Origin of the sequence: Motilimonas sp. 1_MG-2023 (genome assembly GCF_030547455.1) — a bacterium.
In the GTDB taxonomy this organism is placed as follows: domain Bacteria; phylum Pseudomonadota; class Gammaproteobacteria; order Enterobacterales; family CBDFNC01; genus Motilimonas.
On record NZ_JAUOPX010000004.1, the window covers coordinates 1 to 115,343 of the forward strand.

The window sequence follows — 115,343 nt, forward strand, 5'->3', positions numbered from 1 at the left end:
GAGCTTATCGAGGCTCCGGGCTTGTCCAACACCTGAATATGGGGTGTCGGCTTCGCGACACCTATTCTTGTATGTTAGGCATATGATAATTCGAAACCATCTTTCAATCTATAAAGTACTCTCATGCCACCTTTTTTAGTTTTCTCTTCATTAAACTCAAACATATCAGTTTTAAGCATCAATGATTTTAATGATTTATGTTCTGTACCTTTATGAAGTAGTGCGAGCTCGTCTGGAGCATGCTGTTTAACTAGAAGTCCAGCTGTATTCATTAAAACCCAACCATCTTCCCTTACAAGTTGGGTAGCAATTTCGGCTAGTAAAATAACTAAACGATCTTGTCTTAAAAAGGAGAGTAAATACTCTTTCTTACCTTCTTCTGAACATAGATACTCCGCAATTTTTTTTCTACCATCAGAAAGGCACTTAGCCAAAGCCTGAACATTTTTAATTTCAATACGTACTTTATCGGCTTGTTTATCAAGATCCCTTTCAACTTTTTTGCAGCTTTCAAAAAATTCTGGGTTAAGTTCAGGCAGAAGGTGGTGAACTAATTTATTTCTTTCAAATACTAATCTTGAAAGACTTTCTTTTTTTTCTTTATAGCTATCTTCATCAGTTTCAATTCTAAAATCAAATGACAAATGAGGTTCTTTTAATTCATCGGGCTCATTTAAAATATCTTTATTTTGTGGATTGCTATTTTCAACAAATTGCCCAACTAACTGACCCATTGTTTGCTTATTAATTGCTTCCTTTCTTGTCGATATAATTCCCTCAAGCTCACTTGAATATCCAGAGAACCGAGCATTCGCTACCATATATTTTAATAAGTATTCAAGCTGTTGGAAAAGGAGAATGTTTCTTCCAATCTTTCTTTGTACTTCTCTGACTAAATCATCTAAAGACATCTATGCTCCTATGCCTAACGCTTCACATCACCGGCAGAAAAAAGCAAAGCGAGGAACTAGCGACGCTTTTTAATGTCCGAGTGCATGTGATTGTTATACGGTACATTTACTATACTCTAAAGTTTGCTTTGGGATAAAAAATCACTCTGAAATTCTTCCGTTCTTAGGCATGATAATCAAACGGGCTGCTTCCAACCCCCCAAAACGTCACGCCAAGATATCTAGTATCACTATGAATTTTAGTGTAGTAAACGCCACCTTCGAGTAATTTATATCGATAGTTAGCAGTACCTATTTTCTCACCATCTGATGCTAATATTTGAGTGTTTCCATCCTCAAAATTTTGTAACTTTACAGGCGTCCCTTCAACTGGAGTATAGGTATCAATCCAAGTTGCAAATATTACTGCACTAACCGACTTCCAAGTAGTCTCCGATTTTGGCTCATAGTCTTCTATAAAACTCCACCATAAATTAGAGGTTTCAGGTGTTGGCCAATCAAGTTTAATTGCGAGGTCAAAAACCTCTATAGAATTTAACCATGCTTTTAATTGAACGCCTGTTCTGAAAGAGGCATTTGTCGAACTGACCGCATGTATCGCTGCTTTTCTTGAGTTAAACCCAGCTTGCATCAACATCGCAGCACTTCGATTTAAAGTCCCATTTTCTATAGCAGGAACTACCAGACCAACTTCATAATCATCTATTGTTGAACCATCACCGATAACATCTTCATTGGCTTGCGCACGAACTCTAATAGCCTCCAATCCCCAAGGTAAGCGGTAGATCAACCCGTCCTCTATAAATATTAGCGCTTCATTAATATCATTAAATTCATGATCTGTGAGATTTTCGCCTCTTAACCAAACTGTCAAAATATCTTTCCAGTCATCAGGTAAATCACGCGGTGTAAAAGGTGATATTTCAAAAACTAATTCAGCTAACTGTATTATTGTCTCTATCGCTAATTGTTGCTCATTGGTCGCTATATATATGTTTGCATTTACAAGTAATACGTTTGCTTGAGCGGATATAGCATCAAGCCTCTGGCCTGTATCCAGCCCAACCCCCGCAAGAAAATACCCTTTGCGCTGAAGAGTAGTTGTAACACTCCATATATGTTTAGCTCGTTGAACTAATACAGAATCAAATAAGCGTTTTAGCCCTTTTTGCTCTTCATCGTGACGACTCAACCTTCTTTGCCATAGTGAAGACTGAAGGATTACATCAAGTGCATTTGGTATATCAATTATTGAAACATCTTCCTCGCCTAGCATGCTTAGAAGAGCTGTATCCAGGCTTACGACATGCTTATTCCACTCAATTTCCTGTATCGCTGCCTGCTCTTCAGTTTCATTGGCAACATCAGGAAAGACCCATTTTTGAGTGTTGTTTAAAACATACTCAAGAAGCCCCTCAATATCTGAATTCCCTATATTCTGAGCCATTCGACTTACAAGAGTACTTACAAGAAGAGCCAAACCACTCTCCATATTTCGAGCATTAGTATCTTCTACTAGCCTACGCCACTGAGTCCGAAACCAATCATGTCTTTCAAATATTGGATAGAGGACTAATCCATGCGTATCAACAAAAGCTCTACCCGCTCGACCAATCACATTTTTAAATTCAGATGCATCTATTGTATTTCTATTACGTGTTAAGGAATAAATAATAACCGCAGTCGCAGATAGATTTAGACCCTGAGCAAGGGTGGGAGATGAAACTGTAACTTTCAAAACTCCTTCGCGTAACAGATTTTCCATTTCCTTCCTAAAAGGAGTTGGAAGAGCGCCATGATGAACAGCCACACCTATTTTTAGGCATTCAACAACTGGATGACCGTCACCTAGCCACTCTTCTCCTAACACTATTGCTAGATCTAGTTGTTGCAATGGAACAGTCAGCACTGAGCTGATAGCACCTCGCTTGTGCAAATCAATAATGTCTTTCGCAAAACTATTAACAGACCGTTTTTCTGGGCAATATATTAAGACTGTATGGTTATCCTGAACTAACCGCCAAGTAGCCGCCAAGGTTAATTCTTTTTTGTTTTTCGGAAACGGCGTGGTTCTTCTACCAACTGGCGGAATAAAGGGGTGAATATAATTAGGAATAAAAGGCTGCTCTTCACCAATAGAAAAGTTAATTCGTCCAGTATTTACTTGCCATACAATCTCGCCAAACCTTAGATCTGTAGGTCGCCATACAGATTTTATAGCACCGCCTTCCTTGTCCCGCCTCAACCAACCCACAAAATCTTCTAACTGATCGCCATCAGGTAATATAGCAGAAAGACAAACAATTCTTCTTTGCTCAGCATCCCCACGCTTTAATAAACGCTGAATTTGTACTTCATAACTTATCTCTCGCTCATTAAGACCAATCATATGTCCTTCATCTAAAACTACGAGCCCAATGTCATCTATTAATGAAGGGTCATTTCTTAAAGCAAAATCTAATTTTTCTGGAGTGCCAACTACTATGTCTTGAGATTTAATTACATTCTGCTCAAAGTCGCTTGTTCCAATACTGCCGTAAAGCGAAGAAACTGATTTACCTAGCGGTAGAAACGTTTTACGAAGTGATGCCTCTGTTTGAGCGGACAATGCCCTGAGCGGCGTAATAAATAGCACGCGCTTTCCTATAGCCAAACATCGAAGAATACATAATTCTGCGATGCGTGTTTTACCCGCGCTAGTTGGCAGTGAAACAACAAGATCGTCAAAATCACTAACTGCACGCCTAGCTCCGTCCAATTGGGATGGCCAAAGATCAATCTCAGCCTTATTTCTTTTGAATAGTGAAGCAATAAACAGCCAGCGTAGTAGTGTCCAATTCTCACTGTTTTCTTGATCAGGAGAGACAGGAATAGCCCTATGAAAGCTGGACTCCCAAAGATCACGAAATAGGTGCTTGGTTATTCTCAAAATCCACCATTGCGGCAACATGTTAAGCTCTGCACTAACAGATAGGCTATTTTCCAATCGATTAATAGCGGCCTCTAGCAGTACGGAGTTTCCTGTCTCTAGTGCAAATAGAAATTCATAAATTGCAGAATAATAGTTGTCTGTTATTGCTAAATCGATTACAGGCAGCTCAATTGATGCTATTCCAAATTCTTTTTGATCCTCTGACTCAAGTTGATCACTAAGCTGGTCAACTTCAAAGCCTAACTTTTCAGCGAGTGAATTATCAGTCCCAAGACCAGATGTTTTCCAATCTAGGACAGAAGCTTCAAGATCAGCAAACTGCCTTAACATGAGTAACGAAAGCATTTTCTCTATTCGACTCAAATTTTCATTTTCAATATTATGATTGAGTAATGAAAATGCTTTAGCCGAAAAACGCCCTAGGTGATAACTTGATGCCGCCAACACCTTATGAAAGCCACTTTCTGGATCATCAGAATTACCATTATGTATAACGTCAGTTATTGCTGTGGCGGATTTTTCAAATGCAGCACGGGCAAGATCAAAATCGCCATTTAATTCTGTGAGGCGAATTGCAAGAGATAACAGTGAATAACCGTAGGATAGGAGATCATAGCTAAGTTTAGCTGCAAAGTTTGGTGAACCATCAGGTAATTCACCATTAACCCAAATCATTGAACGAGCCAACCCCCGCTCAAGTAATCGCCCTCTGAAACCTGTAGCTATTGCCTGCCGAATGGCTTCTTCTATCTCCTCAATCGTCGAGGCCATCTAACACTCCCTGATAAACACTTGTAATAAGCTCTTGGTGATTGATAACTTGGAAACCAACAGAGGACTGTTTTATGTTGCCGATATAACCTTCAAAAGCTTCTTTTTGAAGTGTCTCAGGGTTCGATGAGGTAAAGGTGAAAAGTAAGTGCTCAACTTGACTATTAGCAATACCATCTACAAGCTGTGCTTTTTCTATAAAGTCTGCCAAATCTTGATTGCCTGTTTCTCTAAGCCTTTCTGCCACAAATTCGAGAGCATGTGGTGCAGGTAGACCCTCATCAAGATCAAGCTCATCCCTTGCTTTTTTTAAAACATCACGGCTTAGCGCTTGATTACTTTTAGCTTCAGCTTTGAGGAATTTTATTGTTTGATTTTCTTGGTTGATAAGCACCCCTATAACATCATCACCACGCATTGCCATATTGCGGTGATCCTTCCATCTCAACTTCTTAATTGGTACAGAAAAAACTGTTTTTTCATCAATATAATCTGTTGTGAGAATTTCGCCAATATCGCCAGAACGAATTTTTGTTACTTCGGGAAGTTTTATCCTGAGCTTTGCCGCAGCAGCAGGCTTACCTAGGCGCTCAAGGGTTCTAGCCATTGATAAAGGGTCAATGTAATAATTAGGCAATAGATTTATGAGCTCTTCAATGAGATTTTGAAATTCTGTCCCCTTAAGTTCTACTTTCTTAAATGAATGATGACCTTGGGAAATATCAGTAATTACTGACTTGTCAGTTATATTTAACAATATGCATCTCTCAATTTATTTAATCTGAACTATATCGCCTATAGTATCTAGTAAGGGTTGCAATGCTAGTTTGAAGTACCGTATAACGTCGCGCTTTGCGGCTGTTTTTTTGAGCGAAGCGAGAAAAACAGTCCGACAACAGTGCCTTGTTAGGCTTGTAGATTATTGAACTCTTCATTTGACCACCATTTAACACCAATAATACCTTCACGCTCTTTAAGTATACTATCTAGACAGCACTGCAATTCTGATATTCTTTTCTTTGTTGGGATGTTGCTTTTAAACCACCGCTTAAGCACTTCAGTATGCGGTTCTATGAAACATAAAAAGCCATTATCATATTCTTCATAGTGACCAACTCCGATCCACAAATCGAAGGTGATATTTTCAATCGGTATTACCCAGCCCCAGTCTTCAGGAAAAACCTCTCCTGTGGTTTCACCATGTTGATTTAGCTTGTCTACTAGAAATTCGCACAATCGCTGACCATAACAGCCAGGATTAATATTATCTTCTTCACCAATATATGGTGGAAAATCATCCGATCTAAATTCAACATGAGTAAGCATAGTGTTGAGAGCCTAACGCCCGCAACACCGGACGGATTTGAGATGGCTGCGGTTTTGCGGCCCTTTTGCAAAAACGAAGACAGCTTAAATACGGTCCGCGTGATTGCGATTGTTATAGCTTGCCACAAATATACGCATTTACCTGCATATAAATACTTGAATTTGCGCCAGACTCCCCATGAGTTAATTCTATTTCTTGAAACTCTGGGAATTGGTAATAAATAGTGTTAGCTCCCAAGCTATAGGCCTGAATTTTTAACCTTTTTATAGATTCTTGTTCATAGCCTAATTTAGCCACATCACTGATAACGCTAACGAATTCACAATCCGTTGGAGCGATTTCTAAGTACGAAACCTGAGTTTCATAAAAATTGTTACAACCAGTTAATGCGATTAACAGCGATATAGGTAAAATTTTCATGTGCTATAACAGCGTTTTATACGGAATGCCGTATAGATCCCGTACGCTACCGCACGAAAATCGTCATCCCGTAAAAAATAAATTAATAATATTCAGCCAGTTAAATGCTCTTTTGTTAACCGTAACAAGCAACACAGGGGTAAACAAAGCGAGCCTAGTATTTACCGAGACCAAATTTGGCCCCCGTAAAGGATTTGGCTGATTCATTTTGTGATTATATATCAAAGCTTTAGATGTAAGGTGTGAACAAAGCGAGACTTTTACAATTTATTTACCGCGCCAAAACTTGGCAAAATCAGCCAAACTCCATTGCACCTGTATAAATAAACAGTGAGCATAAAAGTGCAGGTCCTGCCTATCCATTATGCCGCTAGGCTTAAACATACAGCAATTTGGGACACTTTTTCTTTTTGCCACTCTGTCACCATGCTCTGAATTCACTATTTACTGTTAAGTAACGTTAGATGCATGAAACTAAACTTTTTACTATCACGACATTACTCCGTGCGTATAAGTGCTCAATTAGCTTCACTTGGTTTTTGGTGTTACTCGAAAATGCGTTGATCGTGTTGATCCCCTTGTTCATCGGCTACGCCATCGATGGTTTGTTACAAGGCGATTTTGCTGATTTTTATGTTCTGAGCGCCATCTTGGTACTGATTGTCGCGTTGGTGGTCGCAAGGTGAATTTACGACACCCGAGCGTTCGGCAAGATCCGCGTTAACCTTGGCTTGTCCGTTGCCGAAAAATTAGCACACTTGCTCATAAGTACCCGCAATGCGCGGCTGGATATGTCACGGGAGCTGGCAAAGAAAGCTAGGACATCCACCAATTTTCACCTTTTGTCAATGCAGCTATCTTGTTTCCTTTTTTTCAGTAGCTTACACATCAAAAATAAAGCAACGAACCGTAATATACAAGACGCATTTTTTGGCTAAACAGTTCGACTTGTTAGAAAATGCCGCCATCGAGTTTCGTATTTCCTTCATTTTGTTCCCTAACCACTCGCGAGCATGAATACAAGGCTGTATATTCTTGCTAATAACGTATCGCTGCCGGCTTCATTTGCGATTACTTTGCGTTTGGCTGATATCGGCATTAGTCGATTATCCTTTGCATTGAAAACTAATCCAGATGCTAGATTTATTATGCAGCCTCCTTCATTGGTATCGATGTGAACATAGCGCCCTTCAATACGGCTCTTATCAAAAACTTTCGAACCTCTTAGCATTAAACTCAATAACTGCGAGCGGACTTTTACCGTTTCAGGAATCGGAAGTTTTGCCATGGATATGTCAAGCGCGCACAGGAACTTCGCTATCTGAGCCTTGAATGGATGCTCGTCAAGTATTAGTCCGTTACATATCAGCGAGACTTGCTCCTTACTTTTTGCCATTTTTGCGATGAGTTCTGACTCCCTTACATCCCTAAATGTCGCTTCTATTTGCTCCCAATCTTCACGATATCCAAGCCCAGCAACGGAGGTGAATAAATCTATGTCGCGCATCACTTCAGAGAATACTATCGGGGCAAGTTCGCAAGGAGAGAGTATCTTGCCTTGTTGCATAAAGGTGATCTGTTCAAGCTCAACGGCCAGTGAAATACCAAGGTCGGAATAAGTTGAGCTTGTACCCGCAATACCGATTTCGCAACTAAGCCCCTCCTTTAACTTCAACATCGGGGTAGAGTCAGAATCGTAACTTCCACGCAACTGATAACTCCAGCCTCTACTGAGCAATAACGCCCGAAACTGATGCTGTCGAACATATAGACCGTCGATATTTAATGGGTTATGACCATCTGTTCTTGCCACATAGACTTCACGAAAAGCTTGCCTAAAGGGCTGAATGATTGCGTGACGCCAAACATAGTTACGCCAAGCCTCACACTCACTAGCAGAGGCCTGGAGCGGATGCCAGAGTGAAACAAGGGTATTACTGGGCAAGTTATCTAAGGTCGAGCCATCGGCCATCAGCAAAGTATTATCTTTAACTATCGCAGAGTAGGCTTTATCCCCTACTTCGAAAGACCAAATCAGGTTTGCGCTAATGCTGTTGATTAACTTGTGATTTATATAGTACTTATGCCATTCATCAATCGAAGTTATGAACCCCTCAATAAAGAAGGATTCAATTCTGCTTGTTTGTACTCGCAGCGTTTGTTTAATGCTAGCAAACTTCTTTTTGATGTCTTGATAGGCTTGTTGATTGTTATCGCCTTCAAGTTTTGGTGCCGCTTTAAGGGTTTTTCCATCGCCATTTTGCCATGATAGACGAGCAACCGCGGGCGGGTTAACCTCGATAATGGCGGTATAACCGCCAATTTGTGTCGTAAGCTTAGCCATTAATCTGTAAGGCCATAGTCAGGCACAAACCTACTTTCTAAGTCTTGAACGTTGGCTCCTTTTTTCTTGGCTGCGTCTTCCAGTCGTTTTTTTGCAAACTTGGCCGCACTGGCGGGATATTTTAACTGTCTGGCTAACTCACTCAGATAAACCAAACCTTGCTTACCATCTAGTTCACTTAACGCTTGTAGGCTGGCATTTCCAGCACTTGTTGAGATAGGCCCTTGGCAAGGCACTTTGGTATAACAAGTTAAAACTAATTGTTTAAATAATTCTGCATCATCTTCATGATGTTTAAGGGCCAAAATAGAGACAATCGCTTTTAGCTTGGTTTCATTATAAGTGCATATGCCTGATTTTTTAACCGCTTCAGATTCAGCCAACATGCTCAGTAGACGTCTTATCACTGTCAGTACACGGCTTTCGCTGAACATACCAAACACTTCATCTAGGGTTGCACTCCATTTTTTTGTCGACTTGGTTTTTGGGGCAAGATGGTAAATATCCTCTAAAGCTGCAACCACTGGAATTTCGCTTACGTTGGCATCCAGCCAAATTTTAATCTCTTTTCCCCAAGCATCTTCTAAAAAATAGATCCCTTCTGTTCGCTTCTCAGCTGCTAGGATTTGTTGGTAGTAATCTCTCGAGGCATTGCATTCGGCATTCATACGAAAACGTGCGCGGTACTCGCTGAGTGACAAAGAAAATGTAGGCGTTAGTGCTGAATTTCGTAAATGGCTGATGATTTCCGCCACGATAGTTTCTGTATTATCACTCGGGCAATAGTCTTCTTCTAATTCCAAGTTAATCGCATCAATAAGTTTTTTCTCATTTTCCACTGTGTTAGCTCCTTTCAACAACACTTAAACTGATGAAAATACGATGCCACTATCAGGCTTGCCTGCAGCAACTTTTTATCATCAACAATATATAAACCTCCTCTTATTTAATCAAATCAATATCGATTTAAATAACGTCATGACAACTCAATCCACAAACTTGAAAACAAACACCAAATGCGCCCAACAACTGCAGAGCCTAGTCTTTCAGAGAGCGCAGCGAACGATGTTGCTAGGCCTTGTTATGTGTATTCATCTGCTTCTTCATTTATATAAGTCTGTAGGCTTTTAACAGTATCGAAAATAATGCTTGATGGAAATTTATCTGGATACTGGTCAATTTTTCCATGCCAGACTAAATGCACACAAGCAAACCTACCATCATTAAGCTGAACTATGACATCATCATTTGCGTCGGTTTTAGCAGTTGCTACAGGCTTTAATTTCCAAAGAGGATGTTTAGGCCCAATTTCAGACTCCAGCTCCTTCTGTATGCCAGCTTTAACCTTTGCATTTTCACTTAAATGCCACCAAGGTTCTCTCCAATTAATTTCTTCGTTCATAGCTAGACTCTGAATGACACATTACGCGTTTTATACGAAATTCCGTATCGTTCCCGTACGCTAGCGCACGAAAATCGTCATCCCGCATAAAATAAATTAATAATATTCAGCCGGTTAAATGCTCTTTTGTTAACCGTAACAAGTAACACAGGGGTAAACAAAGCGAGCCTAGTATTTACCGAGACCAAATTTGGCCCCCGTAAAGGATTTGGCTGATTCATTTTGTGATTATATATCAAAGCTTTAGATATAAGGTGTGAACAAAGCGAGACTTTTACAATTTATTTACCGCGCCAAAACTTGGCAAAATCAGCCAAACTCCATTACACCTGCATAAATAAACAGCACAAAAAGCAGGCGGTAGGTCATAGCTAAACCTCCATTTATCAAGTCTATTAAAGCAAAGTTAGCCCTACTTGCTGATGGACCACTGAGTTTGCTCGATGATAAGACACCGATTCCGGTCGGCTGTCACAACCCTATCTCACGAGTGTCAGGTATGAATGATACTCGCGTCAACATCTGTTGTAATCGCGCACTAAAACCAACAACAATCTGCTACAAGTTGTTTTTTCCATTGGGCTCGTTCATTAATTTAGTTATAGTGAACTCAGATGTCTTGCCGTACTAACGGTGAAATAATGCTTTTGAACAGATAGTTAGCGATGCAGGATCAAGTATGAAAAAAGTAAAGAACGAAGCACAATTGCTGAAAAAAGCACTGGAAATTGGCCTTAAATACGCAGCCCAGCGCGGTTACGGTCAGTTAGATAAATATGTCACGCAAAAAGATAAAGTGGAGGTGGTTTATCGTTTGCTGGTACAAGATAAACAAATTACGCCGTTGCCTGCCGATAAAGAAGACAGCCAACAGCTTAAGCACAAGTTGATTATTTGGATCAGTAAGATGCTACCCGCTGATCACGAACTGCTCAAATAAACGTTACAAACAAGGGCGAATAAAGCCTTTATTTTCAGCCAATAACGTTTTCGCATCAGTGGCTGACAACTGAGCTAATAGCATCACAATGGCGGTTTTACAATGGCCGCCACATTGTAACAAGGCATCACTCGCCTGCTCTCTGCTGCATTCCGTTGCTGCCATCACAATGTTTTTTTGCCGTTCAACCAATTTGGCATTGGTTGCTTCTACATCCACCATTAAGTTGCCATAAACCTTGCCAATGCGGATCATTGCGCCGGTGGTGAGCATATTCAAAATCAGCTTTTGCGCTGTACCTGCTTTCATTCTTGATGAGCCAGTTACCACCTCTGGACCAACCACTGCGCATATTTCAATGTCAGCCAATTGTGCCATGGGGCAGTCTGGATTACAGGCCACGCTGATCACCGTTGCGCCTTGCGCTTTAGCATAATCCATCGCGCCCAGCACATAAGGGGTACGGCCACTTGCCGCAATGCCCACCAGCACGTCTTGGTCACTAAAATTAATCTGTTGTAAATCGATTCCGCCCTGCTCGCGATTATCTTCTGCGTTTTCCACTGCCGCTAAAATGGCTTGATGGCCACCCGCAATTAAACCCACCACTTGGCTTGGATCACTGCCAAAGGTTGGCGGACATTCACTGGCATCTAAAATGCCTAATCGTCCTGAGGTACCAGCGCCAACGTAGATCAACCGTCCTCCTTGTTGTAACGCGGCGGCGATCACATCCACACTATGACTAATAGCGGGTAAAGCAGCCTCAACAGCAAGAGGCACCTTTTGGTCTTGCGCGTTAATCACTTTTAGCATGTCTAATGTGCTTAAGGTATCAATGTGCTCACTGGCAGGGTTACGACTTTCAGTAACAAGATGATTCAATTTTATTTGCATGGATTGGGCCATCGCCTTTGCAGAATATTAAGGGTGAAGTAGAAAAAAGTAACCCGCAAAGCCGAGCCAACTGATCGCTAATAACAGCCAAGGTAATACGCTTTGTTTTGCCGTTGTTGGTTGTGTCGGCAATGTTTCATTACTTATGGTTGAGTTAGTCTGCTCTTGCTCAAGGGTTGATTTAGCTTGTTGTAGCTTACGCTTTTGCTTATCTAATTCGCGGGCTTTTTCTTTATTGCGCTTCTTATATTCTTCAATGCCCTTTTGAATGCCTTGTGCAATCAGTTTGGTCTGTTCTTTGGTCTGCCCCGGTTTTTGTGTGGCTTTTGCTACTTGCATTGCTTCGGCAACCACTTCTGGGGAAGGGTTATTTCGTTTTGCCATGTAAACTCCTTGGTTGGGGGTATTATCCAGAAGCCATGCGGGAACGCAAGATGCGCTTCCTCGGTTGTTAAAGCAAGTAAATGAACCAAGGCTAGGACTTTAAAAATGGTATCAACCTTATGATTACAGCGAAAGAGCAGGCTGCATAGTTAAAGATGTTACAGAAGATAATTTTTAAAATATTTTTAACTAAATTAAATCCGAAAAATTATTCGAAAACGTTGCATAAAAACTACATTCAATCGTGATTGATTGTCCATATTTGCGCCGAAGTGCTTGGCTTATTCAGTCCTAAAATATCGAAACTGATTATTAGCTCAGACCAATTTGCAAAATATAATGCTTAAGCTTAGGTGATCACCCCATATTATTTGCCTCCCTGACACAATTAACGACGCTAAATAAATATTCATCATTACACCATTAAGTGAAGTAAAAACAGCTAGTTAATGACTAAATTGAAAAAATTACAGCTTGCCAAAAGAAATTAAGTCATTAATATATCAAATCTAGTCACTGCGGCATCAAACCCACACTGGCTAGTACTTATTTTTTGAATTTATTGCTAACGAAAGGAGATCACATGAATAAGCCTATGCATAACACCGTGCAGATCTCTACTCGTCTATCCGCAGGTATCGTCCGTCACCAAGGCGATCGAGCAGGTAAAACAACACAATAAATTCACCACCTAATATATTTGAGGTCGTGGATAACACGGCCCATTTAGTCCCTTCTATTGTGAGCTGTTTTTTCCATTGACCTCTTTAACTAAAAAGAGGATACACCCATGGCTCAATCAATTTATTTAACCCTTGCTGATTTCTTTATTCAATTAGACACTAAACGAACCGTTAAAAAGCAGAAAAAAATTGAGGCTCTAAGCACGCAGCAACTGAGCGCTCATATTTTAAAAGACATTGGTCTTGAACATGAAGCTCATCAGCGTGTCAATCACGGTGCTGATTTTGATCGCGCATTACATCGAATAAAAACAAACACGTAAACTAAGCGCGCTACCCATTTGCTGGGTAGCGCGCCACTTTGTTCAACCCTCACTTGTTTAATAGGGTTAACTCCCACAATATTTCTCGCCATTATGATCACTTAATTTAGCGCTTCACTCACTTGATTCACCAGATAGACCAATCCCTTGTAGCTAATACCACTGTGCTCTGACAAGCCAATTTCACAAGTGCGGCTGTTGCTGACGCCAATGTGACAACCTTCAGGCACTTGCCCTTTTAGATCTGCCAGCGCAGCCGTATTGAGCTCAGGAAATAGCAAGCCTTTATCACCGGCAAAACCACAGCATTGCATATCAGGAGGCACGATTAAGTTGGTTGTACATTGCGCAGCAATACGCTGCATTGTCGTGGCTAAGCCGCGTTTATGCGTGCTACAAGTAATATGCAGCATAACGGGCTCATCAAGTGGTGTTAGGGTTAAGCGCGGCAACACAAATTGATCAATAAATTCAACTGAATCATAAATTTTCAAGGTGGAGGCGATGCCCGCATTAGCGGTCATTGCGCAAGGGCTGGTATCCATATAAATTGGATATTTACCATGCTCACTGGCAGTAAGCAGCGCGTGCTCAAGTTGGTGAGACTTTTGCCGGGCTAAGTTCATTCTGCCTTTACTTTGATAAGCCATACCACAACAAAGTTCGGTGGTGACTTCCGGCATAATCACTCTAAAACCTGCTTTATGTAATAACACAATGGTGGTTTCCATTAAGCTCAACTCGCCGTGCGCTGCCATGTCGGGATCTGGCCCCATCACACGGCTGCTACAACTTGGGAAATAAACCACGGTCGGTTGTTCCTGCTCAGGTTGCACGTGTAAATTAGCCGCCAAGTTTTGTATGACACTGAAATCCGGCGCGCTTACGGGGGCAAATTGACTCCATTTTATAAAACGATGGCCACTGGCGTGATTTAGCCCTTCCGTTAAACGTTTTAATCCGTCTCTGCCAATTAAACGACTGGTTAATTGAGCGAGGTCTAAGCCGTGCTTGGCTAAGTTGGTGACGCGACCAAAGTTCGCCGCACTCCACTTAGCAAGTTTGGAATGGCTCGCCAGTTGCTGACTACGTAATTGTTTAATTAGGGCGCCGGTATCAATGCCAACGGGGCAACTGTCGGCACATAAACCGGTGGCGGCGCAAGTATCAATGCCTTGATATTGAAAGGTATCGAGTAAAGGTTTTAAGGTTTTTTCACTTTCACCAAGATTACGCCGTTGCTGAATATGCCGCCATAAAACAATACGTTGGCGCGGAGTTAAGGTGAGATCTTTACTTGGGCAGTTGGGCTCACAAAAGCCACACTCTATACATTTGTCAATAATGGCATCGGCAGCTGGTAAGGTTTTTAGATTTTTTAAATGAATAAAAGGATCTTCACTGAGCACCACTCCTGGGCTGAGAATATTGTCAGGGTCTAACAACCCTTTAATTTCCCACATTAGCTCATAGGCTTTTTTGCCCCACTCTAGTTCGACAAACGGTGCCATGTTACGCCCCGTGCCGTGCTCGGCTTTTAACGATCCTTGGTGGTCTAAGGCAATGAGCTGCACTACCCTTTGCATAAAATTCTGGTAACGCTCTATTTGCGCTGGGCTATTAAAATCTTGAGTAAACACAAAGTGTAAATTGCCATCAAGGGCGTGACCAAAAATAATGGCTTCATGGTAGCCATATTCTGAAAATAATTGCTGCAGTTGGCGTGTGGCGCTGGCTAATTGCTCTACGGCCACTGCAATGTCTTCAATAATTACCGTGGTGCCTGTATCACGCACCGCGCCTACCGCTGGGAATAGCCCTTTGCGAATCGCCCAAAGTTGCTCGCAAGTAGCACGATCTTGAGTAAAAGCGATACTATCTATCGGTTTAAACTCAGCTAAAACCTCTGCCAACTGGCTTATTTGCTGGCTTAACATAAATTGATCATTCGCGCGGGTTTCTATCAACAACGCAGCATTGTTAATGTTTAACTGAGCAATAAAGGCTGGCATATCAGGTTTATCGGCAATGGCCTGTAAACTTGCACCATCCATGAGTTCAACCGCTGCCACGTTCATTTGCTTTAATTTGGCCACCGCCAAACAGGTGGTTTCAATGTTTTCAAACACCACTAAAGAGCTCGCTTTAAAGGGTTGCTCTGGCACGGTGTGATAGGTGATGTTTGAAATAAAGCCAAGCGTTCCTTCTGAGCCAATCATTAAGTGCATCAAAATATCAATAGGGTCGGTAAAATCGACCAAGGCATTAATACTGTAACCCGTGGTATTTTTAAGGCGAAACTTATGCTTGATCAACGTGGCTAATTGCGCGTCATTTTTGGTTTGAATCGCTAATTGCGCCAACTCATGTAGCAGATGTTTATGGCTAATCCTAAAATCGTGCTTACTTTGCTCATCAGCCGTATCCAATATCGTCCCATCGGCTAAAATAAGTCGCATCGCTTTTAAGGTACTGTACGAGTTTTGCGCCGTGCCACAACACATGCCACTGGAGTTATTGGCCGCAATCCCACCAATTTTACAGCTATTAATGGAAGCCGGATCAGGACCGATTTTGCGCTGTAATGGCGCTAAAATTTGGTTGACCCGCGCGCCAATAAGGCCTGGTTGCACGCGAATTAACTCGCCGTCATTGAGTATTTCATGATTGCGCCAACTGTTGGTTAATTTGATTAAAATAGAGTCGGTAATCGCTTGGCCCGATAAACTCGTGCCGGCAGCGCGAAAGGTGACAGGCAAAGCAAATTCAGCCGCCAGTTGTAATACGCGGCTCACTTCGGTTTCATTATCAAGTAATAATACCGCTTTGGGCACCAACCGATAACAGCTAGCATCGGTCCCGTAAGCTAATGTGCGCAAAGGGTCAAGAATCACCCTGCTCTCAGAGACAAATTTTCTTAATTGTTCGCAGAACTGTTGCAACACGTCCAAATTAACCACCACTAACGAATGAATATCATTGATAACATTCACTAAAAGCGATGTTCTGTCACAACACAAGTGTTAATCGGTGATAGCGCTTACAAGCTCACAAATTTATCAGATTGGAGGCTATCGAAATGGTAGTTAGTGCTGCCATTTCTGACGCATATTTTTGATCGTGTCAGCCGGCACATCATGAATATTTTCATACTGCCCTTTACAAACCTTTACCTCTAATGGGATCTTAAGGGAGCGTGCTAAGTCAACGTAAGGTTGCATTTCCCAGTGTTCAATAAACGTATTAGCAACGACAACAGAGTGACCCGCTAATAAATACTCACGCGTCTTATCTAGACACCACCGATGTGCTGCTGGTAATAAACTTGGCTCAAAACAATAAATGCCCTGCTCGTTAACAAAATATTGATCAGCTTCTAAATGAACGCCATCAAGGGTTTGCGCTAAAGTAGATTTACCACTACCAGGTAAGCCTCTAATTAATGTTAGTTGTTTAGGCATAGAGTAATCACTGAATATTATTTTAATTGGTTTTAGCTTAGTTGCTGTTGAATACATGCTCACGAACAATCAATTGTGCCTAATAGTCATATTCAACCATTTTGCCTACACTTAATTAACTGGGCAAAAAGGGCAGGCTTATGGTGTTAATAAAATATATGTATCGTTATAGCATGCTCATTTTACTGCTTTGCACTTTCAGTGGCACCAGTTATGGCAAAGAAACCATCACTTGGCTGGAATATGACCTTCCCCCCGGTTTTATTGCTACTGGCCCTAATAAAGGGATGGGATTTGCCAACCAGTCTGTTAATTGGTTTCAACAATATATGCCGCAATGGCGTCATGTAAATAAACAAGGAACTATCCCAAGATTGTTAACGATGGCGCAAACTAAACAGTTAGTGTGCAGCTCGATGTTAAAAAATAAATCGCGTGAAAAGGATCTTTATTTTTCACAACCACTGCAAATACTTTCCCCCCATCGGCTCTATTTTTTAGCTCGGAATAAGGCGCAATTGGAAGCAAAACTGGAACAACCTTTAGAGCAACCTATTAGTCTAGAAACGGTTATGAAGCACTTAGATGAGCTGGTATTTGCCATCGCAGCAGGACGCAGCTATGGTGCTAATCGCGATAAAATACTCGATCAGTATCACGATAAAATGCATGTTTCTACTCAGTACAAACTCAGCTCTCAATTCGTTAATAGACTGCTGGCGGGTCGGGTAGACTTTATTATTGAATATTCTTGGATAATTTCCTACGAACAAGCTCAGCAAGGTTTTGCTAAAGATGAGCTTGCCTCTGTGGCCATTACTGAATCGGCTCCAATGATTAAGGTTTATATAGCTTGTTCAAAAACGCCAGCAGGGAAAGCCGTGATTGAAGCCATCAATAACATTCAAGCTACCCATACTGATAATCCACTGCAAGCGTTTGTGAAACAGTGGGACAACACTGTTAATTGATAAGTTAAAACTGCCAACGTAGCAATGGCTCTTCGGGCGTGATTCCTTGCTTACCTAATCTATCTATGGCATCAACTTGCCACCATTGTTGTGGCAACACCAATGAGCGTAAAGGATGTTTATCCGTAAGCGTTTGCGTTGAGAGTATCATGACATTAGGCTCACTAAGGGCTTGTGCAAATGCGATTTTATCAGCGTCGGTCCAGGCTAATGCAGGCTTAAATTGACGATGTAACACGTATAGCTGTAACCCTGCGGCTAAGTCTTCAAGCTCGGGTGACAGTAGCACGACAGCGTCAAGTTGCTGCTGCTTGACATAGGCTTGCTGTGATAAACGTAACGCTTTAATTTGATTTAGTAAATTAGCTTCATTTTGCGCTATAACTGGCGCGAGTTCGGGCCAAATTTGCTGAAAATCATGGCTTACTATTTGGGTCATCGCAACCAAATTAGCACTATTTAGCCAGACATAAGGTGATACGCCTTGCTCGGTGCGCTGAAACATCACACTTTTGCCGTTTGGCCGCAGGGCTTGCGCGGCATCCACTTCAATAATGCTGATATTATGCTCTCGCATCGCCAAATAAAGCGGGTCGCTGGCCCATACCGAACCGAGTGTCACGGCCACTTGCACAGATTTGGCCTTTGCAGCCATGTTAATGCCATGCTGTTTAAACCAGTTAGGCATACGGGTTAAACCATAACGCGCGGGTGCCAGATAGTCTGACAGTAATGGCGTATTGACGGTGAGAGCCTGACTTAACATGAATGTAACTGGGGTCGTTGTTACTATGTTTGCATTATCAGCCATCGCAGGTTTGGCTAAACCAAGTACGCTCAGCAGCATAATGGCAACACATGGCAACTTGACGAAATAAAGATTAGACAGCACTACCGCGCTCCTTAAAAATAATTTGATACAAACAAGCAATCAGAAAAAAAGTGGCTGAAACCATAATGATGGCCGCACCAGATGGCACCGGTAGTTTCAGCTCCATTGGCAACCAAGTGCCCAATAAACAACTCACGGTCGCAAGCACGGCAGACCAACGGACAAAGCTGCTCATATTAGGCGTAAATAAACGAGCCGTTGCACCGGGAATCAACAACAACGCGCCCACCAGCACGGCACCAATCATTTTCACCGCAGCAATAGTGATTAAAGTGATCATGATGACAAATAGATAATCGAAAAATGTAGCAGGCACACCTCGCATTTTAGCGATGTCAGGGCTGATACTACTCAACAAAATACGGTTAAACGTTGGCAGTAAACAAGCCAGAATCACCACACAGCTGATCAACAATAGCCATAGGTCTTGATCCGTCACCGTTAGAATCGAACCAAACAGCACATTCTCTAAAATATGCACGTTTACCTTACGCGCAACAAAGGTCAACATCGCCGCCCCAACGGCCAAGGCCAACGCCAAAAACACCCCTACTAAGGTGTCATAAGGCACTTGGGTTCGGCTACGGACAAAGTGCAGCAATAGAGCAAAGACCATACAGAAGGTGAACAGTCCAATCAGTGGACTTTGCACTGGCTCGCCTAACAAAATCCCAAGGGCAATACCGGTTAATGCGCCATGGCCCACCGCTTCAGAAAAAAAAGCCAAGCGTTTAGCTATCACTAATGTGCCTAAACCACCTAAAATAGGCCCTAAAATAAGCGCTGCTAATAATGCATTAATCAAAAAACCATAGCTAAAACTTTCACTTAACCAACCTTGCTCGGCCGCATAAGCCGCGCCATCTCGAATACTTTGGATCACGCCATCGCCCTTATTTGATGGTTAGACTGATGCTGACTAAGCTGGCATAAGCTCACAAAGTTAGTCGGCTGCGCTTTAGGTAACACTTGGTCTACGCTACCACTGGTTAGCAAGGTTTTATTTATAACATGCACCTGATTAGCGATACGTTTGATTGCGTTTAAGTCGTGATGTACCGCCACAACGGTGGCACCTTTGGTGACTAATTCTTTGATTAAAAATTCAATTAAGCTTATCCCTTGCTCATCCATGCCATTGGCGGGCTCATCCAGCATAATGAGATCCGGCGCATCCAATAAGGCTTGAGCGAATAACACCCGCTGTTGCTCACCGCCCGATAAACGGCCCATTTTACGCTCTGCTTTTTCAACCATGCCCAGCACACCAAGCTGGTCTTTTATCCGCTTGATGGTTTTCGCTTTGCGGCGCCAAAATAGTGGGATTTGACTTTGGTTAAGTAACATAAAGTCCATCACGGTTAACGGCAGACTGGGTTCAAAACTGGCTTTTTGCGGCACGTAAGCAACCCGGCCACGGCCGTTAGGCCAATCAAGATGAATGCGCCCAGTGAATGGGGTTAAGCCCAGCATTGAACGCAATAAAGACGTTTTACCTCCCCCATTTGGTCCCATTACCACATGACATTGACCGGCAGCTAAAGTATGGGTGATCGGGCCTAATATTTGCGCGCCGTGCTCGCCATAACTTAAACATACATTTTGCAGTTGAATTTGTGGCCCAGTGATTTTTATATTCATCATATCTGAAATGCACATTTTTCAGTTGAATTAGCGTTCCGTTCGTTTATTTGCATTATTGAACGGCCTCTTTTTGGGCAGACGCATTGGCGTAATGGATGGCTTCGATTAGGGTATTAATGTTACTTTGCATCTCAAGCATTACCTTTTCTGGCTCATAGTCACCATGGGTCATGTGGGAAAAGCGGAACAGCTTTACACCTGTCGCTTGCTCAATGGTGGTCACAAATCGGTTAGGCATGTCGAGTTCATAAAACAGCACATCTATGCCACTGCTGCGAATTTGATTAATAGTATCTTGTAGCTGGCTGGCACTTGGGGCCACGCCATGAGCTGGCTCAATCACTGCGGGTGCGTCAATACCGAATTCTTGCAATAAATATCCGTATGCATCATGAGTGGTTGCCACCTTGATAGTTTGCATATCAACTTGCGCAAGCGCTTGCATGGCTTGGTATTTCATGGTTCTTAGCTGTTGGCCATAATGACGCGCATTTTGCCGATACAAACTGGCGTTACTTGGATAAAATGCCGCCAGTTGGTTAGCAATTTCATAAACTTGCGTCATGGTGGCACTTAGCCCCATAAAAGTGTGTGGGTTTACCGCCCCCTGCCCCACACTTTGCCCTCTGGCAGATAATAAAGGCACACTGGCATTCGCATCGATCACCAATAGATCACTACGCTGAGCGGCTTTTATCACCTTGAGAGCAAAGTCATCATGACCGATACCGTTAACCACAATGACATCCATTTTTTGCACACGGGCAAGATCTTCTGGCTGCGGTTGATAGTTGTGGGGATTAAAGCCCGCAACCACGAGAGGCAATACCTCAGCGGTGTCCCCAACAATGGCGCTAACATAGCTGTAATAGGGTTGTAAGGTAATACCTATAGTTGGTTTGTCTTTAGCTATTGCACCATTTGAATGAAGTAGCAAACTAAACCAAAACAGTAGACATAAATAGATTTGTTTCATGTAATTTCCTTGTGACCAAATAACAGGTTACTTTGTGGCTCGGGGACCCATAACCTGTTGCCAACCTTGCTTGATAAGCAGGTTGTCATTAATTACGACATTAATGTAAGAGGACGCAGATTTAGCTTTAATATCGGCCTCTTCATGGCCATGGCCGATGTTGCCACGAAACCATATTTGTGACGGCGTGGCTGATACATTCAGTAAATATTGTGGGTATGTTTGTGCTGACAGGCTGATCCCCTGATAAACCCCAGGGCTAATTTGCTGCCATTGGTGCTGTCCTTTATCAAGCCAACCTTTGTCGCGGACAAAAGGACTTAGCCACATGGCTTCAAGCTGCGCAATAGACGGCCAGTGCACAGCGGAGCCAGACGCTGACGCAGCTTTAAGTAGCTGAATTTCCATGTCCGCCAAGCGTAACTCAGACACCATGGCGTTGATGTTAGGATCTAACTGATTAACATCAACTTCATGGCTGGCTAATGCTCTGCCCTGTTGCTGAGCTTGATGAAAAGGCAGCAGCCCAGCCCCAATTACAACTAGCAGCGTAATGACCAAAGCAACCCAGCGCATTTCACGCACGCCATTAGCGGCATGAATAACTTGCTGCACACTCATTTTTCACTGATCTCACTGCCATCACGTTCAACGGGCATCTCATGGCCAGCATCAAACACCACGTAAAAATCCCCTTGCGGTCGCGGCAGCTGTACCCGTGACTGCGCATCGGTGCGCGCCATCGCAATCACATTATCACTGTAGTCGTATACCTTGACGTCATAGTCCACGGCGCCGCTACCATCGCTGTATCCCGCTTCACAAATTAAGGCTTGCTGCTGATACCAACAAGCCATTAACGGAAAATGCGCCCAAGTAGGTGTGGTAAATAATGCTGTAAAAGCCACAGCAAAAGCCGACAAGTTGATCTGGGGGTGCTTAACACCTTTGCTAAATAACATGATCTTCTCTTCTCACTAAGGCAGAACGGCTTCAAAAGTTAAATGCAACGTTGCACCCGACTCGTCTGCCAATGGGTTGCCTTCCAGCGGGCCTTTATGGCTGGCTTTAAAGATGTAGCGGCCTGCATTCACTGGAGTAAAAGTCACTTTACCTTGCTCATCACTGGTCACCTCAATTTGCTCTTGGCTATTACGGTATAAGGTACCATCTCGGGTGATCTCGGCTTTTACGCCGCTTTTTGGTTGACCTTGGTAATAAAGTTGAAAAGTCACGGGCGATCCCGCAACAATGTCCGCCGGATGCGTAATGGGTTTTAACTCTAAATACTGACCTTGCAACTTAAAGGCATCAGTGGTCGGTTTGCCCACAGTAATGTAGGTTTCAACTCGGCTGACCGATAGCATGGTAGTGATATCTCGTGCATTACTCGGCAGTAATTGCAAGCGACTGACTTTATCTGCGCGTAGCCATTTCTCCGTGTCACGCTTACCGGCTTTGTAACGGGTGTAATAGACAGGCTCACTATTCACCGTTACTTTATGGGTACCCGTTTCAACAAAATGAAAGTCGAATACCGAGCGGCGTTTACCACGACTCACATGATCAGGGCGCAACACCTGGCCCGTTGGCAAAATGATACTGGCTGACTCGGCACTGGCAGGTTTATCCATTACAAACGTGCCATGTGAGGCTGTCACATCAAAGGTGATCCACTCACCGTCCGATTTAGAGACATTGAAGTGAGAAGGCAAGATCCAGCGCGGATGCGCCTGAGCTAAACCGCTGGCGAGTAACCCCGAAATAACAAAACTAGCGATGGCTAGTTGGCTAACACTCTGTTTAAAAATCATAACAAGTTCCTATTTCTTTAATCGTTAAAATTAACTAGCAACGATAAGCTTGGTTAGGGCTGATAAATCAGGCTGATAAGCCCTGTTTCAGCAGTAGGATCTAACACTTTGACGACCCCTTGTTCGCCAAGATGTATGGGTTGCTTGAGGTAGTTGCGACCGCCGTGCTCACGGACGACTTCAATATGAACCGTGTAGTCACCTGCGGGAATTTTTTGCTCATGATCATCGACTAATGACCAGTCAAATTTATAACTGCCCGCGGGTTTAGTGGCGCCTGTTACGCCATCTATCCACGGCTGTTGGTAACGGCCAATTTTTCGCCACCAGCTACGTAAATCTTTATGCCATTCGTCTTTGCCGAGCCACAACGTCACCGTGCGCACCACTTCGCGATCTGCATTTTCAATCCAAACGGCCACATAAGGTCGGTTATATTGACTGGTTTTAATGTCAGGCAAGGCTAACTCAAAGGTTAACTTAGCCGCTGCCGGCACCGTTGTAGCAGAGCCAACACTGGGCCAGCCCAGCGCAAAAACTAAACAGGCGATGACGCCAAGCTGACGTTTAATACCATTAGGTGAAGTAAAATTATTCATTGCTATCCTTGTACCAACTCCGATTAGGGAACTGCGATCCAATAGAGTAAAAAAGTCGCTAAACTGCCCCAACCACACCATTTCAGTCCAGCTATGAAGCTTTTCTTTTTTGGCACTAACAAACACACACCGGTTAGGACAAAACCCAGCATTAATAACGCACTAATGTCGATAAATAGCTGCCAAATTGCACCGCTATTTCGACCTTTGTGTAAATCGTTTAGCACTGCTATTAAGCCAAAACGCTGCTCTTCCACTTCTCCTTGACCAGTTAACATATCGATAAACACCGAGGCGCTATAACCCGGTCCTTTGAAGCTAAAGCTAATTTCACCCGCCACTAGCTCATCGCCATCACGATCGCGGTACAACTCGTAGCCCGACACTTGGCCCGATAGCCCGCCATGGCTTTTGACAAACTCAACTAATGCCAATTGGTTTGGCGTGTCTGCTTGATCGTTACTTCGTAATAAAGCGGCTGGCACAGTGAATTCAACCAACCGCACAGCGGGCGTATCACTAACAAACCAAGCTGCACGATTTAATGTGATACCCGTCACCACAAAAAACAGCACCACCATTAATAACGCCATCGAAATATAGATATGTAAAACCCGTGCCCAAGACTGAACACTTTTATTTTTCAACATGATAATTGTATTTTCAGTACCAAAAGCGGTGCACTAATGAAATGCAGGCAAAGGCGAGCCTTGCCTGCTATTGTTGTATGCCTTAGTAGCGGATCATCACAGATGCATTAAGGTTGCGCCCTTCGCCGACTGCCGTACCAGATTGACCGCCACCTTTCAGGTAGTCTGTGTCTAGTAAGTTCTCAACATTAACGCGCATTATCACGTCTAGGTTTTCATCGTAATTAAGGGTATGAGACACGCCTAAGTCAAAACGGGTGTAAGCGTCTTTCTTATAGGTGTTTTGTTCATCGCCGTATCGCGCGCCTTGATAAATTGCGCCAAGGTTTACGTCTGTTCCTTGCTCAAACGAATAGCGAGCCCACAAGCTACCTGATAGTTCAGGTACATCTGTAGGGCGGTTACCATTAATGCTGGCATCAAATTTATCTTTAATTTCAGCGTCTAACGCCATCATCGATGCATTTAATGACAGTGCATTACTGATGTAACCTGTGGCGGCAAACTCAATACCTCGATGCACTTGTTCACCCGCTTGTGTGGTTTCTATTTGGCCATTAGGGGCATCTTGGCTAATCAGGATGTTTTCTTGGCTGATATCAAACAAAGCACCCGACAGGTACAAGCGGTTATCCAATAATTCCCATTTGGTTCCCAGCTCTAGTAGCTTGCCTTTGATAGGGTCGAGCTCCATGCCATTGTTAACATCACGAGGGTTATCAATCGGGTTTTTTGGCTCAAAGCTTTCTGAGTAGGTGAAGTAAATTGAGCTATTCACATTGGGATGTAAGATCACCGCCGCTTTAGGCAAAATATTGCTAAACGAGTCGGTTTTAGTTTCTTCACGATCAAAACGCACACCCGCAAGCACTTGCCAATATTGGTTGATGGTCGCTAAATCTTGTAAATAAATACCGTATGAGTCGGTTTTGGTTGCATCGGATTTTTTGCCATTTTGATAGTTCAAACCATCCGGTTTAGCAAGAGGCTGACCCACAGTCCCCGTTAGGCCTTTAATTTGTTGTATTTGTCTGACGTAGTAATACTTTAACCAATTTGCGCCAACTAGAAGTTGGTGGTCCATTCCCATGGCTGTTACGTGACCCGTTAAATCAACGTATGCCGTGTCAAAGCGCCAGTTGTCCCAGCGATCGTAACCACGATATTTAAATTGCCCGGTTGCCGGATCGTAAGACTTTGCGTCTGAGAAGCTTTCAACGTCGCGACGCTCAAAATCCTGATGGTTATATGCCACGCTGAGGTTCCAGTTTTCTGATAACGCAGCATTGATGTCAAAACCAATGTTTTCAACATCGTTTTCAATTTTAGACCACTGCGCATCCCAGATATGCTTGTTGCCCAATACGGCTTTGCCATCTTGAATGTAGGCACCAGAATCGACACTGCCATGATCATTGGTGCGATCGTAATGCATCGACAGCAGTACTTTATCGTTTAAGTCATAGTCCAAAAATAGCCCACCAACAAAACGCTCTGTTGAAGGGGTGCTACCATCGGTATAGCGACGCCAGTTATCATAACTTTGCTTAGCGAGCACAGTGCGGCCACGCAAAGTTTGCGCTTGGTTTAACGAGCCGCTGACATCAAGCACACTGCGAAAAGCATTATTTGCCCCCACGTCTTGAGAAAAATTAACCAAGGTGTCATGAGTTGGCTTTTTTGACACCATGTTAACTAAGCCGCCCGGAGCCGATTTACCATACAATAAGCCAGAGGGTCCTTTTAGTACTTCTATACGTTCAAGTAATTCAATAGGCTGACGATAGTGTGACCAATGCTGCTTACCATCACGTAAAAAGCTGCTACTGCTGCTTAATTCAAAACCACGTAAGGAAAATCGTTCACGGTTACGGCTATCACCACCAGCGGATATACTGGCGTCATTTTCTAACACATCACCCAACGTACTCGCCCGTTGCTCATCGATAATTTGCTCATCAATTACATTCACTTGTCCTGGCGTTTCTAACTGCGTGGTTTCCATACGCATTGACGTTGAATTAGTATCCACTTTATAACTTGAGTGTTGACCAACCACGACCATGGCATTATCGTCGTTACTCGTCGTTTGAGCCAAAACAAAAGAAGGGGTTAAGATGGCCGCAATAATCAAACTGAGCGGGCTTTTTGCAAACATATTCCGTTATCTCCGAAAACAACTTATGCTACTTGCCCCGAAATTCTTCATCAGCAAGTAACTAATTTAGGAGCCACCTGAGGTGACTAACGCTTTAAGGAATGGGAATATAACTGATAACCATTTTCATTTGCATTTAATTTACAATCTTTGCATTTGCCTACTGTGGCAGCTCAAACCGGTAACCCACTCCTCTCACTGTTTTGATCAATGCCATGTTAAGCCCTGTCTTAATCATTTTTTTACGAATATTACTTATGTGCACATCAAGGTTGCGATCAAATGGGCTGTATTCGCGCTGCAACACACCTTCTTGCAGCTCTATTTTAGAAACCGCATCTCCCTTTCGGGCAAATAAATAGTTCAGTAGCTCCATTTCTGTGTTAGTCAAAGGAAGGCGTTTCAAGCGTTGATTAAATTGCATATCGTCTGATTTTAACGGTTTACGCTGCTGCTCGATGCTAACACGACGTAACATGGCGTACACACAGGCCAACAATTCACTACTGTTGTCCGATTTAGTCACGCAGATGTCTACACCATGACGATAAGCTTTCGTTCGTTGCTCTGCACTAAAACACGCCAACAAACCGATGATGGGCATATCAAAACGCTGCCTTGCTCGCTGAATAAACGCACGTCCTTGCGCTGCGGGTAAATTAATGTCACTGATGACCAAGTCAACCATTTGACTACTAAGATACGCAAGGGCTTTTTCGGGACACGCTATCACTTGGCATTCATAGCCTGCCTGAGAGAGTTGTATTTTGTTGCGTGTACAAGCTTTGACATCGGGGTCAACAATAAGGATACGGGACATGAAAAACAATATGTAATGAGAATTGTTTTTATTGTATTTAAGTTTAACCTTGAGCGCTAGCCCAAGGCTTTCCTTTAGGCCTAACTTGATGTAGGTTTGAGTTTTTGCTGCCTTACTTGTTCTAAAGCATCGCAGAGGGCATTAACCCCTAAAATAGAGCGCGGCGTCGCACGGTGCAGCCAATCGGCATTTAAAGTAAAAATGGCCTCATTGGCCACAGCAGGAATACCGCGCCATTGTTGCCAATTAATGGTCTGTTTTTGCCCCACTTCATCGGTCATGACAATAGCTTGTGGCGCTACCGATAATACACTTTCGGTGCTGATCACTGGATATTGCGCAGGATTATCATAAAAAGGGTTTTCACCGCCACACACTTCAATATATTGCTGCACCCAGCTGCCTTTTGCTACGGTGCGAAGCGGATTAGGCCATAGCTGATAAAACACCGTCACTTTCGGCGCATCGCTATATTTTGCCTGTGCTAGTTGCAACTGTTTAAGGTAATCGTTCGCAACTTGCTTGGCTTTTTCTTGTGCGCCGGTTAATTCACCTAGCATGATAATGGTATCGGCAATGCCTGCTAGTGTCTTGGTATCACTGTCGACCAGCGTTAAGCCTAAACTACTCAATTGGTTTAGTTCTCGAACTGAGTTACCGCTGCCCCAACTGATGATCACATCAGGTTCAAGTTGAATAATTTGTTCAATATTCAAACCATTATATCCACCTACCACGGGAATGCTTTTGGCCGCTTCAGGATAATCAGTGAATCGAGTCGTACCGACAATTTTATCGCCTTGACCAATTGCAAAGAGCATTTCGGCTGAGTGAGGGGATAAAGTGATGATACGTTTAACAGGTTGTTTAATAACTTGCTGCGACTCGGCTGCGACATGAGCAGTAACTAGCATTAACCCTACCCCCGCTAAGGCGCTAGCCTTAACGAGAGAAATAAAGCTTTTAATCATTAATAGTCAAAGCCTTTCTGCGCCTTAATTCCCGCTTCAAAAGCGTGTTTGATACTTTGTACTTCACTGACCGTGTCGGCAATATCGATAATACCTCGATGACAAGCGCGGCCCGTGACCACGACATGCTGGTGCGCAGGACGATTTTGCAGTGCTTGGATCACTTGCTCTAGTTCAATGTATTTATAAGTAACCATGTAGGTTAATTCATCAAGTAACACGAAATCTAGGCTTTCATCTTGAAGAAGTTTTTCAGCTTTAGCCCATGCTTGTTGCGCCGCTGCCGTGTCTTTTTCTTTGTCTTGTGTTTCCCAAGTAAAACCAGTGCCCATGACAAAAAATTCAACGCCATGCTGCGCTAATAGATCGCGCTCACCACAAGCCCATGTGCCTTTAATAAACTGAACGACCGCCGCCTTCAAACCATGACCCACCGCGCGAGTGACAGTACCGAAACCTGCGGTAGACTTACCCTTACCATTACCGGTGATCACCATTAACACCCCTTTTTCATCGGTGGCGTTAGCAATACGTGCGTCTACTTTTTCTTTTATACGTTGCTGGCGCTCTTTATGGCGTTGTGCTTTTTCATCTTGAGTCGACATGTTACTTCCTTCATTTATTTTATTTGTAGGGATAATTGTGCTGTTGCACTAATGTATATGATTTAAATTTATTTAATCTCAGTTTTGCTTAAGCTAATTACAAGAGTAGAAATAGACTATTCTGCTTATCCAAAACTTGGGTTATTTAATTCGCTGCGGCAAGCCAGTTACCACCCAATAAACCTCGTCGGCAATCTCTGCAATGGCTTGGTGTAGCCAACCTGTTTCATCAACAAATCGTCGGTTGATTGCCCCCATAGGTACGATGCCTGTGCCCACTTCATTGCTGACCAGAATGATGTCACCCGGCGCTTGCTTTAACGCTAACAAAAACTGTTGTTTTTGTTGCTGCCAGTGGACAGTTAGCTGATCATTTTCTTTTTCTATGTCATAACGCAAAAGCTCGTTCGTCACCCACAGCGTTAAACAATCAACCAATAGGCAAGTGTTCTCTTGGCTGTACTTCATTATCCCATCGCCAAGATTATGGGGCACTTCAAGTGTTTGCCAATTGGCTGGGCGGGTTTGTTGATGCCTTGTAATTCGTTCGCGCATTTCATCATCCCATATTTGTGCCGTTGCCACGACCGACACAGGATATGGAGAGAGTAATGCTAGCTGTTCGCCATGGCGGCTTTTACCACTGCGGGCACCGCCTAAAATGAATCGAATCATCGTTGCTTCCAAACTTACATAAATCCGCGCTACGATACTGATTTTATCTCAGATTACAATCACCCCAACTTTTAGATGAAAGGGAAAGTCGCGTATTAGTCTATTTTTCATACTTAACTGCTCACGCAAGTTACGCATTTTGCACTAAAATTAGACCTACAAAGCAAATTTATTGGGTTGTTTTGCAATTACGGATCAAACTAGTAATCTGTCGCTTATGTCAGGGTGTAAGACTAACAGTTCGCCAGCAACTACGCGGTATCAATGAAGTTAGCTTGATGATCAAATCTTATAACGTGACAATAACATTGCATTACCGAGTCAGTAACGAAGTTACCAAGGCGAGTGAGTTTGATCTCAGTGGCTGAAAAAGCCAATAGATTAAGCTAGTATTATGTAATTGTGTGCTTTATAAGGTTTAAGCTAATGCTTAGATGTGATGGCCTTTCATGTTTATACAGTTAATTGTTAAACAACTATAGCCAAAATGCCCTTTGGCTTGGTTATATGAAAGATAATTTGCATGCTAATGGCTTAATGTTTCAAACCGATTATTTCTCCTAATCAGAGAATTTTGTTGTATCACCGATTAAGGGTAAAAAGGAATTCGAATGCTCGCGAAGATCACTAAACTATCCACCGCACTTTTGTTAGGTCTTTCTATAACTGCGCCATCAGTCAATGCGTCTGACCAAGTTTCCCTGACCATAGTGTCTGAGTTTCGTCCTCTTTGGCAACGTAACTTTAATCCATTTGCAGCAACCGACCGCTTGCCAACAACCATGCAGTTTATTTACGAGCCGTTGGTGGTATTTAACGAAATGAAAGGGGGCACCCCCCATTATCGGTTAGCAAAAAAACACTATTTTTCAGATGACCTGATGTCTTTGTATTTCGACCTTCGCGAAGACGTAAAATGGTCTGACGGCACGCCGTTTACCGCAGACGATGTTGTTTATTCTCTCAATCTAGCAGCTAAAGGTGGAAAAACAGACGTACAAGGTTTAGCTAGCCATATCCTCAGCGTACATAAGCTATCTGACTATAAAGTAGAAGTGAAACTGAGCCAGGTAAATACCGGCATTGATACGCAAATTGTTCGCGCCCCTATCGTGCCGAAACACATTTTCACTAAAGCTGGCGACTTAACCACTTTCAAAAATGAAAATCCAGTTGGAACTGGACCATTTACAAACATAGAAGTGTTCTCTTGGCAGGTATATACCCAATGCCGCAACCCTTATTACTATGACAATGATAATTTGGCGATTGATTGCTTAAAAAGCCCGATTATTCAAAATAACAAACAATTATTGGCTGCAGCAATTAAAGGACGTTTAGATTGGACTTCATCGTTTATTCCAAATATTGAAGAAGTGCTTCTTAGTAAAAACGCCAGCACTAAATATTGGTTCCCAGCAGCAGGCTCTGCTTCATTTATGGTGAACTTTAAAACTCCTCATGAGAACAACCGCAAAGCCTTTAACGACATTCAATTTCGCCGCGCTTTTTCGATGGCAATGGACAGAGAGAAAATCGTCAATGTTGCAGGAGCAGGATACTGGTCTGTCAATGAATACCCGTCAGGTTTAGGCGATCAATTTAAGGCTTGGGCAGACCCATCGGTTAAAAGTAAATATGGCAAATTCAACAAACTTGATATTGCTGGAGCACAAATCTTACTGTCAACTGCGGGGTATCGTGATATTGATGGTGATGGCTTTGTTGAAAACCCCGATGGCAGCAAAATTGAGTTTGAAATTTTAGTGCCCAAAGGTTGGTCGGATCATATTCAAACCGTCGAGATTGGCATTGAGGGATTAAACAAAATAGGTATTAACGCGAAGATCAGCACACCTGAATTTGGCGTGTTAAATGAACTAGTGAAAAACGCCGACTTTGATGCCGCTTTTACCAACTACTTTGCCGGCGCAAACCCGCATCGTTATTACTACACCGCTTTTCATTCTGAACAAATGGATAAAGCGCGTTTCGGTGGCCATCACTATATAGATAAAGATCTCGATAAGTTGATTGATTCATTCAACCAAACTGCCGATGAGCAAGAAAAACTAAACATTATGCATCGTATTGAGAACTACATCGGTGAGCGTCAAATTACCATGCCAGTGTTTAGTTCAAACTTTAACTTCCAATATGATGATGTTAGCTTTAAAGGATGGTTTAGTGCTAACAATCCCAAAGCAATTCCTGTAGTTTGGCCCGATACGCCAGAGCGTTTACTGCATGTGCTTGATATTGAGCCAGTAAAAACGCAATAAGCCTACCTTGCGCCTACTCATGTAGGCGCAATCGTTTTGTTTTTTACAGGCTAAGGTCGTCATTATCTTTTCCCGCTTGTCTTTTTGGCTGCTGGCCTTTTGTTTCATCGCCCTATTCTTGTTGCCACTAGCTATCGGGCTTTTCGGTACACTATTACCCGCACTTAATTATCTCCCCAGCTTAGGTCATAACGAGTTATCAACCACGGCTTTTTCAACACTGTTTAATCATCCAACTACTTTTAGCGCGACGTGGTTAACTTTGCGAGTCGGCTGGATCAGTACATTTATTTCGCTGTGTTTAGCTTTGTTTTTATTTGCCTGCTTTTATTTGCGGCCCAGCTGGCGTTGGATCAATGCCGCTTTAAGCCCAGTGCTGGCAATCCCCCACGCCGCATTGGCCGTTGGCTTAAGTTTTGTTATTGCGCCTTCCGGTTGGTTATTACGATTAACGTCTCCGGCTTTAACCGGCTTTGACTACCCGCCAAATTGGCAAACCACACAAGATCCTTGGGGTGTATCACTGATCTTGTTAATGGTATTAAAAGAAACCCCATTTCTACTGTTAATGTTACTGTCGGCAGCCAAGAGTGTGCCGATTAAGCAAACTATTACGCTGGCACAAAGTATGGGCTATCACAGCAGCATAGCTTGGTTAAAATTGGTGCTACCGCAACTATTACCGCCACTGCGTTTACCCATCTGCGCGGTGCTGGCATGGTCGTTAAGCGCAGTGGATGTGAGCGTGATCTTAGGCCCATCAACTCCGCCAACGTTATCTGTATTGGTTTACTCTTGGTTTAATGACGCTGATATTGCTCTGCGCCTGCAAGGCGCTGCAGGCGCCATTTGGTTGTTAGGCCTCAATTTAGCCTCAATCGCCGTGTTATTTGTACTGCCTCGTATCGCTTGGCCTTGGCTGCAAGGTTGGTTAGTTAATGGTCAACGCCGCGGCCTATTAAGCCATATCAATAAATTAGGCACTGCCGTAGCAGTTAGCTATTTAATTTTAATTATCAGTAGCTTATTTGTTTTAGCTATTTGGTCTATCACCAAGCAATGGCGCTTTCCCGACCCGCTCCCTAGTCAATGGCGCTTGAGTTACTGGCAACAGACCTTAGACCAATTTAGCCCTACCTTGATCAATAGCTTAAGTTTGGCTCTGCTCAGTGCGGCTATTGCATTACTGCTCTCGGTGGTTATTTTAGAATTAGAAACACGTCAGGCACAAATTGCCAAACACCGCGCTAATCCGCTGCGTTATGTGGCGTTGTTTTATTTGCCCTTGCTTATTCCTGATATTGCTTATCTATTTGGTATTCAGGTCAGCTTAGTTTTTGCCGGCCTTGATGGGCAATATTTGCCGTTACTGTGGGGCCATTTGATGTTTGTATTGCCTTATTGTTTTTTGTCATTAGCACCTTATTACCGCCGCTTTGACTCACGCTATTGGCACCAAGCCATGCTATTGAGTGGCAGCCCATGGCGCAGCTTTTTCCAAATAAAATTAATGATGTTGCTCCCTGCTTTATTCAGTAGTCTCGCTTTAGGCTTTACCGTCAGCATGACATTATACCTGCCAACTTTATTTATTGGCGGCGGACGCTTCCCTACCCTTGCCACCGAGCTAGTCGCATTGGTCGCAGGTGCTGACAGGCGCTTAATCGCTGTATATGCACTGCTGTTACAAGGTTTACCCTTGCTAATGTTTGTTGCGGCCCTCGCTTTGCCGAGGATAATTTTCCGCCATCGCAAAGGCATGCGAATTTAAACAGCTGGCTTCAATTGTGATAAACAACGACCCCAGCAGTCATAAAGGATTAAACAATATGCGTTTTTGCTGTGAACAATTTTCAATCACACTGGAAGGCAAAGTCTTGTTTGCGCCCCTTAACTTTAATGTTCTGGGGGGAGAGCAAGTGTGTATTATGGGGCCAAGTGGCTCAGGCAAATCGACCTTACTAAGCGCCATCGCTGGCACCATTGAGCCTATTTTTAGATGCCATGGCGACTTACGCTTAAACAATAACTCACTGATTGGGCAAAACTTAGCAAACCGTAAAGTGGGGATGATGTTTCAAGAAGACTTACTGTTTCCTCACTTGAATGTAGCGCAAAACTTAACCTTTGCCCTGCCTCAAGGACTCAGTACTGATCAACGTCGAGAAAAAATAAACCAAGCTTTAATTGCTGCTGATATGGCAGGTTTTAATACCCGTGATGTGGCCACCTTATCCGGTGGTCAGCGTTCACGCATTAGCTTGCTTCGCACCTTACTGGCTGAGCCAAAATTGCTATTACTGGATGAACCGTTTGCAAAGTTAGATAAACCCTTACGACAGAGTTTTCGTCAATTTGTACTCAGCCATATTCAAGCCGCACAGATCCCTGCGATCTTGGTCAGCCATGATTTAAGTGATGCTGAGGATTGTCAGGTAGTTGAGTTATGTATACCATAGAACACCCTGCAACCACTTAAAATATAAAGAAATTTAGCCTTAGGAAAAACTAATGATAAGCAGACTTGGGCTGATTGCCTTAATGTATTGTTGCCTTAGTTCGGCGCAAGCTGAAATCATTTATGATCAGTCTAGAAATCGGTCTATTGCAATCGAGGTATCATATCCTGTCCAGAAAACGAGTTGTCAGCCTCAACAACCGTGTTCCGTTGCATTTCTCAGTGCCGGCTATGGTGTACCTCATACTCATTACCAGTTTTTAACCAAGCAACTCATTGAACTCGGTTATTTGGTTATCGCAATTGGCCATGAGCTCGCGGGCGACCCTGCGCTATCGGTCACAGGGGATCTTTTTGCAACCAGAAGTGAAAATTGGCACCGTGGCGCAACTACCCTTAACTTTCTCAGAAACGAGCTGCAACCGCGCTTTTCTCATTATGATTTTAATAACTTGCTATTAATCGGTCATTCTAATGGCGGAGATATTTCAGCTTGGCTCGGTAATGAGGGAAAACCTTATATTAAGTCAATCATAACTTTAGATCATCGACGCGTACCTTTACCACGCTCAGCTTCAATTAAAGTGCTTTCAATTCGTGCTAGTGATTTTCCTGCTGATAAAGGGGTGCTGCCTTCTGAGCGGGAGATGAGTCGCGATGGCAGCTGCGTCATCACTATCCCGAAAGCAAAACATAATGATATGTCAGATCAAGGACCACAATGGTTAAAGAGTCGTATCAACAGTGTTGTTAAGCTATTTTTACAGAGTCAGTCTTGTCCAAACTAATTCCTGACAATCACCATTACAAAACTGCCTAAAAATCAATCCACATTAGATTCAATCGAGGTCAACTTGAAAACTCAAATTTATTGCTTGATGCTGTTATTTGTTACCGCAGCTGCAATGGCAGCGGATGAGAAGGTAAACTGCACGAGTGATACAAAAGAGCGCATGTTGGTGCTGCCAGCACCACTAAACAACATTGCCCGTATTGAATGTGGTTTGTTCGGCCAATCCATTGTTGCCAATGAACAGTGGACTTGGGTACAAGGCATGCCTTATACCTATGGGCTACCTGGCAGTATACCCGCCATCGGGACAGCGCGCTTATCAGCAGTATTAATGCAAGAAGATGAACCTGAGCTGGCCTACTTCACGCAAATATCTGTCTCATCGCTACCAATAACAGTGCTAAAACAACAATCGATGGCAGAGTTAGCGTCCTTGGTTGATGCTGACATTAACCAAATAACCAAGCTATTCCAAATCACCACAATCAACCAACTAGGTGATAAAAATACCTTAATCGCAGTTGAATATATTACCGGACACTATCGATTTTTTGATGCCAACGAACGCGTTGACGTCATCATGCCAAAATTTAGTGCTTTCAAGCGTCCGCAGCGCCATTAAAAATAGCCATGTTCAAGGTGACTGCCGTTAGTGAATTTACATACGAGCAAACTATCTAATAAAACACTTGGTTTTTCTCAACGTAACAGCGGTTTTATCATAATTAATCATAAACAATTATCGAGATGTGCTGAGTGCCGCATTAATCACGCTTGGCTCGCAAGGTGAATGTCTTAGGCCTGTGCTAGGATTTATTCATACTTAATTGAAATATTTGATGAAATGGCATTTTTCCCATGCTCCATGTGGACCGCTGCTCGGATCACGCTATACAGCCTTGTGTTATTGTTCGTCATTTGCATTCCGGTCACTGGCTTTGCCTCCCCCTCCGCCACACTTGCTGGCAACGAAACGGTGGTTATTGACGATGTTGAACTTTGGCGGGCGATAGATCTAAAAAACCATGCTGTACCTGTGTCGTTAACTGATTTAAGCCAATTATTTGCACATGCAAATACGTTAAACGCTTCCTTAACAAATCAGTCAGGCGCTTATCTAGCGCGCCTGACATTGACAAACAGCGAGGACCGCGCCAGTAGCCGCTTTTTTCGTATTAATGCCAATTTTGTTGATATAGGGCTCGGCTTTTGGCAGTCCGACCAAACAACATCACTGCACCAAGTGGATTTTTCGCAGCACCATGACACCGACAATCCAAAACTAATGCATGCCCAAGTATTTGAACTCACATTAAACCCCAATGAAAGTGGCGAACTATGGCTGTATATCAAAGCTGACCATTATGCTAAGCCGCTTACACTCAAAATCATTAGCAGCCAGCACTTTTTTCAGCAACTGTTTATGACTAATGCACTGACGATTTTTTCTATTGCTACCATGCTGGCGTTAGCCATTATCGCACTGGCCTTATACATAAAAACACGTTTAACTGTGACTCTTGCCTGCTCCGGCTATATTGGTTTACATGGTTTAGGTTGGGCGGCCGCCTCTGGCCTGATTGATGATCTGTTTAATATTCAGGTTATTAATACTACTTACCTTGGTATGATTTTATTTCCATTTGCCATAGCGGCAGCCTGTCAATTCACTAAACTTCTGTTTAATATGAATTATCACCGAAAGTCATGGGCAAAATTATTTAATTATGTGGCACTGGCTTGTATATTTTTTGGCGTGGTGACTCCTTTTGTTCCTTTCTCAATATCATTTGCCATCGCCCATATCATTGCTGTGCTTTGGGTACCATTAGCCATTTTAACCGGCTTTAAAATGATGATATTTAATGATTTCAGAGCAAAGTATTACCTCATTGGTAACATTTTGTATGGCGCATCTTTAATCTACTATATGCTTTCTCATAGCCCATTATTGCCAGCAGCAAGTCAAGCCGAGCTGGTGGTATTAGTAGCCCTCGCTGCCGATTGTATTTGTATTTTGCTGTCATTAGCCACTTGGTTACAGCATAAAAAACAAGATTACAGCCGCGCTTACAGCCAAGCTCGTATCGACCCTCTTACTCATGCGGGTAATCGACACGCATTGAATGAAGCATTAGCAAAATTGCCCAAGCATTATCTTGTCTGTTTTATTGATTATGATGGTGTAAAAACCATTAATGACAAACAGGGCCATGGTAAAGGTGACGAGCTATTACAATTTGGTACCCAACTCATGAATGAGGCGTTTAGGGGAGAAGGCGACATTTTTCGCACGGGCGGCGATGAGTTTATCTGCTTATTTAGCCTAAAATCTGCCAATCAATTTACACCAACGATACAAAACATTAAGCAGATGATCACAGACTGCCAAGTACGCTTACACGAAAAGTGGCCCACTAGCGGTATCAGTTACGGTATTGCAAGCTCTTTGGAAAGTGCGAACCAATCACAATGCTTGGCCCTAGCAGACCAGCGCATGTACCAACAAAAACGCAGTAAAAAAACGATATAACTTAGTAAGTAACACGCTATGATTGGGTACTAGCAACGTTACATTTATTACCTAACTGGGGAAGTAATGAAAAAAGTTTTGTTTCTATGTACTGGCAACTATTATCGTAGCCGCATGGCTGAAGAATATTTTAACCATCTTTGTCAGGAGGCTAATCTAGACTACCACGCTGATTCGCGTGGTATTTCACAGTCACTAGAAGGCAATGGCAACGTTGGCAATATTGCACACGAAGTGGTTGAGATACTTAAGGCTATCGCAGTTACATGCCATAGCCAAAACCGCAAACCAATCAGCGTATTACCCCAAGACTTCGTCGAATATGATCATATTATTGCGCTTGATCGCACTGAGCATTTGCCCATGCTCAACGAAAACTTTGCCGCGTTTGCTGACAGGGTACACTATCTGAACGTTGGCGATGTACATGTAGAACCTGTTTATGTGGCCGTGGTTAAATTAGTGAAGCAAATTGACTCGCTATTTCATAACTTGAACGCCGGAGATAAAGCGTTTTAGCGTACTGTCCCCTATGGAAAAATTCACCTGACGCGACTAAAAGCAAGATCTTCTCGACCTTCATCTAACTTTTAAGCAGCCGCTTTGGCATTACTTAAACTGATAACTAAGCTTTTGGTATCAAAAAGATAGTAAGCTTTTAAGGGAAAGAAATGAAAGCGCTTTTTTGGATAGTATTACTAAGCACTAAACTGCCCAGTGGTGAGTCTTGAAGGGCAGCATTTTTTTACAACAAGCTCAATAAGTCAAAACTTGATGCCATAACCAAACGAATGCTCAAACTGAGCGATTTGGCTAAAGCCCATTTTCTCATAAAAACGGATCGCAGTTTGATTCGATGCCGACACTTCAAGATGCAAACCTGACACGTTTAGCTGTTTCAGATTCTCGATAAAGGTTTCCATCAGTTTACGACCAATACCGTGTCCTTGAGTTTCTGGCAGTAAGTTAATGTGAAGATGGGCCGGATAGTCACGATATTCTGGTCGCGGTTGATAGCCTTGATGAAGATAAGATATTAACTTGTCGTTCAAACTGACTGGAGCCGAGTTAAGTAGCGGAAATTGTGCCCTCAGTTGAGGAAACCATTCATTTTCACAACGCTGTGCAAATCTTTGTGAACAACGCGTACCGACGACAAAGCCACAGGGCTTTTCATTATGGGTTACGATGAAACAAACGTCAGGTTCAAACACCCCATAAGGGGCAGCGTAGAAATGACCTACCAGCTTTTTGTCTGCAAATAGATGGGAAGCGTCTTTACCGCCATCGGCTGTTAATAAGCAAATTTCATACAAGGCGTTCAAATCACTTGGCTGATAAGGACGGATCTCAAACGGCAGTTCTTTTGTGGGCATGTTTTTTCCAGTACTAGTTTTTTATTTTGAGAATATCCACAAACTCAGTTCATAACAATGCATGAATAAACCATTTTAGCTATAAATAACAATTCATTGATTTAGCTTAATCTCCCCCGCCACAGCTGCTACAACTTGAGCCGCCACAAGATGAATCGCTACTATCATAACCATCACCACTCCCGCCGCCACAACCAATGTGCCCAGCACAATAGCCACTGGCACCAGCAACTTGGCAGTTTAAATGATAAGTAAAACCATCGGCAATTTGTAATTTGGCATCAATGGCAAATAATAGCGGCAGGGTAAACGCTGCATTAGGGTCAATGCGGTCTTTTTTACATGCAAAACGCCAGGCTCGTTTAATGCCCTCTTGGGCTATCGTTGGTGAGGTCATGGCTTCGGCGGGCGTGTGATGTAAAAAACGGCCCAGCCCTTGTTGACAAAACAAGGCATAATTACGCGTGAACAAAATAAACTCATGCCAAGCGACATCAACAACCTGAGAAGGCATCGACACCATTTTGTTACCCGCTAAGTTACATACTTGAAAGTAATCCCGTAGCCCTTGCATCACTAAGTCTATTTCTGACTCCGTTAAATGCGGGTAAACTTGCAGCACTTTAGCCTTGATGGATACGGGGAACTGAAAGGACAAAATGTACGCCTCTCGACGCTGAACTCTTTGTCCATTGAAAACCTTTAATAGGCCAATAATGGCTATCACTATGATGGCTGCAATGATCACTTCAAACACTACAAACAACCTTTATCAATTTTTTGTAAAATGATAAAAGATATTGCTCTGGCTAGCAACGCAATACTGAGTGCTCATTGGGTTATCAGCCATAAGCACGCAGCTAACTAAATCAATCCTACGGCACTGATGGTGCTGATATAGCCTTAATCATATTAACAACATCAGCTTCAGGGATAAAACGATCGCCATATAGCTTCGCAAACAGGGCCAATTTATCTAATATTACCGCTGCGCCCAGTTGTTTAATCATGTTAACAGGGCCACCTAAATGGGGCGGAAAGCCAATACCGAATACCGCGCCAACATCAGCATCGCGATCACTTTGCACGATGCCTTCATTTAAACAGCGGCACACTTCGAGCACCATTTGCAATACACAACGCCACGCCATCTCGTCATCCGTTAGATTGGCATTTAAACGGATATCCAGCACATCATAAACCCTATCATCGGCTTGATTTAGAGACTTAGCATGATCATAACGATAAAAGCCTTTGCTGGCTTTTTTACCTAAACGCTGGTCACCCAGTAAATGATTAAATACATCGGGTGGCGTAAATCGCTTACCTAACTCACGACTTAAAATAGGCGCAATTTTTGCCGCTACATCTAAGCCAACTTCATCCAATAAACGTAGCGGTCCCACCGGAAAGCCAAATTGAGTCAAGGCATGATCTATCTTCGCGATTTGCTCTCCCGCTAACAATAAGCGAGCCGCTTCATTAATATAAGGCGCAAGAATACGGTTAACGTAAAAACCAGCGCAATCTTTCACCACTATGGGGGTCTTTCCCTGGCGTAAGGCAAAGTTTACCGTGCGATTAATCGTAGCTTCGCTGGTATTTGCATGGGGGATCACTTCAACTAAAGGCATTTTTTCTGCCGGGCTAAAGTAATGTAGCCCTATGATGTTTTCTGGTCGCTTAGCATTCTTGGCAATGGCGGCGATAGGAATCGATGACGTGTTACTAGCAAAAATAGTGTCCTCTCGACCATAATGCTCTACGTCTGCGACCATTTGTTGTTTCAACTTAAGGTCTTCAAACACGGCCTCTACCACCAAATCGGCTTTACCCATGCCTTGATAATCTAACGTGCCTGAATAACGCGCCATAACTTGGTCATATTCAATCCGTGACAAATGCCTTTTACTGCGCTTTTGCTGTAATAAGCCATCACCGTAAGCCATCGCATGCGCCACACCGGATTGATGAATATCTTTGATCCGCACAGCTACATTTGCGTTATTAACGCAGCTATAAGCAATACCGCCGCCCATAAAGCCACCGCCCAATAACCAAACTTGCGAGATGGCCTGATGATTGGCATCTTCGCGCTTTTTCTTTAGTTGGGTTGAAGCAAAAAACAAACCTCTCAAGGCTTGAGACTGCTTTGTCATCACTAATTGCGCAAACTGCTCAGCTTCAGTAGTGAAGGCTTTTTTACTCATGTTACGCACACTGAGTACATCTAAAATTGCGTCAATCGCGGGGTAATGACCTTTCGATTTCGCCAAGGCTTGTTGCCGCGCTTTTTTAAGTAAAAAACCGCGGCCAATAAATGAATTAAGCAACCTTTCGGAAACACTTTGGCGACTCGAGCGTTTCACTTTTTTGCTTAATGCTGCGTATTCCATAGCGCTATTGAGTAACACGTCTTTAGGCAATACTTCATCTACCAGCCCTAATGCCAATGCTTGCTTTGCTCTTAGCTGCTTACCGGTCAAGATCAAATCCAGCGACTTCATCAAACCAATTCGAGCAACCAAACGCTGGGTGCCGCCACTGCCTGGCAGTAAGCCAAGTTGCACCTCAGGTAAACCTAAGCGGGTTTTCGGGTTGTCAGACACGATGCGCATATCACACGCTAACGCTAACTCTAAGCCGCCGCCTAAACAGCTGCCGTCAATGGCAGCCACGACGCGAAACGGTAGTTTACTTAAACGCTTAAATAACTTTTGGCCCGCTTCAGACAAAGCCTGCGCTTGTTGCGCGGTTTGGCATTGATCTAACATGTTGATGTCTGCACCAGCAATAAAACAATCTTTTTTGCCACTGTAGATAACCAACCCTTTGATACTGCTGTCTTGCTCAAGTTCATCTAACAGCGCTGACATTTTTTCGATGGCCGATTCTTGTAAGGTATTCACACTCGCATCTGCCATTGCAATACAAATTTGCGCGATGTTATCTTCGGCTCGGATCAAGGTTAAATCTGCCATATTAATTCACCTCCAAGATAACCGCGCTGCCTAAGCCACCTGCGGCGCAAGCGGTACATAAGCCTAACCCGCCGCCACGGCGACGCAAATAACTTAAGGTTTGCAATATCATTCGTATTCCCGTAGCTGCAAAAGGATGACCATAAGCAATTGAACCGCCAAGCGGGTTAAACTTATCCATATCTATGGTACCGATAGCGCCAGTCAGGCCGATGGAACGGCCAAATTGCTCTGATTCAAACATCTTTATATTGGCCAAAGTCTGCGCAGCAAAGGCTTCATGCATTTCAATGTAATCCATATCAGATAAACTTAAACCAGCTTTTCTTAAAGCGATAGGCGTGGCGTGAGCAGGACCAAGTAGCATGTCTTGCCAGACATCAATCGCAGCAAATGCCCAACTGCGAATATAACCCAGTACAGGTATCCCTAGTGCCTTTGCTTTCGCTTCACTCATTAACATAATGGCACCCGCACCATCGGTCAGTGGCGTTGAGTTTGCCGCCGTTACTGAGCCGTGTTTTTTGTCAAATGCTGGCTTGAGATCGGCGTAATCTGCTAAATGTGAATCGGTGCGAATATTATTGTCTTGCAAGATGGCTTCGCGAAAAGGCGGGGTCCACGTTGGCATGACATGTTCTTTTAGCCAGCCTTGTTGCCATGCGTCACTAGCAAGACGATGTGAGCGATGAGCAAACGCATCTTGATCCGCTCGGCTAATAAGCCAGCTTTTAGCCATTTGCTCCGCCGTTTGCCCCATCGACAGTCCGGTGGAATATTCCGCGATAGCCGGCGCGACGGGCACTAAATCGGCCAATTTCAACTGGGATAATAACTGTAATTTCTGCCGCACATTCTTGGCTTTATTGAGTCGCACTAGTTGTTTTGCTAGCTGCTGCGACACACCAATGGGTAACACAGAGGTAGAATCCGCGCCACCAGCAATGCCTGTCTCAATGGAGCCCGCTAGAATAGACTCGGCAATATTGGCCACCGCCTGAAAACTAGTCGCACACGCACGTGACACGGAATAGGCGTCAGTGCTCGCGGGTAAGGCCGTGCCTAGCACAATTTCTCTGGCAATATTGGGCGCGGCAGGCATTTGCACCACTTGACCGAATACCACTTGCTCAATGGCGCTAGCTGGCAGGTCGGTGCGTTGTAGCAACTCCGACACCACCAGCTTACCCAGCGATAATGCAGGGATATCAGTATAGGCCGTCATTTGCTTAGCAAAGGGGGTTCGTAGCCCCGCAACAATAGCGATACGTGGTAACGTCGACGATGGTGAAACAGCTGACATACGGGCACCTTGAATTATTAGCAGCGTAAATTAATGTAAATGTTTATTATAATTCAACTATTTAATCATAGTCGGTCTTTTCAGATCTGTTGCTTAAGGGTAAGATTTGCACACTTATTTAACAGACTAAAGTTTTTCTCATGCCAGCACAAAATATTCAAGCGCTTAGAGCGTATCTAAATAACGAAATTCTGGGCCAAGCCGAGTTAGTGGACAGTTTGTTGATTGCCTTATTGGCAGACGGCCACATAATAGTAGAAGGTCCCCCAGGACTTGCCAAAACGCGCGCCGTAAAAGCCTTAGCCGATGGCATAGCGGGCGATTTTCACCGTATTCAGTTTACACCCGACCTATTACCCGCCGATTTAACCGGCACGGATATTTTTCGCCCACAAACCAGTGAGTTTGTATTTGAGTCAGGCCCATTGTTTCATAACTTAATTTTGGCCGATGAAATCAATCGCGCCCCGGCTAAGGTGCAGTCAGCATTATTAGAAGCCATGGCCGAGCACCAAGTGACCGTCGGAAAAAAAACCTACCCCTTACCAGAGCTATTTTTAGTGATGGCAACGCAAAACCCGCTTGAGCAAGAAGGTACTTACCCACTACCAGAAGCGCAACTAGACCGCTTTATCATGCATCTAGAGCTAGACTACCCAGATGGCGAAACAGAAAAAGCGATTTTGCGCTTAAATCAAAGTGAGATTGTAGGCGCGCAGAAAAAGCCACTAACAAAATTAACACCTGAAGACATCTTCTCCCTTCGCCAAGCCGTGATGAAGGTGACATTAGCGCCACAACTTGAACAATACGTTGTCGATCTTGTAATGGCCACGCGCCACCCTGAAAAATACTCAGCGGAGTTAGCCAGTTGGATCAGTTACGGCGTGAGCCCAAGGGCAACATTAGCCCTGGCTCGCACCAGCCGCGCGCGCGCTTGGTTAGAAGGCCGTGATTTTGTTACACCAGATGACATTATCCGCTGTTGCTATCCCGTATTTAGACACCGTTTACTACTGAGCTATGAAGCAGAAGCTGATGGCGTCAATGCCAACCAAGTGATCCAAAAAATTGTTCAACAAGTGGCGTTACCTGCATGATCAATCCAGCCCTTCCTTATAGTGACGGACTTAATCTAACACTAAAAGAGTTGCTGTATTATCAACAACAAAAGAAACCTCGCGCCAGCCAAGGCATGGCTAAAAGCATGTTAGCGGGCCCTTATCGCTCGCTCATTAAAGGCCGAGGCATGGAGTTTGATGAAGTTCGTCAATACCAAGCTGGTGATGACGTGCGCGCCATTGACTGGCGCGTCACAGCACGCACCGGCAGTACCCATACCAAGGTGTTTAAAGAAGAAAAAGAGCGCCCAGTGCTGCTTTTGGTCGACTTTTCTGACAGTATGATTTTTGGCTCTCAGTTATTATTAAAGTCCGTTCAAGCGGCTCATTTGGCTGCGCAACTGGCTTGGCAAGCTAAGCAAAGAGGCGATCGTATTGGCGGCGTGATCTTTAATCATGATCAGCACCTAGAGCTACGCCCGAAAGGCCGAGCCAGCGGTGTATTAAAATTAGTTCATCAATTACAAAATTTACACCGAAATCAGCCTCAAGCCTTGCAAAACGCGCCCAACCAGCCTGAAAGCGGCGAACGACATATCGATCCGGGACAGTATTTTACCGAGCAGCTTACCCGGCTCCGCCGCTTGGCCAATACCGGCAGTCAGATCCACATTATCAGTGATTTTGCTCATTTAAACGACGAAGGTGAAAAACAGCTGGCGTTAATTAAGCGGCATAATCAAGTCACCGCTTGGCAGCTTCATGATCCTTTAGAACAGAGCATCCCAACGGGCGCCACCGCTTCTTTGAATGTGGTTAGCGAGCAAGGCCGCGGCTGGCTAAATTTAGGTAAGGACAATCGCCGCTATCAGCAGCAAGCACTATTACGTCAACAATCCCTAGAGCTGCGCCTTAAGCGTCGTGCAATTGGACACCGTCAAGTGAATGCTGGACAGCCGTTACTGCAACAAATGTCAATATGACCACGCTGAGATGTGTCTCAATGAAGTGATATCCGTGATTAAAACTTTTGGAGTGTAACAACAATGCAAGCAAATCCCGCCGTGCCAGATTTGGGGCTGCATGACATTATATTGCCACCCCCGCCATCAAGTTGGCCGCCGTCTCTATTAGCCATACTGATTGCCTTGGTAATTGTTATTTTAATCGTCGTAGGTGTGGTGTTTTTTATTCAATATCGCGCTAAACGCAAGGTGAAACGCGCCGCAATAACACAACTCATGCAACTAAAAGCGACCCAAGCATCCATTACCGAGCTGAGCGCGTTACTCAAACAAGCTGCATTACATTATTATCCACGCGAGCAAGTCGCTTCGTTGCACGGCGCAGCTTGGTTGGATTACTTAAGTCAAAGCAGCCAACAAAAAGCAAACTTTAGCGATGTTAAATCACGCTGGCTAGCCGCGTTTTATCAACGCAGTGTCATGGCCAATGACGCTGATTTTACCCTTGCGAAAAACTGGCTAATCCATGCCTTGCCAGCCAATCATACAGAATTAAAAGTAACTAACAGCAAGGGGAGCCCGGCCCATGTTTGAGTTTAGTTATTTATGGTTAGCATTATTACTGCCTTTACCTTTGCTATTACTACTGTTAAAACCCCTCGCCCGCCAGCAATTAAGTTTGTGGCTACCACTCGCCCCCATTAGCGAGCAGCAAACAACGGTCAATGTTCAAACAAAATTGCCTCAACTATTGCTTTGGCTGGCTTGGCTATTTTTTGTATTAGCGTTAATGCGACCAACCTGGGTTGGAGAGCCCATTCGCATCACCCAACAGCATCGCGATGTGATGCTCGCGCTGGACTTATCCCGTAGTATGGAAATTGAAGACATGGAGCTTGGCATAAGCCAAGTCAATCGCTTAGCCGTGAGTAAAAAAGTGATCAGTGACTTTATCTCCCGTCGCAGTGGCGATCGCCTGGGCTTGATCTTGTTTGCCGATCACGCCTACTTACAAGCACCATTAACATTTGACTTAGCCACACTGCAAACATTAATGCAGGAAACTGAAATTGGCCTAGTCGGTGATAAAACAGCCATCGGCGAAGGAATTGGCTTGGCAGTAAAACGCTTCATTGAAGCGGAGAATGAACAGCGCGTGCTGATTTTACTGACCGATGGCCAAAATACCTCTGGCAGCTTAACCCCGCAACAGGCTGGTGAATTAGCCAAACAGCAAAACATTAAAATTTATACTATTGGCTTAGGAGCTGATGTGATGATCCAACGCAACCTGTTTGGTAGTCACAAAGTGAATCCTTCCGCTGATTTAGATGAAAAAACCTTGTCTGATATCGCGACGATGACAGGTGGACAATATTTTCGCGCCCGCAGCAGTGAAGATCTCGAGCAAATTTACCAAACCCTCGACCAGCTTGAACCTATCGCCAATGAAGAGCAAAGCTTTCGGCCTGAGAAAAATCTCTTTTTCTGGCCCTTGTTACTTAGCTTAATTCTATTTAGCTGTCGTTTAGTTTTAGTTAAGGAGCGCAATTAACATGGAATTACTCCGCCCTTATTATTTATTCTTGCTGCCAATGGTGGCATTAGTTTGGTGGCAATTAAAGCGCCGCTGCCCCAAACAGTCGTTGCAACAGTTAATCGCGCCCCATTTAAGTAAGCAGCTAGTGACAGGCGATACGGCATCGCAACAGGGCGTTAATTTAATTGCTACGCTGCTCGTTATTGCTGTAATCGCACTTTCTGGCCCGAGTTTTCGCAGTCATGAAGTACCAATAAAACAAATTAGCCCTGCCCGCGTTATCGTCATGGATATGTCTGCTAATATGCTGGCCACGGATTTAAAGCCGAACCGTTTAACCCAAGCTCGATTTAAAGCACTCGATTTGGTAAAGCAACGCACCGAAGGTGAGCAAGCTTTGATCGCCTACGCAGGCGACGCTTTTACCATTAGCCCGCTTACCTCAGACGCGGGTAACTTATTAAACCTTATCCCTAATTTAGCGCCCAACATTATGCCAGCAATGGGCAATAATCCCCTATCAGGCTTAGATTTAGGAATTGAACTGCTTACTAATTCAGGCTATCAACACGGTGATATCATTTTTATCAGCGGCGGTTTTAGCGCCAGCCAAGCTGAACAAATGCAATCACGTTTAAAGGGTCAACCGTGGCGCATATCGGTGCTGGCGACAGGTACAGCAAAAGGTGCGCCGATCAGCTTAGCTAACGGTGACTTACTCAAAGATGCACAAGGCAACATAGTGGTTGCACAACTGGATGCACCAGCAATGCAGCAACTGGCTCGAGCAAGTGGTGGCATTTACGTGCCTCTGAGTGCCAGCAAACGAGATATCGAGCTACTCAATAACATTGAGTTGTTAGACGCTCAGCTCAGCCGCACCGATAGCCAAGAACAACAGCAAACCAATCAAGCCGTTGATGATGGCTACTGGCTGATGTTTCTGATCTTACCTTTTTTCTTATTGGCTTTTCGCCGTGGTCAGCTGGCTTCAATCATCTTGGTGGGCATATTGACAGTCCCTCAACCAAGTCAAGCCAGTTGGTGGCAAAACAGCCAAAAACAAGCCTATGATGCGTTTGAGCAACAAAACTACGAGCAAGCCGCACAACAGTTTGATGATCCCCTTTGGCAAGGCTCCACACTTTATAAAGCGCAAGATTACCAAGGCGCCGCCGAGGCATTTAAGCAAGTTGAAACTGCTGAAGGCTTTTACAACTTAGGCAATGCCCTTGCTATGCAGCAAGACTTTAAAGGCGCAATAGCAGCGTATGATCAAGCCCTTAAGTTAGCACCTAACTTGCAGCCAGCTAAAGACAATAAAGCTAAGATTGAAGAATTGCTCAAACCCCAAGAGCAACAAAACCAGGACCAGCAAAATAATCAACAATCAGAACAGCAAGATAAAGAGCAACAGGGCCAGGATCAGCAGTCCCAAGAGCAACAATCACAAAGTGATCAGTCGCAGCAGCCATCCGAGGATCAACAATCCAGCGAACAGTCACAACAAAATCAGTCTGAGCAAAACAGCGAAGCGCAAAATACGCAAAACCAAGCGGCGAAAAACGCTGAAAACCAACGTGATCAACAACAAGATGAAAATGCACAGCGACAAGACCAGTCTCAACAAAATGAGCAGGCACAAACTGAGCCCAGCCCTGTCCCGTCAAGCCAACAAGGCAGCGTAGCCAGTCCTGAGCCAAGTGACGAACAACAATCAGCTCAACAGGCAATAAGCCAAGCAATTGAAGGCGAAGCAGAGCCTGAAGAGGAAGGCCCTGAAATGCCTTATTTATTGCAACAAATGCCCGATGATCCAGCCATTTTATTACGCAATAAAATGCGTCTTGAATATCAAAAACGTCAACGTGAAAACCGCTAACAGCAAGGAACAACAAGTGAAACGAGCAGTGAACAAGATAAACGCTTTTTTATTACTTTTGTGTGGGCTATGGTCTTTCTCAAGTTTGGCGGCCATTAATGCCAGCGTCAGCCAAAACCCTGTCTATGTCGGAGAGGTTTTCACTTTAGAGGTCGAAGCCGATGAGAGTTTAGATCCTGATGCTCTTAGCACCAAGGCCCTTGAGCCCTATTTTGATGTATTTCGGCCTTCAGTCAGCCGGCAAAAGAACTTCATTAATGGCGAATTCTCCAGCACGACTCGCTGGAGCATTTCATTAATGGCGAAACAGCCCGGGCAAGTGTTGATTCCCCCGTTAACTATAGCGGGACAAACAACTTTACCGATTAAACTTACCGTGCTTAATCAAGACCAGCAACGAGGCCAGCAAAAAAATAAAGACGTATTTATTGAAGCCGCGTTGGACCCAAATAATGTCTATGTCGGCCAGCAAATAATTTACACTTTGGACCTTTATATCGGTGCCATGTTGGAAAATGCCAGTTTATCGAGCCCAGAATCAGGTCAAGCCGATGTGGTACAAATGGGGCAAGATGAGAAACAGGTAGTGGTGAAAAATGGCATGAAATACCAGAAAATCACCCGCAAGTTTGCAATCACACCTAATCAAGCGGGTGAGCTAACCATTGCTGGCCCTAAGTTAACCGGTGAATTATATAAAACCGTTAGCCAAAGCGGTTACCGCCCTCGCACCGTTCGTCAGGTATTAGATATTCAAGCTGATGACATAAAATTAACGGTGAAAGATAAACCCGCCATTTTTACTGGTAAACAATGGTTAGTCAGTGATGAAGTCATGTTAAGTGAAGAGCTGCAAGGCAATGCAACCACGCTGACCGTTGGCCAACCCGTCACCCGCACCTTTACACTTATTACAGCCAACACCAGTGAAAAATTACTGCCTGAAATCACGTTTAATTACCCAGATGCAATTCGAGTTTATCCGGATAAAGATGAGGTAAGTGGTTTTATTCATCAAGGCACCGCGTTTGCACAGCGTATCAGTAGCCATGCCATTATTGCAGAACAAGCAGGTGAATTAACCTTACCTGAGGTGGTTATTCCATGGTGGAACAGTCAAACAGACCAACTTGAATATGCCAAGGTTCCGGCACGTAAGCTGATGGTGGTTGCCAATAATGATGCTCCTGAAGTTGCCTTACCTGACATAACGCCATCGCAAGCCACCGTTGTTAAAGACGCTGGAATGTGGCCCTATTTAACCTTGCTGTTTGCCATTGCTTGGCTGATAACCTTATTTCTTTATTTACGAAAACCCCGCTACCCTGTAGCAAAAAATGGCATAACCAAAACAAAGTTATCCGACCCTTATAAACAATTGCTGGCAAGTGCTAAAGACAATAATAGCCAAGAAGCATGGCAAGGGTTAATTGAATGGTCTAACAAGCAATGGCCTGAGATTAAATCTGTCAGTCAGATTCCCGTTTCTCCTGAACTACAATTAGCCATAAAAGAATTACAGCAGGCCATTGCAAAAGGCGAAGCATGGCAAGGGGCTTCGCTTAGTAAGGCATTAGGGGCACAACGGAAATCGCCAACCCCAACCAATACGTTAGGGCCAATTAATCCGGTATAAAGATGAGCATAATCATTATGCTCAGGAGATTTTTACATGTTGAGTAAAATTCTGGGAAATAAAAAGCCCCCGAATACGGTCATTAAAGATATGGCTAATAAACAAAAGCGCTATGAAGCCCTAGTACAGGTTTATCATGGCGATATATACCGATACGCGTACTGGTTATGCCGTGACAAACACGTGGCTGAAGACATTGTTCAGGACACGTTTTTACGGGCTTGGCGAGCATTAGACTCATTACAAGATGAAAAGGCGGCAAAAGCGTGGTTAATCACCATTTTACGCCGCGAGAATGCAAGGCGATTTGAACGCAAACAATTTGATATTGTCGACATGGAAACTGATACCGTGGTTGATACGGTATCAACAGACAGTGAACAAACCATGGAAAACGAGTGGTTACGCCGACAAATAGATAAATTGCCAGAAGAGTATAGGCAGCCCTTAATTCTTCAGGTGCTTGGTGGACTGTCAGGTGATGAAATAGCCGAGCAACTGAACTTAAACAAAAATACCGTGATGACTCGGCTTTTTCGTGCGCGCAATCAGCTCAAAGAAGCACTGGATAACAAAACACAACTAAGGGGGCAAAATAATGGATGATCTCGAATTTCGTCGCCGCGCTTATAGTAACCCTAACGATCAAGATGAAGCGTTCTTGTCTGCCGCTTTTGAAGACGAGCAAAATAAAAAATTTTTAGACGAAATAAAGCATTTTGATGAACAAATTGAAGCCAGTCTGAAAGATATACCGGTGCCTGAAGGCTTAGCGGATCGCATTTTACTCAATCAATCTTTTGAACAATTCCAAGAGAAGCAAAGAACGAGTCGTTGGCATCTAGCCCTCGCGGCTTCTATTGCCTTTTTAATAGGGATGAGCGTTAACTTAGTGCAATTTCCAACGTCACCCAATATGGGGGAAATTGCAATTAAACATGTACAAGATGAGTGGATTTTTACCGAACAAATTAATGAAAACGCCGACCTTAATGCCGTTAATGCAAAATTAATCAAATATGGCGGTACCGTTAAGGAAGATATAGGCCACATTTATTACGTCAATCACTGTTCGTTTAATGGTGCCCCTGCTTTTCATATGATCATGGCCGGCGAGAAAGGTAAGGTAACCTTATTCGTTGTGCCAAAATCTAAGTCTTTAACCATAGATCCTATGTACAGCAAGGGAGACATGCGCGCACTAGTGATGCCGGTGCAAAATGCGAACCTCATTATCGTTGCTGATAAAAATGAGCCTGTTGGCAAACTTGAGCAAAAGCTAGAATCGACTATTAACTGGTCTATTTAGCCTTGCACTAAAAGTCATAAAAATGTGAAAGCAGAGCAAGCTCTGCTTTTTTTTGTATCCTTTGCTATAAAATAACTATTTTATTAGTAATCGATCCCTGATACTGAAACGACTATACGATAATTAGGATTTTAGTTTCGCCTATGTATTCTTTTGTAGCCCGCCAGCCGATATTAAACCAGCGTAAACAAGTGGTCGCCTACGAACTTTTGTTTCGAGACAGCGCTGAAAACATATTCCCTAACATCGATTCTGATGATGCGACTAGGACGTTAGTGTCCAACAGTTTTCTGAATGTAGGCTTTGAAAACATAGCTGACAATAAAACCTGCTACATCAATTTTTCTTATCAAGCCGTATTACAGCAACTGCCTCGTATGCTACCCAAAGAAAAAGTTGTGATTGAGCTACTCGAAGACATTCAGCCAACAGAGGAATTACTAGAAGAAGTCAAAGCTTTACATAAATTGGGCTACACGCTCGCCTTAGATGACTTTGAATACACCTCCGACTGGCAACGCTTTTTTCGCTATATCGATATTATTAAGTTTGACTTGCGTGCAACTTCTTTCGCAGACATCAGGTCAGTTATTGGATTTTCCCGGCATCACAACATTCAATACTTAGCTGAAAAAGTAGAAACTCATGAAGAGTTTGAACAGGCAAGCCGACTAGGCATTAACTTATTTCAAGGTTACTTTTTTAGCCGACCAGAGCTACTTAAACATCGAGCCCTTTCACCAAGCCAGTTGGTGGTGCTGGAGCTTTTAAGTGAAATTAATAAACCAAATATTAATTTTAATCAGATAGAAGATATTTTTGCTCATGATGTTTCTCTTTCTTACAAATTATTAATGTTTGTTAATAAACAAATAAAATCTGACGCCAAGCCTATCGCCTCGTTCAAACAGGCCAGTATTTATTTGGGCGAGGAGCGACTAAGAAAATTTATTTCATTGGTAGCAACATCACTATCCAGTAAAGATAAACCATCTGAGCTATACGTGATGTCAGTGATCCGAGCACGGTTTTGTGAAAGGATAATCAGTGAGTCGTCCTTATCATGCTCACCTGATGAAGCGTTTATTACTGGGTTATTTTCACTACTTGATAGCCTACTAGACCAACCTATGAATTTATTAATAGAACAGATTCAATTAGATGATCGAGTTAAGGACGCTTTATTGCAACGCAAAGGACCACTGGCCTTGTGCCTAGGCAGCATTGAACATTTTGAAATGGGATTATGGCAAAAAATAGATGATGATGCCGTGCAATTGCACACTACGCCAGAGAAAATTGCACAGGTTTATCTTGAATCCCTTGCTTGGGCTAAAGCATTTAGCTTAACCACAACAAAATAAACCTGGTAGTAATAAATGGCATCAACTCAGCGGCTTGTCTAACCGATGCCATTTATTAAATACCGTTATGAAGAAGCGGCCATCACCTCTTTTGGACTGGACACCTTTTCTTTATAGACATATAAACCAACCACTATCGCAAAACACAATAGCGCCGCACATAAACCTGCTAATACTGAGCCGCTAAAGCCAAGTACCATATATCCGATTAGTGTGACTCCCGCCACCACTAGCGCGTAAGGAAGCTGTGTCACAACATGATCAATATGATGACAGCTCGCGCCCGTTGAAGACAAAATAGTGGTATCAGAAATAGGTGAACAATGATCGCCAAACACCGCCCCCGCTAAAACACTGGCCATCATAGGTAAAAGTAATGTTGCGTTTGTTCCCATGGCTAAATCGGCAGCAATGGGTAACATGATGCCAAACGTGCCCCAGCTCGTGCCCGTGGCAAACGCCATAAACCCAGCGAGAACAAATAAGATCGCAGGTAAAAAAGCCGTATGAATACTACCATCCACTAAACTAGATAAATACTTACCCGTTTCTAACTGGCTGATTACACTGGCCATAGACCAAGCAAATAGCAAAATAACAATGGCGGGAAACATAGAACGAGCGCCGTGCCAAAGAGAGACAAAAAAGTCTTTAGATTGAATACGACCACGCAGCACCATGGCTATGGTGACAAGTAGTCCAATTAGTCCACCATAAACCAATGCCCCTGTTGCATCGGTATTTGCAAAAGCCAAAATGAGATTAAATGGCCCTTCAGTTGCTTGTGCGCCCAAATAAATAATTGAAAATACAGTGGCAATAATCAAGCTTAGAATAGGAATCAATAAATCCTTTACTTGTGCCTGATTAACTTGTGCGGGAGGGATTATTTGGCCTGCTGGTACACCCGACTTAGGGTTAAATAATTGGCCATTTTGCGCAGCTTCTTCGTGGCTTTTCATTACGCCAATATCTAATTTAAACCAAGCCGTTAATAGTACGAGTAATAACGCAAACACCGCATAAAAGTTCATCGGCGCCATTTCAATAAACACCATTAGTGGGCTCAAATCGGTTAAGTTATGAGTTACTAAAATACCGCCGATAATGGCAATAATGTATGCGCCCCAACTAGAAATCGGCATAATGACACACATAGGTGCGGCTGTTGAATCAAGTAAATAGGCAAGTTTAGCGCGAGATATTTTATATTGGTCGGTAACAGGCCGCGCAATGCTTCCCACCGCTAGACTATTAAAATAATCATCAATAAAAATAAAAATACCTAAAAGCACCGTGAGTATTTTTGCTCCACGCGGGTTCTTTATTCGCGTTGTAGCCCAGGAAGCGAAGGCCTTAGTTGCACCTGAAATAGTCATTAAGCTGGTCATCATGCCCAACAAGATCAGAAATACGATTATATCGACATTCCATTTATTTATTTCTCCTTCTTGCCAGAACAATGATAAGACCGTTTTAAACAAGTATTCAAAAGCTAAAAGAAGGTTGCTATCTGCGACTAAAAAAGAGCCAAGTAATACGCCTAGCCCTAATGATAATAAAACTCGTCGAGTAATGATCGCGAGTAACACCGCAACAACAGGAGGCAAGAGCGAAAGCGCGGAGTGAGATAAGCTTATTAATTCCATTTGTTTTCTTTTTTTGTAAATGGGGAATAAGCAAAACAAGTCATGCGGTAGCTCCCCATAGTGATTAACTATGACAGTGTTGTACTTATTCAATACAACCCCAACCGAGTCGTTTGATAAACGGCTCGATTTCGGCGCTATAACCTTTCTTTCCAGCTCGAAGGCATCACCCTAACTGAAAATACTAATTTATAGCGCTCCTCTACGATTAAGCACCAGAAAATAACAAATGAATAGCCAAAAATAAAGCTTGCAGTCAAATATTCAGATTTAAATGACACCCAAATACCACCATTGAGCCAAATAGAAATTAACATAAAGTTAACAAATGCAAACCAACCCTCGAATACATCAGAGCGAGATTGCAAACATTTTTCAAACAATAAGTGAAAAAATGATTAGACGAATATCTGCCCTACGGTGGTTCATCTAGGACATTACATGGAAAAGATTAATTTTTATTCATGGTTTTCCCCTGTTGAATAGATGGGTAAAAGAAATCAAATAAATACAATGGTGCTTCAGTATTAAATTAATACTTTCTAATCAATAGTTTTAAGTTAATTTAGAAACTAATTCAGACTAGAAATATTAAAAAAATAAGTCTATATTGTATCTCTCTCTCACTAATCCAAACGATGGTAATAAAAATGAGCGATATAATTAAAGCACTGTTAAATGCTCGCAGCTTAAAAGCCGCTGCAAAAGAACTAACCCTAGAACAATTAGAAGAATCACTCACTAAATTCAGCAAAATTGTTGAAGATCGCAGAGCTGAAGAAGAAGCAATTCGCGCAGCAAACGAAGATAAGCTTCGGAAGCTCGAAGAATATAAAGAAATGCTTAAAGCCGATGGCATTGACCCTGCTGAATTATTAGGCGCAATCACCACTGAAACAAAAAAGCGTGAACCTCGTCCACCTAAATATCAATATGTAGATGATGAAGGCCAAACTCAAAAATGGACGGGTCAAGGTCGTAAACCTAAAGCCATACAACGAGCATTAGACGAAGGTAAACGCTTAGAAGATTTTCTAATATAGTTTGTATTAAGTCTTTTCATCGCGTTGCGAATATAAAAAAGGCCGTTTCCGGCCTTTTTTATTGTCATTTTATTTATATGTGGTTTTTTCCCTGTAACCCTACGGGTTATTTCTCTTTGTAACCCTGCGGGTTATTTGACTGCCAACGCCAACCATCTGCGGTCATGTCTTCAATTGTTTTTTCTGCCTGCCAGTTCAACTCTTGTTTAGCAAAAGCGGGGTCTGCGTAACATTGTGCGATATCACCTGGGCGACGAGGTGCAATTTGATAGGGGATGGTTCGGTCTGATGCTGCAGCAAACGCTTCAATCATTTCAAGCACCGAATAGCCGCGACCAGTACCTAAATTATATGTCGCCAATCCAGGGTTTTGCGCTAATTTTTCAACAGCTTTTACATGGCCTTTAGCTAAATCCACGACATGAATATAATCACGCACACCGGTACCGTCTGGCGTATCATAATCGTCACCAAAGACATTAACTTGCTTTAATTTGCCAACTGCCACTTGCGAAATATACGGGGTTAGGTTGTTTGGAATACCATTGGGGTCCTCGCCTATAGTACCGCTTACATGCGCACCCACTGGATTAAAGTAACGTAAATTAATTACGTTCCATGAATTATCGCTACGATATAAATCTGCCAATATTTCTTCAATAAATAATTTACTGCGACCATAAGCATTGGTTGCTGACGTTGGAAAATCTTCTGTAATCGGCACAGTAGCAGGATCGCCATATACGGTGGCAGACGAGCTAAAAACGATGTTTTTGACATTATGCTTTGCCATCACTTCGCATAAAGTCACCGTACCTGAAATATTATTATCGTAATAAGTCAGTGGTATTTGTGTCGACTCACCTACTGCTTTTAAACCTGCAAAATGAATAACACTGTCGAAATCATGCTGACTGAATAAACGATCAAGTGCCCCTTTGTCTCGAATGTCCATTTCAAAAAAGGGTATTTTTTTACCCGTTATTGTTTCAACACGAGCCAATGATTCCACATTAGAATTGCACAAATTATCAATTACTACTACGTCATAGTCCGCCGCTAATAGTTCTACTAGAGTATGACTACCTATATAGCCGGCACCGCCCGTAATTAAAATGCTCACTTTCATCTCCATTGAGTATTGGTTAAAACAAAGTATTTATAATAAATTGATTATATTACAGCGCTGAGTTGAAGTGTAGCAATAGACTAATTAAAGAGAAATTAGCGCTTTAATAATGGTTTTAGTATGGTTTCTAACCCATTAAGTTTGACTTCATAAGCTAAAGCCAATTGCTGACCTAGTAGCCCTTCAGGGAAACCTTGCTGAGAAAACCAAACCAGATAAGGCTCAGGTAAATCAATTAGCCGCAGGCCTTTATATTTACCAAAAGGCATCACTTGCTCTAATGCGGCTTTCATTTGTGCAATATGTGCTTGGTCCATAATTAATCGATACCTAAGTACTTATGAGTTTGAATAGATAGGCGCCAATTACGCGCGATACACGTTTCCATGGCGAGTTGGGTTGCTCTTGGTTTTTGGCTAATGGGCTGCAAACAAATCTGAGGTGGTATGGTCCAGCTACACTGCGCTAACAGCGCATCAAGGGCATCGATATCTTTCTCGGTAGCCACAGGGTGCTTTATTTCATTAGCACGTAATAGTGCGTCAGGGCGTACCACTAACCCCCCTTTCATTTTTACTTTTGGCGATACAGTCACAAATGCCGCGTCATCCACTAATACTTCATAGGTGCCGCTGGTTTCAATTTGGCTTTTATAGCCCTGCGTTGCCAATGCTTGAGTGAGCTCGCGCAAATCATACATACAAGGCTCACCGCCGGTGATCACCACATGATTAGCTTGATAACCTAAACGGACAAATTCATTGAGTATTTCTGCGGTAGTGACATTCGCCCAAGCTGCTGAAGTGTCGCTTTTGTCTGTTATTTGGTGCAGATTTGTCTCTTGGTCTGGTGAAACCGTCCAAGTGTGCTGAGTATCGCACCAAGGGCAGCCGACATCACAACCCTGTAAGCGAACAAAAATAGCGGGTACGCCAGTGAATAAACCTTCCCCTTGGATAGTTTGAAATATTTCGTTGATTGGGTAGCGCTGAGCCATTGGTTTATACACCTGTTTTGCGTAAAATCGGCTGTTATATGTGAATAATAAGCGAAACTCAAGACTTATGAGCAAAAAAGTAGTGGTGATTTACTCCGGTGGCATGGACTCTTTTACTGTATTAAACAAAGCAATCAGGCAAGGCTATGACGTTTATGCCCTTACTTTTAATTACGGCCAACGTCACGTTAAAGAAGTGGATGTTGCCAGTCAGTTTTGTCAAAACAACAATATAAATCACAAAATTGTCGATATCTCTGCCATCAATCAGCTTATTGGTGGTTCATCTCTCACCTCAGATATCGATATTCCAGAAGGCGATTACGACCCTGAAAATATGTCATCAACGGTAGTACCTAACCGTAATATGATCTTACTCTCTCTGGCCATTGGTTATGCCGTTTCAATCCAAGCCGAGCAAGTAATGTATGGCGCTCACGGCGGCGATCACGATATTTATCCAGATTGTCGACCTGAATTTGTGCGCCGAATGAATGATGTGGCAGCAATCGCTAATTATGAAGCTGTGGAAATAGTGACCCCCTATCTTACCGCTTCGAAAGAAGCTATTTTAAGTGACGGCATCAATATGGGGTTAGATTATCAAACCACTTGGACTTGTTACAATGGTCGCGAGCAAGCCTGCGGTAAATGTGGCGCGTGTAAAGAGCGCTTAGGCGCCTTTGCTGCCAATGGCATGACTGACCCACTAAGTTACGAGTAAGTGCTAAGGGAGGGGCTAATAGATGCCTCTCGTTACTTTTATTGGCCATTTAACTTCAGTACTCTTTAAGATTCGCGCTGCCAAGTAAAGTTTGTTTTACGGCAACATTTCGTGTTCAGCGATAGAAGCACAAAGCGTACTGTTTCTTATCTCAAATTCAGGCTATTTACCGTAATGCTTTGTGACAACACTGGGCGGCATTTGCTTGAGCTGAAAATCGATCATTTCTTGAAACACCGCCAGTAACGGTTGATATTTAGCTTCGTTACCTTCCAATTGACTTAATAAATAATACCCCGCTTCAACACTCGACACGCCTTGCTGTTTAGATGACTTGCGTATCTTATACTGTGTTTGCTGTTTTACATCTATTGCCACACGAGGCAAGCTTTGCAAACTAGGATTGGTTTGCAGTAAACGAAAGGCTTTTTTCCAACTGCCATCAAGTAATACAAATTGACTGTTCGCTGGGATACACGTGTCACCTGCCTGAGTTGTGTTTTGCTCACTGGGATAAAGTAAATAGGTGGGGGCAGCTTCGATGAACCCGACAGGTAAGGTTTCAGCGCAAACAAGCTCGCAGCGCTTCAAACTTAGCGATAATATTCGCGCCGTACCGATGGCTTTATTTGCTTCACTGGGATGCTGTAGAATGATCAGTTTGTATTGATTGTCTATCTCAGTGATCATATGACAAATACAAGCTACTTGAGCCTTATTGCAACGCGTGCACCATGGCCGAGTCGACATGCTTTTTCCTCTTTCTTGGAGCGCTCAGACAGATGAGGTCCACTTTTTTATTCATCGTTATTCTAATCTTTACCATGGCGATGATCATGCTGAATCAAACATGGGCTCAACTGTGGTTGATTTACTCAAGGCCCGAGCTACCTTGGCAAGCATGGCGCTTTTTAACCGCCTCGTTTTGCCATACTAACAGTTACCATTTCGCTATCAATAGCGCTGGGCTCATTGTGATTTGGCAACTATTTAAGCCTCACTTACCTTGGCTGCGCTTATCCACGCTAATCATCATTATTAGTAGTTTAGTAGGCCTTAGCTTGTGGCTATTTAATCCTGACGTTATTTGGTATGTCGGCTTATCCGGCACACTGCACGGCCTATTTAGTTATGGCGTTTGTAAAGACATCGCGCAGAAAGTGTCATTGGCTTGGCCGTTGCTGTTTGGTCTAATCGGCAAGTTAGCATTTGAGCAATTTGGCTCAGAGCCAACCATGATGGCCAACTTAATTGAGGCCAATGTCATGGTCGATGCCCATTTATATGGCGCCATAATAGGATTGTGTTGTTATTTAATCGGCTTTTTTACGTTTCAATTTAAACACAAAAAATCAAAGCATTAGTCCTCGCCACTGCAAAGGGCTAATGACCTTGTCGCATTACACCATTAAGCTTTGATTGATTTCTGCCAACACTTGAGCAGGATTTGCTGCTTGAGTAATTGGACGGCCAATAACTAAGTAATGCGAGCCTACTTGAATCGCTTCTGCTGGCGTCATAATACGACGTTGGTCGCCAGCATCACTGCCAACAGGTCGAATACCGGGAGTGACAAGCTTAAATTCTTTACCAAGAGATTGGCTTAGCATGCTGGCTTCTTGCGCCGAACACACAACACCGTCTAGGCCAGAATCTTGAGTGAGTTTGGCTAAACGTTGTACGTGCTCTTGCGGTGATACATTAATCCCCACTTCCGCTAAATCCTGCGCTTCCATGCTAGTAAGCACCGTCACCGCAATCAACAGCGGAGCATCTTTACCATAGCTGTCTAAAGATGCCTTGGCAGCTTCCATCATGCGACGACCACCACTGGCATGTACATTAACCATCCAAACACCTAAATCAGCAGATGCTGCAACCGCCTTAGCTACCGTGTTAGGGATGTCATGAAACTTAAGATCCAAAAACAAATCAAATTTTCTATCGACAATTTGTTTGACGAAACTAGACCCAAAATGGGTAAACATTTCTTTGCCAACTTTTAAACGACAGCTAGCCGGATCTATTTGATCAATAAAACTAAGCGCTGCCTTTTGGTCGGCATAATCAAGCGCCACCACAACTTTAGGATCGGCAACAAGGTTGGTATTCATTTTATTCTCCATCTAATCCGCGTATCGGTTTTACTGAGCCCCAGCTCTTACATGAGGGGCACTGCCAAAAAATTGATTTAGTGGCAAAGCCACATTTTCGACAGCGACAATTCGGGCTCATCTTTAACTGTTCTAGCACCAGTTTTCTTAAACTGTCTAAGCTGGTTTTAGCTCTTCCCTCTTCAGCTAACTCGAGGTGATAAACCATTAGCTGATAAAAGCCCTTCATGGTTGGGTTTTTAACCAATTGTTTCGCTACTGCGGCTTCACCACTTTCAATACCTTGCTTTTGTGCAATATAGTCAGCGATTTTTAAGCCTACAGATGCGCCAGCCCCTTTATTCCATGCATTATCAAGCCAGCTAATCATCCCTTGTGGATCGTGAGCCTGGCGAAAGCACACTTCAAGACGTGGCAAGGTTTCACTGACAAAGTCGATATCTTGTTCAACCACCATGGCAAGGTACTTTAGCGCTTGCTTGTGATCGGCTTGCTCTATCATCAGATCGGCCAAGCCAATACTGGCGCGAACGCAACGTTTATCTACTTGCAACGCTTTTTTCAGTTCCGACATCGCGGCCTTTATTTCACCCGCTAAATGGGCTTCATTGGCCAATTCACAATGAAAATGTGCAATATCCCGCACGGCTGTTTTAACTTGGCTTTTTTGTAATTGCTGGGCCACTTTAATGGCTTTGAGCCATTCTTTGGTTTGTTGATAAATCAGTAATAATTGCTGCAGTGCTTGAATTTTGTAATCAGGCTCAACCACCAGCTGTAAAAACAATGCTTCACTGCGATCAATTAACCCCGCGGCACTATAATCCTTCGCCAACTGTGACATGGCTAAATGTTTTTGTTCGGCAGTGAGAGAGGGGCGCGCAATCAGATTTTGGTGGATACGAATAGCTCTGTCTACTTCACCGCGCTGGCGAAATAAATTACCTAACGCCAAATGGGTTTCAATAGTCTCACTATCAACTTCCAATAGTTCAATAAATAAATCGACGGCTTTATCAGGCTGGTCACTCAATAAAAAGTTAAGGCCAGTAACATAGTCACGGCTTAATTTATTAGAACTTTGCTGTTGGTTTTGATGTAGCCCACGTCGACCCATATACCAGCCATAGCCAGCAGCTATGGGTAACAGCAAAAATAACAGCTCAAGCATTCGGGATTAATCCTTTAACGGAAGCTTCCTTAAATGTGCGAGCTCTTCTGTTTGACGGGTAACTTTTTTGGTTAAGCGTTTGTTGCTGATTTTAAGCTTTAGGTATAACAAGCTACTGATCGCAGCGCCTAAAGTAAAAGCAATGCCAAAGGTAATCGCAATTAAAACTGACAACCTGACATCTGATTGGGCAATTAAATAGTTGAATGTCACTAGCGTGTCATTTTTTAAACCAACAAAGATAGCTATCGCGAATAGAATTGCGAGAGAAATAAAAGTAATAACAGCTTTCACTTGGCCTCCAAAATGCCCATAAACACAGAGAGATACATAATTCGGCATAGATTACACCAAATCAGGTTTCTATCCTAATTGTCAGGCAATAAAAAACGGCACAAGGCCGTTTTTAAATATCGCAACTAAGATCCAAGACTTAGGTTTACACGCTCTCTTAATTCCTTGCCAGGTTTGAAGTGAGGCACATACTTGCCATCCAATTCAACTTTTTCACCGGTTTTAGGATTGCGACCGACACGAGGTGCGCGATAATGTAATGAAAAACTACCAAACCCTCGGATCTCAATGCGATCGCCGGAGGCGAGAGTTTCAGTCATTTGCTCTAGGATTTCTTTAATCGCTAGCTCAACTTCTTTAGCTGATAATTGTAAATGTCTGCTGGTGAGTCGTTCAATGAGATCTGACTTTGTCATAGGTGCTCCCATAGGGTTAAAAACTGTTTGTGCTACTGCAGAAACAAATAAGAGGGGCAAAGCCCCTCTTCTGACTCTGTAACTACTTATTCAGTAACTATTTTTTAGTTTACTCTAAGTAGCCCAGTTTACAAATATAAGGGTATAAATTTTTACCCTTTATTTATAATTATTAGTCGTTTTTAGCCGCTTTGAAAGCTTCAGCCATTGCGTTGCTGAATGCGCCTTCGTCTTGCTGCTTGCTGTTTAGGCCTTCGATAGCTGCTTTCTCTTCAGCTTCATCTTTAGCACGTACAGATAAGCTTACGATGCGGTTCTTACGGTCAACACCAACAAACTTAGACTCTAGATCGTCGCCTACAGAAACAACAGTTGTTGCGTCTTCAACACGGTCACGAGAAATGTCAGCTACGCGGATGTAACCTTCAACGCCTTCAGCAAGTTCTAGTTTAGCGCCTTTAGCGTCAACTTCGATTACTTTACCTACAATTACAGCGCCTTTTTTCTTGTCAGCGATGTAGTTGTTGAACGGATCTTCAGCGATTTGCTTAACGCCTAGGCTGATGCGCTCGCGCTCTGGGTCAACTTGTAGTACCACAGCTTCGATTTCGTCGCCTTTCTTGAAGTCGCGAACGGCTTCTTCACCAGCAACATTCCAGCTGATGTCAGAAAGATGTACAAGACCGTCGATACCACCGTCAAGACCGATGAAGATACCGAAATCAGTAATAGACTTGATCTTACCGCTAACACGATCACCTTTGTTGTGAGTGCTAGAGAAAGATTCCCAAGGGTTAGCAATACATTGCTTAAGACCTAGAGAGATACGACGACGTTCTTCGTCGATATCAAGAACCATAACTTCAACGCTGTCACCCACGTTAACAACTTTAGATGGGTGGATGTTTTTGTTAGTCCAATCCATTTCGCTTACGTGTACTAGACCTTCAACGCCTTCTTCGATTTCAACGAAACAGCCGTAATCAGTTAGGTTAGTTACACGACCAGTCAGCTTAGTGCTTTCTGGGTAACGGTTAGCAATTGCTACCCATGGATCTTCGCCTAGTTGCTTAAGACCTAGTGATACACGAGTACGCTCACGATCGAACTTAAGTACTTTAACGTTGATTTCATCACCTACGTTAACGATTTCACTTGGGTGCTTAACGCGTTTCCAAGCCATGTCAGTGATGTGTAGTAGACCGTCAACACCGCCAAGATCAACGAATGCGCCGTAGTCAGTAAGGTTCTTAACGATACCTTTAACAGCTTGACCTTCTTGTAGGTTTTCAAGTAGTTCATCACGCTCTGCACTGTTTTCAGTTTCGATAACAGCACGACGAGAAACAACAACGTTGTTGCGTTTTTGGTCTAGCTTGATAACTTTGAATTCTAGGTCTTTGTACTCTAGGTGAGCAGTGTCGCGAACTGGGCGCACGTCTACTAGAGAACCAGGTAGGAAAGCACGGATACCGTTTAATTCAACAGTGAAACCGCCTTTAACTTTACCATTGATAACACCAATAACAGTTTCTTGCTCTTCGTAAGCTTTCTCTAGAACGATCCAAGCTTCATGGCGCTTAGCTTTTTCACGAGATAGCTGAGTTTCACCGAAACCGTCATCAGTTGCATCAAGCGCAACGTCAACTTCATCACCTACGCTAACTTCTAATTCACCAGCAGCATTTTTGAACTGGTCAATAGAGATAGGAGATTCTGATTTAAGACCTGCATCTACAAGTACGATACCGTTTTCGATAGCAACGATTGTACCTTTGATGATCGCACCAGGGCGCGTTTCGATTTCGTTTAGAGACTCTTCAAAGAGTTGAGCAAAAGATTCAGTCATGTTATTAGACACTTTTTAGTTAATGACAACCACTCATGATCCATCGCGAGTGGGGTTGCTGTACAAAGTTCATTCCATCCTTAGAACAAACATTAACGACAAGGATTATTCTGAGAATTATTCTACGAATTATTCCTTGTTGAGATTCAATTTTTCATTTACATAGTCAACGACCATTTCAACTACCTGATTAATATCAAGTTCTGTTGAATCAATGACCAATGCATCATCAGCCGGTTTTAAAGGCGCCACAGGTCGATTTCTGTCTCTGTGATCCCGCTCTTCAATCTCGGCCAAAAGATGCGCGATATTAACATCAAAGCCCTTGACTTGCAATTGCTTATAGCGTCGCTCAGCCCGTGCTGCGGCACTGGCATCTAAAAAGATTTTTACTGGCGCATCAGTGAAAACCACTGTACCCATATCACGACCATCAGCAATTAAACCAGGCGCTTCACGGAAACTGCGCTGACGACGTAACAATGCTTCACGTACCCGTGGAAACGCTGCTACTTTAGAAGCCGCATTTCCGGTTTCTTCAGTGCGAAGATCGCGACTGACGTCTTCTCCTTCTAAAAATACTCGTACGCCGTCCACTGTCGGTTTAAATACAACATCTAAATGCCCCGCCAATAAGGAAACTGCGTCTTCATTTTCTAATTCAACATTATGATGCAGTGCGGCTAACGCCAACACACGATAAATTGCGCCACTGTCTAATAAATGCCAATTGAATTTTTCTGCCAATTTCTGGCAAAGGGTACCTTTACCCGAGCCACTTGGACCATCAATTGTAATTACTGGGGCCTTCGCCACCATATAACGCCTCCACAACACTTAGTTTCAGTGTTTGATTATTTAGTTGTCAAAAAATCGCGGCCAATTATACCCAAGCCAGATAACATCAGCTAGGCAGATACCAAGTTATGTGAAGGCTTATTGATTTTTCAAAAATATAATTCAATACGCCTTGCAACAGGGCATACCTTACTAGGCACAATATTGATTGGAAATAGTGACATTAAGGCGCTTCAAAACGATCACATTCAGATAAAAATTGCTCCACCTTTCCAACCATCTCAGTCGAGCCAACAAAGTACGGCGAGCGCTGATGTAGCTCTGTTGGTTCAATATCCATGATCCGTCGCTGCCCATCGCTGGCCTTACCACCAGCTTGCTCGGCTAAAAATGCAATAGGGTTGCATTCATACAATAAACGCAACTTGCCTGCTGGTGCACTGGCGGTGGTGGGATACATATAAATGCCACCTTTTAATAAGTTGCGATGGAAATCTGAAACTAATGAACCAATATAGCGAGAGGTATAAGGACGGTTTTCTTCGGGCACCTGCTCTTGGCAGTATTTGAGGTATCGCTTCACGCCAAGGGGGAACTTAATGTAGTTGCCTTCATTAATAGAATATATCTTGCCTTGTGTCGGCATTTTTAAATCTTGGTGAGAAAGACAAAATACGCCAATGGATGGATCAAGAGTAAAACCATGGACGCCATTACCAGTGGTATATACCAACATGGTCGACGAGCCATAAATCACATACCCTGCGGCAATTTGTTTATGACCAGGTTGCAAAAAGTCTGCCAGCGTCACTTCAGAGCCAATCGGAGAAATACGCTTATAAATGGAAAAAATGGTGCCTACCGACACGTTCACGTCGATATTAGATGAGCCATCAAGCGGGTCCATCAAAATAATGTATTTGCCGTTTTTCGATTTGGTGCCTTGAAACGCTATAAACTCTTCTTCTTCTTCTGAAGCGACACCACACACTTCACCGCGCGCTTCCATTGCTGCCTTAAATTTGTCATTAGCATAAAGGTCTAGCTTTTGTTGCTCTTCTCCTTGCACATTCTCACCACCAGCACTGCCGACTATATCGACAAGGCCTGCCTTGTTTATTTCGCGGTTGACAACTTTAGCGGCTAACCGAATAGCCCCCAACAAAGCACTTAAGCTGCCCGATGCATCTGGAAAATCCAGTTGTTTTTCAACAATAAACTCACCCAGTGTTTTCATTGGCTCTGACATAATTTCTACCTTATACCTATATATGACTTTCTTATGGTTTTCAGATCCTTCCCTTTTAATCCTAGACTCAACCTTGAACTAGTGCGGCAAGTAAATGCCTAAAATACTTAATTTTAGATACAAAAAAAGGAGCCGGTTGGCTCCTTTGTTTTAGTGGCTGACTTGTTTGAGTTTATCAAAGTAGTCAGGGAATGTTTTCGATGTACACCCTGGGTCATTTATCGTCACCGGCGTATCACTTAATGCCACCAGCGAGAAACACATGGCTATACGATGGTCATCATAGGTATCAATCGCGGCATGGGTTAGCTTGGCCGGAGGAGTGACTTCAATAAAGTCATGCCCTTCAACTACCTCTGCACCTACTTTACGCAGCTCGGTCGCCATCGCCGCCAAACGGTCGGTTTCTTTTACGCGCCAGTTATAAACGTTGCGGATCGCCGTCGTGCCTTTAGCAAACAGCGCCGTGGTCGCGATAGTCATGGCCGCATCAGGAATGTGGTTCATGTCTAGATCAACCGCCGTTAGCTCACCGACTGATGATTTAATATAATCATCGCCCCACTCTATTTTCGCCCCCATGGCTTCCAGTACATCAGCAAATTGCACATCACCTTGTACCGATTTTTTGCCAATACCTGTCACTTTTATGGTGCCGCCCTTTATCGCAGCGGCCGCTAAAAAATAAGAGGCCGAAGATGCATCACCTTCCACCAAAAATTTACCTGGGGCGGTATACGTTTGATTACCTTTAATGACAAAACGTTGGTAGTCGTGGTTTTCTACTTCCACACCAAACTGCGCCATAATGTGCAGGGTAATTTCAATGTAAGGCTTAGACACTAAGTCACCGATAATTTCAATTTCGGTATCGGCCTTTGCATAAGGTGCCGCCATCAAAAAAGCCGTTAAAAACTGACTAGAAACTGAGCCATCAATTTTGATCTGGCCACCGTTTAAACCCGTGCCTTTAATACGCAGTGGCGGATAATCGGTATTTTTAAGGTATTCAACATCGGCGCCAGCTTGGCGCAGTGAATCAACCAAGCTGCCAATGGGGCGCTCTTCCATTCTTGGCTCACCCGTTAATAGGTATTCGCCTTGACCTAAACAAAGAGCAGCACACAAAGGGCGCATCGCTGTACCCGCATTACCTAAAAACAATTCCATCTCACCTTGAGTTGAAAAAGCACGGCCTAACCCTTCTACCACACAAGTGGTTTTGTCTGCTGACAATTCATAACTAACGCCGAGCGCTTTTAGCGCGTTTAACATATGGCGAATATCGTCACTGTCGAGTAGGTTGGTTAATGTGGTTGTCCCTTTAGCCAATGCCGCCAATAATAGCGCACGATTAGAGACACTTTTTGAACCTGGAAGGTTTATTTCACCATCAATTTTGGCGATGGGATTCAGAGTTAAAGATTCCATTAATTTCCTACTTATTTGCCGAGTTCGAGCACGTTGATCAAGGCTGTTTTAAAGGTTTGATTTTCTTGCTCAGTGCCAATACTGACGCGAAGATGATTCGGCATGCCATAGCCACCAATAGGACGAACAATCACACCCAGTTGCAGTAATTGGTTATAAACAGGGTTGGCATCTCGCCCCGTATCAAAAGTGATAAAGTTACCTTTTGATGGGATGTATGGCAAATCATACTGCGTAAAGAAGCTTTCTAAATCCTTCATGCCTTGCTGATTTAATGCCACACTACGGGCCAGATATTCACTATCTTGTAACGCTGCACATGCCGCGGCAATTGCCAAGCTATTGCAGTTAAATGGCTGACGTACACGATTAAGTAGATCGGCTATGACATCGTTTGACATAGCGTAGCCCACGCGCAGTGCAGCTAAACCATAGGCCTTAGAAAAAGTGCGGGTGATCACTAAGTTAGGGTATTGCTTGAGCCACGCCACGCTGTCAGCTTGCTCATCCGCATATTCATAATATGCTTCGTCTAACACTACAATAATATGACTTGGCACCTTAGCTAAAAATGCCAATAACTGTGCTGAGCTTAAACAAGTGCCCGTAGGGTTGTTTGGGTTAGCAATAAAGATCATCTTGGTTTTGTCAGTGATTGCGCTAGCCATGGCGTCTAAGTCATGTCCCCAATCTTTGGCCGCTACCGCAACGGCTTTAGCGCCAATAGATTGCGTTACCAGAGGATATACCACAAATGCATACTGCGAAAAAATCACTTCATGCTGTGCACTGACAAAGGTACGCGCCAAAATTTCTAACACGTCGTTTGAGCCATTACCTAAGGTAATTTGATTGGTGTTAATCTGATATTTATTGGCCAAGGCTGTTTTCAAGTCATAACCGTTTGCGTCTGGGTAGCGCGTTAGCTCTGCTAATTCTGCACTAATCGCCGCTTTAACCGCATCACTTGGGCCCAAAGGGTTTTCGTTAGAGGCGAGCTTAACAATATTGCTTAAACCCAATTCCCGCTCTAATTCATCAACGGGCTTGCCCGCTTGATAGGGGTGTAACCCTTGCACGCCAGTATTGGCTAATGCCACAAAATCACAACTCATGTTCGCTCCTAGCTATGCTGCTTGGCAAATTTATCCATAAATGCCACAAGGGCTTCCACACCTGCTTTTGGCATGGCGTTATATATGCTGGCACGCATTCCGCCAACAATACGGTGGCCTTTCAACGTCAGTAAGCCTTGCGCTTCCGATTCCGTTAAAAATTGCTCATTGAACGTTTCATCGACTAACTGAAACGGCACGTTCATCCAACTGCGATACTGCGGGTCAACCTTGTTTTGGTAGAAATCACTGCTATCTACATAGTCATACAGTAGTTTTGCTTTCGTTTCATTATGCTCAGCCATGGCAGCTAAACCACCTTGCTGCTTTAGCCACTGGAACACTAAACCCGCTAAGTACCAACTATAAGTTGGCGGAGTGTTGAACATTGAATCAGACTCAGCCAATACTTTGTAATCAAAAATCGATGGGATAGCTTGGCGCGATCTGCCTATTAAATCATCACGCACTATGACTAATGCAAGACCCGACGGACCGATATTTTTTTGTGCGCCCGCATACACCACACCAAATTTGCTGATGTCGATAGGACGCGACAAAATCGTTGAGCTCATGTCTGCCACTAAAGGCACGTCACCGGTATCTGGAATATTTGAGATTTCAAGGCCTTCAATCGTCTCATTGGGACAATAATGAACAAAAGCAGCATTAGGATTAAGTGGCCACTCACTGCTATCTAATAGGGAAGCTTGGCCTTGAGCCGTTTCGCAACGAATATCAATTTGGTTAATCTTACCGTGCTTTTTCGCTTCTTCAGCGGCTGATTGGGCCCACTGACCAGTAATAATGTAATCTGCTTCTAGCTTCTCGCCAAATAGGTTCAACGGCACGGCTGCAAACTGACCACGGCCGCCACCTTGACAAAATAGCACTTTATAATTATCTGGGATTTGCAATAAATCCCGAAGATCTTGCTCAGCCTGGTTGGCTAATGCAATGTAGTCTTTACTGCGATGGCTCACTTCCATTACTGACACATTAAGATCGTTCCAGTTACGAAATTCACCTTGCGCCTGCTCCATTACCGCAGTGGGTAACATGGCAGGACCGGCACAAAAATTATAAACCTGAGTCATTATCTACTTCCGAAAAATAAAACGAGCGGCATAAGCCGCTCGTTTTGGTTGTTACTGATTATTCTTGTTCCGTTGGCTGTTCATCGGGTGGCAGCTGCGCTTGCTCCCCATTCACCGCCTCTGGGTTGTCGTTTTCTGTATCATCGAGTAGTTCAACTTCTTCTACTTCTTCAATACGTTGCAAGGCAACCACTTGCTCGCCCTCACTGGTACGAATAAGGGTTACACCTTGGGTATTACGACCCACCACTGACACCTCATCAACCCGAGTACGTACTAGGGTACCTTTGTTCGAGATCAACATGATGTCTTCGGTTTCTTCAACTTGAACCGCGCCGACCACGTTACCATTACGCTCACTCACTTTAATTGAAACCACACCTTGAGTCGCACGACCTTTGGTTGGGTATTCAGATTGTGGCGTGCGTTTGCCGTAGCCGTTTTCGGTGACCGTTAATATATCACCTGATTCATTTGGAATGATCAACGATACCACTTTTTGACCATCAGCCAATTTAATACCACGTACACCTGTCGCCGTACGGCCCATCGGTCTTACGCCGCGGAACCTAATTTCAGGTTGGCCATGTTCGTCAAGCACTGGATTACCGTCTTCATCAAGTACTGGCGTTTCTTCTGACTCTTTAAAGCGAACTACTTTACCGGCATCAGAGAACAGCATTATTTCACTGTCACCATGAGTAATAGCAACGCCAATTAGCTCATCGTCGTCTTTCAGGTTAATCGCGATTAAACCTGAACTACGCGGTTTGCTGTAAGCACTTAGTGCGGTCTTTTTCACTGTGCCCGATGCTGTCGCCATTAGGATAAACTTGTCATCTTGGTATTCGCGCACTGGCAAGATAGCGGTAATTCGTTCGTTTTCTTCAAGTGGCAGAATATTAATAATTGGACGACCACGTGCAGCACGTGAAGCCAATGGCAATTGATAGACTTTCAGCCAGTACAATTTACCGCGGCTAGAGAAACATAAGATAGTGTCGTGGGTATTAGCGACCAATAAACGCTCGATGAAGTCTTCATCTTTCATCTTAGTGGCAGCCTTACCTTTACCACCACGACGCTGAGCTTCGTAATCGGTGAGAGGCTGATATTTCACATAGCCCTCACGCGACAAGGTCACCACAACGTCTTCTTCAGTGATCAAGTCTTCCATATCGATATCACCGCTCATCGCAGTAATTTCAGTACGACGTTCGTCGCCAAATTGCTCACGCACTAGCTCTAGCTCTTCACGAATCACCTCGATTAGACGCTCAGGGCTGTTCAGAATATGTAGCAAGCTTGCAATCAGCTCAAGTAGTGACTTGTATTCATCAAGGATTTTTTCGTGCTCGAGGCCCGTTAACTTATGTAAACGTAAGTCTAGGATTGCTTGAGCCTGTTGCTCGGTTAAGAAATAACCGTCTTCGCGAATACCGTATTGCTCTTCCAACCAATCTGGACGCGCAGCATCAACACCCGCACTTTCTAACATGGCTGCGACATTACCCAGCTCCCAACCACGCGCTTGCAATGCCAATTTGGCTTGAGCAGGTGTAGAAGACTCACGAATCAACTCAATAATCGGGTCGATATTAGCAAGGGCAATGGCAAGACCTTCTAAGATATGCGCACGATCGCGCGCTTTTCTTAGTTCAAATACAGTGCGGCGTGTCACCACTTCACGGCGATGACGAATAAAGCTTTCTAGTGTTTCTTTTAGGTTAAATAACTTAGGTTTGCCATTTTCTAGGGCCACCATGTTAATACCAAAAGACACTTGCATTTGCGTTTGCGCATACAAGTTGTTCAATACCACTTCAGCCACATCACCACGTTTCACTTCGATTAGTACACGAATGATACGGGTGGACTCATCACGAATGGCACTGATACCTTCGATTTTTTTCTCTTTTACCAACTCAGCAATTTTTTCAATCAAGCGCGCTTTGTTCACTTGATAAGGCAGTTCGTGAACAATAATGGTTTCACGCCCTGTTTTAGCATCGGTTTCGATATCGGCGCGGGCACGAATGCGTAATTTACCGCGACCGGTGTTATATGCATCAACAATGCCTTTACGGCCGGCAATGATGCCGTGAGTTGGAAAATCTGGGCCTGGAATATGCTCCATTAACTCAGCAACCGTCAGCTCGCTGTTTTCTATTAGTGCTAAACAACCATTGATCACTTCGGTCAAGTTATGAGGCGGAATATTCGTTGCCATGCCCACCGCAATACCCGACGATCCATTGACTAATAGATTGGGTATTTTGGTCGGCAGAACCGCAGGTATTTCTTCTGTGCCATCATAGTTAGGCACAAAGTCCACGGTTTCTTTATCTAAATCGGCCAGTAACTCATGGGAAATTTTGTCCATGCGAATTTCGGTATAACGCATCGCCGCAGCGGAGTCGCCATCTACCGAGCCAAAGTTACCTTGGCCGTCTACTAGCATATAACGCAATGAGAAGTCTTGCGCCATACGAACAATGGTGTCGTAAACTGCTGTATCACCGTGAGGGTGATATTTACCTATTACATCACCTACCACACGGGCAGACTTTTTATAGGGTTTGTTCCAGTCATTGCCCAGTACACTCATGGCAAATAACACACGTCGATGCACAGGTTTTAAACCATCGCGTACATCAGGAAGTGCACGTCCAACAATGACGCTCATGGCATAGTCGAGATAAGATGTTTTTAACTCATCTTCGATATTTACCGGCGTAATATCTTTTGCAAGATCGCTCATATAAGCCTAAATCCCTAAATCTAATAATTTCGGTCTGATTTGACGAGGGGAGGATTCTAGCACACTTTCGTGTCAGGGACAGAGGGAGGAATGGCACATAACCCGCAACTTTTTTGAAAAAATGGCTTTTTTCAGATCCACTCCCGCATATAATGGCTACAGAATTTTTAGATGAATAAAAAAGCAGCACAAATCATGAATGTAGATGCACAAGAAATAGCAAAATTTGAAGCGATGGCGAGCCGTTGGTGGGATTTAGAAGGCGATTTTAAGCCCCTTCACTTGCTCAACCCTACCCGTCTTGACTATATCAATCGTGGCTGTCAGGGCTTATTTGGTAAAAAAGTGCTCGATGTGGGATGCGGCGGCGGCATTCTTGCCGAAAGCATGGCGCACAAAGGCGCTATCGTCACTGGACTCGACATGGGCACAGAACCATTAGAGGTAGCGCGCCTACATGCATTAGAAACAGGCGCCAAGCTTGATTATATTCAAATGACCGCAGAGCAACACGCTAATGAACGGCCTCATAGCTATGATGTGGTCACTTGTATGGAGATGTTAGAACACGTGCCCGATCCCGCTTCCGTTATTGCAGCCTGCCGACAATTGGTTAAACCTGATGGGGTGGTTTTCTTCTCTACTATTAACCGCACCGCCAAATCTTATCTCATGATGATCATTGGCGCTGAATATGTCTTACGTTGGGTGCCTAAAGGCACACATGAACACCAAAAGTTTATTCGCCCGTCTGAATTTTTAAACTTTACCGATCAAGTCGGCTTACAGTGTACTGATTTGACCGGCGTACACTATCACCCCATATTGAAAAACTTTTATTTGGCGGAAAATGTGGACGTGAATTACATGTTGATGACAAAACCATTAGCCGAATAAATAAAAACATCAATTTTTGATAATGTGCACATTTTTTTACCTCAAATAACGGCTTTCATTAGCCCTACAAATAACGTGTATTTAAGCCAAGCCAAGTGTTATCAGCCTTGCCTGATAACCTCGGCTGTTGGCTTTTTAGGCAACCAGTTAAAATAAAAAATATTTTAACTTTTGCCTAAAAAAACACTTGAAATTTAGTTGGTCTAAACCCGATTGGAGATCAATGGTTAGCTATCACTAACCTTGCTAATTCTTTCACACTTTATCCACAAGTTATGATCAAGTTTCCCCCTTGCAAAATAACGCATACCTCATTATCTTGTAGCTAATCAGAAGCAAAACACTACATATTGTGTTTATACAGATTTAAAGACACCAGAGGGCAATATTAGAACGTCATATTATTGTCGTTCCTGATAGCGCCTTTTGTTGTTTCTGAATCCATGCTCATTCACCTAGTTATTACAAATCTAAAAGGCGTTATGCGATGAATAAAAATCTGTTGGTCACCAAACGTGATGGCAATAAAGAAGCGATTGATTTAGATAAAATACATCGCGTTATCACATGGGCAGCAGAGGGATTAAATAACGTATCTGTATCTCAGGTTGAGTTAAAATCTCACATCCAATTTTACGACGGCATCAAAACCGAGAATATTCACGAAACCATTATCAAGGCAGCAGCTGATTTAATCTCGCCACAAACACCTGATTACCAATATCTGTCTGCGCGCTTAGCCGTGTTTCATCTACGTAAGAAAGCTTACGGCACCTTTGAGCCACCACATTTGTACGACCACGTGGTTAAAATGTGTGAAATGGATAAATACGACCGTCACCTGCTAAATGATTACAGCCAAGCTGAATTCAATGAAATGAATGACTTTGTTGACCACTGGCGTGACATGACCTTCTCTTATGCTGCAGTGAAACAGCTTGAAGGCAAGTATTTAGTTCAAAACCGCGTAACCGGTGAAATATTTGAAAGTGCACAATACTTATACGTATTAGTGGCGGCTTGCTTATTCGCCAACTACGACAAATCTATCCGTATGGATTATGTGCGCCGTTTTTATGATGCTATCTCAACCTTTAAATTGTCACTGCCGACCCCCATCATGTCAGGCGTGCGCACCCCTACTCGCCAGTTCAGCTCATGTGTACTGATTGAAACGGGTGATAGCTTGGACTCAATTAATGCCACAGCCAGTGCCGTGGTGAAATACGTGTCACAGCGTGCGGGCATTGGTATTAACGCGGGCCGCATTCGCGCCTTAGGCAGTGAAATTCGTGGCGGTGAAGCCTTCCATACCGGCTGTATTCCGTTTTACAAATACTTCCAAACTGCGGTTAAATCGTGTTCACAAGGCGGCGTACGTGGCGGTGCTGCCACTGTGTTTTACCCTATTTGGCACTTAGAAGTTGAATCGCTATTAGTATTAAAGAACAACCGTGGCGTGGAAGAAAACCGCGTCCGTCACTTAGATTACGGCGTCCAACTCAGCAAGCTGTTCTACACCCGTTTAATTAAAGGCGGCAATATTAGCCTGTTTAGCCCATCTGATACACCTGGGTTGTACGATGCCTTTTTCGAAGACCAAGACAAGTTTGAAGCTTTGTATCTACAATACGAGCAAGACAGCAATGTGCGGAAAAAAACCATCAAAGCGGTCGATCTATTCGCTCTGCTGATGCAAGAGCGTGCTAGCACAGGTCGGATCTACATTCAAAACGTCGACCACTGTAATACTCACAGCCCATTTGACTCAAAAGTGGCACCCATCCGCCAGAGTAACTTATGTCTGGAAATTGCGTTGCCAACGAAGCCACTGCAACACGTTAACGACGAGAATGGTGAAATAGCCCTATGTACCCTATCTGCCTTTAACTTAGGTGCGCTAGAGAGTTTAGATGAGCTAGAAGAGTTGTCTGATTTGATTGTGCGAGCCCTTGATAGCCTATTAGACTATCAGGACTACCCGATCCCAGCGGCACAAACGAGCAGCTTAAATAGACGTACCTTAGGGGTTGGCGTGATCAACTACGCTTATTACCTAGCAAAAAATGGTGTGTACTACTCAAACGGCAGTGCTAACAACCTAACACACCGCACCTTTGAAGCCATTCAATACTACCTATTGAAAGCATCAAACGGCTTAGCGAAAGAGAAAGGCGCCTGTCCATCATTTAATGAGACAACTTATTCTCAAGGTATCATGCCTATTGATACCTACAAGTCGGATTTGGACAATATCTGCACTGAAAAACTGCATTTAGACTGGGATACGTTACGCGAGGAGATTAAAACTCACGGTCTACGCAACTCAACGTTATCAGCTCTAATGCCATCGGAAACATCGAGCCAAATTTCAAATGCAACCAATGGTATTGAACCTCCGCGTGGTTTTATCAGTATAAAAGCAAGTAAAGACGGTATTTTAAAGCAAGTGGTGCCAGAATATGAGCGCTTAAAAGATAACTACGAGCTACTTTGGAACATTCCAAACAATACCGGTTATCTTGAGCTAGTGGGTATAATGCAAAAATTTGTCGACCAAGCCATTTCAGCTAACACCAACTACGACCCCGCCAAATTTGAAGGTGGCAAGGTGCCAATGAAAATGCTGATGAAAGACTTGTTAACGGCTTATAAAATGGGCCTTAAAACCTTGTATTACCATAACACCCGCGATGGCGCAGCCGACAGCCAAACCGATTTACAGCCAGAAGATGATGGCTGTGAAGGCGGCGCGTGTAAAATCTAATCAAACGGGGAAGCTTAGCTTCCCGCTTTAATGTTGTATTCAGAGCGAAACAGAATGAATAAGTACACTACCTTTTCAAAAGTACAAAATAACGCCCTCACTGAGCCGATGTTTTTTGGTAACCCAGTGAATGTCGCCCGTTATGATCAGCAAAAATTTGAAATTTTTGAAAAATTAATTGAAAAACAGCTTTCATTCTTTTGGCGTCCAGAAGAAGTAGACGTTAGCCGTGATCGTGTTGACTTCCAAGACTTGCCCGAGCACGAGCAACACATTTTCATCTCAAATCTCAAATACCAAACCTTGTTGGACTCCATTCAAGGTCGCAGTCCTAACGTAGCACTGCTGCCGTTGGTATCATTACCTGAACTTGAAACCTGGATTGAGACATGGGCATTTTCTGAGACCATTCACAGCCGCAGTTACACCCATATCATCCGTAACTTGTTCAACAACCCAAGTGACGTATTTGATGACATCGTTAACAACGAAGAAATCCTAAAACGTGCTGATGATATTGCGGGTTACTATGATGATTTAATCACCGCTACCCAGTTTTACCAATTACACGGTGAAGGCGATTACACTCATAGCGATGGCCGCGTAGAAACCATTACCATTAGAGCCTTAAAGCGTAAGGTTTACTTATGCATGAACTCAGTTAACGCGTTAGAAGCAATTCGCTTTTATGTCAGCTTTGCCTGCTCCTTTGCTTTTGCAGAGCGTGACTTACTCGAAGGCAATGCCAAAATCATTAAGCTCATTGCCCGTGATGAAGCGCTACATCTTAATGCCACACAGCACATTTTAAACCTCTGGCGTGATGGTGCAGACGATCCTGAGATGGCTGAAATTGCCAAAGAATGTGAACAAGAAGCCATCGACATCTTCATGCGCGCCGCACAGCAAGAAAAAGATTGGGCTGAATACTTGTTTAAAGACGGCTCAATGATCGGCTTAAACAAAGACATTCTGTGCCAATACGTTGAATATATTGCCAACGTGCGCATGCAAGCTATCGGTTTCAAACCGCCCTTTGCCACTAAGTCAAACCCAATCCCATGGATCAACAACTGGCTGGTGAGCGATAACGTACAAGTCGCGCCGCAAGAGTCTGAAATCAGCTCTTACTTAGTGGGTCAAATTAACTCTGATATGGATGCTGACGATTTAGAGGATTTTGAACTGTAATGAGCAAGGAAATGGTCATCAATGGTGAAACTTTTCACGCCAGTGAGGAGCAAACCTTACTTGAAAACCTGGAGCAACAAGGTATTCAAACGGAATATCAATGTCGCGATGGCCATTGCGGTGCTTGTCAATGTCAATTGATCAGTGGCTCGGTAGAATACATTATCGAGCCACTCGCTTATGTGCGAAAAAATCATATCTTAACCTGCTGCAGTAAAGCGAAAACTGCCATTGAGCTTGTTATACCTGAAGCAAAATTGCCCCTAAAATTAACAGGTTAATTTAGCTTTAAAACAGCATGGAAATGCTGCAGCTAAGAGCCTTTGCTGCTACACTGCAAAACCTAACTGTTTATCATTAAGCGACAACAACAATGTCTTTTCTAACCAAACTCAAATGTGCCCTTACTTTAGGCCAAGGCGTGTTATTAGAAATGCCTGAGCTAAAAGCCACCGATAACCCTTTTGAATTTTTTCAACAGTGGCTTAAACAAGCCGAAGAATCAGGCATTATTTTACCTGAGTCGATGTCGGTAGCGAGTTGTGACACACAAGGCCGCCCTTCATCGCGCATGGTGTTACTGAAAGAAGTCGACGATCGCGGTTTTGTTTTTTATACCAACTACGGTAGCCGTAAAGCCCAGCAGCTTGATGCCAATCCGCATGCCGCCCTACTCTTTCATTGGAACATACTACAGCGTCAAGTGCGTATTGAAGGCCGCATTGAACGCGTCACATTTGAAGAATCACAAGCCTATTTCCATTCTCGTGGCCGTGGCAGCCAAATTGGCGCATGGGCATCTCATCAAAGTGAAGTGGCGCAAAGCCGCCAAGAGCTGATGGACAAAGTTAAATTCTACGAGCAAAAATTTGCTGGCCAAACGGTGCCTTTACCTGAGTTTTGGGGTGGCTATCGCGTGATCCCAGAGCGAATTGAATTTTGGCAAGGTAAAGCCGACCGCCTTCATGATCGTTTTGATTACCAAAAAGACGGTGCTGGGTGGAAAGTGGTGCGATTGAATCCGTAGCGAATGGAAGTGATGATGCAATTCATCACTTATCCCTTGTTACTTTAAAGTATGCTTAACAAATGAATGCCATATTCATTAATAGAAAACTCCACATAGAATGACTTAACTCACAATAATTTGAAAAATACACTATAAAATCATTTTAATTTGACCTTTACCTTTTTTTATTTTTATCTAAATGAATATTATCTATTTGAATAAAATAAATAACTTAAGGATGGGCCATGAACAAATTATTTTTTAGCATACTATTATCTGCCATATTATTTGGCTGTGGTGGCGGTGGCGGCGGAGCCAACGTTAATGAAGGGGATAACGTCCTTAATCAAAAAAAACCACAACCCTATAAACTAGATTCAACCGAAATAGCATCTTCTATAACCAATATTACCTATAAATTAGACATATACGTCCCCGTTGAGTATCAAGCTGGCGGTGCTCCGCTACCAGTAATTTATGCATCAGATGGGCAATGGAGAAGTAACAGTTACAAAGGTATATTAGAAAGCTCAGGCGTGTCGGCTGTACTTGTTGCGATTCATGAGGGTCCAAAAAGCCGTCGAAATATCGATTATTTAACACCCGGCGTCTATGATTACTACGAGTTTTTAACTCAAGAATTAATCCCTTTCGTAGAAAGTGAATATAGCGTACTGCCAACTAATAGAACCCTAGTTGGACATTCATATGGCGGAGCCATGTCTTTTTACTCTATGCTCATCGCAGACCCCAATCGATCTTACTTTGATAATTTCGTTTCTGCCGATCCAAGTGTTGCGGATACCGAGACCTTACTCAAGTTAGAGGAAGAGAGGTTTCATTTAAGCAAAAAAATGAACAGCAGAATGATATTAACAGGCGCGATGAAGGGCGGTAATGGTCCCGATGTTGAGATGGCATACGCTTATATGCAAAATCGGAAATATGAAGGCTTGAACATCACCCTGATTAAGCAAGATGTAACCCATGATCATAGCGCTGATCAAACCTTTAAAGATGCACTTCCACTATTATTCCCATAAGCGAGACGGGTATTCGAGCACAAGTCAGCAAGACTTGTGCTCTAACTTCTACAACCAGCCATCTCGCGCAAATTTTTCAGCTAAGCTATCTAGCTCAATATCTATTATCTGATGCCAATCTTGGGTCGGCAAATCTTGCCCTAATTGATGCACAAACCAGCTCATGAACACCGCATTTTCAAACGCACCGTGCAGGTAAATCCCCACTACATTTTCACGCTGCCAACCCAAATTAGATTGTAAAAATTCACTGACCTTACCGGTAGTTTGCGTTTGTCCATGGTGAATCTCATACCCGGTCATAGGTTGGTTTTGCCATTGAAAATGTACTTGCGAAGTAGACTTGATTTGCGCTAATTCTGTGGTTAATGGCAATAAGCCTAAGCCATCAAAATCACCTGCTTCTAAACGGCGCGGGTCAAGCAGCTTTTCACCTAATATTTGTAAACCGCCGCAAATACCCAGCACTAGCTTACCTTGTTGAGCCGCATCGATAACCGATTGAGCTAACCCCGTGTTAGCCAAATAGGCCATGCTGGCGCCTGAATTTTTACTGCCGGGTAAGATCACGGCATCAAAGCGTGACAAGCTTTGCTGTTCGCGGATCACCGTGACATTCACGCCTTGCTGATGAAACAGGGGATCAAACTCATCCATATTAGCGGCATAAGGATAAATCACTAACGCAATGTTTAGCTCGCCTTTAACAAAGGTGTCACTACCCCGAAAGGCATCTTCTTCTGGTAAACGGTGATCGTACATCGGAATGTTAGCCACCGTAGGAATACCGGTTTTTTCTTGCAACCAATCCATGGCATTGCCCAGCAGCAGCGGGTCGCCGCGAAATTTATTAAGCACAAAGCCTTTGATTAAGCCTTGCTCCTGCGGCGCTAAACACGCCCAAGTCCCTAGCAGATGAGCAAACGAGCCGCCACGATCAATATCAGAAATCAAATACACATCGGCCTGTGTTTCCAGCGCCACTGCCATATTGACAATATCACCGGCGCGTAAATTAATTTCCGCAGGGCTACCCGCCCCTTCTATGACTAGTTGATCATAATCAGACTGCAAACTGGTTAAGGCATTTTTTACATGCTGCCAGAGTAACGATTTACGTTCCATCCACGCCATGGCAGAAATTTCTGCATTGGCCACACCATTCACGATCACCTGGCTATAGGTATCGGCGCTAGGTTTCAGTAATACAGGGTTCATTCGCACATCGGGGGTGACTTTCGCGGCCAAAGCTTGCAAGTATTGCGCGCGACCAATTTCTAAACCATCGGGTGTAACGGCCGCATTATTACTCATATTTTGAGCTTTAAATGGTGCCACGTTAACACCGCGGTTAGCCAGAACACGGCAAGCCGCTGCTGCCAGTAAGGATTTGCCAGCATCACTGGTACATCCTAATAACATGATAGGTTTTGCCATTGTTTCCCTTTATGCAAAAAGTCGCCATCATACCGTTAAACTCACAGCGGTGAAATGGACGCGCTGACTTAATCCTCATGTCATCCAGTAAAAGCTGGCAACAGGCTCAATCTGATCTACACTATTTTAACTGTATATAAAAACAGGTGAGAGAGCATGAATACGCAACCGACTAAACTAACCTGCGCCATACTAACTGGGATGTTAACTGCCTTGAGTGCAAGTAGCAGTGCTGAAACCTGCTCCCAAACCCAGTTACAGCGGTTTTTAACGCAGCAAAACCAGGCCTACCATGCTGGCAATCCTTGTATCTCAGACTCATCTTTCGATCAACTCAATCAACTCCTCGCTCATCCAATCAGTACCTTAAACACAGACATAAACAATTCATGGGTGAGTCACCGTTACCCCATGAAAAGCCTTAATAGCACCACCAGCAAGCAAATGTTGTTGGAATTTATTAAACCCTTGTTGCAACGCGCCAATTCGTTAATCATTCAACCGAAAATTGATGGCATCGCGATTGAGCTTATTTATCATCACGGCCAATTAGCCCAAGCCAGTACGCGAGGAAACGGCGCAGCAGGTAAAGACATCACTGCATTGGTCTTACTTGCTCCGCACATACCTAAACGGCTTAATCAAAAGGCGCAGCAAGAGGAAGTGGTTATTTATGGCGAACTGTTTATTCCCCAACAAGCGTTTAAGCAAATACAGGATTATTCGAGTAGCCGACAGTTAACGGCCGCGTTGGCGCAACAAAAACAGCCCGATATGACGTTAGCCAATTTACTCAATTTCTTCCCATATCAATTGGCTCAACCGTTGCAGCCTAATGATCTGGCAAGCCAGCAGTTATTGGCGCAATGGGGCTTTAAAGCCACTCAAATCTTTAGCCAAACCATTAATGATATTGCGGATGCAGAGCGCTGGCTCAATACATGGCAACAAGATGTTGAACTGGATGCGGATATCGACGGCGTTGTGATAAAAGCCGCAGAACAAAACCTGCGCGACAGCTTAGGCAGTAATCAATCTTTTCCGCATTGGGCCATGGCGTTTAAGCCAAAAGCCAAGCGCGCGGAAGTAACCGTGACCAAACTGAGCTATCAAGTTGGTCGCACCGGTAAAATAACACCCATTTTGCATTTTACGCCAGTGTCTTTGGGTAATAAAACCGTGCAGAAAGTCTCTGGACACTCAGTCAAATACATCAAACAACATGAAATAAACCAAGGTAGCTCAATCACAGTGGCATTGGCAGGTAAAGCCACGCCAACCATCACCAAAGTCATCACCACGAGCACAGAGCAAGGTTATCAATTACCGTTTGTTAAACCCGGCCTTTGTTTATCTAGCGGCTATGCTTGTAAGCAGCGCTTTAAGCTGCAAATAAAATACACCATGAAAAAGCTAGGCTTGCCCTTAAATGTGAGAAAAGAAGTAAATCAATTGGTTAAACAAGGTGTGATCACCCAACTCGGTCAGCTTGGTCCCTTCTATCAAGCAACCTTTCATCGCAACTTAACCAAGCAGCGCCTACTCGCTAGCCTAACAGCACGCCCTTTAACCCTGAGTCATTTAAGCGCAATGGAGCATGAGCTAGAAAGGCAGCGATTACTGTTAGCGCGCTTAAGCATTTAGGCGCGAACATCCGTTATACTTAAGAGGCGTCAGAGTCAGACAACGGCAGCACCATTTCTATCAAACCGTCCTCTAGCTCGATAGTCACTTTAAAGCCTAATTTTTTTGCTAGCTCTGACATGCCGCGGTTTTGGATCATGGTAAATCCCATCAGCACTTGGGTGCCGTTGGCTTTGTAGTAGCGGATCAGTTTTTCCAATAAAAAACGCCCTAACCCTTGGCCTTGCATGTCGCCTTTCACCACCATTGCAAATTCGGCATCGGTATTATCGGGATCCGTTGAAGCCCTAACCACGCCTAAGGTATCACCCTCACCATGTTCATCACACGCCACCGCGACAAAAGCCATTTCACGGGCATAATCAATTTGCGTAAGCAGTGCCATTTCTTCATGGGTCATTTGTGCGCGCTCACCAAAGTAACGCTTGTATCGGTCTTCTGCTGATAAGCCAGAATCAAACACGCGGTGTTTAGGCTCATCTTCCGGCAAAATAGGACGCACTAACACTTTATTGCCATTCCGCAAGGTAAAATACTCTTCTAACTCTTTTGGATAAGGCCGGATCGCCAGTCTTGCCGCAGGGTCCCCTTCAAGAGACTGTAAGGTTACATTCACGTCTAACAAGGTAATGCTATCACCTGCAATTAATACTGGGTTGAAGTCGATGTCTAAGATCTCTGGACAATCAATGATCAAGTGTGCCACTTGAGTCAGCATCACACAAAGGGCTTCTATGTCAAAGCCAAGGGGCAAGTGACGGTCACGAATTTTTTGACTCTTAAGGGCATTAATCACCATATAACGAGCCAGCGCCATGTTTAGTGGTGGTAAAGCAACTGCTGCATCGCGACTGATATCCCACTCAGAGCCACCTTCTCCCAACAAAATAGCGGGACCAAATACAGGATCGTTTTTCACTGCAATGCGCAGCTCTTGTGCCCCTGCCGTTAATGCCATTTTTTGTACTATCATGCCGTCAATTCTTGCCGTTGGAAAACGGTCTATTACCCGTTGCGTCACAGATTGCGCGGCTTGCAAAACTTCAATTTGAGAATTAAGGTTAAGCACCACGCCATGCACATCTGACTTATGATGAATGTCGGGTGATTGCACTTTCAGCGCCACTGGGTAGCCTATACGGTTGGCTGTCTCTACCGCTTCACTGGCATCTTTCGCGTACCAAGTCGGAATGGTTTTTAATCCGTAAGCTTCCAAGACTGGCTGCATTTCGTGGGTTTCTAACACAGATTTACCCTTATCTAGAGCACGCTGTAATATGTCTCTGGCACGCTGAGCATTAGCGGGTAAATTAGCTGGGATAGATTGCGGCGTTTCCATCAATAGTTTTTGGTTGCGGCGGTATTCCACCATGTGCATAAACGCCCCGACAGCGCCCTCTGGCGTGCGATAGGTGGGTAAACCCGCAGCAGAGAATAATTTTCTGGCTTCATAGGCGGCTTGCTCGCCCGTCCAGTTGGTTAATATATTGAATCGTCGTTGATTTGGGTGCAATTTTACCGCACTGATCACAGCTTCCGCTGTTTCGCCACTATGGGCTAACGCAGAAGGTGAGTGCATAACCAAGACGGCATCGATATCCTTAGAGTTCATTAATACATCTACCGCTCGCGCATAACGCTCAGGGGTGGCATCGCCAATAATATCGACGGGATTAGCACGCGACCAATTAGAAGGTAGTACTTTATCTAGTTCCGCTATCACCTGCTCGTCTAATTTAGCTAACTTTCCACCTCGTTCAATGAGTGCATCCACCGCTAACACGCCGGGCCCTCCGCCGTTGGTCACGATGGCAAGGCGTTCACCTTTCAAAGGATTGGAGTGCGCTAGGGTCTCTACCGCGGCAAACAATTCATGTAAATCTTTTACCCGCAGCATACCCGCACGTTTAAATGCTGCATCATAAACTGCATCACTACCTGTTACGCCACCGGTATGTAATTCAGCAGCTATCGCACCTTCATGACTGCGACCGGATTTGATCACCAAAATCGGTTTGTTGCGCGAGGCTGCTCGCGCCGCTGACATAAAGTCGCGACTTTGGTGCACTGAATCAACGTATAACATGATCGCGCGGGTTTTACTGTCTCGGCCAAGTAAATCGAGCAATTCATCAAAGTCGACATTAATACCATCACCGAGGGAAATAAAATGGGAAAAGCCGATACCTTTGTTATTAGCCCAATCTAATACTGTGGTACAGATTGCTGCCGATTGAGACACAAAGGCCAATTTTCCCGGTTGCGTGCCCGCGTGCGCTAAGCTGGCATTTAAGCCTATATTTGGCAAGATCAGTCCTAAGCTATTAGGCCCTAAAATTCGAATGCCGTACTTTTTGGCAAAATCATTCAATTGCTGTTTTAGCTCAATACCATCTTCACTGCACAATTGATCAAAACCACCAGAGATAACCACCGCCGCCTTACAGCCATGTTGTCCTAATTTTTCAACGATCCGAGGTACACGTAACGCTGCCGTACAAATAATTGCTAAATCAGGCACTTGTGGTAAGGCTTCTATATTTGGATAAGCCAACACGCCCAATACAGCTTTGTATCTTGGTGTTACTGGCATAATAGGGCCAGAAAAACCACCAGAAAGCAGGTTTTTCATCACCACATTGCCAGCACGTAGCTCACGAATAGAAGCACCAATAACGGCAATGGATTGAGGTTTAAACAACAAATCTAAATTACGTTGGCTCATAACAAATACACTCAGAGGTTTACTTAGCTAAATAGTTTACTTGTGAATGATCCGAGCAGCCAATTTTTTCATGAGTAAATCATAAAGTTATGAATAAAATCACTTGTGTATAATATTATCGTTTTCGTCAAGTAAGAGCTTTGATTGCACCCCGTGGTGATTTACGCTACCCTGCTTGCCCGCTAACGTGCGGTTCCCCTCAAAAGACACCGATAAGAGAGCAACTATGAGCTTTGCCAATTTGGGCCTTTCTGCCCAAATCCTTGATGCCGTGACCCAACAAGGTTACACCACCCCTTCACCGATCCAAGCCGAAGCAATACCCGCGGTGATCCAAGGCAAAGATGTCATGGCAGCAGCGCAAACTGGTACCGGTAAAACCGCCGGTTTTACCTTGCCATTGTTACAAAAGCTTTCTCAAGGTCAACGTGCACAAGCAAACCAAGTACGCGCATTGGTATTGACGCCAACGCGTGAGCTAGCGGCACAAGTCGGCGAGAGTGTTGCTCTTTATGGCCGCAACTTACCGCTAACCTCTATGGTTGTTTTTGGAGGCGTAAACATTAAACCGCAAATAGCTGGATTACGCCGCGGTGCGGATATCTTAGTCGCCACACCAGGCCGACTGCTGGATTTGTACCAGCAGAAAGTAATTAACTTTAAACGTTTAGAAATTCTGGTTTTAGATGAAGCCGACCGCATGCTCGACATGGGCTTTATTCACGACATTAAAAAAGTATTGGCCGTGCTGCCTAAGCAACGTCAAAACTTATTATTTTCAGCAACTTTTTCTGACGATATTCGCAAACTGGCCAAAGGCTTAGTTAATAATCCAGTTGAAATTTCAGTGGCACCGCGCAACACCACTGCCGCGCGCATTGAGCAATGGGTTTATCCCGTTGATAAAACTCGTAAAGCGCCTCTACTTGGCCAGTTAATTAAAGAAAATGACTGGAAACAAGTATTAGTGTTTACCAAGACAAAACACGGCGCGAACCGCCTCAGCCAAAACTTAGAAGCCAATGGCCTAAAAGCTGCCGCTATTCATGGTAATAAAAGCCAAGCTGCACGCACTAAAGCATTGGCAGGCTTTAAATCAGGCGAAATTCGTATTTTAGTGGCAACAGATATTGCCGCTCGTGGCTTGGATATTGACCAACTTCCCCATGTGGTAAACTTTGATTTGCCTAATGTGTCTGAAGACTATGTCCACCGCATTGGCCGCACAGGCCGCGCTGGCGCTAGCGGTGAAGCCATTTCTCTCGTGTGCCATGACGATGCAAAGCTGCTGCAAGATATTGAAAAATTGATCAATAAAACCATTGAACGAAAGACTATTCCTGGGTTTGAGATCAGCACAGAATTGCCCACCAAAAACTTTGCGCCGGCGAAAAAGCAAACCAACCAAGCTCGTCGCTCACGTAATCCCAATGCGCCAAAAAAACAGGGTAATCGTTCAGGTAGTAGTAATGCCAATAACAGCGGTAATGGTGCGCAGCCGAATAAACCTGCGACACGCCGACCTTCACGTCATCGTCCAGTGAATAAAACCGCAGCCTAGCTAGGCGCAGCATACTGAGAACGTTTGCTATAAAAAAGCCCCTAAATCATTTAGGGGCTTTTGTTTATGCGTTATGTTTTAGAGCAATCAGCGCTAACGATAAGGCTTTGTCAGGTGATTAACGCATACGTGCGATGCGAAATTTACGGCCTTTTATCTTACCGCCTTCCAATTTTTTCAATGCCAGTGTCGCAATCTGACTACTTACGGCTACATAAGCCCAATTATCAAGTACTTGAATTTTACCAATTTGCTGAAAATCAATTTCATTGCCACCCGTTAAAGCGCCAACAATATCACCTGGGCGCACTTTTTGTTTTTTGCCGCCATCGATACGCAGTGATACCATTTTCGGCTTAGCAATCACGCCGTCTAGCACAGATAATTCAGGTAAGTGCTCCGCTTCAATGCTAATACCTAAGTAGTCTTCTAAAATGATTACTTTGTTCGCGTCTTTCGCACTAAACAATGAACAAGCGACTCCTTGGCTACCCGCTCGGCCGGTGCGGCCAATGCGATGCACATGCACCTCAGGATCGTGTGACAATTGGTAGTTAATCACCGCGTCAAGGGCGTCAATATCTAAGCCCCGCGCAGCAACGTCCGTTGCCACTAATACTGAAACACTTTTATTCGCAAAACGCACTAAGGTTTGGTCACGGTCTTTTTGCTCTAAATCGCCGTTTAATGCCAACGCACTAAAACCATAATTACACAGCTCATCCGCCACTTCCTGCGTGTCTTTTTTCATATTACAAAACACCACACAAGATTCCGGTTGGTGCTTCATCAGTAGCAAACGGATCGCCAGTAAACGCTCTTCAAAGTTATTCACTTCATAAAAATGCTGTGAAATGGTGCTCTGTTCATGTGTCGATTCAACCTTAACAAATTCAGGCTGATCCATGATGCGATCGGCGATAGATTTTATTTCATCGGGGAATGTCGCACTAAACAATAATGTTTGTCGCTGTGTTGGCATTTTCTCAATAATCGCATCTAAAGCAGGCTGAAACCCCATGTCTAACATGCGATCAGCTTCATCCAATACAAAGGTATTGATGTTATCTAAAACTAATGTACCTTTCTCAATATGATCTAATACTCGACCTGGCGTACCCACAACAATATGCGCGCCGTGCTCTAAAGAGCCAATTTGCGGACCAAAAGGCATACCGCCACATAATGTCAGTACTTTAATATTATGTATGGCGCGTGCCAGTTTACGGATCTCTGTTGCCACTTGGTCAGCCAACTCACGAGTGGGACAAAGCACTAAGGTTTGAATACGAAAACGTTTCACATCAAGGGACTGCAACAAGCCAAGACCAAAAGCGGCCGTTTTCCCTGAGCCAGTTTTGCCTTGCGCAATCACATCTTTACCAGCAATGATTGCCGGTAAACTTTGCGCTTGGATCGGCGTCATCGATTGGTAACCAAGGGACTCAAGGTTACTGAGTAATTTGGTGCGTAAGGATAAAGAAGAAAAACAAACTTGGCTCAAAACAATCGTCCCGTGTTCATGGATCAAAAAAACAATGCCAGCATTAGGCAGAGATAGGTGCAAGATTATAACAGCTGTTAACAATAAATATTGATTTTTCAGCTTAAGGTTGCAGCGATTAATTACAGATAAAAACTTGAACTAAATCACACTTAAATACCTTCCAATATACTTTAGATATAAAAGTAAAAATTTTGTCACATTGCCATCTATATTGAAGTAACTGCACTAAAAAGGTACTAACAATGAATCGGTTCTTAGCCAATCTCACTATCAGAACAAAATTAATTTTAGTGGTACTGCTTCCCCTTTTAGGACTTACGTATTTCGGCGTCAATTATGTATCAGAGGCCTACTTCAATAAACAACAAGCAGAAAGCCTCAGCCAGTTAACAGTACTCGCGCGAGTCAGTAGTGAGTGGGTTCATGAACTACAAAAAGAAAGAGGTATGTCGGCTGGATACCTTGGTTCAAAGGGAAGTAAGTTCAAAGATCAACTTCCTGAGCAACGGCTACTGGTTGACACTAAGAGACAAGCCTTTAAAGCTCATATTGAAAAAGTTCACTTCGCACCAGAATTAGCGGCCCTGAATCAAGATATATTAACTCAAGCTCAACGGCTGGCAACCATCCGTAACCAAGTTTCTCAGTTGCAAATAAGCGTAGCGGATGAAGTGGCTTATTATACTCAACTTAATAAAAAACTGTTAAGCGCCCTTGATACTGTTGCTAACCAAAGTACTGAAGCATCCTTGGCAATAGACGCTGTTGCAATCGGCGCTTTTCTTCAACATAAGGAGCGAGCAGGAATTGAACGCGCAGTGTTATCAAATACCTTCGCAGCAGATCATTTCTTACCCGGCTTTTATGAACGATTTATTCGCTTAATCGCAGAGCAAGATGCTTACCTAGATAGATTCATTGCCCACAGACCCGATTTAATATCTTACATGCAACAACAACTACAGAGCCCAGAAATAAAAAAAGTGAATGAACTGAGACAATTAGCCATTGATAAAGCCCAACAAGGCGGCTTTAACCAAGACCCAGAAGCTTGGTTTGCTGCTATTACTAAAAAAATAAATATATTAAAGAAGATTGAAGACATGCTGATTGACACTCTTGAGAAAGAAAGTGCGACTCAAATAGGCCAGCAAACACAAGCCTTTTGGCTTAGCTTAGCCATTACGCTTCCCTGTTTAATCATATCCATTATGTTTAGTTTTTTCTTAGCAAAACAACTGACCCAGAGCATTACTATTAGCGTTAACACCATTGACTCTATCATCAACAATAAAAATTTTTCCACTCGTATCCCAATAACTGGAAAAGACGAGATAAATGTCATAGCAAAGCTCATTAATCACTTACTAGCAAATATTGAGCAATTATTAACAGAAATTAAAACCTCTACAGAAACCCTCACTGACGCATCAATAGAAAATGAAAAACTCACGAAAAACATGCTGCAACAAATAAATGGCGGCATGACACAGATAGATTTAGTCGCCACGGCGATGAACGAAATGAACGCGACTGTTCATGACATTGCTCACAATGCGGTAAATGCATCAGAGCAGACTGAAGCAGCAACTAATCAAGCCAGCCACGGCGATGAGGAAGTTGATGCCACAGTACTTGCCATTTCTACCTTGCAAGAAGAAATGGGCTTAGTAATGAAAGTAGTAAAAGAGCTGGATAAGTCGGCCAACGAGATCGGTCAATTTCTCGATGTGATAAAAAATATTTCTGAACAAACTAATTTATTAGCCCTGAATGCTGCAATAGAAGCAGCTCGAGCTGGTGAGTCAGGGCGAGGTTTTGCTGTTGTCGCAGACGAAGTAAGGTCATTATCAACCCAAACTCGCAATAGTACATTACAAATAGAAACGATGACCAAAACGCTAAAAAGTGGCGCGAGTGAAGCCGTCGAAACAATGAACCGGGGCATGGAACAAGTTGAAGCAAGTGTTACAGAGGCCAAACGTGCAGGTCAAGATATTAGTGAAATAGTGAATAATATCAAGGCTATCAGCTTAATGAATATTCAAGTTGCAACAGCAGCGGAGGAACAAAGTAGTGTCACTGAGGAGATAAATCGAAACGTCTCGGATATGCAAGGAAACTTCCAGCAGATCGACCATTCATCTCAGCAGTTAAATCAGGTAAATAATAATTTAACCGCATTAGCCAAACAGCTTGATACGGTGCTAAGTGAGTATAACTTAGGCAGAGTTGGGTAAGCTAACGAGAAGAAGAGAGCGTTATTTTTTGTCATTCTGTTCACTATTAAGAAATAACACTCTCATTTCTTCAGGGTTTATTGGTTTAGAAAATAAATAGCCTTGGTACTCATCGCAGCCTTCTGCGTCCAACAAGGCTAGTTGCTGTTCATCTTCTACCCCTTCAGCTGTCACCGACATACCAAGGTTATGCCCAAGTTGAACCACGGTTCTGACTATCATGTGATCTTTATGATTGCAGACACAATCATCAACAAAGGATTTGTCAATTTTGAGCACATCAATGGGCAAGCGGCGCAAATAATTTAACGAAGAATAAGCCACGCCAAAATCATCAATCGCCACTTTAACCCCTATGTCTCGTAAGCGGCTAAAAGTATCAATAATATGATTAGGATTTTCCATAATTGCGCTTTCTGTTATTTCTACCTGCAATAAATAGGCAGGAAAGGCTGCTTCAAGTAGTGCGCGTTTAATCATTTCCAGAACATTGTCATGGGCTAATTGCACCGCGGACACATTGACCGAGATAACAACCTCTTTGCCCGCGTCCAGCCACCGCTTTCCTTGATGACAAGATTGTTGCATCACCCAAGCACCTAAGGCGATAATTTGCTGACTTTCTTCGGCTATCGAGATGAAATCACTGGGGGGAATAACGCCTAAGTCAGGATGCTTCCACCTTACTAGTGCCTCGACACCAGAAATAACCCCCTTTTTAACATCCACCTTAGGCTGATAAAGCAAGTAAAATTGCTCTTGCTCTAGGGCATACATTAACTCTTGTTCAAGTTGATATTTACGAATCGTTTCTTGGATTAGATCGTGGTCAAACCAGTGATAAGTATTCTTACCTTGTGCTTTTGAACGATACATAGCGATATCGGCATTACGACACCAGATATCATTTAAACCGGACGCGTCACTGTATAAGGCAATACCAATACTCGCGGTTAAATGATATTCGCGCTTTGCCAGATGATATGGGCTGTCAGCAAAGGCAATAATACGCTGAGCTAACACATTGACCTCTCGCTCTAACTCGCTATTCTTTCTAACTACGACAGCAAACTCATCACCACCAATGCGATAAGCACGGATAAAATCAGATTCAACAGACTTTAGTCGATGCGCAAACTCTTTTAGAACTAAGTCGCCAATATTGTGGCCCATATTATCGTTGATACGCTTGAAGCCATCTAGATCAATTTGCAGTAAGGCTGTGGGGGTATGTGTTGACTCCATCTTCATTTTCATTTTCGCTATATCACGATAAAAACCCTTTCGATTAGGCAATTGAGTCAAATAATCCGTCATACTCTCTTTTTTATAATTATTCATTTGAAACTGCAGCTTCTGCTGAAAAAAAGCCATCACAGAGGCAAAACTACTAATCGTGATAAGCTCAAGAGCATCTTCAATAAACTCATCAAACTCGTTCCCCTTGAGCTGAAATAAATAGGTCGAGAGTATCAAAAAAGCACTGGTGATAGGCCACAGTGAATTTGGGAATAAAATGATATAAGTAAGTGGGATCAATATAAATGTTTCTTCAACTTGATCCAAAGACAGTGGGTCAACAATACCACCAGTAACAATAAGGCTAAGGGAAAAAACACTTGTCATTATTTTTAACTTGCGTGAATCTGCACGTTTAGCAAACAGCATTAAGATGGGATAAAGCAAGTAGGTATAAGGAGCAATCTGATGCTCGCTGTACAAAGTATAAGAAATGAGAGCGACGGCCACATAATAAAACAAACTAATCCAAGGCTTTATCGACAGCAAAGATCGCAGTGTCTTGTTGATAGTGACCATAAGCGTCCTTAATTGTTGGCTTTAATCAGTATGGCAAAGGCTCAAGCACAACTAAAGAACACAATTAAAATGTTACACAATTTGTCGTCAACCTCACACTAGCCGTTCGCTTAAAATAGGTTTAATGATCCAATAACCTAAGTGAAATTCTTGAACATTGTTCAAACAATAAAATAAGTCATCCAATAATGAAGCAATTACCTGCCGCACAAGGTAGTTTTACAGCGCTTCGTCTAGTAAGTTATCATGGAGTAATGTTTCCACTCGTTCATGCTTTCGCGCTACACGAAACATAACTAATTTGTTTAAAAAATGCGTACTAAACAACACTTTTATTTATAAAAAACTAATTTATGACGCTAATTTAGCTATCTGCGCTAAAATAGGCTTATCGATAGCAAGGAGGGCTATGATGAAAAACTTGTCTCGTTCATTAAGCTTTACCAGTGCCGCTAAGCGCGACCTAATCATTATTAGCATCTGCTCATTGCCTTTGCTCATTACACTGTTGACTTTAGATATATCTGAAACAATGGTGACTTTCTTTCAGCAATATGAGCATTTTGAGCTAGATGAGTTAATGCCGCTGGGCATGTTTTTATCATTATGCTTCACCTGGTTTTCTTGGCGACGTTGGCGTGAAATAAAAGGGCTCTACCTAGTAGTAGAGAAATTGTCTTTACAAGATCCCATTACCCTTAGCCATAACCGCCGAGCAGCGATCATCGAGCTCAGTAAATTACAGAAATCAAAGGCTCCATTTGGCTTAATTTTAGTTGATTTAGATAACTTTAAGCAGATAAACGAAAGCTTTGGTTACGATATTGGCGATGAAGTATTAGTAAAAAAAGCGCAGCTGTTACAACGTTATTGTGGCAAACACCAATTTAGCGCGCGTTGGGCTGGGGCACAATTTATTGTCATCGCCCATGGTTACGATGTTCACCAAACCCAACAATTGGCGAAAAAGTTACACCGAGCGGTGGTGGATGAGTTGTTTAATAGCATGGAAATCGTTTGCCGTTTAGGACTGACCCAAAACCACCCCAATGACTCGGTGGAGCAAGCTTTACAACGTGCGCAAGATGCACTACTTGAAGCAAAATTAAGAGATGAAGACATCTATCAACAATGGTAATTACGTTGTCTAGCCCTTAGGCGATATGCATATAATTTTAAATACAAAAAAGCCTCGCTAAAGCGAGGCTTTTTGCTAGTAAAGACTTGAAATTACCAGCCTGTTACTTCTTTTAGTGCTGAGCCGATTTCAGCTAGCGATTTAGTGGTTTTAACACCTGCCGCTTCTAGTGCAGCAAATTTATCTTCAGCTGTACCTTTACCGCCAGAGATAATTGCGCCAGCATGGCCCATACGCTTACCTGGAGGCGCTGTAACACCAGCAATGTAAGATACAACAGGCTTAGTGACATTGGCCTTGATATAAGCAGCAGCTTCTTCTTCAGCGGTACCACCGATTTCACCGATCATTACAATCGCTTCTGTCGCTGGATCGTTTTGGAACATTTCCAATACATCGATGAAGTTAGTGCCAGGGATAGGGTCACCACCGATACCAACACAAGTAGACTGACCAAAACCAGCATCGGTAGTTTGCTTAACCGCTTCGTACGTTAGTGTACCAGAGCGAGAAACAATACCTACTTTACCTGGCTTGTGGATGTGGCCTGGCATAATACCAATCTTACATTCACCTGGCGTGATCACACCCGGACAGTTAGGACCGATCATGCGAACACCCGTCTCTTCCAGCTTCACTTTAACGTCAAGCATGTCAAGAGTAGGAATACCTTCAGTGATAGTAACGATTAGCTCGATACCGGCATCAATAGCTTCTAAGATCGCGTCTTTACAAAAAGCCGCTGGTACGTAGATAACAGTTGCAGTGGCGCCAGTCGCTTCAACGGCTTCACGCACTGTGTTAAATACAGGCAGGCCTAAATGCTCTTGACCACCTTTACCTGGTGATACACCACCGACCATTTGCGTACCGTAAGCAATTGCTTGCTCTGAGTGGAATGTACCTTGGCCGCCAGTGAAACCTTGACAGATTACTTTGGTATCTTTATTGATTAATACAGACATTATTTGCCCTCCGCAGCTTTAACTACTTGCTCAGCCGCGTCAGTTAGACTTGTAGCAGCAATGATATCGAGACCAGACTTAGCTAGCACTTCACGGCCTAATTCCGCGTTGGTACCTTCAAGACGAACCACTACAGGCACTTCTACGCCTACTTCTTTAACCGCGCCGATAATACCTTCTGCAATCATGTCACAACGCACAATACCGCCAAAGATGTTAACTAACACAGCCTTAACATTCGAATCAGATAGGATGATTTTGAATGCTTCGGCTACGCGCTCTTTAGTTGCGCCGCCACCAACATCCAAGAAGTTAGCTGGCTTGCCACCGTGTAGGTTGACGATGTCCATGGTACCCATCGCTAGGCCTGCACCGTTAACCATGCAACCTACGTTACCGTCTAGCGCTACGTAGTTAAGTTCAAACTTAGCTGCGTGTGCTTCACGCTCATCTTCTTGCGAAGGATCGTGCATTTCACGTAATTTAGGTTGACGGTACATCGCGTTTGAGTCGATGTTGATTTTACCGTCTAGGCAAACTAGGTTGCCCTCACCTGTCACAACCAAAGGGTTGATTTCTAGCAGTGCTAGGTCATGCTGAATAAACATGTTGCCTAGACCTAAGAAAATCTTAGTAAATTGTTTAATTTGGTCACCTTTTAGGCCCAATTTAAACGCTAATTCACGGCCTTGGTAAGCTTGTGGGCCTACTAGCGGATCAATCGCAGCTTTGTGAATAAGCTCAGGTGTTTCTTCAGCAACCGTCTCAATGTCCATGCCGCCTTCAGTTGACGCCATGAATACCACGCGACGTGAACCACGATCAACCACTGCACCTAGGTATAACTCGTTAGCAATGTTTGACGCTTCTTCAACCAAGATTTGAGTAACTGGCTGACCATTTGCGTCGGTTTGGTAAGTCACAAGGTTCTTACCTAACCATTTCTCAGCAAAGCCTTTAATGCCTTCTTTGGTGGTATGTAGCTCAACGCCACCCGCTTTACCACGGCCGCCTGCGTGTACCTGACACTTAACAACCCATTTTTCTCCACCGATTTTATCGGCTGATTCAGCAGCGGCTTCTGCAGTGCTAGAAGCGAAACCTACTGGGACTGGCAATCCAAAGTCAGCAAAAAGCTGTTTTGCCTGGTACTCATGCAAATTCATGATGTTCTATCCGTTTTTTTTAACAACGTTCTTTAGGTGTGAATCACCCTGCGAAATGGGCTTATCAAACAATAAGCCCAAACTTTTAAACTTTCTGATTACGACTTATACATCAAGTAGTAAGCGTGTTGGATCTTCTAGTAACTCTTTAACAGTTACTAAGAAACCAACTGATTCTTTACCATCGATTAAACGATGATCATAAGATAAGGCCAAGTACATCATAGGTAAAATTTCAACTTTACCATTCACAGCCATTGGGCGGTCTTGGATCTTATGCATGCCTAAAATCGCCGCTTGTGGCGGGTTGATGATAGGAGTAGATAATAGTGAACCGAACACACCACCATTAGTGATAGTGAAGTTACCGCCCATCATTTCCTCAACCGTTAACTTACCGTCACGACCTTTCAGGGCTAGTTCACGAATACCTTTCTCGATATCAGCTAGACCTAACGTATCGCAGTCGCGTAATACAGGCGTAACCAGACCGCGAGGCGTTGAAACGGCAATGCTCACGTCGAAGAAATTGTGGTAAACAATATCATCGCCATCAATAGATGCATTGACCTCTGGGTAACGTTTTAGCGCTTCGGTGATCGCTTTAACATAGAAAGACATAAAGCCAAGACGAATGCCGTGTTTCTTTTCAAACACTTCTTGATATTGTTTACGAATATCCATGATCGGCTTCATGTTGATTTCGTTAAACGTAGTCAACATTGCTGTTGAGTTTTTCGCTTCAAGCAAACGCTCAGCAATACGTTTACGCAGACGCGTCATCGGTACGCGTTTTTCGCTACGAGCAGCCACTGATTCAGATGCAACAGGTGCTGTTGCGGCCGCTGTAGGTGCAGCTTTAGCATTGCGGAAATTCTCAACGTCTTCTTTAGTGATCACGCCGCCTTTGCCTGAGCCTTTGATCTGGCTGGCATCAATACCGTGTTCATTCATTAAGCGACGTACTGAAGGGCTAGCATCCGCCGCGCCTTTTGCTGCTGGCGCTTCTTCAGAACTGGCTGCGGGTGCAGCGGCAGTCGCAGCACCTGGTTTGATACGTCCAAGCAATTGTTTAGAAAGAACCGTTGCACCTTCTTCTTCGGTAATTGCTTCTAAAATACCTGATTCAGAAGCAGGTACTTCAAGGACCACTTTGTCCGTTTCGATATCCACTAGGATTTCGTCGCGTTCAACAAACTCGCCTGGTTTTACATGCCAAGTTGCCACGGTTGCATCCGCGACAGACTCAGGTAAATCGGGAACTAATATTTCGATAGCCATTTAGCTTTCCTTCACTCTTATTCTTTCAGACCAAGTGCGTCATTAACCAACGCTTTTTGTTGTTTTAAATGTACAGAGATATAACCAACCGCCGGTGATGCAGAAGCAGCACGACCGGTATAAGTTAATGTCGCACCTTCAGGTAATACATTTCTGAAGTGATGCTGACTACAATACCAAGCACCTTGGTTTTGCGGCTCTTCTTGACACCAAACAAATTCTTTCACATGTTGATATTGCTTAAGAATCTCTTCTACTTCTTCTGTTGGGAATGGGTAGAGTTGTTCAATACGAATAATCGCAACATGGCTCAATTCATTGTTACGGCGCTGCTCGAGTAGATCGTAATAGACTTTACCGCTACACATCACTAAACGAGTCACTTGTTTGGGATCAAGATCATCAATTTCATCAATTGCGTTATAGAAACGGCCATTCGCTAACTCATCAAGGCTAGAAACCGCTAATGGATGACGCAACAAAGATTTAGGCGACATGACGATCAAAGGACGACGCATTGGGCGTACCACTTGACGACGCAGCATTTGATAAACTTGCGCAGGTGTAGAAGGCACCACCACCTGCATATTATGTTCAGCACATAATTGTAAGTAGCGCTCTAGACGAGCGGATGAATGTTCTGGGCCTTGACCTTCATAACCGTGCGGTAATAACAAAGTAAGACCACACATACGGCCCCACTTCTGTTCACCCGAACTCAAGAATTGGTCGAATACCACTTGAGCACCGTTAGCAAAGTCACCAAATTGCGCTTCCCAAATCGCTAGCCCTTTCGGCTCTGCAGTCGAGTAACCGTATTCAAACGCTAGCACCGCTTCTTCAGACAAAACTGAATCATAGATATCTATCTTACCTTGGCCCTCTTTTAAATGAGCTAAAGGCAAATAAGTGGCCGCATCCGTTTGATTATGAAGCACAGCATGACGATGGAAGAAAGTACCGCGTCCAGAATCTTGGCCGACAATACGTACGTTATATTGACTGTCTAAGATAGTGGCATAGGCCAATGTTTCAGCAAAGCCCCAATCTATCATTTTTTCACCGCGGATCATCGACAAACGATCTTGATAAATCTTATCAACACGGGAATGAAGTTTATGGCTGTCAGGATATTGACAAACTCTCTCACCAAGCTCTTTCAGATGTTCGAGCGGGTACTGAGATTCATAAGAGGTGTCCCAATCATGCTTCAGGTATGGCGTCCAATCAACCGAATGTTTCTGCATTGGACGCCATTCATCAACCACACAATCGCCTTTATCAAGGGCATCACGGTAACCGTCAACAAACGCCTTCGCTTGCGCTTTATCAATGACGCCTTCATTAACCAGCTGGTCAGCATAGATACTGCGCGGTGTTGGATGTTTTTTGATTTTTTGATACATCAATGGCTGAGTTGCGTTCGGCTCATCAGCTTCGTTATGCCCATGGCGACGGTAACACACCAGATCAATAACCACATCGCGTTTAAATGTATTTCTAAAGTCTAATGCGATTTGCGTAACTAAGATAACCGCTTCAGGGTCATCCGCATTGACGTGGAAAATAGGCGCTTGAACCATTTTTGCAATATCTGTGCAATACATGGTTGAACGAGTATCTTCTGGATTCGAGGTAGTGAAACCAATTTGGTTGTTGATCACGATGCGAATAGTTCCGCCAACCTTAAATGCACGCGCTTGCGACATATTAAAGGTTTCTTGAACCACACCCTGACCTGCAATAGCCGAGTCACCGTGCACTGTAATAGGTAATACTGAAGAGCCATCCTTGCAGCCTAAGCGTTCTTGACGAGCACGAACAGAGCCTAATACAACAGGATTTACTATCTCTAAATGAGATGGATTAAACGCCAATGCTAAATGCACGTCTCCACCCGGCGTGGCAAAGTCAGAACTAAAACCTTGGTGATATTTAACGTCACCCGCACTGTCATCATAAACTTTTTTGCCAGCAAACTCATCAAACAAGTCCGTTGGTTTTTTACCCAATACGTTCACTAACATATTAAGTCGACCACGGTGTGCCATACCGATAACCACTTCTTTGGCACCCTGCTCGCCGGAACGACGGATCAGCTCTTTTACCATCGGAACGAAGCTATCACCGCCTTCTAGAGAGAAGCGTTTTGCCCCGGGGAATTTAGAGCCGATGTATTTTTCTAACCCTTCAGCCGCAGTTAACCCTTCAAGAAAACGTTTTTTCGCATCAGTGCTAAATGAAGGCTTACCTTCACAAGACTCAATTCGATTTTGGATCCAACGTTTCTGTTCTGTATTGGTGATGTGCATATATTCAGCACCAATAGAGCCACAGTAAGTACGTTTCAGCGAATCGACAAGGTCTTTAAGCACCATGGTGCCATTACCAACGGCGTATGAACCAACATTAAAGCTGGCATCAAAATCCGCGCCTTCCAAATCATGGAAGAAAGGATCAAGTTCACGCACTGATTTACGCTGCCATAAACGCAATGGGTCAAGCTGAGCTTGTTGGTGACCACGGAATCGATAAGCATTGATAAGTTGTAATACCTTAACTTGCTTTTCATCGTTGTGCATTTCACCAGAAGACGCAGTGAAACGTTTAGGTGATTTTGCTAAGCGACGAAATTCTTCAATGACTTCTGAATGCGCCTGCTCTTGAGTTGCGTTTTCAAGGCCAGGAAGTTCATCGAAAATGGTACGCCACGTAGGGTCGATTTTTGTAGGGTCTTGCAGATAGGCTTCATACAGCTCTTCAATATAAGCTGCGTTAGCACCAGCCAGGTGAGAAGATTCTAGCCAGGCTTTCATCACACTGTTTTGCATCAATTATCCCTTATTATACTTCTTGAGCAAACCGTTCCGCTTTATGCGGTTGTAGGGTAGTTTTACCAAAAAAATAGCCACCTCTCCAGAGATGGCTATTCAGTTTTTGCTGCAAAACATCACGTTTGGCAACAAATTATACTAAACAGCCTTGTTTAGCAGCATTGACTTGATATGGCCAATGGCTTTAGTAGGGTTTAATCCCTTAGGACAAACACTGACACAATTCATGATGCCATGACAGCGAAATACGCTAAACGCATCGTCAAGACCGGCTAAACGTTCATCTGTGGCAGTATCACGACTATCGATTAAGAATCGATAAGCAGCTAGCAGCCCTGCAGGACCAATGAATTTGTCAGGGTTCCACCAAAATGAAGGACAAGAAGTAGAACAACATGCACAAAGAATACATTCGTACAAACCGTCTAATTTTGCTCTTTGTTCTGGTGACTGCAAGTTTTCACCTGCAGGTGGTAATGCATTGTCTGTGATTAGGTATGGCTTGATCTTCTCATATTGAGTAAAGAACTGAGTCATATCAATAACTAAGTCACGCACAACCGGTAAACCAGGTAGTGGACGAATCACTATTTTGCCGTTACCTGATAGATCAGATAGGGGTGTGATACAGGCCAAACCATTTTTGCCGTTCATGTTTACGCCATCAGAGCCACATACCCCTTCGCGACACGAACGTCGGAAGGATAACGTAGGATCTTGCTCTTTAAGCATCAGTAATGCATCTAACACCATGATGTCAGAGCCATCTTCAAGATTAAGGGTATAATCTTTCATGTATGGCACGTTATCTACATCTGGGTTGTATCGGTATACCGAAAATTCAACTTTCATCTTAGCAACCCCTTAATACGTTCTGATCTTCGGCTCAAATGCTTCGCGGTGTACTGGCGTCATATTGACGTCACGCTTAACCATTTGTTCCGTTTCAGGGTTATAAAGAGAGTGACACAACCAACTTGCATCATCACGATCTGGGAAGTCAAAACGACTATGAGCGCCGCGACTTTCTGTTCTAAAGTTTGCAGCTAGCGCTGTTGCGTAGGCCGTTTCCATCAGGTTATCAAGCTCTAAACATTCGATACGCTGAGTATTAAACTCTGAACTGGTGTCTGACAACTTAGCATCTTTTAAACGCTCACGAATGGCTTTTAGTTCAGCCAGACCTTCAGCCATGGCTTTACCTTCACGGAATACCGAGAAATTCTTCTGCATACACTGCTGCATGTCTTTTTTGATTTGCACCGGACATTCACTGCCTTGGCCGCTTTCCCAACGATTAAAGCGAGCCAAAGAGGCTTGGATGTTCTCTTCTGAGGCTTCTTTAATATCAACGAGTTGGTCTAGAGCTTTACCTAAGTGCTGGCCAGCAGCGCGGCCAAATACGACTAAATCAAGTAACGAGTTACCGCCTAAACGGTTAGCGCCGTGTACCGATACACAAGCAATTTCGCCAACGGCAAATAAACCGGTAACATCCATCTCTTTGCCATCAGTATCTTGTTTAATCACTTGGCCAGTTACACGTGTCGGTAACCCACCCATCATATAGTGACAAGTTGGAATAACAGGGATCGGCTCTTTAACTGGATCAACGTGAGCAAAGGTACGCGATAACTCACAAATACCAGGCAGTTTAGATTCCAGCATTTCTTTGCCAAGATGATCCAACTTCAGCTTAACGTGTGGACCCCAAGGACCTTCACAACCGCGACCTTCACGAATTTCAATCATGATCGAACGAGCAACAACGTCACGGCCTGCTAAATCTTTCGCATTCGGCGCGTAACGCTCCATGAAGCGTTCGCCATCTTTATTTAACAGATAACCACCTTCACCACGGCAACCTTCGGTCACTAAGGTGCCAGCTCCGGCAATACCTGTTGGGTGAAACTGCCACATTTCCATGTCTTGTACTGGCACGCCAGCACGAATCGCCATGCCAACACCGTCACCAGTGTTAATGTGGGCGTTAGTTGTTGACGCATAAATGCGCCCTGCTCCGCCCGTTGCTAAGATAGTGGCTTTTGATTTGAAATAAACCACTTCACCGGTTTCAATCTCAATAGCGGTACAGCCCACTACGGCGCCTTCGTCATTTTTAACTAAGTCCAAGGCATACCATTCGGAAAAGACCATGGTCTTATTTTTAACGTTTTGCTGATATAGAGTGTGCAATAACGCATGGCCTGTACGGTCAGCAGCAGCAGCCGTACGCGCCGCTTGCTCACCACCGAACTCTTTGGATTGACCACCAAAAGGTCGTTGGTAAACGCGGCCATTGTCAAAACGAGAGAAAGGCAAGCCCATATTCTCAAGTTCTGTGATCGCTTCAGGGCCAGTCTTACACATATACTCAATCGCGTCTTGGTCACCGATATAATCAGAACCTTTCACGGTATCGTACATGTGCCACTGCCAGTTATCTGCGTGTGCGTTACCTAACGCAACGGTGATACCACCTTGCGCAGAAACTGTATGTGAACGGGTTGGAAAAACTTTAGATAATAGCGCGCAGCTTTTACCTTCTTTAGAAATTTGCAGTGCAGCGCGCATGCCTGCACCACCGGCGCCGATAACAACAGCGTCAAATTCGCGAACTGGAATACTCACTAAACACCCCACAATACAGAGAAGCCAACGAACACATAAATAAAGGCTACAGATGTCAGTACAAACTGTAAACTTCCGCGCAGTAAGGCGCATTTGATGTAATCAGTTAATACTTGCCACAAGCCAATCCAAGCATGCACTAACATGGCAACTAGCGCTAACATAGTGAAAGCTTTAGTAAACACGCCAGAGAAAAAACCCTGCCAAGATTCATATGTGATATCGGTGAAGGCAATAAAGCCAACAAGGTAGAGAGTGTAAAGTGTTAAGATGACGGCTGATGCGCGGATCAGTACAAAATCATGTACGCCACTGCGGCCTAAGCCTGATGCGATTTTTACCATACCATAATCCCCGCAAGTAGTGACAAGATGATGGCGATAATGAAGCTCACTTTCGCGCTTTGTGTACCAGATTCTAGTTCTTCCCAGTAACCCAGATCCATGATCATATGTCGGACACCTACCACGATGTGGTAAGCCAATGCAGTCAGTATTCCCCAAAGAATGAATTTGATGAAGAAATTGTCGGCTAGACTAGCGACGCTTTCAAATCCTTCCTTTGAGCCTAACGATTGCGCTAATAGCGATAGCAAGATAGCTAGTGCTACAAACACAATGACGCCAGATACACGATGCAAGATAGATGCAATAGCAGTTACAGGAAAGCTTATTGTCTGTAGGTCGAGGTTTACAGGTCTTTGCTTTTTCACGGTGTTGCCCACTCAGCTCCATTGAGAGCATGCTTGTTATAGTTATATTCCCCGGAACAAACGCACTTATCTCAACGCTCAAATAAGTTGTTAATTGGTTGTTGCGGCCTTTATAACATTTCTCAAAGATAGCGTTATCACCGCTATCCTCGGAATGGCTTAAAACCAAGCCAACAAACCATCCGGAGACCTCGGCGCCATTATATGAAGGGCATTACGCTTTTACAATGAAGTTTCAACATTTTGCATCACATTCTGTTAAGAAATAGTAACTAGCACTCATTTTTTCATTAACATACCACTTATATAAGCACAACAAAATTGACAAACGAGAGCAAGATCTGTAGAAATGAGCGGCGTTTGTTATTCCAACTCGCATATAAAGAGCAAAGGAGACGTGCTATGGCTGATCAAAAAGCCACTTTACATCTACCAGGCCAAGAGCCTATTGAGCTGCCTATTTTAGAAGCAGCAGCAGGCTACAATGTACTAGACGTACGCGGCTTGGGTAAACATGGTTATTTCACTTTCGATCCCGGTTTTTTAGCAACCGCATCGTGTGAGTCAGAAATTACCTATATTGATGGTGCAAAAGGTGTATTACTGCACCGTGGTTATCCGATTGACCAATTAGCAAAGAAATCTGATTTTCTAGAGGTTTGTTACATACTTCTGAACGGAGAGGTGCCCAACCGTAAAGAATTCGATGATTTTCATCGTGTTGTAATGCACCACACCATGGTTCATGAGCAATTAACAGACTTTTTCTCAGGTTTCCGTCGTGATTCTCATCCAATGGCAATCATGTGTGGTGTTGTAGGTGCATTATCTGCTTTCTACCATGACTCACTTGATATTTCAGATGCTAGACACCGTGAAATTGCGGCTTACCGTTTATTATCAAAAATGCCAACATTAGCAGCGATGAGCTACAAGTACTCTATGGGTCAACCATTTGTGTACCCACGCAATGATCTAAGCTACGCTGGTAACTTCCTGCATATGATGTTTGCCGTTCCTTGTGAAGAGTACGTGGTTAACCCAGTACTTGAAAAAGCAATGGATCGCATCATGATTTTACATGCTGATCACGAGCAAAATGCTTCTACATCAACAGTTCGATTGGCAGGCTCATCGGGCGCAAACCCATTTGCTTGTATCGCTGCGGGTATTGCATCACTTTGGGGCCCCGCTCATGGCGGCGCTAATGAAGCATGCTTAAATATGTTAGAAGAAATTGGTACTGTTGATCGTATTGATGAGTTTGTAGCACGTGCTAAGGACAAAGAAGACCCATTCCGCTTAATGGGCTTTGGTCATCGCGTTTACAAAAACTTTGACCCTCGCGCAACCGTTATGCGTGAAACTTGTCACGAAGTGCTAAAAGAACTAAACATTCAAGATCCACTTTTAGACGTAGCCATGCGTTTAGAGCAGATTGCGCTTGAAGACCCTTACTTCGTAGAGAAGAAACTTTACCCTAACGTTGATTTCTACTCAGGAATTATCTTGAAGGCCATGGGCATTCCGACCTCTATGTTTACTGTAATTTTTGCAGTTTCTCGCACAGTAGGCTGGATCGCACACTGGAATGAAATGCTAAGCCAACCAGGACAAAAAATTGGTCGTCCTCGTCAGCTTTACACGGGTCATACATCTCGTGATTTCAGCTCAATTGACGAACGATAATTAAGTTATTGAAAAGTATTAGACTAATACTTACAAATGCATAAAATAAAAGAGGCTATTCACGGCCTCTTTTTTTATGGGAGAACAAAATGAAAAAACTATACCTTTTAGCACCCGCGCTATTACTCGCAGCATGTGCTAGTCAACCCCTGACTCAAGAAACCCTATTATATGTTAACGCTGAAACCGTAGAATGTACCGGTGTTGCCCCGATGAACTGCTTGCAGGTGAAAACACCAGAAACCCAAGAGTGGCAACTTTTTTACCAAAATATAGAAGGTTTTACTTTCGAACCAGGTTTCCAGTATCAGTTACAAGTGAAAAAAGAAATGATCGAAAACCCACCAGCGGATGCTTCATCAGTGAAGTACAGTTTGATTAAGGTTATTAGTAAGTTACCAATGAAATAAAGCCCATTATAAAGAAAGAGAAAAATGGGCAGCCAGGTTTGCCCACTTTCTTAATAATAGATAACCAACATCACACCTAGGACCTTGTTAACAACTGATTAACCCGCTCATAATCTTCTGGTGTATCGATGCCTGCCGCAGGCGTTTCCTGAGCTACCGCCACATGAATTTTTTCACCATGCCATAGCACTCGAAGTTGCTCTAACTTTTCAATCTGCTCTAATGGTGATTCACTCATGCCGATATATTTCGTAATGAATCCAGCACGATAAGCATAAATGCCAATATGGCGCAGTAAAGGGCAATGCGCATCGACTTGATGCGGAAAATGATCACGCTGCCAAGGCACACTGGCACGGCTGAAATATAATGCGTAACCTTGTTTATCCAGCACCACTTTGACTGCATTAGGATTAAATACTTCATCTGCAGATGCAATACTCGTCGCTAAGGTAGCCATAGGTGCAGCCGTCTGGTTAGCTAAGTTGGCCGCTACTTGTTGTATGATGCTAGCAGGAATAAGGGGCTCATCGCCTTGCACATTTACAATCACTTCGTCAGCGGAAAAGCCGCACAATGCAACCACTTCAGCTAAGCGTTCGGTGCCAGATTGATGATCTGCACGTGTCATACACACTTCACAATCAACCGCATCGGCAATACGCTGATCATCTGTCGCAACAATTATTCGCGCCGCGCCGCTTTCACGAGCACGATCAACCACATGTTGCACCATAGGTTTGCCCGCAAGGGAAAGTAGTGGCTTGCCCGGCAGGCGCTCAGACTGATAGCGCGCAGGGATCACCACAACAAAGCTCATGAACTCACCTCATCTAAGCTTAACTCACGTGCTTTCTCTTCAATTAACACCGGGATCCCCTCTGTGATAGGGTACGCCAAACGATCGAACTTACAGATTAACTCTTGCTGCGCCTTGTCAAAATGCAGTTTTCCTTTGCACACAGGGCAAGCAATTATTTCAAATAGATTATGGTCTAACATTTTGATTTATCTCTTTTAATTTCATAATAAAGTGTTCTTTAAATGGCGCAGCGATGAGCGCAGAAACAGGTAAATACCAAGCTTGTTTCAACTCGAAATCACGGCACTTGACTGCGTCTTTTTCGGTCATAAATAATGGATACTGTTGCTCTAAAGCCTGAATTTCTTCTTGCTTAAAAGCGTGGTGATCAGCAAAGGCTCTTTGTTGTACTAGTTCAAAACCTAACCCTTTTAACGTATTGAAAAAGCGTGGAGGATGACCGATACCGGCGCAAGCATTCACTTTTTTGCCCACCTCATCAGCATCAAATTCAACCTGGCCAACTACCGATTTAGGCGTACTCGGCTTTAATGACATCGCAAATTCGTTACCTTGTGGATCGGCGCCATTATTAATTACAAAATCGACGCTGTTTAATCTCTTTTTACTTTCTCTTAAAGGACCAGCAGGCAGTAAAAGGCCATTACCAAAGCGTCGTTCACCGTCAACCACCACAATTTCAATATCACGTTGTAAAGCATAATGCTGCAGGCCATCATCTGAAATAATCACATTGACATGGCAATGTTCAATTAAATATTGTGCTGCTTCAATGCGCTTTGGTGACACTACAACCGGACAACCAGTGCGATGATAAATTAATACTGGCTCATCACCTGCTTGCGCACCTGTGGTATGCGTATCAACCAATAGCGGGTAATGAGGAGCGTTGCCTCCATAACCGCGGCTAATGACACCAGGGCGATAACCGAGTTGTGTTAGCCATTCGCATAAACCGATAACCACGGGCGTTTTGCCATTTCCGCCAACACTTATGTTACCGACGACTATCGTCGGCACTCCGACATGAACAGACTTTAGCCAACCTTGACAAAAAGCAAATCGGCGTGTTGCTGCAATTAAACCAAACAGCCAAGACAATGGCCAAAGTAAGCAGGTTATGCCATCTATGCGATACCAGAACTTCATATTACGACGCTGCTGTTTGCATTTTAACTAAGCTGGCATACACCCCATCATGCTCACTTAAGAATTGATGAGTGCCCTGCTCAATGATCCGCCCTTGATCAATCACCAAAATTTGGTCTGCATTTTCAATGGTAGACAAGCGATGCGCAATCACTATTGAGGTACGATCTTTTTGCAACGCCTCTAACGCGGACTGAATATGGCGCTCAGACTCAGTATCAAGTGCTGAAGTAGCTTCATCTAAAATCAAAATAGGAGCATCACGCAGCAGTGCCCGTGCAATGGCAATACGTTGTCTTTGTCCACCAGACAACATCACGCCATCTTCACCTACTAATGTATCTAAGCCATCAGGAAACTGTTCAATAAATTCCATGGCATGAGCCGTTGTCGCTGCAGCAATTATTTGCTCACGGCTGTAGTTGTCCCCTGTTGCATAAGCGATATTGTTGGCAATGGTGTCATCAAACAAGTGTACTTTTTGCGATACATAGGCCATTTGTGAGCGCAAGTTGTCCAGCGGAAAATCATAAATACTCTGTCCATCGATGCTCACGTCACCTTCAATACCGTCGTAAAAACGCGTGATAATGGAAGCGATGGTCGATTTACCTGAGCCTGACCGGCCAACCAAAGCGATACTTTTCCCAGCCTCAACGGTAAAACTAATATTATCCAACGCTGGCTTCTCTTTACCTTGGTAGCGAAATGTCACCTTATCAAAAGCAATTTGCCCTTTTACGCGCGCTATCGGTTTTTTCCCCGTGTCTTTTTCTAATTCACTATCCAAAATAGCGAACAAGCTGTCACAAGCCGCTAAACCTTTTTGAATTTCATTATTCACTTGAGTAATCGATTTTATTGGCTTCATCAACGCGAACATCGAGCTAATGATCAGAGTAAACGTACCGGGGGTTAAGGTATCCATGACTTGTGGGAAAGTTGCTAAATACAGCACAAATGCTAACGCTATCGAAGCTAAAAACTGGATCACCGGCACACTGATTGCCTGCGCCGATATCATTTTCATATTTTGCCGACGCACCTTGTTACTCACATTGGCAAATTTTTCTTGCTCAAGTGATTGCCCACCAAACATTAACACTTCTTTGTGGCCTTTTAACATTTGCTCCGATGACGTAGTCACTGAGCCCATTGCCGCCTGAATTTGATGACCTAAACCACGAAAACGCTTACTGACTTTATTGATCACAAAGCCCACGACAGGGCCAACCACGAAGAAAATTAACGAGAGTTGCCAGCTTTGGTAAAACATCATCGCAAGCAACGCCACCACCATGGCCCCTTCACGGAAAATACTCACTAGGGAATTACTGGCGGCATTAGCCACTTGGTTACAATCGTAAGTAATTTTCGACAGCAAATCCCCAGTGCTATTTTTATCAAAAAAAGCCACTGGCATTTGCATCAAATGATTAAAAACTGCGCGTTGCAGCTTCATCACGACATGATTACCCACCCAAGCCATACAATAGCTGCTCATAAAAGCCGCCAAGCCGCGCGCGGTAATGATGACTAAAACAAAAATAGGCATAAAAGTGAGTACATCTGGGTTTTTGCCGGTTAACCCTTCATCAAGTAGTGGTTTCAGAGAATATAAAAATGTAGCGTCAACAGCGGCATAGCCTAACATTCCAATCACGCCACCGAGGATCCCGAGTTTCTTATCTTTAACGTATTCAAGTAAGCGTTTGAAGGTGACAAAAGAAGAAGTTGTCGATTGTGTCATAATGGCCACTTATGAAAAAAGAAACATTTTAACCTCTAGGAACAAAAGGTAAAAGCGCTGAGTGATACCAATATGGTGAGATAGCATCACGAAAGCCTTTTATTACCCAGCTTTCACCTTGTGGGGCGATAATTAACATGCCTTGTTTGGCAGTGTTAGCCCCTCGCGCTCCAGCCTTTAAGTAGCGCTGGACAACTTCTTGATGAGGAAACCCCCAAGGGTTATACCTACCAGCGCTATAAACCACCCAACTGGGTATGGTTGCATCAACAAATGCCGCAGAGGAAGAGGTTTTACTACCATGATGTAAGATCACCTTGCTTTTGTTATACCTATTATCTTTATTTACAGTACAAATAACAAACAAGTTGAGACCAACTAATGATGATAGTGAATACTAATGAGCAATTTTGTATACGCAACACTACTTATCCAGGTTTACCCATTTTACTTGACAGGAATTTTGAGATCGTAAGACCAGTATTCTTGTTTACAGTCTATTTAGCAGTTCAAGATGCTCGTATACAGAGTTTGAAGACAATAAAAAGCTATGTAAGCTCTTTATATGATTATTTTTCCTTTCTTGAAGCTAACGACTTAATGTGGAATGAGCCGTATCTTAATGATGCTGAACACTTTAGTCTAAGTGTTGTAGCCTTATATCGGAACTGGTCAAAAACACTTGTTAACTCAAATAATAGGAGAACAGTTTCAGATTCCACGATTAACCTACGCCTATCTGTATTAAAACGGTTTTATGAATACTGCTTCGCACGGGAACTGATTAAATTTAAACCGTGGGAGACATTGTTTAAAGTTCAACCCGAATCAATACCTAGTTTCTTCCGGCATACTCGCGGTCAGAAAGTTCTAGTGTCGAATGATCTTGTACTGAAAACCTATAAGAAGGTACCTAAGTTACTAAACATTGAGCAGTGTAGAACTCTTATCAATGCAATCGATAATAGATCATTCAAATTAATGACTAAACTCATGCTATCAGCTGGACTCCGAAAGGATGAAGTTATCAGCTTGAATATTAACTCCATTATCGAACCTAGCTTATCTCAATGTAATAAGCGTATACCCCTTGATTTAGATCCTCATACGGATGGTCAAAGAACTAAAGGAAGCAAAGCTAGAAGAGTTTTTATCTCTGTTATTTTGATGAGGGACCTATGGGATTTCATCAATTTTGGCGAAAGGGTGACAAGAGGAAAGCTGCACTTAAAGAAAAAAGGATATATCTCCCCTTTCATATTTCTCAATCGATTTGGTAACACATACAGCAAACAGAGCTTGAATAACTTCTATACTACACTTAAAGAAAATAAGCAGATAGATTTCAAGGTCTCCCCACATATGCTAAGACATACATACGCTACTATTGAGCTTTATGCGGAATCACAACGGGTTGGAACAACTAAAGCGTTAGCATGGCTTCAAAAGCGTATGGGGCACTCATCGATTATTACAACAAGTACTTATCTTCACTGCATTGAAATTCTACAGGAGCACGAACTTTCAACATACCAAGCAGAATTGGATGATATGGGTTAGCTATGAAGAAAAAAGAATTTAAGATCGTAAAAGAAAATAATTATGGGGAAGACTCTCTACTTAGTCTAAAAGCTAAATATTTAGTTATGAAGTGCTATAAAGGCGAAAAAGACTTTAAACGCTGGTTATATTTGGATCGACCAATGCCGAGTCAGATAGTAAATTCAGCATGGGCTAATAGAGAAAAACTTGTCATTGATATATTTAACGCAATTGAACAATTATCATTCGAGATGGCTGAATCAACCATTGACGCCTTAGTCACCACAGGATGTAAAACGCTATTTGAGTTTTTAGATTCAGAATCAAAAAATGGAAATATAATATCAGAAATTTCACAATTCAATCGAGAAGTGATCGAGAATCTATTAATCTGGATAAAAAAAAGAACAGCTCGTACTGAGACGGGAAAATATTCAAATCCTAGCAATAGAAAAGCCTACACTTCCATAAAGTCAATATTGATGTTTTTCGTAAGAAAAGGAATACTAAAAAGTGAAATATTTCCTTATGCACCATTCATAAATATAAATAGGCACAATAGCACCACAGAACCATACTCAAAATCTGAATTTGGTAAAATAATGCGTTTCCTCTGGGCAGAAATAAAAAAAATCAACGACACTGAAAATTATAAAAATAAGAATAGAATATTATCAATCTATGTACTGACTATAGCAGCAAAAACAGGAAGAAATACATCTACAATACTAAACTTATTTGAAGACTGTATAACTCCTCATCCTATCTTCCCCAACACACATATAATCTTAACAGGGTTCAAAAAACGAGGTATGAACACAAGCACCCAGGCCATTAGAGAGCAATACAACAGCGAAGACACATTTTCATCATCAAAAAAAGTAGGCGATTTGGTGACTGACGTACTAAGGATAACGGGGCCATTAAGGGAGAAAACGTCTCTTAACAATCTATTCTTAATCGAAGGTCCTAATGATAAGCCGGAAGCTCTAAATGAGCAGATTTTTTGGAAGACTGTAAAAAAAATTTACTCTGAAGCCAATTTAAAAGATGATCAAGGTAATATTTTAAGAATCCAGATTAAACGAATGAGAAAAACATTTGCGACGCGTATTTGGCAACTTACCGGCGGCGACCCAATAAAAACATCAAAGATTTTAGGAAACACCGTGCCGGTCATGAATCGGAGTTATCTTGATATCACTCCTGAAATGGAAAAAAATCATAAAATGTTCGGACAAGTTTTAACGGCAACTCTACTTAATAAGACAGAAAACATAGAGTCGGTCATTGCTGAAAAACTAAACATAAGCTTAGAGCATGCTAAAAGCCTATTAATAGGCGACTTTAATACTGGAGTGGGTCGCTGTTCATCACCGTTCAACGGTAAGTATTCGGAAAGTAAAGAGGTCGCATGCACAAGGTTTATCGCTTGTTTTAATTGTCCTAACCAGGTGGTCGTTCAATCGGACTTACATCGACTTTTTTCATTCTATTGGTTAATTATTAACGAGAAAGGCTTCATAGGAAAAAGAAAGTGGACAAAACTATACTCTTGGATTATCACTCTAATCGAAAAGGAGATTGAACCAAAATTCAGTCCTGACATTGTTATCAAGGCAAAAAAACAAGCAAAAGATGAGCCACATCCAATGTGGGTAACTCGTGATAACTTAGGTAAATTGTAACTATGAGAAAAGTGAATTCTGAGCCCACAGAAGCGCCCCCCTCTTGTAATCATCCTGTAACAATTGATAAAGATGGAGCCGTGATATCATCTTACCAAGATAACATTTGGGATTTCAGCCATGAGATTCATAGTAAAAACGTTTCTAAAGCACGACGTATAATAAATTTTTCAATAACGTTAGAAAACAAAACTAATCTGTCTGATGTTATAAACGAAAACTATATGAATGGTTTGAAAGAGTACCTATATGTTAGGAAAAACATCCCTCACCCTCATTCCAACAAAGTAATCTCTGCACAAACTATTATATCAAAATTCTACCATTCACTATCAGTTATAAACTACTTAATACATATTAAAAAAACTTGTTTTTCTTCTTTTGACAGCAGTGATACGAAGGGGGTTATTAGTTACTTGAAAAATCGGAACCCATCCATTTCTAATAACTCTTTATTAAAAATCCTTTCAGTAATTCAAGATCTATATCTTTTTAACGAAAAATTAAAACATGGTATAAAATCTCACCCTTTTCATGGAGAATCGGTTGTATCATTATCAAATGATAGAAGACTCCAAGGGGGGACAGCGGAAAACCAAACTCCTTGCATACCAGATTACATATGTTCTGAACTTTTAAAAAAATCGGTAGACTATTTACTTGATAACAGCGAAAGGATCATCAAAGCAAATGCTTCTTCAGACAAAAAAATTAGTGAAATGTATTCTCGCTACTACAAAAAAAACAAGAATTCTAGAGATACAAAAATAAATAGAAAAGATAGAAACACAATTCACCTAATTTGTAAGAGTAGAGGTTATACGGAGTTCATGAAAAAGAAATTACTCTTTCATGGCTTCAATGGAAAACTAGATTTAAACAGATCCACAAATAAAGCAAGAACATGCTGCTATGTTATACTAGCTTTAACAACTGGCATGCGAAACTCAGAGCTAGCATCCCTAACAGCCTTTAGTCTTATTAAGTCAACAGGTTGGGATAATGAAGAATACTTGTGGGTTCAGGGCCATACATACAAGCTTGAAGACGAGCCCAAGCTCGTAAAATGGATGGTTCCAGATCTTGCGGAGATAGTATTCAACCACCTCAAAGAAATGTCCCTAATGAATAACAAAAGAATAATGAGATCCTTACCATATCTCGAAAATACAGAAGCAAGGCGACAAGAAGATTTGCTTTTTTTATTATTTATTGCAAACGACACCAAAACAAATACATTTAATGGATTATCCAATAGTCATTGGAATTCCAGTTTGAAATCCCTATCAATTGAATTTGATTTAAGAACAGATGGCTCTGATAATGATTTGAAGTTACCTAAAAATTCAGTATGGCCTCTTAGTAGTCACCAATTCAGACGAACCTTTGCAACTTTAGCTGCGAGAAGTGCTTTAGGGGATTTAAGATATCTCCGAGAGCATTTTAAACATTGGTCATTAGATATGACTTTATACTATGCAAACAACGATAAATTTGATGACTCCCTATTTGACGAGATTCTGACAGAACGAAATGAGTTACAAAGAGCGATAGTATCGGATTGGCTTATATCTGATAAAGAATTAACAGGAGGAAGAGGTGAAGTGATCGCATCATTTAGACATAGAGGGAATTTAAAAACTGCTGAAAACCTTCCTGAGCTTTCGCGACAAATAAGTGACAACATATTCATCCGTGGAACCGGACATAGTTGGTGCTTAGCATCTGGAGATGGGTGCGGAGGTGAAGGTTTGTATGACGCAATTCAATGTGTAGATTGTGAAAATTCAGTAATTGATAAAACACATGCTTCCATTTGGAGTGGAATAAAACAACAGAGCGAAATTTTGCTAGAGCTAGCTGATAGTGGATTACCGACAAAACAAAAAGCAAAGCAATATATAGAAAAAGCGGAAAAAATAATCAGCATATTTAATGATGAGAATAATGAACAATGAGAAAAAACACTCTAGAAAAATTAAATGAAGTTTTGGATTCATTTCTTACTAACTCTAAAGAAGAAAAAATAAACATCTCCAGCATTGCAAAGCAAGTAGGAATAAGTCACTCAACCATTTATAACTGCTACCCTAAAATAGTAGAAAGAATAAAGCTACACAATTTCTTACTTCAACAGCCAGAGGAATTAACAAAAGAAGATAAAATTAAAAAATTAATTAAAGAAAAATCCAACTTAAATTTGGAGTTAGCAAAAAGTCGCTTAGCCATTCAAAAATTAGTATCGATAAATGCAAGCTATGAGATTGAAAACAGCAGATTAAATTCTGAAATTGAGTCATTAAAAGAAGAAAAATCAAACTTAATAAGAAGTATAAATAGTATAACACCAATAAAATAAACCACTCAAACCAAAGGAAAAAAATGATATATTTCATTCAAGGTGAAATTACCAAAAAAATAAAAATTGGGCACACAGACAACATCATTTTAGAGGACAGGTTACAACCAATCCGCTCATCCTCACCAGATAAAATAATGTTTTTAGGTGGAATGCCTGGTGATCGAAGTTTAGAATCTACTTTAAAAAAAAGGTTTAACAAATTTAATTCACATGGAGAGTGGTTTTTTGAAAACAATGATTTATATTCATTTATATCTAACAACTGTATTTTTAATGAAGATATTTTAAGTATAGTAATTGAAGAAATTAACCAAGGAAATATTGACTATAAAGTCGCCAAATCACTAGGAGAAAGCGATATAAAGGAAATTCAAAGAAAAATAATAAATACAGCATTAAATAATATATGGGAGACAGTCAGCATACCTATTGAATAGTTTACGGCATTGTTGAGCAGGCAAACCAAGAGGGTAG

General features: G+C 43.1%; 102 protein-coding genes, 1 pseudogene and 1 riboswitch. Of the genes and pseudogenes, 40 read left to right on the plus strand and 63 right to left on the minus strand.

Annotated features, from left to right (window positions below; all coding sequences use genetic code 11):
* Positions 1 to 74: 74 nt before the first annotated feature.
* The 5 genes from Q4519_RS02875 to Q4519_RS02895 form a co-directional block, all read right to left on the minus strand.
* A complete protein-coding gene (locus Q4519_RS02875; RefSeq protein WP_303509291.1) occupies positions 75 to 911 on the minus strand; it encodes a hypothetical protein in 837 nt (278 codons plus the stop codon).
* Between the two features lie 163 nt (positions 912 to 1,074).
* Positions 1,075 to 4,614 carry a DEAD/DEAH box helicase gene (locus Q4519_RS02880; RefSeq protein ID WP_303509293.1) on the minus strand — a complete coding sequence of 1,180 codons (3,540 nt, stop codon included), beginning with the start codon at positions 4,612 to 4,614 and terminating at the stop codon, positions 1,075 to 1,077.
* Positions 4,598 to 5,371, minus strand: coding sequence for a Hachiman antiphage defense system protein HamA (locus tag Q4519_RS02885; protein WP_303509296.1), 774 nt, complete (start codon positions 5,369 to 5,371; stop codon positions 4,598 to 4,600). Before Q4519_RS02885 ends, Q4519_RS02880 begins: the two co-directional genes overlap by 17 nt.
* A gap of 149 nt (positions 5,372 to 5,520) precedes the next feature.
* Positions 5,521 to 5,940, minus strand: a complete 420-nt coding sequence (locus Q4519_RS02890; protein ID WP_303509299.1) for a hypothetical protein — start codon at positions 5,938 to 5,940, stop codon at positions 5,521 to 5,523.
* A 112-nt stretch (positions 5,941 to 6,052) separates the two neighbouring features.
* Positions 6,053 to 6,361: a hypothetical protein gene (locus tag Q4519_RS02895; protein WP_303509302.1), complete on the minus strand. Its 309-nt coding sequence runs from the start codon at positions 6,359 to 6,361 to the stop codon at positions 6,053 to 6,055.
* 464 nt (positions 6,362 to 6,825) lie between these two features.
* On the opposite strand from Q4519_RS02895, the pseudogene Q4519_RS02900 reads away from it, so the two are divergent.
* Positions 6,826 to 7,299 (plus strand): annotated as a pseudogene (locus Q4519_RS02900) (ABC transporter six-transmembrane domain-containing protein).
* A gap of 59 nt (positions 7,300 to 7,358) precedes the next feature.
* Here Q4519_RS02900 and Q4519_RS02905 read toward each other — a convergent pair.
* The 3 genes from Q4519_RS02905 to Q4519_RS02915 form a co-directional block, all read right to left on the minus strand.
* Positions 7,359 to 8,705 (minus strand): DUF4132 domain-containing protein, encoded by a 1,347-nt coding sequence (locus Q4519_RS02905; RefSeq protein WP_303509305.1) that lies wholly within the window; start codon positions 8,703 to 8,705, stop codon positions 7,359 to 7,361.
* Positions 8,705 to 9,544, minus strand: a complete 840-nt coding sequence (locus Q4519_RS02910) for a hypothetical protein (RefSeq protein ID WP_303509308.1) — start codon at positions 9,542 to 9,544, stop codon at positions 8,705 to 8,707. Before Q4519_RS02910 ends, Q4519_RS02905 begins: the two co-directional genes overlap by 1 nt.
* A gap of 242 nt (positions 9,545 to 9,786) precedes the next feature.
* Positions 9,787 to 10,107, minus strand: coding sequence for a hypothetical protein (locus Q4519_RS02915; protein ID WP_303509310.1), 321 nt, complete (start codon positions 10,105 to 10,107; stop codon positions 9,787 to 9,789).
* Between the two features lie 679 nt (positions 10,108 to 10,786).
* On the opposite strand from Q4519_RS02915, the gene Q4519_RS02920 reads away from it, so the two are divergent.
* On the plus strand, positions 10,787 to 11,047 hold the full coding sequence (locus Q4519_RS02920; protein ID WP_232799744.1) for a DUF5062 family protein: 261 nt from the start codon (positions 10,787 to 10,789) through the stop codon (positions 11,045 to 11,047).
* 3 nt (positions 11,048 to 11,050) lie between these two features.
* Here Q4519_RS02920 and murQ read toward each other — a convergent pair whose 3' ends face one another.
* Together murQ and Q4519_RS02930 are read right to left on the minus strand one after the other, a co-directional pair.
* The gene (murQ, locus tag Q4519_RS02925; protein WP_303509316.1) at positions 11,051 to 11,944 is read right to left on the minus strand and encodes an N-acetylmuramic acid 6-phosphate etherase; all 894 of its coding nucleotides are present in this window, start codon (positions 11,942 to 11,944) and stop codon (positions 11,051 to 11,053) included.
* A 27-nt stretch (positions 11,945 to 11,971) separates the two neighbouring features.
* Positions 11,972 to 12,328 (minus strand): DUF2956 domain-containing protein, encoded by a 357-nt coding sequence (locus Q4519_RS02930; RefSeq protein ID WP_303509319.1) that lies wholly within the window; start codon positions 12,326 to 12,328, stop codon positions 11,972 to 11,974.
* Positions 12,329 to 13,118: 790 nt separating this feature from the next.
* Between Q4519_RS02930 and Q4519_RS02935 the strand changes: the two genes are divergently transcribed.
* A complete protein-coding gene (locus tag Q4519_RS02935) occupies positions 13,119 to 13,334 on the plus strand; it encodes a hypothetical protein (RefSeq protein ID WP_232802874.1) in 216 nt (71 codons plus the stop codon).
* A gap of 101 nt (positions 13,335 to 13,435) precedes the next feature.
* Here the strand turns inward: Q4519_RS02935 and Q4519_RS02940 are convergent, their stop codons facing one another.
* Together Q4519_RS02940 and Q4519_RS02945 are read right to left on the minus strand one after the other, a co-directional pair.
* Entirely contained in the window at positions 13,436 to 16,327 is a 2,892-nt protein-coding gene (locus tag Q4519_RS02940; protein WP_336623434.1) for an FAD-binding and (Fe-S)-binding domain-containing protein, read from the minus strand.
* A 93-nt stretch (positions 16,328 to 16,420) separates the two neighbouring features.
* Positions 16,421 to 16,795: an ATP-binding protein gene (locus tag Q4519_RS02945; protein ID WP_232802876.1), complete on the minus strand. Its 375-nt coding sequence runs from the start codon at positions 16,793 to 16,795 to the stop codon at positions 16,421 to 16,423.
* 140 nt (positions 16,796 to 16,935) lie between these two features.
* Between Q4519_RS02945 and Q4519_RS02950 the strand changes: the two genes are divergently transcribed.
* Positions 16,936 to 17,766 carry a transporter substrate-binding domain-containing protein gene (locus Q4519_RS02950; protein ID WP_303509328.1) on the plus strand — a complete coding sequence of 277 codons (831 nt, stop codon included), beginning with the start codon at positions 16,936 to 16,938 and terminating at the stop codon, positions 17,764 to 17,766.
* A gap of 4 nt (positions 17,767 to 17,770) precedes the next feature.
* On the opposite strand, the gene Q4519_RS02955 is transcribed toward Q4519_RS02950, so the two are convergent.
* The 14 genes from Q4519_RS02955 to cobU all read right to left on the minus strand — a co-directional run bounded on the left by Q4519_RS02955 (position 17,771) and on the right by cobU (position 29,570).
* Entirely contained in the window at positions 17,771 to 18,658 is an 888-nt protein-coding gene (locus Q4519_RS02955) for an ABC transporter substrate-binding protein (RefSeq protein WP_303509331.1), read from the minus strand.
* Complete coding sequence (locus tag Q4519_RS02960; protein WP_303509334.1) at positions 18,648 to 19,541, minus strand: metal ABC transporter permease; 894 nt, start codon at positions 19,539 to 19,541, stop codon at positions 18,648 to 18,650. The genes Q4519_RS02955 and Q4519_RS02960 overlap by 11 nt, the downstream gene beginning before the upstream one ends.
* On the minus strand, positions 19,538 to 20,302 hold the full coding sequence (locus tag Q4519_RS02965) for a metal ABC transporter ATP-binding protein (RefSeq protein WP_303509337.1): 765 nt from the start codon (positions 20,300 to 20,302) through the stop codon (positions 19,538 to 19,540). The genes Q4519_RS02960 and Q4519_RS02965 overlap by 4 nt, the downstream gene beginning before the upstream one ends.
* A gap of 52 nt (positions 20,303 to 20,354) precedes the next feature.
* The gene (locus Q4519_RS02970) at positions 20,355 to 21,278 is read right to left on the minus strand and encodes a metal ABC transporter solute-binding protein, Zn/Mn family (protein ID WP_232802885.1); all 924 of its coding nucleotides are present in this window, start codon (positions 21,276 to 21,278) and stop codon (positions 20,355 to 20,357) included.
* A gap of 27 nt (positions 21,279 to 21,305) precedes the next feature.
* Entirely contained in the window at positions 21,306 to 21,899 is a 594-nt protein-coding gene (locus Q4519_RS02975; RefSeq protein ID WP_303509343.1) for a hypothetical protein, read from the minus strand.
* Positions 21,896 to 22,240, minus strand: a complete 345-nt coding sequence (locus Q4519_RS02980) for a hypothetical protein (RefSeq protein WP_303509345.1) — start codon at positions 22,238 to 22,240, stop codon at positions 21,896 to 21,898. The genes Q4519_RS02975 and Q4519_RS02980 overlap by 4 nt, the downstream gene beginning before the upstream one ends.
* 15 nt (positions 22,241 to 22,255) lie before the next feature.
* Positions 22,256 to 23,092, minus strand: a complete 837-nt coding sequence (locus Q4519_RS02985) for a DUF4198 domain-containing protein (protein ID WP_232802888.1) — start codon at positions 23,090 to 23,092, stop codon at positions 22,256 to 22,258.
* 53 nt (positions 23,093 to 23,145) lie between these two features.
* On the minus strand, positions 23,146 to 23,691 hold the full coding sequence (locus Q4519_RS02990; protein WP_303509350.1) for a DUF2271 domain-containing protein: 546 nt from the start codon (positions 23,689 to 23,691) through the stop codon (positions 23,146 to 23,148).
* Between the two features lie 23 nt (positions 23,692 to 23,714).
* On the minus strand, positions 23,715 to 24,341 hold the full coding sequence (locus Q4519_RS02995) for a PepSY-associated TM helix domain-containing protein (RefSeq protein WP_303509353.1): 627 nt from the start codon (positions 24,339 to 24,341) through the stop codon (positions 23,715 to 23,717).
* An 82-nt stretch (positions 24,342 to 24,423) separates the two neighbouring features.
* A complete protein-coding gene (locus Q4519_RS03000; RefSeq protein WP_303509355.1) occupies positions 24,424 to 26,499 on the minus strand; it encodes a TonB-dependent siderophore receptor in 2,076 nt (691 codons plus the stop codon).
* Between the two features lie 160 nt (positions 26,500 to 26,659).
* A complete protein-coding gene (locus Q4519_RS03005; protein ID WP_303509359.1) occupies positions 26,660 to 27,319 on the minus strand; it encodes a response regulator transcription factor in 660 nt (219 codons plus the stop codon).
* 80 nt (positions 27,320 to 27,399) lie between these two features.
* Positions 27,400 to 28,290, minus strand: a complete 891-nt coding sequence (locus Q4519_RS03010) for a cobalamin-binding protein (RefSeq protein ID WP_303509361.1) — start codon at positions 28,288 to 28,290, stop codon at positions 27,400 to 27,402.
* Positions 28,290 to 28,895: a cob(I)yrinic acid a,c-diamide adenosyltransferase gene (gene cobO / locus Q4519_RS03015; protein WP_303509364.1), complete on the minus strand. Its 606-nt coding sequence runs from the start codon at positions 28,893 to 28,895 to the stop codon at positions 28,290 to 28,292. The genes Q4519_RS03010 and cobO overlap by 1 nt, the downstream gene beginning before the upstream one ends.
* Before the next feature lie 141 nt (positions 28,896 to 29,036).
* Entirely contained in the window at positions 29,037 to 29,570 is a 534-nt protein-coding gene (cobU, locus tag Q4519_RS03020; RefSeq protein WP_303509366.1) for a bifunctional adenosylcobinamide kinase/adenosylcobinamide-phosphate guanylyltransferase, read from the minus strand.
* Positions 29,571 to 30,181: 611 nt separating this feature from the next.
* Between cobU and Q4519_RS03025 the strand changes: the two genes are divergently transcribed.
* The 7 genes from Q4519_RS03025 to Q4519_RS03055 all read left to right on the plus strand — a co-directional run bounded on the left by Q4519_RS03025 (position 30,182) and on the right by Q4519_RS03055 (position 38,155).
* Entirely contained in the window at positions 30,182 to 31,852 is a 1,671-nt protein-coding gene (locus Q4519_RS03025; RefSeq protein WP_303509368.1) for an ABC transporter substrate-binding protein, read from the plus strand.
* Between the two features lie 76 nt (positions 31,853 to 31,928).
* Complete coding sequence (locus tag Q4519_RS03030; RefSeq protein WP_303509370.1) at positions 31,929 to 33,623, plus strand: ABC transporter permease; 1,695 nt, start codon at positions 31,929 to 31,931, stop codon at positions 33,621 to 33,623.
* Positions 33,624 to 33,681: 58 nt separating this feature from the next.
* The gene (locus Q4519_RS03035) at positions 33,682 to 34,311 is read left to right on the plus strand and encodes an ATP-binding cassette domain-containing protein (RefSeq protein WP_303509372.1); all 630 of its coding nucleotides are present in this window, start codon (positions 33,682 to 33,684) and stop codon (positions 34,309 to 34,311) included.
* A gap of 52 nt (positions 34,312 to 34,363) precedes the next feature.
* The gene (locus Q4519_RS03040) at positions 34,364 to 35,098 is read left to right on the plus strand and encodes an alpha/beta hydrolase (protein WP_303509375.1); all 735 of its coding nucleotides are present in this window, start codon (positions 34,364 to 34,366) and stop codon (positions 35,096 to 35,098) included.
* Positions 35,099 to 35,164: 66 nt separating this feature from the next.
* On the plus strand, positions 35,165 to 35,725 hold the full coding sequence (locus tag Q4519_RS03045) for a hypothetical protein (RefSeq protein WP_232802914.1): 561 nt from the start codon (positions 35,165 to 35,167) through the stop codon (positions 35,723 to 35,725).
* Positions 35,726 to 35,947: 222 nt separating this feature from the next.
* The gene (locus tag Q4519_RS03050; RefSeq protein WP_303509381.1) at positions 35,948 to 37,636 is read left to right on the plus strand and encodes a GGDEF domain-containing protein; all 1,689 of its coding nucleotides are present in this window, start codon (positions 35,948 to 35,950) and stop codon (positions 37,634 to 37,636) included.
* A gap of 66 nt (positions 37,637 to 37,702) precedes the next feature.
* Entirely contained in the window at positions 37,703 to 38,155 is a 453-nt protein-coding gene (locus tag Q4519_RS03055) for a low molecular weight phosphatase family protein (protein WP_303509384.1), read from the plus strand.
* Between the two features lie 245 nt (positions 38,156 to 38,400).
* On the opposite strand, the gene Q4519_RS03060 is transcribed toward Q4519_RS03055, so the two are convergent.
* From Q4519_RS03060 to fadI, 4 genes are all read right to left on the minus strand, one after another.
* A complete protein-coding gene (locus Q4519_RS03060; RefSeq protein WP_232802916.1) occupies positions 38,401 to 39,012 on the minus strand; it encodes a GNAT family N-acetyltransferase in 612 nt (203 codons plus the stop codon).
* A gap of 106 nt (positions 39,013 to 39,118) precedes the next feature.
* On the minus strand, positions 39,119 to 39,769 hold the full coding sequence (locus Q4519_RS03065) for a hypothetical protein (RefSeq protein ID WP_303509390.1): 651 nt from the start codon (positions 39,767 to 39,769) through the stop codon (positions 39,119 to 39,121).
* 118 nt (positions 39,770 to 39,887) lie between these two features.
* Complete coding sequence (gene fadJ / locus Q4519_RS03070) at positions 39,888 to 41,993, minus strand: fatty acid oxidation complex subunit alpha FadJ (RefSeq protein ID WP_303509393.1); 2,106 nt, start codon at positions 41,991 to 41,993, stop codon at positions 39,888 to 39,890.
* Position 41,994: 1 nt separating this feature from the next.
* Positions 41,995 to 43,296, minus strand: coding sequence for an acetyl-CoA C-acyltransferase FadI (gene fadI, locus Q4519_RS03075; RefSeq protein ID WP_303509396.1), 1,302 nt, complete (start codon positions 43,294 to 43,296; stop codon positions 41,995 to 41,997).
* Between the two features lie 140 nt (positions 43,297 to 43,436).
* Between fadI and Q4519_RS03080 the strand changes: the two genes are divergently transcribed.
* From Q4519_RS03080 to Q4519_RS03120, 9 genes are all read left to right on the plus strand, one after another.
* Positions 43,437 to 44,396 carry a MoxR family ATPase gene (locus Q4519_RS03080; protein ID WP_303509399.1) on the plus strand — a complete coding sequence of 320 codons (960 nt, stop codon included), beginning with the start codon at positions 43,437 to 43,439 and terminating at the stop codon, positions 44,394 to 44,396.
* Positions 44,393 to 45,340 (plus strand): DUF58 domain-containing protein, encoded by a 948-nt coding sequence (locus Q4519_RS03085; RefSeq protein ID WP_233050864.1) that lies wholly within the window; start codon positions 44,393 to 44,395, stop codon positions 45,338 to 45,340. The genes Q4519_RS03080 and Q4519_RS03085 overlap by 4 nt, the downstream gene beginning before the upstream one ends.
* Positions 45,341 to 45,403: 63 nt before the next feature.
* A complete protein-coding gene (locus Q4519_RS03090; RefSeq protein ID WP_303509409.1) occupies positions 45,404 to 45,916 on the plus strand; it encodes a DUF4381 domain-containing protein in 513 nt (170 codons plus the stop codon).
* A complete protein-coding gene (locus Q4519_RS03095) occupies positions 45,909 to 46,877 on the plus strand; it encodes a VWA domain-containing protein (RefSeq protein ID WP_303509412.1) in 969 nt (322 codons plus the stop codon). Before Q4519_RS03090 ends, Q4519_RS03095 begins: the two co-directional genes overlap by 8 nt.
* Before the next feature lies 1 nt (position 46,878).
* Positions 46,879 to 48,744, plus strand: a complete 1,866-nt coding sequence (locus tag Q4519_RS03100) for a VWA domain-containing protein (protein ID WP_303509415.1) — start codon at positions 46,879 to 46,881, stop codon at positions 48,742 to 48,744.
* Positions 48,745 to 48,760: 16 nt separating this feature from the next.
* Positions 48,761 to 50,380 carry a BatD family protein gene (locus Q4519_RS03105; protein WP_303509418.1) on the plus strand — a complete coding sequence of 540 codons (1,620 nt, stop codon included), beginning with the start codon at positions 48,761 to 48,763 and terminating at the stop codon, positions 50,378 to 50,380.
* Between the two features lie 36 nt (positions 50,381 to 50,416).
* Positions 50,417 to 50,986: a sigma-70 family RNA polymerase sigma factor gene (locus Q4519_RS03110; RefSeq protein ID WP_303509421.1), complete on the plus strand. Its 570-nt coding sequence runs from the start codon at positions 50,417 to 50,419 to the stop codon at positions 50,984 to 50,986.
* Positions 50,979 to 51,689, plus strand: a complete 711-nt coding sequence (locus Q4519_RS03115; protein WP_303509424.1) for a DUF3379 domain-containing protein — start codon at positions 50,979 to 50,981, stop codon at positions 51,687 to 51,689. The genes Q4519_RS03110 and Q4519_RS03115 overlap by 8 nt, the downstream gene beginning before the upstream one ends.
* A 143-nt stretch (positions 51,690 to 51,832) precedes the next feature.
* On the plus strand, positions 51,833 to 53,053 hold the full coding sequence (locus tag Q4519_RS03120) for an EAL and HDOD domain-containing protein (RefSeq protein WP_232802948.1): 1,221 nt from the start codon (positions 51,833 to 51,835) through the stop codon (positions 53,051 to 53,053).
* A gap of 65 nt (positions 53,054 to 53,118) precedes the next feature.
* On the opposite strand, the gene Q4519_RS03125 is transcribed toward Q4519_RS03120, so the two are convergent.
* Complete coding sequence (locus Q4519_RS03125; RefSeq protein WP_303509428.1) at positions 53,119 to 54,702, minus strand: Na+/H+ antiporter NhaC family protein; 1,584 nt, start codon at positions 54,700 to 54,702, stop codon at positions 53,119 to 53,121.
* A gap of 40 nt (positions 54,703 to 54,742) precedes the next feature.
* Positions 54,743 to 54,915, minus strand: a riboswitch (Lysine riboswitch).
* A 437-nt stretch (positions 54,916 to 55,352) separates the two neighbouring features.
* Here Q4519_RS03125 and Q4519_RS03130 point away from each other — a divergent pair.
* Positions 55,353 to 55,745 (plus strand): H-NS family nucleoid-associated regulatory protein, encoded by a 393-nt coding sequence (locus Q4519_RS03130; RefSeq protein ID WP_232802952.1) that lies wholly within the window; start codon positions 55,353 to 55,355, stop codon positions 55,743 to 55,745.
* 106 nt (positions 55,746 to 55,851) lie between these two features.
* On the opposite strand, the gene galE is transcribed toward Q4519_RS03130, so the two are convergent.
* From galE to queE, 3 genes are all read right to left on the minus strand, one after another.
* Positions 55,852 to 56,868, minus strand: a complete 1,017-nt coding sequence (gene galE / locus Q4519_RS03135; protein WP_232802954.1) for a UDP-glucose 4-epimerase GalE — start codon at positions 56,866 to 56,868, stop codon at positions 55,852 to 55,854.
* A gap of 101 nt (positions 56,869 to 56,969) precedes the next feature.
* Positions 56,970 to 57,191 (minus strand): DUF3820 family protein, encoded by a 222-nt coding sequence (locus tag Q4519_RS03140; protein WP_232802956.1) that lies wholly within the window; start codon positions 57,189 to 57,191, stop codon positions 56,970 to 56,972.
* Between the two features lie 2 nt (positions 57,192 to 57,193).
* Positions 57,194 to 57,871 carry a 7-carboxy-7-deazaguanine synthase QueE gene (gene queE, locus Q4519_RS03145; protein WP_303509434.1) on the minus strand — a complete coding sequence of 226 codons (678 nt, stop codon included), beginning with the start codon at positions 57,869 to 57,871 and terminating at the stop codon, positions 57,194 to 57,196.
* Positions 57,872 to 57,938: 67 nt separating this feature from the next.
* Here queE and queC point away from each other — a divergent pair, with 67 nt between their 5' ends.
* On the plus strand, positions 57,939 to 58,595 hold the full coding sequence (gene queC, locus Q4519_RS03150) for a 7-cyano-7-deazaguanine synthase QueC (protein ID WP_303509436.1): 657 nt from the start codon (positions 57,939 to 57,941) through the stop codon (positions 58,593 to 58,595).
* 162 nt (positions 58,596 to 58,757) lie between these two features.
* On the opposite strand, the gene Q4519_RS03155 is transcribed toward queC, so the two are convergent.
* A complete protein-coding gene (locus tag Q4519_RS03155) occupies positions 58,758 to 59,345 on the minus strand; it encodes a tRNA-uridine aminocarboxypropyltransferase (RefSeq protein WP_232802963.1) in 588 nt (195 codons plus the stop codon).
* A 32-nt stretch (positions 59,346 to 59,377) separates the two neighbouring features.
* On the opposite strand from Q4519_RS03155, the gene rrtA reads away from it, so the two are divergent.
* Positions 59,378 to 59,959, plus strand: coding sequence for a rhombosortase (rrtA, locus tag Q4519_RS03160; protein WP_232802968.1), 582 nt, complete (start codon positions 59,378 to 59,380; stop codon positions 59,957 to 59,959).
* A gap of 36 nt (positions 59,960 to 59,995) precedes the next feature.
* Here rrtA and pyrF read toward each other — a convergent pair whose 3' ends face one another.
* The 11 genes from pyrF to gyrA all read right to left on the minus strand — a co-directional run bounded on the left by pyrF (position 59,996) and on the right by gyrA (position 72,890).
* Positions 59,996 to 60,709, minus strand: a complete 714-nt coding sequence (gene pyrF, locus Q4519_RS03165; RefSeq protein ID WP_303509444.1) for an orotidine-5'-phosphate decarboxylase — start codon at positions 60,707 to 60,709, stop codon at positions 59,996 to 59,998.
* Position 60,710: 1 nt separating this feature from the next.
* The gene (lapB, locus tag Q4519_RS03170) at positions 60,711 to 61,880 is read right to left on the minus strand and encodes a lipopolysaccharide assembly protein LapB (protein WP_232802972.1); all 1,170 of its coding nucleotides are present in this window, start codon (positions 61,878 to 61,880) and stop codon (positions 60,711 to 60,713) included.
* A 6-nt stretch (positions 61,881 to 61,886) separates the two neighbouring features.
* On the minus strand, positions 61,887 to 62,174 hold the full coding sequence (locus Q4519_RS03175; RefSeq protein ID WP_232802975.1) for a LapA family protein: 288 nt from the start codon (positions 62,172 to 62,174) through the stop codon (positions 61,887 to 61,889).
* A 125-nt stretch (positions 62,175 to 62,299) separates the two neighbouring features.
* Positions 62,300 to 62,590, minus strand: a complete 291-nt coding sequence (gene ihfB, locus Q4519_RS03180) for an integration host factor subunit beta (RefSeq protein ID WP_232802976.1) — start codon at positions 62,588 to 62,590, stop codon at positions 62,300 to 62,302.
* 172 nt (positions 62,591 to 62,762) lie between these two features.
* Positions 62,763 to 64,439 (minus strand): 30S ribosomal protein S1, encoded by a 1,677-nt coding sequence (gene rpsA, locus Q4519_RS03185; RefSeq protein ID WP_232802978.1) that lies wholly within the window; start codon positions 64,437 to 64,439, stop codon positions 62,763 to 62,765.
* Positions 64,440 to 64,568: 129 nt separating this feature from the next.
* Positions 64,569 to 65,258 carry a (d)CMP kinase gene (gene cmk / locus Q4519_RS03190; protein ID WP_232802987.1) on the minus strand — a complete coding sequence of 230 codons (690 nt, stop codon included), beginning with the start codon at positions 65,256 to 65,258 and terminating at the stop codon, positions 64,569 to 64,571.
* A 202-nt stretch (positions 65,259 to 65,460) separates the two neighbouring features.
* A complete protein-coding gene (gene fbp / locus Q4519_RS03195) occupies positions 65,461 to 66,474 on the minus strand; it encodes a class 1 fructose-bisphosphatase (protein WP_303509622.1) in 1,014 nt (337 codons plus the stop codon).
* A gap of 162 nt (positions 66,475 to 66,636) precedes the next feature.
* Positions 66,637 to 67,917, minus strand: a complete 1,281-nt coding sequence (gene aroA, locus Q4519_RS03200; RefSeq protein ID WP_232802988.1) for a 3-phosphoshikimate 1-carboxyvinyltransferase — start codon at positions 67,915 to 67,917, stop codon at positions 66,637 to 66,639.
* Positions 67,918 to 67,928: 11 nt separating this feature from the next.
* The gene (gene hisC, locus Q4519_RS03205; RefSeq protein ID WP_303509453.1) at positions 67,929 to 69,032 is read right to left on the minus strand and encodes a histidinol-phosphate transaminase; all 1,104 of its coding nucleotides are present in this window, start codon (positions 69,030 to 69,032) and stop codon (positions 67,929 to 67,931) included.
* Between the two features lie 8 nt (positions 69,033 to 69,040).
* Entirely contained in the window at positions 69,041 to 70,129 is a 1,089-nt protein-coding gene (gene serC, locus Q4519_RS03210) for a 3-phosphoserine/phosphohydroxythreonine transaminase (RefSeq protein ID WP_303509456.1), read from the minus strand.
* Positions 70,130 to 70,187: 58 nt separating this feature from the next.
* Positions 70,188 to 72,890 carry a DNA topoisomerase (ATP-hydrolyzing) subunit A gene (gyrA, locus tag Q4519_RS03215; RefSeq protein WP_232802992.1) on the minus strand — a complete coding sequence of 901 codons (2,703 nt, stop codon included), beginning with the start codon at positions 72,888 to 72,890 and terminating at the stop codon, positions 70,188 to 70,190.
* A gap of 195 nt (positions 72,891 to 73,085) precedes the next feature.
* Here gyrA and ubiG point away from each other — a divergent pair, with 195 nt between their 5' ends.
* The 6 genes from ubiG (at position 73,086) to Q4519_RS03245 (ending at position 79,797) form a co-directional block, all read left to right on the plus strand.
* Entirely contained in the window at positions 73,086 to 73,787 is a 702-nt protein-coding gene (ubiG, locus tag Q4519_RS03220) for a bifunctional 2-polyprenyl-6-hydroxyphenol methylase/3-demethylubiquinol 3-O-methyltransferase UbiG (RefSeq protein ID WP_232803022.1), read from the plus strand.
* Positions 73,788 to 74,274: 487 nt separating this feature from the next.
* Positions 74,275 to 76,554, plus strand: coding sequence for a class 1a ribonucleoside-diphosphate reductase subunit alpha (nrdA, locus tag Q4519_RS03225; protein ID WP_232802994.1), 2,280 nt, complete (start codon positions 74,275 to 74,277; stop codon positions 76,552 to 76,554).
* 54 nt (positions 76,555 to 76,608) lie between these two features.
* On the plus strand, positions 76,609 to 77,745 hold the full coding sequence (gene nrdB, locus Q4519_RS03230) for a class Ia ribonucleoside-diphosphate reductase subunit beta (RefSeq protein WP_232803001.1): 1,137 nt from the start codon (positions 76,609 to 76,611) through the stop codon (positions 77,743 to 77,745).
* Positions 77,745 to 78,026 (plus strand): class I ribonucleotide reductase maintenance protein YfaE, encoded by a 282-nt coding sequence (yfaE, locus tag Q4519_RS03235; protein WP_303509464.1) that lies wholly within the window; start codon positions 77,745 to 77,747, stop codon positions 78,024 to 78,026. Before nrdB ends, yfaE begins: the two co-directional genes overlap by 1 nt.
* 92 nt (positions 78,027 to 78,118) lie before the next feature.
* Positions 78,119 to 78,772, plus strand: a complete 654-nt coding sequence (pdxH, locus tag Q4519_RS03240) for a pyridoxamine 5'-phosphate oxidase (RefSeq protein WP_232803008.1) — start codon at positions 78,119 to 78,121, stop codon at positions 78,770 to 78,772.
* Positions 78,773 to 78,999: 227 nt separating this feature from the next.
* Positions 79,000 to 79,797 (plus strand): alpha/beta hydrolase, encoded by a 798-nt coding sequence (locus Q4519_RS03245; protein ID WP_303509469.1) that lies wholly within the window; start codon positions 79,000 to 79,002, stop codon positions 79,795 to 79,797.
* 48 nt (positions 79,798 to 79,845) lie between these two features.
* Here Q4519_RS03245 and Q4519_RS03250 read toward each other — a convergent pair whose 3' ends face one another.
* Entirely contained in the window at positions 79,846 to 81,234 is a 1,389-nt protein-coding gene (locus tag Q4519_RS03250) for a cobyric acid synthase (protein WP_303509472.1), read from the minus strand.
* Positions 81,235 to 81,390: 156 nt separating this feature from the next.
* Between Q4519_RS03250 and Q4519_RS03255 the strand changes: the two genes are divergently transcribed.
* A complete protein-coding gene (locus tag Q4519_RS03255) occupies positions 81,391 to 82,878 on the plus strand; it encodes a hypothetical protein (RefSeq protein ID WP_303509475.1) in 1,488 nt (495 codons plus the stop codon).
* Positions 82,879 to 82,897: 19 nt separating this feature from the next.
* On the opposite strand, the gene Q4519_RS03260 is transcribed toward Q4519_RS03255, so the two are convergent.
* Positions 82,898 to 85,603, minus strand: a complete 2,706-nt coding sequence (locus tag Q4519_RS03260; RefSeq protein WP_232802495.1) for a bifunctional acetate--CoA ligase family protein/GNAT family N-acetyltransferase — start codon at positions 85,601 to 85,603, stop codon at positions 82,898 to 82,900.
* A 226-nt stretch (positions 85,604 to 85,829) separates the two neighbouring features.
* Between Q4519_RS03260 and Q4519_RS03265 the strand changes: the two genes are divergently transcribed.
* Entirely contained in the window at positions 85,830 to 87,164 is a 1,335-nt protein-coding gene (locus Q4519_RS03265; RefSeq protein WP_232802504.1) for a DEAD/DEAH box helicase, read from the plus strand.
* 118 nt (positions 87,165 to 87,282) lie between these two features.
* On the opposite strand, the gene dbpA is transcribed toward Q4519_RS03265, so the two are convergent.
* Positions 87,283 to 88,668 (minus strand): ATP-dependent RNA helicase DbpA, encoded by a 1,386-nt coding sequence (dbpA, locus tag Q4519_RS03270; RefSeq protein WP_303509486.1) that lies wholly within the window; start codon positions 88,666 to 88,668, stop codon positions 87,283 to 87,285.
* 245 nt (positions 88,669 to 88,913) lie between these two features.
* Between dbpA and Q4519_RS03275 the strand changes: the two genes are divergently transcribed.
* Complete coding sequence (locus tag Q4519_RS03275) at positions 88,914 to 90,911, plus strand: methyl-accepting chemotaxis protein (protein WP_303509489.1); 1,998 nt, start codon at positions 88,914 to 88,916, stop codon at positions 90,909 to 90,911.
* 21 nt (positions 90,912 to 90,932) lie between these two features.
* Here the strand turns inward: Q4519_RS03275 and Q4519_RS03280 are convergent, their stop codons facing one another.
* Complete coding sequence (locus Q4519_RS03280) at positions 90,933 to 92,729, minus strand: bifunctional diguanylate cyclase/phosphodiesterase (RefSeq protein ID WP_303509492.1); 1,797 nt, start codon at positions 92,727 to 92,729, stop codon at positions 90,933 to 90,935.
* A gap of 412 nt (positions 92,730 to 93,141) precedes the next feature.
* On the opposite strand from Q4519_RS03280, the gene Q4519_RS03285 reads away from it, so the two are divergent.
* Complete coding sequence (locus Q4519_RS03285) at positions 93,142 to 93,867, plus strand: GGDEF domain-containing protein (RefSeq protein ID WP_303509495.1); 726 nt, start codon at positions 93,142 to 93,144, stop codon at positions 93,865 to 93,867.
* A gap of 92 nt (positions 93,868 to 93,959) precedes the next feature.
* Here the strand turns inward: Q4519_RS03285 and sucD are convergent, their stop codons facing one another.
* From sucD to sdhC, 8 genes are all read right to left on the minus strand, one after another.
* A complete protein-coding gene (gene sucD / locus Q4519_RS03290; RefSeq protein WP_232802515.1) occupies positions 93,960 to 94,832 on the minus strand; it encodes a succinate--CoA ligase subunit alpha in 873 nt (290 codons plus the stop codon).
* On the minus strand, positions 94,832 to 95,998 hold the full coding sequence (gene sucC / locus Q4519_RS03295; protein WP_232802516.1) for an ADP-forming succinate--CoA ligase subunit beta: 1,167 nt from the start codon (positions 95,996 to 95,998) through the stop codon (positions 94,832 to 94,834). Before sucC ends, sucD begins: the two co-directional genes overlap by 1 nt.
* Positions 95,999 to 96,103: 105 nt before the next feature.
* Positions 96,104 to 97,279 carry a 2-oxoglutarate dehydrogenase complex dihydrolipoyllysine-residue succinyltransferase gene (gene odhB, locus Q4519_RS03300; protein ID WP_232802517.1) on the minus strand — a complete coding sequence of 392 codons (1,176 nt, stop codon included), beginning with the start codon at positions 97,277 to 97,279 and terminating at the stop codon, positions 96,104 to 96,106.
* Positions 97,280 to 97,296: 17 nt separating this feature from the next.
* Positions 97,297 to 100,110: a 2-oxoglutarate dehydrogenase E1 component gene (sucA, locus tag Q4519_RS03305; RefSeq protein WP_232802518.1), complete on the minus strand. Its 2,814-nt coding sequence runs from the start codon at positions 100,108 to 100,110 to the stop codon at positions 97,297 to 97,299.
* 141 nt (positions 100,111 to 100,251) lie between these two features.
* Positions 100,252 to 100,965, minus strand: a complete 714-nt coding sequence (locus tag Q4519_RS03310; RefSeq protein WP_232802519.1) for a succinate dehydrogenase iron-sulfur subunit — start codon at positions 100,963 to 100,965, stop codon at positions 100,252 to 100,254.
* A 12-nt stretch (positions 100,966 to 100,977) separates the two neighbouring features.
* On the minus strand, positions 100,978 to 102,744 hold the full coding sequence (gene sdhA / locus Q4519_RS03315; protein ID WP_232802520.1) for a succinate dehydrogenase flavoprotein subunit: 1,767 nt from the start codon (positions 102,742 to 102,744) through the stop codon (positions 100,978 to 100,980).
* Positions 102,744 to 103,088, minus strand: a complete 345-nt coding sequence (gene sdhD / locus Q4519_RS03320) for a succinate dehydrogenase, hydrophobic membrane anchor protein (RefSeq protein ID WP_232802521.1) — start codon at positions 103,086 to 103,088, stop codon at positions 102,744 to 102,746. Before sdhD ends, sdhA begins: the two co-directional genes overlap by 1 nt.
* Positions 103,082 to 103,468 carry a succinate dehydrogenase cytochrome b556 subunit gene (gene sdhC, locus Q4519_RS03325; protein ID WP_232802522.1) on the minus strand — a complete coding sequence of 129 codons (387 nt, stop codon included), beginning with the start codon at positions 103,466 to 103,468 and terminating at the stop codon, positions 103,082 to 103,084. Before sdhC ends, sdhD begins: the two co-directional genes overlap by 7 nt.
* Before the next feature lie 390 nt (positions 103,469 to 103,858).
* Between sdhC and Q4519_RS03330 the strand changes: the two genes are divergently transcribed.
* Both Q4519_RS03330 and Q4519_RS03335 read left to right on the plus strand, forming a co-directional pair.
* Positions 103,859 to 105,145 carry a citrate synthase gene (locus Q4519_RS03330; RefSeq protein WP_232802523.1) on the plus strand — a complete coding sequence of 429 codons (1,287 nt, stop codon included), beginning with the start codon at positions 103,859 to 103,861 and terminating at the stop codon, positions 105,143 to 105,145.
* Between the two features lie 89 nt (positions 105,146 to 105,234).
* The gene (locus Q4519_RS03335) at positions 105,235 to 105,555 is read left to right on the plus strand and encodes a DUF4377 domain-containing protein (RefSeq protein ID WP_303509514.1); all 321 of its coding nucleotides are present in this window, start codon (positions 105,235 to 105,237) and stop codon (positions 105,553 to 105,555) included.
* Positions 105,556 to 105,631: 76 nt separating this feature from the next.
* On the opposite strand, the gene kdsB is transcribed toward Q4519_RS03335, so the two are convergent.
* The 5 genes from kdsB to Q4519_RS03360 are packed head-to-tail and all read right to left on the minus strand — an operon-like array spanning position 105,632 to position 109,593.
* The gene (gene kdsB, locus Q4519_RS03340) at positions 105,632 to 106,375 is read right to left on the minus strand and encodes a 3-deoxy-manno-octulosonate cytidylyltransferase (protein ID WP_232802525.1); all 744 of its coding nucleotides are present in this window, start codon (positions 106,373 to 106,375) and stop codon (positions 105,632 to 105,634) included.
* On the minus strand, positions 106,372 to 106,557 hold the full coding sequence (locus tag Q4519_RS03345) for a Trm112 family protein (RefSeq protein WP_232802526.1): 186 nt from the start codon (positions 106,555 to 106,557) through the stop codon (positions 106,372 to 106,374). The genes kdsB and Q4519_RS03345 overlap by 4 nt, the downstream gene beginning before the upstream one ends.
* On the minus strand, positions 106,544 to 107,527 hold the full coding sequence (gene lpxK / locus Q4519_RS03350) for a tetraacyldisaccharide 4'-kinase (RefSeq protein WP_303509518.1): 984 nt from the start codon (positions 107,525 to 107,527) through the stop codon (positions 106,544 to 106,546). The genes Q4519_RS03345 and lpxK overlap by 14 nt, the downstream gene beginning before the upstream one ends.
* A gap of 1 nt (position 107,528) precedes the next feature.
* Positions 107,529 to 109,277, minus strand: coding sequence for a lipid A ABC transporter ATP-binding protein/permease MsbA (gene msbA, locus Q4519_RS03355; RefSeq protein ID WP_303509520.1), 1,749 nt, complete (start codon positions 109,275 to 109,277; stop codon positions 107,529 to 107,531).
* A 28-nt stretch (positions 109,278 to 109,305) separates the two neighbouring features.
* Positions 109,306 to 109,593, minus strand: a complete 288-nt coding sequence (locus Q4519_RS03360) for a ComEC/Rec2 family competence protein (RefSeq protein ID WP_303509523.1) — start codon at positions 109,591 to 109,593, stop codon at positions 109,306 to 109,308.
* Positions 109,594 to 109,658: 65 nt separating this feature from the next.
* Between Q4519_RS03360 and Q4519_RS03365 the strand changes: the two genes are divergently transcribed.
* Genes Q4519_RS03365 through Q4519_RS03385 form a run of 5 tightly spaced genes read left to right on the plus strand, consistent with a single transcriptional unit; the run spans position 109,659 to position 115,306 of the window.
* On the plus strand, positions 109,659 to 110,837 hold the full coding sequence (locus tag Q4519_RS03365) for a tyrosine-type recombinase/integrase (RefSeq protein WP_303509526.1): 1,179 nt from the start codon (positions 109,659 to 109,661) through the stop codon (positions 110,835 to 110,837).
* A 2-nt stretch (positions 110,838 to 110,839) separates the two neighbouring features.
* Complete coding sequence (locus Q4519_RS03370; RefSeq protein ID WP_303509529.1) at positions 110,840 to 112,507, plus strand: hypothetical protein; 1,668 nt, start codon at positions 110,840 to 110,842, stop codon at positions 112,505 to 112,507.
* A 2-nt stretch (positions 112,508 to 112,509) separates the two neighbouring features.
* Complete coding sequence (locus tag Q4519_RS03375; RefSeq protein WP_303509531.1) at positions 112,510 to 114,465, plus strand: tyrosine-type recombinase/integrase; 1,956 nt, start codon at positions 112,510 to 112,512, stop codon at positions 114,463 to 114,465.
* Positions 114,462 to 114,866 carry a hypothetical protein gene (locus Q4519_RS03380; RefSeq protein WP_303509534.1) on the plus strand — a complete coding sequence of 135 codons (405 nt, stop codon included), beginning with the start codon at positions 114,462 to 114,464 and terminating at the stop codon, positions 114,864 to 114,866. The genes Q4519_RS03375 and Q4519_RS03380 overlap by 4 nt, the downstream gene beginning before the upstream one ends.
* A 23-nt stretch (positions 114,867 to 114,889) precedes the next feature.
* On the plus strand, positions 114,890 to 115,306 hold the full coding sequence (locus Q4519_RS03385) for a GIY-YIG nuclease family protein (protein ID WP_303509536.1): 417 nt from the start codon (positions 114,890 to 114,892) through the stop codon (positions 115,304 to 115,306).
* Positions 115,307 to 115,343 lie beyond the last annotated feature (37 nt).

What these genes read in the sequence shown, in the direction of transcription:
- Q4519_RS02875 (WP_303509291.1), bottom strand. Translation starts at nt 911, where the DNA reads ATGTCTTTAGATGATTTAGTCAGAGAAGTACAAAGAAAGATTGGAAGA.
- Q4519_RS02880 (WP_303509293.1), bottom strand. Translation starts at nt 4,614, where the DNA reads ATGGCCTCGACGATTGAGGAGATAGAAGAAGCCATTCGGCAGGCAATA.
- Q4519_RS02890 (WP_303509299.1), bottom strand. Translation starts at nt 5,940, where the DNA reads ATGCTTACTCATGTTGAATTTAGATCGGATGATTTTCCACCATATATT.
- Q4519_RS02895 (WP_303509302.1), bottom strand. Translation starts at nt 6,361, where the DNA reads ATGAAAATTTTACCTATATCGCTGTTAATCGCATTAACTGGTTGTAAC.
- Q4519_RS02905 (WP_303509305.1), bottom strand. Translation starts at nt 8,705, where the DNA reads ATGGCTAAGCTTACGACACAAATTGGCGGTTATACCGCCATTATCGAG.
- Q4519_RS02915 (WP_303509310.1), bottom strand. Translation starts at nt 10,107, where the DNA reads ATGAACGAAGAAATTAATTGGAGAGAACCTTGGTGGCATTTAAGTGAA.
- Q4519_RS02920 (WP_232799744.1), top strand. Translation starts at nt 10,787, where the DNA reads ATGAAAAAAGTAAAGAACGAAGCACAATTGCTGAAAAAAGCACTGGAA.
- murQ (WP_303509316.1), bottom strand. Translation starts at nt 11,944, where the DNA reads ATGCAAATAAAATTGAATCATCTTGTTACTGAAAGTCGTAACCCTGCC.
- Q4519_RS02930 (WP_303509319.1), bottom strand. Translation starts at nt 12,328, where the DNA reads ATGGCAAAACGAAATAACCCTTCCCCAGAAGTGGTTGCCGAAGCAATG.
- Q4519_RS02935 (WP_232802874.1), top strand. Translation starts at nt 13,119, where the DNA reads ATGGCTCAATCAATTTATTTAACCCTTGCTGATTTCTTTATTCAATTA.
- Q4519_RS02945 (WP_232802876.1), bottom strand. Translation starts at nt 16,795, where the DNA reads ATGCCTAAACAACTAACATTAATTAGAGGCTTACCTGGTAGTGGTAAA.
- Q4519_RS02950 (WP_303509328.1), top strand. Translation starts at nt 16,936, where the DNA reads ATGGTGTTAATAAAATATATGTATCGTTATAGCATGCTCATTTTACTG.
- Q4519_RS02965 (WP_303509337.1), bottom strand. Translation starts at nt 20,302, where the DNA reads ATGATGAATATAAAAATCACTGGGCCACAAATTCAACTGCAAAATGTA.
- Q4519_RS02970 (WP_232802885.1), bottom strand. Translation starts at nt 21,278, where the DNA reads ATGAAACAAATCTATTTATGTCTACTGTTTTGGTTTAGTTTGCTACTT.
- Q4519_RS02975 (WP_303509343.1), bottom strand. Translation starts at nt 21,899, where the DNA reads ATGAGTGTGCAGCAAGTTATTCATGCCGCTAATGGCGTGCGTGAAATG.
- Q4519_RS02980 (WP_303509345.1), bottom strand. Translation starts at nt 22,240, where the DNA reads ATGTTATTTAGCAAAGGTGTTAAGCACCCCCAGATCAACTTGTCGGCT.
- Q4519_RS02985 (WP_232802888.1), bottom strand. Translation starts at nt 23,092, where the DNA reads ATGATTTTTAAACAGAGTGTTAGCCAACTAGCCATCGCTAGTTTTGTT.
- Q4519_RS02990 (WP_303509350.1), bottom strand. Translation starts at nt 23,691, where the DNA reads ATGAATAATTTTACTTCACCTAATGGTATTAAACGTCAGCTTGGCGTC.
- Q4519_RS02995 (WP_303509353.1), bottom strand. Translation starts at nt 24,341, where the DNA reads ATGTTGAAAAATAAAAGTGTTCAGTCTTGGGCACGGGTTTTACATATC.
- Q4519_RS03000 (WP_303509355.1), bottom strand. Translation starts at nt 26,499, where the DNA reads ATGTTTGCAAAAAGCCCGCTCAGTTTGATTATTGCGGCCATCTTAACC.
- Q4519_RS03005 (WP_303509359.1), bottom strand. Translation starts at nt 27,319, where the DNA reads ATGTCCCGTATCCTTATTGTTGACCCCGATGTCAAAGCTTGTACACGC.
- Q4519_RS03010 (WP_303509361.1), bottom strand. Translation starts at nt 28,290, where the DNA reads ATGATTAAAAGCTTTATTTCTCTCGTTAAGGCTAGCGCCTTAGCGGGG.
- cobO (WP_303509364.1), bottom strand. Translation starts at nt 28,895, where the DNA reads ATGTCGACTCAAGATGAAAAAGCACAACGCCATAAAGAGCGCCAGCAA.
- cobU (WP_303509366.1), bottom strand. Translation starts at nt 29,570, where the DNA reads ATGATTCGATTCATTTTAGGCGGTGCCCGCAGTGGTAAAAGCCGCCAT.
- Q4519_RS03025 (WP_303509368.1), top strand. Translation starts at nt 30,182, where the DNA reads ATGCTCGCGAAGATCACTAAACTATCCACCGCACTTTTGTTAGGTCTT.
- Q4519_RS03035 (WP_303509372.1), top strand. Translation starts at nt 33,682, where the DNA reads ATGCGTTTTTGCTGTGAACAATTTTCAATCACACTGGAAGGCAAAGTC.
- Q4519_RS03040 (WP_303509375.1), top strand. Translation starts at nt 34,364, where the DNA reads ATGATAAGCAGACTTGGGCTGATTGCCTTAATGTATTGTTGCCTTAGT.
- Q4519_RS03050 (WP_303509381.1), top strand. Translation starts at nt 35,948, where the DNA reads ATGGCATTTTTCCCATGCTCCATGTGGACCGCTGCTCGGATCACGCTA.
- Q4519_RS03055 (WP_303509384.1), top strand. Translation starts at nt 37,703, where the DNA reads ATGAAAAAAGTTTTGTTTCTATGTACTGGCAACTATTATCGTAGCCGC.
- Q4519_RS03060 (WP_232802916.1), bottom strand. Translation starts at nt 39,012, where the DNA reads ATGCCCACAAAAGAACTGCCGTTTGAGATCCGTCCTTATCAGCCAAGT.
- fadJ (WP_303509393.1), bottom strand. Translation starts at nt 41,993, where the DNA reads ATGGCAGATTTAACCTTGATCCGAGCCGAAGATAACATCGCGCAAATT.
- fadI (WP_303509396.1), bottom strand. Translation starts at nt 43,296, where the DNA reads ATGTCAGCTGTTTCACCATCGTCGACGTTACCACGTATCGCTATTGTT.
- Q4519_RS03080 (WP_303509399.1), top strand. Translation starts at nt 43,437, where the DNA reads ATGCCAGCACAAAATATTCAAGCGCTTAGAGCGTATCTAAATAACGAA.
- Q4519_RS03085 (WP_233050864.1), top strand. Translation starts at nt 44,393, where the DNA reads ATGATCAATCCAGCCCTTCCTTATAGTGACGGACTTAATCTAACACTA.
- Q4519_RS03090 (WP_303509409.1), top strand. Translation starts at nt 45,404, where the DNA reads ATGCAAGCAAATCCCGCCGTGCCAGATTTGGGGCTGCATGACATTATA.
- Q4519_RS03095 (WP_303509412.1), top strand. Translation starts at nt 45,909, where the DNA reads ATGTTTGAGTTTAGTTATTTATGGTTAGCATTATTACTGCCTTTACCT.
- Q4519_RS03100 (WP_303509415.1), top strand. Translation starts at nt 46,879, where the DNA reads ATGGAATTACTCCGCCCTTATTATTTATTCTTGCTGCCAATGGTGGCA.
- Q4519_RS03110 (WP_303509421.1), top strand. Translation starts at nt 50,417, where the DNA reads ATGTTGAGTAAAATTCTGGGAAATAAAAAGCCCCCGAATACGGTCATT.
- Q4519_RS03115 (WP_303509424.1), top strand. Translation starts at nt 50,979, where the DNA reads ATGGATGATCTCGAATTTCGTCGCCGCGCTTATAGTAACCCTAACGAT.
- Q4519_RS03120 (WP_232802948.1), top strand. Translation starts at nt 51,833, where the DNA reads ATGTATTCTTTTGTAGCCCGCCAGCCGATATTAAACCAGCGTAAACAA.
- Q4519_RS03125 (WP_303509428.1), bottom strand. Translation starts at nt 54,702, where the DNA reads ATGGAATTAATAAGCTTATCTCACTCCGCGCTTTCGCTCTTGCCTCCT.
- Q4519_RS03130 (WP_232802952.1), top strand. Translation starts at nt 55,353, where the DNA reads ATGAGCGATATAATTAAAGCACTGTTAAATGCTCGCAGCTTAAAAGCC.
- Q4519_RS03140 (WP_232802956.1), bottom strand. Translation starts at nt 57,191, where the DNA reads ATGGACCAAGCACATATTGCACAAATGAAAGCCGCATTAGAGCAAGTG.
- queE (WP_303509434.1), bottom strand. Translation starts at nt 57,871, where the DNA reads ATGGCTCAGCGCTACCCAATCAACGAAATATTTCAAACTATCCAAGGG.
- queC (WP_303509436.1), top strand. Translation starts at nt 57,939, where the DNA reads ATGAGCAAAAAAGTAGTGGTGATTTACTCCGGTGGCATGGACTCTTTT.
- Q4519_RS03155 (WP_232802963.1), bottom strand. Translation starts at nt 59,345, where the DNA reads ATGTCGACTCGGCCATGGTGCACGCGTTGCAATAAGGCTCAAGTAGCT.
- rrtA (WP_232802968.1), top strand. Translation starts at nt 59,378, where the DNA reads ATGAGGTCCACTTTTTTATTCATCGTTATTCTAATCTTTACCATGGCG.
- pyrF (WP_303509444.1), bottom strand. Translation starts at nt 60,709, where the DNA reads ATGAATACCAACCTTGTTGCCGATCCTAAAGTTGTGGTGGCGCTTGAT.
- lapB (WP_232802972.1), bottom strand. Translation starts at nt 61,880, where the DNA reads ATGCTTGAGCTGTTATTTTTGCTGTTACCCATAGCTGCTGGCTATGGC.
- ihfB (WP_232802976.1), bottom strand. Translation starts at nt 62,590, where the DNA reads ATGACAAAGTCAGATCTCATTGAACGACTCACCAGCAGACATTTACAA.
- rpsA (WP_232802978.1), bottom strand. Translation starts at nt 64,439, where the DNA reads ATGACTGAATCTTTTGCTCAACTCTTTGAAGAGTCTCTAAACGAAATC.
- cmk (WP_232802987.1), bottom strand. Translation starts at nt 65,258, where the DNA reads ATGGTGGCGAAGGCCCCAGTAATTACAATTGATGGTCCAAGTGGCTCG.
- fbp (WP_303509622.1), bottom strand. Translation starts at nt 66,474, where the DNA reads ATGAAAACACTGGGTGAGTTTATTGTTGAAAAACAACTGGATTTTCCA.
- aroA (WP_232802988.1), bottom strand. Translation starts at nt 67,917, where the DNA reads ATGGAATCTTTAACTCTGAATCCCATCGCCAAAATTGATGGTGAAATA.
- hisC (WP_303509453.1), bottom strand. Translation starts at nt 69,032, where the DNA reads ATGAGTTGTGATTTTGTGGCATTAGCCAATACTGGCGTGCAAGGGTTA.
- serC (WP_303509456.1), bottom strand. Translation starts at nt 70,129, where the DNA reads ATGACTCAGGTTTATAATTTTTGTGCCGGTCCTGCCATGTTACCCACT.
- gyrA (WP_232802992.1), bottom strand. Translation starts at nt 72,890, where the DNA reads ATGAGCGATCTTGCAAAAGATATTACGCCGGTAAATATCGAAGATGAG.
- ubiG (WP_232803022.1), top strand. Translation starts at nt 73,086, where the DNA reads ATGAATGTAGATGCACAAGAAATAGCAAAATTTGAAGCGATGGCGAGC.
- nrdA (WP_232802994.1), top strand. Translation starts at nt 74,275, where the DNA reads ATGAATAAAAATCTGTTGGTCACCAAACGTGATGGCAATAAAGAAGCG.
- nrdB (WP_232803001.1), top strand. Translation starts at nt 76,609, where the DNA reads ATGAATAAGTACACTACCTTTTCAAAAGTACAAAATAACGCCCTCACT.
- yfaE (WP_303509464.1), top strand. Translation starts at nt 77,745, where the DNA reads ATGAGCAAGGAAATGGTCATCAATGGTGAAACTTTTCACGCCAGTGAG.
- pdxH (WP_232803008.1), top strand. Translation starts at nt 78,119, where the DNA reads ATGTCTTTTCTAACCAAACTCAAATGTGCCCTTACTTTAGGCCAAGGC.
- Q4519_RS03245 (WP_303509469.1), top strand. Translation starts at nt 79,000, where the DNA reads ATGAACAAATTATTTTTTAGCATACTATTATCTGCCATATTATTTGGC.
- Q4519_RS03250 (WP_303509472.1), bottom strand. Translation starts at nt 81,234, where the DNA reads ATGGCAAAACCTATCATGTTATTAGGATGTACCAGTGATGCTGGCAAA.
- Q4519_RS03255 (WP_303509475.1), top strand. Translation starts at nt 81,391, where the DNA reads ATGAATACGCAACCGACTAAACTAACCTGCGCCATACTAACTGGGATG.
- Q4519_RS03260 (WP_232802495.1), bottom strand. Translation starts at nt 85,603, where the DNA reads ATGAGCCAACGTAATTTAGATTTGTTGTTTAAACCTCAATCCATTGCC.
- Q4519_RS03265 (WP_232802504.1), top strand. Translation starts at nt 85,830, where the DNA reads ATGAGCTTTGCCAATTTGGGCCTTTCTGCCCAAATCCTTGATGCCGTG.
- Q4519_RS03275 (WP_303509489.1), top strand. Translation starts at nt 88,914, where the DNA reads ATGAATCGGTTCTTAGCCAATCTCACTATCAGAACAAAATTAATTTTA.
- Q4519_RS03280 (WP_303509492.1), bottom strand. Translation starts at nt 92,729, where the DNA reads ATGGTCACTATCAACAAGACACTGCGATCTTTGCTGTCGATAAAGCCT.
- Q4519_RS03285 (WP_303509495.1), top strand. Translation starts at nt 93,142, where the DNA reads ATGAAAAACTTGTCTCGTTCATTAAGCTTTACCAGTGCCGCTAAGCGC.
- sucD (WP_232802515.1), bottom strand. Translation starts at nt 94,832, where the DNA reads ATGTCTGTATTAATCAATAAAGATACCAAAGTAATCTGTCAAGGTTTC.
- sucC (WP_232802516.1), bottom strand. Translation starts at nt 95,998, where the DNA reads ATGAATTTGCATGAGTACCAGGCAAAACAGCTTTTTGCTGACTTTGGA.
- odhB (WP_232802517.1), bottom strand. Translation starts at nt 97,279, where the DNA reads ATGGCTATCGAAATATTAGTTCCCGATTTACCTGAGTCTGTCGCGGAT.
- sucA (WP_232802518.1), bottom strand. Translation starts at nt 100,110, where the DNA reads ATGCAAAACAGTGTGATGAAAGCCTGGCTAGAATCTTCTCACCTGGCT.
- Q4519_RS03310 (WP_232802519.1), bottom strand. Translation starts at nt 100,965, where the DNA reads ATGAAAGTTGAATTTTCGGTATACCGATACAACCCAGATGTAGATAAC.
- sdhD (WP_232802521.1), bottom strand. Translation starts at nt 103,088, where the DNA reads ATGGTAAAAATCGCATCAGGCTTAGGCCGCAGTGGCGTACATGATTTT.
- Q4519_RS03330 (WP_232802523.1), top strand. Translation starts at nt 103,859, where the DNA reads ATGGCTGATCAAAAAGCCACTTTACATCTACCAGGCCAAGAGCCTATT.
- Q4519_RS03335 (WP_303509514.1), top strand. Translation starts at nt 105,235, where the DNA reads ATGAAAAAACTATACCTTTTAGCACCCGCGCTATTACTCGCAGCATGT.
- kdsB (WP_232802525.1), bottom strand. Translation starts at nt 106,375, where the DNA reads ATGAGCTTTGTTGTGGTGATCCCTGCGCGCTATCAGTCTGAGCGCCTG.
- Q4519_RS03345 (WP_232802526.1), bottom strand. Translation starts at nt 106,557, where the DNA reads ATGTTAGACCATAATCTATTTGAAATAATTGCTTGCCCTGTGTGCAAA.
- lpxK (WP_303509518.1), bottom strand. Translation starts at nt 107,527, where the DNA reads ATGAAGTTCTGGTATCGCATAGATGGCATAACCTGCTTACTTTGGCCA.
- msbA (WP_303509520.1), bottom strand. Translation starts at nt 109,277, where the DNA reads ATGACACAATCGACAACTTCTTCTTTTGTCACCTTCAAACGCTTACTT.
- Q4519_RS03365 (WP_303509526.1), top strand. Translation starts at nt 109,659, where the DNA reads ATGATGATAGTGAATACTAATGAGCAATTTTGTATACGCAACACTACT.
- Q4519_RS03370 (WP_303509529.1), top strand. Translation starts at nt 110,840, where the DNA reads ATGAAGAAAAAAGAATTTAAGATCGTAAAAGAAAATAATTATGGGGAA.
- Q4519_RS03375 (WP_303509531.1), top strand. Translation starts at nt 112,510, where the DNA reads ATGAGAAAAGTGAATTCTGAGCCCACAGAAGCGCCCCCCTCTTGTAAT.
- Q4519_RS03380 (WP_303509534.1), top strand. Translation starts at nt 114,462, where the DNA reads ATGAGAAAAAACACTCTAGAAAAATTAAATGAAGTTTTGGATTCATTT.
- Q4519_RS03385 (WP_303509536.1), top strand. Translation starts at nt 114,890, where the DNA reads ATGATATATTTCATTCAAGGTGAAATTACCAAAAAAATAAAAATTGGG.